Source organism: Brevibacterium sp. ZH18 (assembly GCF_022748595.1).
Lineage (GTDB): Bacteria > Actinomycetota > Actinomycetes > Actinomycetales > Brevibacteriaceae > Brevibacterium.
The window spans coordinates 1-114453 of the sequence record NZ_JALDSX010000004.1 but is presented as its reverse complement, the minus strand read 5'-3'; the positions used below and the strand labels follow the sequence as shown (position 1 = coordinate 114453).

The following is a 114453-nucleotide window of genomic DNA, read 5'->3' as shown; positions in this document are numbered from 1 at the left end:
CGAGTAGACGAGCCCAGGAGTCCCATTGCTACTGATCGCTGTCCCGCGATCTGAACAGCACAGCCGACTCCCGCCAACTGACGAACTCCCGCGAGCAATTGCGGTTCGGGAATCGATACTGCCTGCCCCCGCAGCGGAGAACAGACGCTGTGCCCTAGATGGAGTGGTCTCGCTTAACTCTCTCAGCGCTCAGCGAGACATCTGAAAGAACAGATCCTCCCACTGGTCCAGAATCTTACCGGGTGCGTACCGCTTCGATTCAGCCGCGCATGCCTCTGACATCGACGACAACGTTTCATGATCTTCCGCCAGTGACAACATAGCTTCAGACAATTCTCTGACGTTGTTCTTCGGTACGACGAGACCAGTGCGCTCCGAATCAATGAGCTCTCGAATGCCTGGGGAACAATCGAAAGCCACGGTCGGGACGCCCAACAATCCGGCTTCGACAATGGCGATAGGCAAGCCCTCAACCTGCGACGTGAGGACGTGGACTTTTGAGCCGATGAGCACCTCACCAACTTGGTCCGTCTTGCCCATGAGCTGGGCCCGAGGAATGGACCTGTCGTCGATCATCGACTGCAGCTGGGGCCGAAGGGGACCCTCCCCGTAGAGTTCAACCCGCCAATCAGGGAGTTGTTCTGAAACTTCGTTCCACGCGGCGAGAAGGTAGTGCAAAGACTTTTCCTCGTCGTATCGTCCCAACGCAACGAACGTATTGCTGCGCTCTTTCTCTGTATGTGCCGGTGTCGCGACTGGATTTGGCACCCAGTAAGTATTGTTGAGTCCCTTCTTGCGAAACTCTTCAGCATAAGCGGCCGTCAGAAAAACAGATCGATCGACGGTGTCGTAGGCCTTCAGTACTCTGCGCAGATCATTGCCGGTGTTCTGTGCGCCTGTAAAGGATCCATGGTACTGACCGATCACTCTGGGATGAGACGAATCATCGGCATCATAGCCGGCTTCGAGCATGTGCTCCATGCCGTACACCTGTGTACAGATGATCAAAGTCCTCGGGCCCCAGAATTCGATGAGTTCGCGCAGCTGTGCGACAGCTATCTCTCGCAACTCGAACCGTCGTTCGTGACGAGCCACACGGGCCTTGTCTCTCTTGTCGGCGTCGGAGCGAAGAACCCAGTCTTCAGGAGGAGATTCCGGCATCAGAGTCCGTACGACAATCTCAGCGGGACGCTGGACCACCTGCCGATGGCCGGCTGGCGGTGGCGACACTCCTACGAGCTCGGTCTCGTATCCTCGAGAGTGGAAACCTAGGGCCATTTCATTGATGAATCTGCCGACTCCGCCCAAACGGTCAACGTCGTTTGCCAGGAGAACGATTCGATCGAACGACTGTTGTCTGGTCATTTCCCGCCCCAAATCGTTGCTATTGTCGTCTGCGCGCTGTCACCAGGTTCGACTCCTGCAAAGCGGTCTCTGAAAGCTCGGCGTTCACCAGCAAAGCGGTCACTTCCGCTCACGACTTCGCGAATAGCGTCGACCAGTTCTTCTTGTGTCGCCACCAATGGCCCCGGTCGATGACTACGAAGGTCGAAGTACGTTCCCCGCGCAGACGAGACATAGTCCTCAAAGTCGAACGTGTAGAGAATCACGGGACGATCAAGTGAGAGGAAATCGAAGATAATGCTGGAATAGTCGGAAACGAGCATATCAGCGGCCAACAGAACCCTAGCTGTGTCCCCCACCGCCGACACATCGACAACGTTTGCTCGGTACTGGTCCGGCACTTTGATCCGGTTGAGGTAGTGAGGCCGGAGCATCACCTGAACATCGTCGCCCAAGGAATCCACAAGTTCCTTGAGGTCCAGTTCGAGTGATGTTCGACCTGGCTTCCGGAATGTCGGTGCATACAGTACCGTCGAACGGCTCGGATCAACCCCAAGACGGGCTTTTGCCGCAGCTGTATCAGTGCCTTCTCTCACTAGGATGTCGTTCCTCGGCGATCCCAGCGGAAGCAGCTCCCCTTGGTACCGATATGCGGGTACAAAAGTTTCCTTGAAATAGGTGCTCGGCACACTCAAGTAGTCCCAGTAGTCAATCTTCCGCTGAAGATTCTCTGCTGTTTCGGCAGAAGCGAACGCGAAGGAATCCTCGTCGAAGCCCATGCGTTTGATGGGGATGCCGTGCCAAGTTTGCAGATAGGTCTGTCCGGGCCTCTTCACGAACCCATCGGGCAGGCTCTGGTTGTCGATGATGAAGCGCGCTTTGGCCAACGTACGGTAATAGTCGACGGTGTGTCGAACCACGATGTCGTCACGGCCGGGAGTCCACCTCTGGTCCTGTGCGGCCGACCATATCACCTTGAGATCGGGTCGAGCCTTCTTCAGCTCATCGACCACGTCCCGGGGGGAATCGAACTGAGAAGTTCCCATATGCGATTCGACGACGACCAGGTGTTCGTCAACAGCGTCTTTCGACGCGCCTATGATCCTGGCTCCTTCCGTCGCCCTCACACTCGGCTCAAGCGGATCGTAGCGATCCTGGAGTCGGGCACTGCTTCGTGCAAGGATCGGATCCAAATACTCTCGCACCTTGCGTCTGCGTTTGTTGATGCGGGCCGAGCGCAGAGCTAGCGTGCCAACCCCGGTTGCATAGGGCTGGTATCGCACGTTGCTGGCCCTCTGGAGCAGTCCTTTCGGAGTGGTCATCTGTCTGGCACCAGCAAATTTCTGTTTCGCTCTCAAAGGCTGCAATGAATACGAGATTCCGTCACTCAGTTCCAACCGGACGGAGAGCTTCGGACGAATTGCCATATCTATTGCGTCCGGAAATTGGAACTCAACTGTCCAATTGATCCATCCGCTCTCGGTTCTGGTGAAGTTGAAGGGAGCCGTCCACTCTCGTTGGTGGCCCCACCGCTCTCTGATGACCACACGGGTGCTGACATCTCCGCCTGCAAACTTCGAGAACGGGTCGGGTGTCTCACCTTTGATGGTCAACAAATTATGCGCATCGATGGTCACTTTGTCGACGCGGTTAAACCACTTGAAGTTGTACCAAGGAATGTCAGCGAGCTCTCGCGGATCAAATGTGGCCAGGCGCCGCTCCAATGAGCCTACGGGGAACTGGCCGAAAACTGACGGTTCCCACAGACTCGAGTCTGCGTCAGAGGCCAGTTCTCCATAGATGTCGTAGATCCCTCGTGCGACGTTGATCATACGAATAACCAGATCTACATCCATCGCCAGCGCCGCGGCCATGAGCAGCTTCTCCGAGGTGGAAATCAAATCAATAACATGTTCTGGCACCGACAGGATCAGAGATCTCAACTCGGCAAGCACGTCCGGAGCAATCGACCGATAAGTCTTGTCGGCAATGTCGTTGAGATAAATCCTCGTATCGTGGCGGATGATCTTCAACTGCAGGCGATCGTGGAGATTAGGGACGACGTTCCGTGGAGCCAACTCCATGACCCTCTTGAGAGCGATCTTTCGATGCTGAAGATTCTTGATGTCATCCCGCTGGTTGGTGATCGATTTCCGCACCTTCACCGGATAGACATTCCACTGGTAGACCTTCTCCGGGATGACTGAGATCCCTCGCGCTCCGGCAAACGCCTCGGCGGTGAATACGAGATCCTCATAATGCATATTCTCTAGGAAACGCAGATTCAGGCGATCGATGAAATCTCGACGGTAGAGCTTAGCCACTGAGATGGTGTCGATCGCCATCTCAGGGTTGTCTTCTATCGACGTGTAATGAGCCTCTTCGCGATAGAGACGAGCGTGCCATCCAAAATGACGATTCGTAGCAACTTCAAATCGACCTGTGCGCCCCATTGTCAGTTCTGATTTGGATGTTTCCGCGGTTCGCAGCAGGTTGTAACAGGCATGCCTTTCAAGGACGTCGTCGCTGTCCAAGAACATCACGAAAGCTCCCCTGGCTTCTGCAAGCCCTATATTGCGTGGTGCGCCAGGCCCACCACTGTTGTGCTCTGTTCTGAAGACTCGCACTCTTGGTTCTTCGTTGGCTATCGCTGAAGCCCGATCAAATGTCTCGTCAGTGGAGCAGTCGTCGACGACGACGGCCTCCGTCGCATGCAAAGTTTGGTTGAGCACTGACCGTATGGCATTCGCGATATTCGCCTCGTCGTTGAAACCGCAGATGATGACGGTGACGAGCGGCTGCCCCTCTGGGCCCCAAATCTCATCGTCACAGACCGATTCGCGTGTTGATGTCTCGATATCCTGCATTTCGGTCGTGACCAAGTACCTTTCAGCGTCATGAGATATTTCTGAATTGGCTGCCCAACTCTGTTTGGGCAGGAAAATCGTCAGACCACGGGTGGACGACCGTGTCGAGTCATCCTCAACACTCCTCTGCCCGACAATTTGCGGTGCTGTTCGTCTGCACCCCATGGATCGAGCTTCCAGCCATCGCGCCATCCGCGGAACCACGGCTTCAGCTGCTCTGGCTTGTTCGCCCACTTCATGCATTGCATCAGTGTCCATGAACCGACGTAGGCCCAGTTGAAGGGCCATGGCAGATTGCGTCGAGCAAGCCAGACTCGATTTCGGGCGTTCATGTAGAAGTATTCTTCATGACGGCGTGGATCCATGACCGGGTGGGCTACCGCGATATCACCCATGTACCAAACCGTGTAGCCGGCGTCCCAGATGCGCCACGCCAGCTCAATGCCTTCATGCGCATACCAGAATGGCGCCGGCCACCCACCGCACTCGTCAAAGGCCTTGCGCTGGAGACAGACGGCCCCCTCCCAGACAGAGAATACATTTGAGGAATGATCCGCTTCGCCCTTCTTCAGGCGAGGAATCCAACGTTTCGGTGCGGCTGGCCCGTCAGGCTCTTCTACCCGGGGCTGCACTAGACCGATCTTCGGTTTGGTGCGCATCAGCTGAGCCATGCGCATGAGGGTCGTATCGTCTGGCAGCCACGCGTCATCGTCCAGGAAGAACAGGAACTCGCCCTTGACGTGCGGAACGCCGGCGTTCCGTCCCGCAGGAATACCTAAGTTCTCGGGTAGCCCAAGCTTCTTTACTCTGGCAGGGATCCCTGTCGGTTCCCATCCATTGCCGACACAGACGATGTCGAGATCGACACCCTTTTGGGCCAACAACGACTCGAACCCACGGTTGAGATCGTCCAGCCTCTTCCCCTGCGACAGCACGACCACTCCGAACGAGTACTTACGACTCGTTTCCAAACGTTGCGACAAGATGCGTGACGTATCGCTCATGACAGCCGCTTCGACGCCATGATCGACAGGAAGTGCCCGACGACCGACAGGAAACAGAGCGGAACCAGGATCATGATGAGCCACCGTTCACCAAACAGCGGGGCAGCACCGATAGGCACCGCCATCGCGGTCACGATACTCGAAACAAGGGCAAGCAATGACATCTCCACCGAATGGAAGATCCGATGGAATGGCAGGAATCGAGCCATGCGCTTGAGCGAAGCGACGACGCCAGGGTTGAGAGCAGTAGCTGCTTGCGAGTCAGCGAGTTTGTCCAACCCGTTGAAGGCCCTGGACACGTGGACCATGTCGTTGAGCGCCTTGTTCAGCAGAACGAATGATGACAGAACGGCTCCGCCCAACAGGTATGGATACATTGCAGCAGGATCAGCACGAAGGTTGGATAGTTCTCCGACAGCTCGTGCTCCGAGGACGAAAGCCACAAGTCCTTCGGTCGTGTAGTGACCGACCTTATCGAGAAAAACACCCTTGGCTCCGCTGGTACCGCGCCACCGGGCAACCTCTCCATCGCAGCAGTCGATATACATCTGCACCTGAGAGAAGAACACTGCCAGCACAGCTCCCCAGATTCCAGGGAGCAGAAGGCTCGCGGCGATGCACCATCCCGCGAGGATCATCAGTCCGGTCACACCGTTGGCACTGATCCGGGTCCGGACGAGGAGCATGGTGAAGTAGATAGAAATGTGACGCAGATACAGCTGCGCCGTCCAATGCTCTGCGTTCTTGCGGCTTCGAACTTCGATCGGCTGTGCCTTCGCCCTGAGTTCAGACAGGGTCGGGTGCAATGGCTGTTCGCCTCCCATGCTCCCCACCTTCTTCCTCAGCGTCTCGCGACTTAGTTCTCGACAATTTTACCTTCTGTTAGCCGTGAGACTTATGTCCCCTGGCCAACCTCACAACACTGGATGTCTATGGGGTAGTTCTGATTCAGCGACCAATAATACGTTTGAGCTTGCGCTTCGTTCGCGCTTGAGTGCTCATCCCCCGCGAGACTGCAATGCTGAGGTTCCCCTTCTTCGTCGAATACAACTCGACATCGCGGTCATCGGTGAAATGCAGGCTGAAGGGTCGGTCTGGTCCTTCTATCCTACGATTCTGATGCCCCCGACCAGGAGAAAGCCACAAATCGTAGCGACGAGCCCCCTCCATGAGCGGGAGCGTCTCCTTGGGGATCTGCACCGTCACCTGGCTCTTCGCAAGTTGAATTGGAATCGTCACGATTCTGGACTTATCGTTCCGGTCGATGACGACCAGCTTTGGCAGTTCACCATCAGAGAACCCACCGGACAGCTTTCCTGCGAGCTCAATGTTGCCGCGTTTGCTGCGTGCCGAGACGAATGTGAAATCGACACTTCCGGCGCGTGCATACGCAACAATGGCGTCAAGGTCACCGTCCCTGGCCAGGTCCGTTCTCACCTGAGCGATTTCGTCCATCTTCTCGAACCGAGACGTGGTGATGAACCGATCAATGAACCACTTCTGTTGCCGTTGCCATGCTTGCCGCCGCTCCAACGAATGAGTCGCGACCCGAGAGTTCGTGAAGTTCGCAAGCACCTTTCGGAAATAGATCTCGTTGATGATGCGATCGCCAGTGTCAGGATCAGTGCAGTACTTTTCGACGTTCTCGGCCATCACCGCAACTGATCCGATGTAATTTGCTGGATCGACGGGCTTCGCGCTGAGATGGTCCTGCTGCGGATGATGAATGATGACGTAGAAGTCGTAGCCGTTGAGGATCGAAACACGACTCGCTTTGAGATAGGCCAGCGACAAGAATTGACCGTCTTCCAGTCGGACCTTCTCCTCCGGAAAACGGATGTCCTGGTCAAGGAGGAACTCTCGGCGAAACAGCTTCTGCGGTGTCAGAGTCGTGAAACAGGTAACCAGATCTGCATCGATCTGTGTCGTTTCGTACCGCCATTGCGCGTAGAGTCGATCGCCCCTGGGGACCATTTTGGGCACGACTACATCGCTGGCATGTTCATCGGCGAAGTCAGCGAGGCGCTCTAGCGCCTCAGGGCCGCCGAACTCATCATCAGGATCGGCAAAGAATACGTAGTCGCCTCGAGCAGCTGCCAGCCCCACATTGCGAGGCTTGCCCGGCCACCCTGAATTTTCCTGATGAATAACGTGAACGTTCTGGTGCTCGCGAGCAAAGTCATCAAGTATTGCTGCGCTGTCATCGGTCGATCCATCATTGACTGCAATAAGTTCTATCGAGTCGCCGGGCAGCGTCTGAATCAGGAAGCTGTTGACAAAAGCGTGGAGAAATGGGCCCGCGTTGTAGACGGGAGCGACAACACTGACGCGAATTCCATTAGTCATTTAGCCCTCTCGTGGTGGCTGGGAAGTGAGATCCGTGCAGAGAGTGTCAGGAGTTTCCGAGCTCGGACTTGATCCGAGTCGTCGAGATCTCTGGGGTGCGAGCAAGGTACACGACCTCAACCTTGTCCTTGAGGAAGTCGAATTCGCCTTCCCAGTCATCGCCCATGACGAAGGTGTCGATGTGATACTTATCGACGTCCGTCATCTTCTGCTCCCAGTTGTCTTCGGGGATGACGAGGTCGACGTAGCGGATGGCTTCGAGCATGTGCTTGCGCTCTTCGAAGCTGAAGTAGGACTTCTTGCCCTTGCCCGCATTGAACTCGTCGCTTGAGAGGGCAACTACCAAGTAGTCGCCCTGCTCCTTGCAACGCTGAAGCAAACGGATATGCCCATAATGGAGCAGATCGAACGTGCCATATGTGATGACTCGGCGCATCGAAGGTACCATCCAAACAATCAAGGCCCCACTCCGGGGGCCGAAAACAACTCACAGTTCAGCCCGAGTTTACCATTCTGTAACTCAGAGAATCGGGATTGCGACGCGGGTCACGCGGCCCGACGCGTTCGCATGGCTGCCTCACGTGATCCGATGACGGATTCGGCGGCCCCGACGAAACGTGAAACCTGCGTCCCCTGTTCGGTGTCACCCAGATAGTCGAAGCTCATCTGCTTGAGCTCAGCCTCGCGATCAGCGGTGCCCGCCGTGCGCAGCAGCTCAGCGATCCCGGCCTCAGCACCTGGCTCCAGGAGGGGACACCGGTCCATCAGTCCGCCCGCAAGCACCTCGGCGGCGGGATTGTGCGGAGCGATCATCACCAACGGCTGACGCGTGGCCAACCAGTCGAAGGCGACCGACGACATTTCGGCGAGCGCCAGATCCGCTGCCTCGAACTGCCACGACACGTCTGGGGTTTGGTCAAGGAAGCCGCGCGGATGGTCGCGGACGATGTCCTGGACGGCGTCGAGTTCCCGTTTAAAAGCGCCCTTCAGGATGCCGGTGCGGGGATGCGGGCGAAATATCACACGATAGTTTGCGTCCAGCATCGTCGTCACGAGGGTCCTGCCGTTGTCGGCGAGCGTGCCATAGGCCATTGCCGGGGAGTCGCCTTCCCAGGTCGGCGCGTAGAACACTGTCTTGCCTGCGGGGGCATCACTGTCGAAGTCGCGCCAGACCTGGGGAACCTCTCGGGGCCGATCCAGCTGCGGCCGACCCACATCGATCATCCGGTCCTCGTCCAGTCCGAACAGAGTCTGCTCGATTCGGTTCCGTGCGGCTCGGCCAGCGGTGAACACATAGTCATAGGCCTTGAGCTGATTCGAGATCATGGAGATCTTCTCACTCTCACCATGGCTGAGGTGGACGTGCGCCGGCTTGGGAAATCGCAGCGCCTGGAAGTTTCCCGTTGACTGATTGACATAGAAGACGACCCTGAGGCTCGGCGCAGACATGAACGCATCGAGCCCCTTCGTCAGGCGAGAGAAGCGCACCGGCAGAGTCGTTCGTGAGCGCAGATGTTTGGCAACGTGCGCGCTGCGCACGATGATGCCGAAGGGCTGGTGAGAATATCCGGCGTCGCGCAGCTGCTGTGCGAGCTGTTCGAAGGGCCATACCCATTGCTCGAGCTGGTAAGCCGAGTCCACCTCGGCAGAGAAGTACGCCGCAGCGACGAAGTCGTCAGTCGGCTGGGGCGAATAGTCAGCTGGAAGTCGCGCCTCTTCGATGCGACCGCCGAACACGTTCGATCCGACCCGAAAGGCAGATCGAGCTAGGTGAAAGCTCTTTTGCGCACGCTGAGTGACCTTGTCGGGCAGATTGATCATTGAACTATTATGCATGGCGGCGGATGCCCCAGCCTGGAGTGCCTTCTCAGACTCGGGTGACGAATACCGGCCTGTGGCTGCGAACTTGCCTGATCGATTCGCTCGGCGTAGTCGACTACCTTAGGGAGGAGCCGACTGAAGGAGCGATAACGATGGCACAGATGCGCAGACACAAGTCCGAACCTTTCTCCCGCCGCAAGCGGGCGGGCCACGGGACTGCCGCAGTGCCCGAAACTCCGATGCTGCTGACCCGTCAGATCGTCGACAGCGAGCCTCTCGGACTGTCGGTGGCGCACTCCTTCGCCGAGGCACTGGCCCACCATTCCTCGGACCACTCGGAGCACTCGGACCCCGTTCCCGAGTCTCCGGCCTCTGGATCGTTCACCCAGATCGTCATTCCCTACTCCACACCCGAACTCCTCGCCGAGGTCGCCTCGGCGTGGGGTCTCCACACCGTCCTCGTCGAGGACCTTTTCCACGCGAACCAGCGCCCGAAGGTCGAACGCTACGACGACGTGCTCTTCGTCGTCCTCAAATCCGCCGTCTACATCGACTCAGCTGAGGAAGTCGAGTTCAAGGAATTCCACCTGCTCATGAAGGGCGACGTCCTCGTCATCGTGTGCCAGGACGACCGGTTCATCGACGGCACGCCGATCCCCAGCCGTCGCGAAGACATGGATGCTTACTTCACCAACGAGAAGCGCCTGTGGTCATCGAACCGGGAACTGCTCGCACTGGGTCCCGAGGCCCTCGTCTACCGGCTCCTCGATACCGCCGTCGACACCTACTTCCCTGTCCTCGACGGACTGCAGGACGACAAGGACGGGATCGAACGACAGGTCTTCAGCGGCGACACCGCAGCAGCCGAGCGCATCTATCTGCTCAGCCAAGAGGTCATCGACGTCCTCCACACCACGACTCATCTCAACCGGCTCACGCAGAGGTTGGGCAACGGCGCGACGAAGTATGCGATCCCCGGCGAACTCCAGGCCTACCTCGATGACGTCACCGACCACCTCACCCGCGTCCTTGCCGAGTCCGCCGAGCTGCGCGAAGCCCTGTCCCAGATCCTCAACGTCAACTCCACGCTTGTGGCCCAACGCCAGAACGAGGACATGAAGAAGATCTCCGGCTGGGCGGCCATCCTCTTCGCCCCCACACTGATCGGGGCGATCTACGGCATGAACTTCGATGTCATGCCCGAGCTGCACTGGGCCTTTGGCTACCCCATGGCGCTCGGTCTCATGCTGGGCCTGGGTATCGTCCTCTACACGGTATTCAAGAAGAAGAAATGGATGTGAGACCACTCAGGCGAGAGTGACCTGTCTCCGAGCAGCTGACATCATTCGCCTGCTCTCATTCTGCTGTTCACTTTCGGTCCTCCGGGAGCTTACTCGGCGCCCGTAGCGTCGCGCTCGTGACTTCTACCAATTCAAAAATGTTCCGTCCACGTCCCGCTTCGATCGTCTCGGCTGCAGCACTCTCACTAGCTGTCATCGCCGGTACCGCAGCCGCACCGGCGACTGCTTCCCCCGGACCCATTTCTGCCGGACCGGCTCACCCCTCCCCTGCCGCGCCGGATCGGGTGTCCGACCTGACGTACCCGACGACGATCTCCCACCGAGGTGGCGCCGCGGTCTACCCGGAGGAATCCATGGAAGGATTCACCGCCTCGGTGAAGGACGGGTTCCTCCCCGAAATGGACATTCAGTTCCTCGAAGACGGCACCCCCGTCCTCATCCACGACGACACAGCCGATAGGACGCTCAACGGGGTCAGCGGACCGATCCGCGACCTCAGCCTCGAGGAGTGGAACTCAGCGACAATCAAGAGCCCCACCGGCGGAGCCGAAGCAGAGACGGTGACTCTCGACGAGGCGCTCGACGAACTCGGCGGGGAGGTCGTCATGGTGCCCGAGATCAAACCCGGAGCCACCTCGGCGGAGGTTGATCAGGTCCTCGACGAATTCGACGAACGCGGTCTTTCGGACTCGCTCATAGTCCAGTCCTTCGACTTCGAGGCGGCGAAGACGATCGCCAAGCGCGGGTACACCTCGCTCTACCTCATGGGCGCGACTCTGCCGAAGCAGTCGTTCGACGAGATCTCCGACGCGGGCATCGAATGGGTCGGCCCCAGCAAGAATCTGCCGACTCGGGACCTGCGCAAGCTCGACAAGGCAGGCTTCCACGTGGCCCCCTACACCCTCAAGACGTCGAAGGACGGGCACCGCCTGCCCGGCTGGATCGACGGCTACTTCACGGATGACGCCTGGACGAAATAGCGGGCAACGTCCTCGGCACCCAAGCAGAGCGATTCGCTCCGCTTGGGTGCCGAGATTTAGTCGGGACCATAATCTAGTCGTGAACGCCGTGCCTGCGGACGAAATCTGAGTCCCTATTGATGCCCAGCGGTGGTGAGTCGAATAGAATCGGTTCGTCACAAATTTCTCTCCTGAGGAATTGCAGTGACCGTCCAACGCAGCGATGCCGTACAAGCGACCGTGACGGGCCTCAACAAGGAAGTGGATTCCTCGTCATGCCGCGCGGCGTCCTCGGCAATGAAGTGACGTTCTTGGCGTGTTCGCAGAAGAACATCGCCGTCGCGCACATTCAAGCAGATGACAATCACGGTCATATGCACACGCGAAGGGCCCGCATCGCATGCGTCAATCTCCGACCACAGTTAAGGAGCACAATCTATGAACACTCCCGTTAAAGTCGCCGTCACCGGTGCTGCCGGTCAGATCGGCTACAGTCTCCTCTTCCGCATTGCCAGCGGCGCGCTCTTCGGCCCCGACACTCCAGTTCAACTGCGCTTGTTGGAAATCACACCAGCACTGACCGCCCTCGAGGGCGTGGTCATGGAACTCGAGGACTGTGCCTTCCCCACTCTCAACTCAGTCGAAATCGGCGATTCGGCCGAGCACATCTTCGACGGAGTCAACCTCGCCCTACTCGTCGGCGCTCGACCCCGGTCTGAGGGCATGGAGCGCAGCGACCTCCTCGAAGCCAATGGTGCGATCTTCACCGCCCAAGGCAAGGCGCTCAATAAAGTCGCCGCCGACGATGTGCGTATCGGAGTCACCGGGAATCCGGCCAACACCAATGCGCTGATCGCAATGAGCAATGCGCCCGATGTCCCCGCCGAACGTTTCAGCGCGCTGACCCGCTTAGACCACAATCGCGCCCTCGCACAGTTGGCAAAAAAGGCCGCAGTATCGGTCGCCGATATATCCAGGATGACGATCTGGGGCAATCACTCAGCCACGCAGTATCCCGACATCTACCACGCAGAAATCGGCGGAAGGAATGCCGCCGAGGTCATCGGCGACCAGTCCTGGGTCGAAAACGATCTCATCCCCACGGTTTCCGGGCGCGGTGCCGCAATCATCGAAGCGCGGGGGTCCTCCTCAGCGGCGTCCGCTGCCGCGGCGACAATCGACGCCGCCCATGACTGGCTGCACGGCACCCCCGAAGGCGACTGGGCCTCGATGGCTGTGGTCTCCGATGGCTCCTATGGGGTGCCCGAGGGACTGATCTGCTCCTATCCCGTGACGACGTCAGACGGGAACTGGGAGATCGTGCAGGGACTGGAGATCAACGACTTCAGCCGCAGGATGATCGACGCCACCACGGCTGAGCTCGCCGAGGAGCGTGAGGCCGTGACTGGTCTCGGCCTGATCTGAGATCGCGTCCCCGGGGTGCTGATATTCTCGAAAGTCTGATGCCCCGTTGACCGAAGGTACCCATGAGCGCCGAGAATGTCCTGCCGCCTGCGGCTGACCCGAGTGTTGAGTACATGGGCGCGCTCATTCGCAGGCTGCGGGAATCGGCCGGGATGACCTTGACTGACCTCAGCCGAGTGGCTGGGGTCAGTCAGGGCCTGCTGAGTCAGATCGAACGTGGGCGCGGCAATCCCGCTTATCTCACGCTGCTCAAGATCGCCAAGGCCTTTGATGTGCCAGTCGGACGCTTCTTCGACTCGGGCGAGGAACCTGCCGACAATCGCGTGGTCCGCGCCGATGGCCGCCGGCAGCTGCAGGTCACCGATCGTGGACTCGTCTATGAGCTGCTGACTCCGACGATGAACGGCGCACTGCTGGTGCTCAAGGTGCGGATCCCGTCGGGGTACTCCAACGAGTCAGTGCCCTTCACCCACCATCGCGCCGAGGAATGCCTGTTCGTCCTCGAGGGCACCTGCTATTTCCAGATCGGCGACGACGGGTACACGCTCGCAGCCGGTGACAGCATCACCTACTGGGGAGACCAACCGCACTGGTTCCGTGTCCTCGGTGACGCCGAGGTGGTCCTCATCGCCACGATGACTCCCCCGGTATTCTGAGGCCAGGCTTCAGTCGTTCTTCTTCGTCTGCCTGCTGCTTTCGCGTTCGAGAGCGTCAATGAGTTCGTTCTTGCTCATCTTCGAACGTCCCGGGATCTTCAGCCGAGTCGCCTGCTGGTACAGGTGGTCCTTCGTCGCATTCGCGTCCACCCCACCAGCGGTTGGGCGGTCAGTGTTCTTTCCGCCCTTGGCCTGCGCGTCGGATGGCCCAGATGTTGATTTCGGCTCCCACTTGTCGCCGACCTTCTCGTGGGTGTGCTTCAGCGCGTCGTAGGCCACCCGGTGAGCGCGCTCTTCGTCGTCGTATTCCTCCATTGCGGAGTCATAGGCTTTGGCGAAGGTGCGCTGAGCCTTGGCATCGGAGTGTCGCAAGGTCGCCGGGAGCTCTGACTTCTTCGGTACTCCGGCACTGCTGAGTTTCGGCATGGTGACCACATCTCCTCACATTCGTGGAGTTCACGGTTACCCCGACGGTAACGCAGATCACCATCGAGTGTCAGGAACCGTGCCGCACATCATCGGCATCGATGTAGTCTCGCAGCTCTAACGCAGGTGTTCTGAGCCCGACTGAAGTCCAACAGACTGGCGTCATACTTGTCCGCCGTCAGCCAGGGGCGTACGTTTAACGCACGACGACACCGTTGCGACGGAGCCCTTCGCCGCGTCACAGGATCGCAAGCCCAGGCGCGGCTCGTTGCTGAACGGCATGGCGCAGAGAGGACCAGTCATGAGTGAGGAAGCATTCGACGAACTGATGGTGTCCACCGACTCCGCTCTGATCGTGGTCACCACCGCCGCGGAGAACGAACAGGCCGGTTGCCTGGTGGGCTTCCACTCGCAATCGAGCATGTCACCCGAGCAATACAGTTTCTGGCTGTCGAAGGCCAACCACACCTATCAGGCGAGCCTGCGAGCTGCATATTTCGCCAGCGACCTGCCCCCGGGCCACGACAACGCCGAGCGAGCGATCCACCCGTGATGGACTGAATGACACACGCCCAGCGTCCTCAGGGCGTGGGCTGGCCCCCATTGACGTTGAGAGTCTCACCCAGGACGTAACTCGACTCCGCCGAGGTGAGGAACACATAAGCTGGCGCGAGCTCCGTCGGCTGACCGGCTCGCCCCAACGGAGTGTTCTTCCCGAAGTGAGGCAGAGCCTCTTTCGGCTGCCCGTCGGAGACCTGCAGGGGTGTCCAGATCGGGCCGGGTGCGACCGCATTGACCCGGATGCCGCGGGGAGCCAGCTGTGTGGCCAGTCCTTTGGTGAAGTTGTTGATCGCAGCCTTTGTCGACGCATAGTCCAGCAGGTGGGTCGACGGAGAATACGCTTGAACGGACGTTGAGTTCACAATCGTTGCGCCGGCGGGCAGATAGCCGACCGCCGTCTTCGTCACGCGGAACATGGCACGAATGTTGGTCTCGAAGGTATTGCCCCACTGCTCGTCGGACAAGTCTTCGATCTCTTCGACTGCGATCTGTCGCCCCGCGTTATTCACCAGGGCGTCGAGTCCGCCCAGTCCGTCTGCCGCATCATGGACGACCTGCTGGCAATAGTCAGGATCAGACAGGTCACCGGGCAGTGGCAGCGCTGTGCCGCCGGCTTCGCGGATGACCTCGCAGATGTGGCGAGCATCGTCTTCCTCTGCGGGCAGGTATGACAGGGCGACGTCGGCTCCTTCGCGGGCGAAGGCGATGGCGACCGCCGCGCCGATGCCGGAGTCGGCACCGGTGATCAGTGCTTTGCGGCCTTTGAGCCTGCCGGTGCCGCGATAGCTGTCTTCACCTCGGTCGGTGCCCGGAATCAGTTTCACGTCCAGGCCCGGCTCGGGCTGGTCCTGTTTGGGTGGGGAGATGTCCGGAAACCGTTTCACGGGATCTTGGAAAGTCAGTTGGTCACTCATGAGCGGGAGTCCCCTTTCGGTTGATGCACCGTCCTGGTGCCGTCACATTAACAGTCTCCGGGGAGTCTTGTAACCCCCGTTGTCACCGACGTGGTCTGCGACGCGAGCATGCTCGACCTCCGCCTGACTCAGGCGGTCACCTCCTCCGGGTCGATGTCCTCGCGAAGCCCACGCCACACAGGATGACGCAGACGACCGTCCTTGGTGATCCCTCCGAATTGGACCTCGCCGACGAGGCTGGGCCGCACCCAGTTCGCATCACGTGACTCGGCGGCAGGAACATCCAGTGGAGGTGTCTTCCGGCTCAGCCGATCGAGTTTGGCCCGCAGAGACTGCAACTGGTGGTCGTCGAAGCCGGTGCCCACACGTCCCAGATAGACCAGGCCGTTCTTGTCGTGGGCGGCCAGCAGCAGTGAGGCGAAGGTCGCCGAGCGCTCCCCCTTGCCGGTGCGCCACCCGACGATGATCACGTCTCGGGTGAAGGAATGTTTGAGCTTGGCCCAGGTTCGTGTCCGGCGGCCCGGCAGATAGGTGCTGCCGGTCTGCTTCGCCATGACTCCTTCGAGCTGGAGTTCACGGCTGGCCTCCAACGCCTCGTCGACGGTTCCTTCGAAGGCGGAAGGCACATGGACGTGCTCACCCTCGGTGACCAAGTCGTGGAGCCGTTCGCGACGTTCGAGATACGGGGTCTTCAGCAGAGAGGTGCCGTCAGCGTGCAGCACGTCGAAGACCATCAGATGCACCGGTGTGCGTTCACGTTCGCGCTCAATGTCGCTCTCACGCGTCAGCCCCATTCTGCGCTGGAGTCGCCCGAAGTCCGGGCGACTGCCCGGGCCGAGTGCGACGATCTCTGCGTCAAGGATGCAATCGACGTCCACACAAGTGGCGAGCTCCATCAGTTCGGGGTAGGCCTTTGTCATATCGTGGCCGTTGCGGCTGGTCAGTGCGATCGACCCGGACGATCCCTCTGTGCCGGGTGTGCCGGGGCGAACCGTGGCGAGCGCACGGATTCCGTCCCACTTCATTTCGAACGCCCAGTCCTCGGCCTGGCGCCGAACGGAGCGGAGACTGCCGATACTGGCCAGCATCGGTGCCATATCCGTGGGCTCGGCGCGATCGGAATCGGTGTTCTCAGATGTGGCCGAGCCCCGCCTCGGCGAGCTCTTGGATGTGTTTTTGGATGAGTTCTTAGATGTGTTCTTGGGCGAGTCTTTGGTCAGGTGGATCATCCAGTTCTTCGCGGGTTCCTTGTTCGGCCCGTGCTCGCCGGTGTTGAACAGTGCGAACCGTCGCACTCCTCCAAGTCCACCGTCCTCGGCCCCGTGGAGAACAGCGATGATCTCACGACCCTCCTTCCATTTCTCGAGCTCGTAAGTCCCTGAGTCCCAGATCGTGACCTCGCCGGCACCGTATTGGCCTTTCGCGATCATGCCTTCGAAGCTTCCGTATTCGACAGGGTGGTCCTCGGTCTGGATCGCCAGATGATTGGTCTTCGGATCCGTGGGCGGCCCTTTCGGCAGCGCCCACGAAACCAGGACTCCGTCGTGTTCGAGCCGGAAGTCCCAGTGGAGGGTGCTGGCATGGTGTTCCTGGATCACGAAAGTGAGCTCGTCCCCGCTGGAGCCGTGGCTGTCGGGCACCGGTTCGCTGGTGCGCTTCGGATCACGCTTCGACCGGTAGATGTCGAGACGATCGCGGGGTGCCCCCGCCGATGCGGGTGATGGCTTCGCCGAGGTGGGTGCTGGATCTGCGGAATCGCCTGCGGTCTTCGCCAACGGTTCGAGCAGATCTCCGAGGTCATCGATCCGCTCGAGGACGTCCTCGAAGTGCGGTTGCCCGACAGCGGAGGGGTCGTCGAGTTCGTCCCAGGTTCGCGGTGCCGCCACCGTGGGTGTGAACCGTCCGCGAAGAGAGTAGGGAGCGACCGTCGTCTTCGCCGCGGAGTTCTGGGACCAGTCGATGAGCACCTTGTTCTCTCGCAGGCTCTTCTTCATGGCCGAGACGATGAGGCCCTGATGATCGGCTTCGAGGCTGCGGGCCAATTCGTGGGCGACGTCGGAGATCTGCTGACTGGACGCTGACGCATCGAGCGGTGCATAGAGGTGGATTCCCTTGGAACCGCTGGTCACCGGGTGGGAGTCGAGACCCATCCCGTTCAGCAGCTCTCTCACCAGCTGTGCGACCTCGATGCAATCGGCCAGTCCACGCCCCGGGCCGGGGTCGAGATCGAACACCATGCGATCCGGGTATCGTGTCATCGAATCGATGGTGCCCGGATCGGCTGACCCCTTCGCGACCTGCCATTGGGGGATGTGGATCTCGAGTGAGGCCATCTGCGCAAGATAGGTCAGCGTCGCACGGTCCTGGACCAGCGGGTACCTTTTGGACCCGGTGGAATGACGGATGGAGCGGGAGGTGATCCACGATGGTGCCGATTCGGGGAGATTCTTCTCGAAGAACACGTCACCCGGTTGCTGCGGTGTGCCGACTCCGTTGACCCAGCGTTTGCGGGTGGCGATGCGATCATGGGCGTGCCGAACCAGGTGTTCAGAGATGCGCGCGTAGTAGTCGAGCACCTCTCCTTTGGTCGTGCCGGTCTCGGGATAGAAGACCTTGTCGAGATTGGTCAGCGTCAATCGATGTCCGTCGACGGTGACCTTCTGCTCATCGCGTGACATGGGCACCTCCTAATGGTCTGTACGGTACCCGCTTGCAACGGCGGGGACGAGGGAAACGGCAGAACAACCTCGGCGGGTGGAGATCTGCGCGTCGACCAACTCCGGTGGGCCCACGAATGGGGCTAGCCAAGGTCCCGAGTCTCGGCTTCAATGGAGGGATGAGAGCCATTTGGACTGGATCGATTGCGTTTGGTCTCGTCAACGTGCCGGTGAAGCTGTACTCGGCCACCGAGAGTCACGACGTCAACATGCACCAAGTGCATGAGAAGGACGGCGGCCGCATCCGCAATCAGCATCGTTGTCAGGAATGCGGGAAGGTCGTCGAGTATGACGACATGGTCAAGGCCTATGACGATGGGGACAATCGGGTGATTCTCACGAAGGACGACTTCGAGGCTCTGCCGGCCGAAGAGAATGACGATCTCGAGGTCCTCCAATTCGTGCCCAACGATCAGATCGACCCCATCATGTTGGAGAAGTCGTACTTCCTCGAGCCGACATCGAAGACTCCGAAGGCCTACCTGCTGCTGCGGCAGACGCTAGAGGACACCGACCGCACGGCCATTGTGAAGATCACCCTGCGCACCCGCACACGATTGGCGATCCTCCGCGTGTGTGGAAAGGTGCTCATGATCCAGACATTGCGCTGGGCAGACGAGATCCGAGACGTGGACTTCAAAGGTGTGAACTCACAGGCGAAGATCTCCAAGAAGGAACTGGAGATGTCAGCCAAACTCGTCGAATCGTACTCGGAGGACTTCACCCCGGAGGAGTTCAACGACGACTACCAGGACGAACTGCGCAAGCTCATCGACGCGAAGATCGACAAGGGAGAGACCCTCGACCTGGAGAAGGCCTTCCCTGACGAAGAAGAGGACGAGGAACCCGGCGGCGACGTCATCGACCTGATGGAGGCCCTGCGGAAGTCCGTCGACAGCTCCCGATCGTCGAAATCGTCGAAGAAGAGCTCGAGCAAATCGGGTGCGAAGAAGTCCGGCGCCAAGAAATCGTCGTCGTCGAAATCAGCGAAGAAGAAGACCGGGTAACGCGGGGCAGGCAGTGACGTCCACCCCACTTGCGGTTGGGCGAGCGGTGTTCTTCCCGCCCGTGGCCTGTGCATCGGATGGCCCCGGCGAGGGCTTCGGCATCCGAGCGCCCCAAGGTCGCCGGGAGCTCCGACTTCTTCGGCACTCCGGCACTGCTGAGTTCTACCACGGTGACCACATCTCCTCACATACGTGAAGTGCACGGTTACCTCGACGGCAACGCAGATCACCCTTCCGAGTCAGCGGACGTTTCTGATTCCCCGAATCCTCGTCGAGGTTGTTGATCCTCAGTCCTGCTGGCTGAACCGCCATTCGACACCTGCCCTGGGACAGCCAGGTCGCCCTGCGGTTGGTCAGCTTCTACCAGAGCTGAGAGGAATCGGACGACGACCTCGCGTTCTTCGGAACTCATGGCTGCGGCGGCATCAAAGCGGCGTGCGTGCTGGCGGCCGATCGTCTCCCGTGCCGCTCGGGCCGTCTCCGGCGTCACCTCGATGCATATCGTCCGCCGATCTTTGGCGTGCGGTGAGCGACTCAGATGGCCACCCGCGACAAGACGGTCGATGAGCTTCGTCGTCGACGCGCTGGAGATCCCGACATCACGGGCAATGTCCTTCGGGGTGACGACCCGCCCCTGCTTCTGAGCGTGGATGAGCATCCGGATGGCGCGCATGTCACTGTCGTTGAGGTGCATATAGCGCCTGGATGCCTCAGACAGTGCCCGATCAGCTTCGCGCCAACGGCGCAGAGCCTCCATGATGGAGTTGCATTGACTGATTTCGGCCTGCGACAAGTGAGAACGATCGGAAAATTCCGGCTCGTTCAAGAAATAGTTCAGATCTGAATCCGGGCGGATTCCTCTCTCTACGGTTGACACGAACACAGCATACCGTTGCTATGCTAGATTGAACTCTCGCCTGGCTAACGAAAGTGGTGCCCATCAATGGAAATGGTTGTTCTCGTCGACCACGCGGGTGATCCTGTCGGCGTTCAGAGCAAGGCCGATGTCCACGGTCAGTCGACTCCTCGACACTTGGCGTTCTCGTGTCACGTCGTCGACGAACAGGGGCGCCTCCTGGTCACACGGCGCGCGCTCGAGAAGCGGACATGGCCTGGAGTCTGGACGAATTCCTTCTGCGGTCACCCTGCCCCCGGTGAAACGCTTGAGGACGCAGTCAGCCGACGCGCCGAGTTCGAACTCGGTCTGAGCATCGACCACATCACCTGCGCCATCCCCAATTTCAGCTACGTGGCCCGTGATGCTTCGGGAATCGAAGAGAACGAGCACTGCCCTGTCTTCATCGCCCGAGCCGTATCGTCACTGACACCGAACCCCGCCGAGGTAGCTGAGGCTCAGTGGACGAGCTCTTCAGAACTGAAGTCGGCGATCGATGCGGCTCCCTGGGCTTTCAGCCCTTGGCTGGTCGAACACTTCACTGAGCTCCAGCCGCTCATTGCCGAACACATCGTCGAAGCTGAAGACGATGACTGACTCGGCCACTCCCATCGGTGACATCGCATTCTCGTTCGAGGACCGGCTCGCACAAGTGCTCGCGGAGGCACGGAAGCGGTCTCGCACCGTCTCTGCACAATACGGACAGCTCTGGGACTCTCTCACACACATGGCCACGGGCGGAAAGCTGATCCGGCCACGAATGCTGCTCGACGCGCACGCGGCCCTGGGCGGCAGAGACGAACATGCCGCCGTCGACGCGGCCTGTGCCATGCAGCTGCTGCACATCGCCCTCGTCATCCACGATGACGTGATCGACAATGACACGATCCGTCGCGGTGAAGCGACGATCTCCGGGGAGTTCGCGTCCGAAGCCATGTCGCGCGGCGCGCTGCGACGCGATGCCAATGCGTGGGGCATCGCAACATCGATTCTTGGCGGTGATCTCATCCTCACCCTCTCCCATTCGCTCCTCGCCCGCCTCGACATCGAGGACACCAAACGACGGGCCATCCTCGACATCTTCGATGACACAGTCGTTGAGAGTGCCGCCGGTGAACACTCCGATGTGTGGTTGAGCCTGCATCTCGAAGGGGCGAACTCTCCAGACGTCCTGGCCATGGTCGATCAGAAGACCGCAGTGTATTCGTTTCAAGCACCGCTGCTCATCGCGGCCGTGCTGGCAGGTGCCGACAGTGGCCTCATCGACGATTTGGCAACCATCTCTCGGCAGATCGGTGTGATCTACCAGCTGCGCGACGATGTCCTCGGACTTTTCGGTGACGAACGGGAGACGGGGAAATCCAATGTCAGTGACCTGCGTGAGGGCAAGGAGACCCTCTTGATCACGTTCGCTCGTTCCGATCCGTCCTGGCCAGAAGTTCACACCCTCTTCGGGGATAGGATGCTGAGCAACGCCGATGGAGATCGGCTGCGGAAAGTCATCGAGGAATCAGGAGCACTCGTGTTCGTCGAATCAATGATCACCCAGCGCTGCGAGAACCTGTATCGACTGATCGGCGAGGCGGCCCTCCCGCCAGCGTTGAGCAACCAGCTGATCCAACTGACCTCCGACGCCAGCTCACGCACCGCATGAACTCGGTGAGCATGCGAAAGGCGGTGGGGACACGTGATGAGACCGAACCCCGAGTCGGCCACGACGGAACCATGTGGAGGATACGCTCCTACGAGGCCGCCACAACTGTGCTGCGTGCGCGTCATCAGACTACTCAGGCAGGGTTCACCGCCGAAAAGATCCCGCGCGGGTACTTTCGGCAACACCCCATACTGATCTCCGACGGCGACGATCACGATGTTCAGCGCAGAGAAGTCGCCCGCTACTTCGCCCCCGCCGTAGTGTCTGCGAAGTACGGGGATTTCATCAACAAGCGTGCTCAAGCCCTCGTCGACTCCGCCCTCGCAAACGGTCGACTGCGCCTCGACGAGGCAGCTCTGAACTATTCGGTCGAAGTCACAGCCGAAATCGTGGGCCTCACGGACTCCCCCATCGACGCGATGGCCAAGCGTCTCGTCGGGTTCTTCAGACAGCCACCTGTCGACCTCGCCGCCCCCGCGATGGGCCGAACGCGTCGCCAATGGATCCAGGCGGCCGTCAACGGCCTCGTGCCCATCGGCCGGTTCTACATCAGCGATGTGCGCCCGGCGATTCGCACCCGGCGAACACGACGCCGCGACGACGTGCTCTCGCATCTGCTGTCCGCCGGTTACAGCACCGCTGACATCCTGGTCGAATGCGTGACCTACGGCACAGCCGGCATGGTGACCACTCGCGAATTCATCACCATGGCATGCTGGCATCTGCTGACGAACGACGAGCTTGGCCGTCGCTACACCGAAGCCTCGCAGCCCACCCGCCTGGAGATCCTCGAAGAGATCATCCGCCTCGACCCAGTCGTGGGTCACCTCTACCGTCGGGCTCAAGCCGATATTGAAGTCTCAGACAACGGCTGCCCCTACACCATCCCCGAAGGCGACCTGATCGATGTGTGCGTGAGACAGACCAACACCGACCCGCAGGCGATGGGGGCAGCCCCGGAGACGGTCATCCCTGGGCGCGACCTGAGACGGGGAAGCGCCGCGACAGGGCTGAGCTTCAGCGACGGAGCCCACACGTGCCCGGGTCAACCATTGGCTCTCTACGAAACCGATGCCCTTCTGCACAAGGTCCTGGCTACTCGCCCACGCATCCTTCGGGAGCCCACCATCAGCTGGGACAACGTCATTGAAGGATACCGTCTGCGTGGCTTGGACCTGAGTCTGATGACGAGATCACGCCCTGTCACGACGAGAATGACAAGATGAGCGCCTTCGAATACCTACTGCTGATGGGCGCCTGTCTGCTGATCACGCTTCCTCTCGAACTGCTGTTCTCCGCCCGGGTCTACCGTCGCCCAAAGCTCCTCATCGGATCTCTCATCCCGATCATCCTCGTCTTCTCCCTCTGGGACATCATTGCAATTGACCGAGACCATTGGACGTACAACCAGCAGTTCGTCACCGGCATCCACATCGGCAACCTGCCGCTGGAGGAGCTTGTCTTCTTCATCGTCATTCCGATCTGCGCCCTGCTCAGCTACGAAGCGGTCGGCACTGTACTCAAATTCGTGGCCAAGAAGTCCGGAACCAGGGCTGGCAGAAAGTCCGGGAGCCGGAAGGACGGAGGCGATGTTGCCTGAATATACTGTCATGACGGTGGTCGGCATCGTCATCGTCATCGGTCTTGAGATCTTCGTCTTCCGCAGCGGGATCTTCCGACGAGGCCAGTACTGGGCAGCGCTGGCCATCTGTCTGGCCTTCCAGTGCCTGGTCGATGGGTGGCTGACCAAACTCAGTGATCCCATCGTCAGGTACAACCCGTCGCAGTTCCTGAACGTGCGTTTCCCCTGGGACATCCCGATCGAAGACTTCGGTTTCGGGTTCGCCATGATCACATCTGTGCTCATGCTGTGGCAGTGGCAACTCAACCGATCGCGCAAGGACACCCAATGACACAGAGACGCCGGCCCAGAGATCGCTTCGCCGAGAGAATCCAGGGCCCGCAGGGACGGCCGCGACTGCTTCGACCCAAACGGGTCACCATCATCGGCGCCGGCATCGCCGGACTGGCTGCAGCCGCGATCTTGGCCGAACACGGCGCCGAGGTCACGGTCATCGAGAAGAACGACTACCTCGGCGGCCGAGTGGGCGCCTGGCCGGTCGACGACGAACGGACCATGAGCCGAGGATTCCACGCCTTCTTCCGGCAGTACTACAACCTGCGCGACCTGCTCAGCCGCGCAGATCCCGAAGGTGAATGCCTGCGGCCCGTCGACGACTACCCGCTCATCCATCGCCGAGGCTCGATGGACACGTTCGCCTCAATTCCCCGCACCCCGCCGTTCAATCTCCTCGGTTTCGTCTGGCAGAGCCCCACCTTCCCGATCAGAGGACTCCGCGACGTCGATATCGCTGCCGCAGTCGAACTCATCGACGTCGAGTTCCCCGCAACGTACAGCTACTATGACGGCGAATCTGCCGCCGACTTCCTCGACCGGTTGCGCTTTCCCGACGAAGCCCGCCATCTGGCGCTCGAAGTCTTCGCCCGCTCCTTCTTCGCCGACCCGACAGAGTTCTCTGCGGGTGAGCTCGTGGCCATGTTCCACACCTACTTCACCGGTTCAGCGGAAGGGCTGCTCTTCGACGTCCCCGTCGATGACTACGACACAGCTCTATGGGCACCGTTGGGCGGCTACCTCGAGTCACTGGGGGTCACGATCGAGACGGGGACGACCGTGACCTCGATCGATCCCACCGAGTCCGGATGGACGACCACGACCGGAGAGGCGAACCTGGAAAGTGATGCCGTCGTGCTCGCAGTCGATCCTGCCGCTGCCCGCGATCTGCTCAGCGCAAGCCATGACTCGCTCGTGGACAGCGCACCCGCGGCCCAACGGTGGATGGAGACGATCGGCTCACAGACCAACGCTCCCGCGTTCGCAGTGCTGCGACTGTGGCTCGGCACGCCCGTGGCCGACCACCGACCGGCCTTCCTGGGGACAAGCGGGTACGACCTCCTCGACAACGTGTCCGTACTTGAGCGCTTCGAGGCCGGAGCCAGAGCGTGGTCCGAATCCCACCACGGTTCGGTCCTCGAACTCCACGCTTATGCCCTTGAAGGCGATTCATACGATACCGAGCGCGGTAGGGCGGACATCGTTGCGCGGCTTCTGTCGGATCTGCATCACGTCTACCCCGAAACCGCAGCCCTGACCATCGTTGCCCAGGAGCTGCTCATCGAAGCGGACTGCGGTCTTACTGACACCCGCCCGTGGGAGGACAGGCCCGAGCCGTCCACCCCGATCCCCGGGCTGGTGGTCGCCGGAGACTCTGTGCGCTGCAATACCCCTGTGGCCTTGATGGAACGTGCCGCCACGACTGGTTATCTGGCCGCCAACCACCTGCTCTCTACCTGGAGGGTCGAGGGGACGGACCTGTGGTCGCCACCGACCCGAGGCCTGCTTCGGCGTGGAGTGCTCGGGCGCATCAGGAGTCGTCGATGACCAAGTCCCGTCGAAGTCCATCACTGCGAATCATCGAGAGGAACTCATGAAAGCTCCGTGGAAACGCTATCTCCTTCCGGCCGCCATGTGCGCTGCAGCAGCAGGAATCGGGGCATTCGGGACGAAAGTCGACTCCGACTGGTACAAAAGTGTCACCACACCGGCGTGGCAGCCCCCGGGCTGGGTCTTCGGACCCGCATGGTCGACCCTGTACACGTTGACGGCAGTCGCCTCCGGACGGGTGCTCACGCGCCTGCCCAACAGCCGGGACCGCCGCGCCTACCTGGGCGAGTTGGGCGCGAACATGGCGGTCAATGTCGCATGGAGCTGGCTGTTCTTCTCCGCCCGTCGCCCGGATGCGTCGCTGGTCGACTCCCTGATCCTAGAGGCCTCGACGCTGAGGCTGCTGAGGAAGGCGGCTGCCGTCGACAAGACTGCAGCGCTCATGCTCACCCCCTATGCGGCCTGGGTGGGGTTCGCAACTGTTCTCAATGGAGAGATCCTCAGACTCAATCCCGATGAGATGCCTCAATCTCTGAGTTGCACCCGGACAGCAGGTCGCTGATGAGCACAAGCGGTGAGGACCTCACTCTGGTGTGGTTTCGTGACGATCTGCGCGTGGCCGACCATGAGGCCCTCACCGCGGCGCGTGCCGATGGATGTGTCATCGCCGTCTGGATCCGTGAGACCCGCGACGAGGAGGGTCTGGGGCCCAGGCCCTTGGGCGGGGCATGTCGGTGGTGGGCACACGAATCGTTGACCGTGCTCCACGAGGAGCTCTCCGACCTCGGCATTCCTCTGCTCTTCGCCGCAGGCCGGGCGGAAGCGATCATTGTGCAGCTGGCCAGCAGCCTCGGCGTCACCGCTGTTCGCTGGACGCGCCGCTACGCATCCGCTTCCCGTGCTCTCGACGGCCAGATCAAGACCGTGCTCAACGATCAGGGCTTCACGGTCCATTCCCACACCGGAGCCCTCCTCGTCGAACCGTGGACGGCTGCCCCGCAGAGCAGTGACCACTACAAGGTCTTCACTCCGTTCTGGAAGGCCGTTGCCGGACGCGATGTCGGTGACGTGCTGCCGAAGCCGCAGGCACAATCACGGCTGAGCCAGACACTGCTCAGCAGAGCGCATGAGTGCCCGGCGGTGATGGAACTCGACGCGCTGGGACTTCTCGACGGCACAGAGACAGGAGCGGGTGAAGCCGCCGCAGCCTCAGGCCCCCGCTGGTGGCAGGACACCATCGCCCGCCACTGGTCGCCGGGCCTGCGCGCCGCTGAAGACCAGCTCGATGACCTGTCCGCGAGCATCGACGGCTACACCACCAGCAAGGATGTGCCCTCTGACGCGGCGAGCACCTCGCAGCTCTCGCCCAGGCTGCGGCACGGAGAACTGTCCCCGAGACAGCTGCTCCATGCCGCTCGGACGACAAGTTCGCTTACCCAGGACGACCGCGCGGCATGGATCCGTCAGCTCTACTGGCGAGAGTTCTCCTGGCACCTGACCTACCACTATCCCCAGATCGATTCTGCGCCGATCAGACCCGAGTTCCACAACTTTCCCTACGAAGATGATGACGATGCTCTCACCCACTGGAGAGCGGGGACCACCGGGTATCCGCTCATCGATGCGGGAATGGCACAGCTGTGGCAGACCGGGTGGATGCACAACCGGGTCCGCATGGTCACGGCAAGCTTCCTGACCAAGAATCTCCTCCAGCATTGGTGGTTTGGAGAACAGTGGTTCTGGGACACCCTCGTCGACGCCGATGAAGCCAACAACCCGGTCTCATGGCAGTGGGTCGCCGGAAGCGGTGCCGATGCCGCGCCGTATTTCCGAGTCTTCAACCCGGAGCGACAACGCGAACGCTTCGACCCCGACGACGCCTACATCGACGACTGGCTCCCCTACACACCGGAGGCAGCTCCGCCTCCCCTCGTCGATCTCAGGCAATCACGGCAGGCAGCCCTGGATGCCTACGACCACATGAAGAACAGGTCCACAACCCGCGACAACCCCGGGGAGTCCTGACATGGTGAACCAAAGGAAACAGGTTCCCCGGCTCACACACGACGACGACAGGATGGCAGGTCGAACATGAGAGTACTGCTGGCAGGATGCGGAGATCTCGGAACCCGTTTGGGCCTGAATCTGGTGCGCAAGGGCCATGAGGTCATCGGACTGCGGCGACATACTGAGTCACTTCCCGCCTCGTTCACTCCCTTCGCGGTCGATCTCACCCGGCCCGGCACGGTCAAAATCGCTGACATCGATGCAGTGGTGATCACTCTCACCCCCGATGAGTACACCGATGACGGTTATGAACAGACGTATCTGCGCGGGGTTCAGGGCCTGATCGGTGTCCTGGAATCCACGCCTGAGCGTGTGATCCTCCTGTCCTCGACTCGAGTCCTCGGGAGTGCATCGCCGGGTGCTGTTGCGAATGAATACTCCCAACCCCACCCTGACTCGAGTCCCGCCCGTACTCTCTGGGAGACCGAGAATCTCATCAGGGACACCTTCGCGTCTGCGTCGATCATTCGGGCAGCAGGCATCTACGGGCGGGAGAATGCTCGACTCATCGAGGGGGTCCGTTCGGGTCGGCCTGTGAACTACCGACGGTGGACCAACCGCATCCACCATGCCGATCTGGTCCGGGCGCTCGAGGCTCTTCTCTTCAGCTCTGATGCTCCACGACTGATGCACGCCGTGGACTCGTGCCCCGTGCAGCTGGGCGAAGTCGTCGAATTTCTGGCATCCGAGCTCAACGTCTCGCCTCCGCCAGACCTCTCCGCGGAACCCACAGAAGGTAAGAGACTCGAGAACACCCGATTCCACGAGTTCCTCGGATCCTTGGAATTTCCAACGTACCGAGAGGGATATTCTCATCAGCTGCGCACCGGAGCATAAGCCGGTCATCGACTGACAGTCGGTCTTTACTCCCGTGTGTCTGTGACGGGCAGCGGTCCCGGACTCGAATCCCCCCGAATGTGTTTGAGGACCAGCTCAGCGCTGATCAGACACATCGGCACGCCCACCCCTGGCGCCGTCGTCGCACCTGCGTAGTAGAGTCCATCCACCTTTTTGGAGGCATTCTGCTGGCGGAACATTGCGCTCTGGCGCAACGTGTGAGCTGGTCCGAGCATCCCTCCCAGCCACGAATTGTAGTTGCTGGAGAAATCCGTCGGCCCCAATGTGCGGCGAAATCTGATCCGATCTCTCAGGTCGGGGATGTCGGCCCATTCAGCGATCTGGTCGATGGCCTGGTCGGCTGCACGCTCGATTCGCGGATCCCCCTGCCCGTCGTCTCCCCCCGCCCCGAGTCCTGTATCTGCCGGCACCGGGATGAGAATGAAGAGATTCTCGCAGTCGAATGGTGCCACGTTCGGATCGGTGTGACTGGGTTTGCACACATATGCCGACGCCGGAGAGGAGATCTTCTGCTGCGACCCGAAGATGTCGTCGAAGTTCGTCGACCAGTCTTCGGTGAAGAACAATGAGTGGTGGGGAAGCTGTGGGACTTCGCCTTCGACTCCGAGAAAGACCAGGACGGCGCCTGGCCCGCTTGTCACCTTCTGCCACCAGCTCTCGGGGTAGCTGCGATCACCCTCGCCCAAGAGCTGCGTCTCCGTGTGGTGGAGGTCAGCGGCGGAGACGACGATGTCACAGTCGTGAAAGTGTTCGCGACCGTCTTGATCCTTCCATGCGATGCCGTTGGCAGATCGCCGTCGGCCACTTTCTGACACGGTGGATATGTGTGTGGCGGTGGAGTCGGTGTGCACTCGCACCCCTGATTCCTCGACAAGTCGGGTCAGAGCATCGACGATGGTCCTGAAACCTCCCATCGGGTACAGCACTCCATCGCTGAGGTCGAGGGCACTCATCAAGTGATAGAGGGCCGGAGCCTTCCTCGGGTCGGTGCCAAGGAAGATGGCCGGGTACTGGAGGATCTGCCGCAGCACCGGATGGTGGAATAAGCGAGAGGCGTGGCGTTCCAGAGAGGTGGTCAACAGCCGAGCCAACGCGGGGAGCGCGGTGAGCAGCTCTGCCCTGAGAATCGATTTCGCGGAGGTGAAGGGGTTGTACAGGAAGTAGTCGATCGCTAAGTCTTTGGTGGCCTTGGCCGAGTCCAGATATTTGGCCAAGGTGGCCCCGCTGCCGCGTTCGATTCGCTCGAAGGTGTCGATGACCTCGGCAGTGCCGTGAGGAATCGTGACCGACTGCTCCCGCCGAGCCTGCGAAGCGGGACTGAACACGGTGTAGGCAGGATCGAGTGTGCGCAGGTCGAGTTCGTTGGCCGCCGTCGTACCCAGAAGGTTGAAGAAGTGTTCGTAGACCTCCGGCATCAGGTACCACGATGGCCCTGTGTCGAATCGGTAGCCGTCTTCTTCGATCGAACCGATCCGCCCGCCCAGAGTTGAGTTCTGTTCAAAGAGATCGACGCTGTGGCCCTCACGTGCCAACAGTGCTGCCGTGGCCAGTCCTGCCGCACCTCCGCCGATGACGCCGATGCGCTCAGTCATGCTCTGTTCTCCTTCGCCGTGGCCAGCAGCGCTTTCGCCGTGAGTTGAGCTTTGAGGGCGTTGGGGATGCGCACACGCTCCCGATAGAGACGGTCGACGGGGGTATCTGCGATCTTGTCGTTGAGGGCTGTGAAGAGCGCCGCAGCACTTCTCACCGCGGCTCTGGCATCTTTCGGAAGCAGTGCAATCGTGTCGTCGGCGTTAGTCAGCTGCTGGCGAATCGTTGTCACCCATGCGATTTTCTCGGTCTGGGTGAGTCGGGTTTCAGCGGTGAGGTAGCTGCGGCCAAGTCGCAGACTGTCGTCGGCTAAGTCGCGGAGGAAGTTGATGTTCTGGAATGCGGCTCCAAGCTGACGGGCACCGTATTCGAGCTTCTCGGTCTGGGCCGGGGTTCGGAATTGACCACGCAGGAAGACCTTGAGGCACATGAGACCGACCACCTCGGCGGAGCCGTAGACGTATGCCCGGTGTTCGTCCTGATCGAACCTGCGGACCGGGGCGAAAGACTCACTGGGGATTTCCAAGTCCGCTCTCATCGAGGCGAAGAACGGTTCGATGAGGTCGCCGGTGATTCCCGTCGCTTTCGCGGTCTGGGCGAAGGCGTGGATGATGAGGTTGTCGCTGACGCCATGTCTGAGTCCAGCGCGAGTCGCGGCGACGAAGTTCTCGAGCATCTCATGCTGCTCGCTCGTGTCGAGGCCCGCATCGGAGGCAAGACCGTCAACGATCTCATCGGCGATTCGGACGAGAGCGTAGATATTGCGGATGTGGTGACGGTGAGAAGGTCCGAGCAGCCGGGTAGCCAGTCCGAACGATGTCGAATAGTTCGAGATGACGGCCTTGGCTGCCTGTTGCGCCGTTCGGCTGAAGACGTCGTAGGCAGGCGAGCTGCTCACCGCGCAGCACCTCCGACCGACTCTGATCCTGCCCTGGCGGCGTTGAAGCGAATGTGGGCACTGCGAGTCGAGACATCATTGACACCACTGGCGCTGCAGCGGCTGCGTGTGAAGAACATAACTGCTAGCTTAGCTAACGAAACAGCTTGCGACCTTGATTGGTCAGGGCTTTTCTGCAGCCCGAGCGATGTTCTTCGCCATGGCTGGAAAGATGAACCTGTGGAAGGGCGAGACAAACGCCCAATACAGCTGGCCGCGAATGCCCTTGGGAATGAAGATCGCCCTTTGCCTCAAGTCGCTGCCACCCCCGGCCTTGCTGATGGTGAATTCGAGCCATGCCCTACCAGATACCCGCATTTCTGCTCTCAGCAGCAGGCGATGCCCCGACTCAAGCTCTTCGACTCGCCACCAGTCAACGGGGTCGCCGACTCGAAGACGGTCCGGTAGTCGCCGTCCACGGTTGAGGCCGGCACCGCCGACGATCTTGTCCCATACTCCCCGTACCCGCCATGCCAACGGCCACGAGTACCAACCATTTTTCCCACCAATGCCTTCAATGACCGGCCAGAGCTGTCCGGGAGTCAGATCAGGAAAATGCAGTGTCCGATCATCGGTGAAAACGCGTGCTCCTGCCCAATCGGGATCATTGGGCAAGGGCTTCGCCGCCTGGTCGAGTCCTCCAGCCACGGCGGCCCAATTGGTGTCGACAGCACCCTCGGCTTCACGCTGGAGGGCCAGGCGCACGGACTGTTCGTAGCCGAGCAGACCATCGGGGGGAGGGGGAATGACCTCGTCGATGTCGCTGTCCTTGGTCACAGCGTTCTCCTGCAGCGATTGGACGAGCGGCAGGGTCAACGTGAATGGCAACGGGGTGACGAGACCGACCCAGATGCCCGACAAGGTCGGAGCAGGCAACGGCAGGACGAGGACATGCCGGGGTTTGAGGCCAGCAATTGCACCGAACCTCTTCATGATGTCCGCGTATTTGTGGACATCATGTGATCCGATATCGAAGGCGCGGTTGACGTCTTCATCGAGGTCGACGGCCTTGAGTAGGTAGTAGAGGACATCACGCACGGCCAGGGGTTCGACACGGTTGTTGACCCAATTCGGTGCAGGCATCAGCCTCAGCGTCATTGCGAGGTGACGAACCATTTCAAAGGAAGCCGATCCCGACCCGATGATGATGCCCGCCTGAAACGCAATCGTCGGCACTGGCGAGTCGAGGAGAATACGTCCGACATGAGCCCGAGATCTCATGTGCATGGACAGGTCCGCCTTGTCGGGATGGAGCCCGCCGAGGTAGACGATGCGTCGAACCCCGGCAGCCTCGGCCGCCTCGGCGACCCGACGGGCCGTCGCCGCCTCCTTCTTCTCGAAGTCGTGCCCCGAGCCCATCGAATGCACGAGATGATGGATGACGTCGACCCCGGTGGCGGCCTCGACGAGACCGTCCCCATCGTCAAGATCAACGCGATGGACCTCGACCTGATCCACCCATGGCACCTGCTCGAGCTTCTGCGGTGACCTCACAGCAACACGAACTCGGTGACCGGCCTGGAGCAGACGAGGGACGAGCCGTCCCCCGATGTAACCGGTAGCCCCCAGCACGAGCACGGTTCGAGGATGCGGGGAGGGGACGATGGTTTCGGGATGAGATTGTGCCATGCGCGAATCCTTAGGAGTCATCATGCTCGGAACTGCAGTGATGCAAGACTAGCCCACTGCGGCACTGCAGACGTGAACTAGAATCCCGGTCACCTGAGGTCAACAGAGTCCTCAACGAGAAAGGCAAGTGCGCAAGCGTCACCACGGGTTCGCAAGCTGCCATTTCTCGAACCAGTACCGGTCCCCTTGGTAGTGCGACTCGGAGGGCTTGAAGCCCTTGAGATCCGAATGCTCGACCAGCCAGGCCCGCACCAGCTCGGGCACTTCATCCATCCGCTCCCGCCAATCGTCGAGCGGGAGCAGGAGCACCGCGCCGTCGTCAGATGAGAGCCGGCACGAATACGTCGGCAGCCCCTCAGTGTTCTGCGAATGCGTATAGCTGATCTGGTCGCAGCCTGTCGTGAGGTAGAAGCGAATGAACTCACCGCAGACGTCTGAGCACAGCGACTTGAAGTCCTGATAGCGGGAGAGCCATTCCGGTCGGCTGTATTCGGTCATACGTTCTATTATGCACCTGTGGTGAGGTGATTGTGAATCTGCCCGCGAACTGCTCGCTGCCGGTCATGTCAATCTTCTCGCGGCCTTCGCGATGTTCTGCGCCAGGTGGGGAAAGATCTTCCTGCGAAGCGGCGAAACAGCTGCCCAGTAGATTCTGCTTCGCACCCCTGACGGGTTGAACATGGCTCGCTGCCGAAACGAGCAACCGGTTACTTGGTCCGTCATAGTGAATTCAAGCCAGATATCCCCCGCGTGTTCAATTTCTGCACGCAGCAGCACCCGAGACGTCGGTTCCATCTCCACAATCGTCCAGCAGGCGATGGGATCGACTTCCCTCACACCAGCGAAAAAGCGAGGTCCACGGTTGGGTCCAGCACTCCCGAAGATACCGTCCTGCAGTCTTCTCAGCTTTGAAGCCGGTGGCTGTGGAACCCATCGGCGCTCGCCACCGATGCTGGCAACGATCGTCCACAGCTGCTGGGCACGAAGATCAGGAAAGACAAAGGTGCGGTCATCTTCGATCAGCTGACTCCCCACCCAGTGCGGATCGTTGGGAAGCGAATCAGCGGCTTCGCTCAGTTCATCGGTGTCAGCCTCCCGGTCCGTACCGATTGCCCCTTCCGTCTCCGCTGCCCGGAAGAGCGCCAGCTCGACTGCCTGCTCGTAGGTGAGGAGCCCAGCGGCAGGAGGAGGTATGAGGAAGTCTATGGCGTGTTCGTCGGCAACCGCGTCTTCCTGCAAAGACTGCACAAGCGGCAGAGTGAGCGTGAAGGGCAGAGGAGTGACCAGCCCCACCCACAGCCCCGACAGAAGGGGTGCAGGAATCGGCAGATTGAACACGTGCCTTGGCTTGAGACCCGCGATTCGGCTGAAGGACTTCATGACCTCGGCGTAGGTCAGAACGTCACCTGATCCGATATCGAAGGACCTATTCACGCGACCCGGGACTTCAACAGCTGACACCAGATAGTAGAGGACATCACGGATCGCCAGAGGCTCAACCTGATTCGACACCCAGTTCGGTGCAGGCATCCAACGCAATTCTGTTGCCAAATGTCGAATCATCTCCAATGATGCCGATCCTGCCCCTATGATGATCCCGGCTTGGAACACGATCGCGTCGACGGGAGCCTCGATGAATATCTGCCCAACATGCGCTCGTGAGCGCATATGCGCTGAGAGTTCACCAGAGTCAGGGTGAAGTCCCCCGAGATAGATGATCCGATTGACGTGAGCGAATTCTGCAGCGGAAGCGACACGAGAGGCGGAGCGCGTTTCACGAGACTCGAAGACGATTCCAGAATTCATCGAATGAACCAAGTAGAAGACGACGTCGACACCTGACATCGCTTCGACCAGACCATCACCATCGTCGAGATCGACCGTGAAGATCGTCACGTCGGTCGACCACGGCAACTCGGCGAGCTTCTCGGGCGAGCGCACGGCAACACTGACTGCATGACCGGCCCGGAGGAGCCTTGGGACCAAGCGTGCGCCAACATACCCGGTTGCCCCAAGAACCAGTACTCGTCGTGGGTGCTGCACTTTCGGGATGCCGCCTTCCGGCTGAGATTCTCCAGTCACTCCGGCACGCACCGATCATGGTGAGATGGATTCACGGCATCCTCAGCAATCATATTGAGAGTGTAAGCCTCGACGTCCAAGGATTCCGTTTGACTGCGCATTGAACTAGCATCAGTAGGCGATCAGCTGAAATCAAAAACTGTCCTCGGCGTGACCCGACGAAACTGCCCCGTGAGATACTTGCCATCATGCAACGTGCGACTTTGAAACGCCGAGCGGCGATGTGGCCGGCAGAGATTCTCGACCGCATCGCCGATGACGAGACGTGGCGCTCAGACGGAGCAACCTTAACGGTCCACTCCCACCGAGTTGAGGGGCTCGAACTGACTGCATCAATGCCTCTGTCCGACAAAGAAGTGCCGACTGCAGCACAGCGATTCCTGGGTGCTGATCCTCAACTCCTCCAGCACCTGCGTTCCGCCCCCGTTGCAGACACGGCCGCAGTTGCCAGTCTCAGCATCGACGCAGAGATCCCTGGCGCACCCCTCGAGGTCCACGTGGAAATCACCATGCTCCGTCAGGACGACAATTTCACCGATGTTCTCGCAGTGATCGAGACGGCTTGTTCCCTGCCACTTGTGGGCAAAGCGATCGAATCCGGGGCTCAGCCCCATATCAAAGGCATGATCTCCGTCAGCCTCGACAGACTTGCGGATCTCTAGACCACCCCTCAAAGCACCTGCCGTCAGAATGGGGCGATCCTCCTATAAACCAGGCGGGAAGTCCTGACGGTGGAGTTCAGCACTGGAATTCGACTTACGGAGCCCCTTTCCTGCCATTCGCCTGATGCCACTGAAACCCAGCGACTAGACTGAATGAGTACGTTTCCCGGCGAGCGTCCGCGAGCTGTTCGGCAATGTCTCTCCGGCCGGGTACACCTCGGGCACGGGCTGGGCGGCAGACAACCCGATTCTCTACGCGGTGATCAGCTGCGTGGCAGTGATTGCGATCTTCTCCACCCTTGCCGTATCCCAGTACCGGAGAATCAGCAGGAGATGACCCGGGACACTATCGAATACCTGCTCTGCGATGTCAGCTCGGTGGGCCGTGCGCGTGAGGAACACCGCTGGCTGGACTCCGTTCTCTCGCCTGACGAAGTGGCGCAAGAGAGCCGTCTTCGACAGACGACGAACAAGGTTGCCTATCGGAGCGCGCATATCCTGTTCCGGCTCATGGCTGCCCGACGGCTGGGCATCGAGCCGCGAGACGCAGCAGGTCTGAGGTTCACTCGCACCTGCCGCAGCTGCGGCGGCCCCCACGGAAAACCGCAGATCGCGGGGGCGGAGCTCAGTCTGTCACGTTCGGGTGACATGGTGGCGGTCGCCTCGGCGCCTTCGCCGTCTCATATCGGCGTCGATATCGAATGCATTCCGAGCGAAGTCTTCGCGGGATTCGACGATTATGCGCTGGCACCAGGCGAATCCCTGTCCCCCGGTGCGAACACCACCCGCAGACGCATCGAGCTCTGGGCAGCCAAGGAAGCTGCTCTGAAGGCAACCGGTGACGGTCTGAGTGTGGAACCCAGCGATCTCGAGGTCGTTCGAATCGACTGTGCTCCCAGCTCGGAGTACTGGGCGGCATCGATCAGAGCTGCCGTACATCCCGAACTCAACCGGCTGAGTCTGGCGATCATCCCCTGTCCACCATCTCATGCAGCCGCGTTGAGCTGTGCCGACCGTCTGCCTCTCATCTCAACAGATCTGTCGGAACTTCTCATCGGCTGACGACGATGTGTGCCACCCTGCTTTCCGACTGCACGGAAGACTACAGCGAAATCGTGCGTTCGTGCTCCCATGAATCACTTCTCACAGTGTGCTTGCGACTGTGTCCGAGACTGTGACCGTGTGCGCTATGGAGTGCCGCTGAGCATAGCGGCGACTAGGCCGAGCACCGCGATGACGGCCAAAGCAATGACGAGGACGCGTTTGAGCATACTCCCCATTCTACGTGGGATGTCTGGGTCGTGTCTTCGTCTCGGATCACCGGTCGGTCGACTCCAGTGTGCCGCGGCGATTGCGTTTGATATGTCCCAGCCGAATGGCTTCGCGCACCGACGAGCGGAAACGTCCGGGGCCCCACTGACGGGCACCGATAGCGCGATAGAGCTTAGTCTCGGAGACCGGCTGCAAGTCGCGGACATAGTCGATGATGCCCTGCACCTCATTGGCCGAGACTTCCGATGGGACGTCGCGCGAGGAGACTGAAGGCCACGGGGCATAACCTCCGGCCGATCCCGGCCCCGGGCGCAGCCGGTCGCGTTTCCTCGTCTGCCGATCCCCTACCGCTGTCGTCGGCTCCACGCTGCCGTCGGCACCCATGCCTTGGCTGGCACCCGCCTCGGCGGTCTTCTTCGCTTCGACCGCCCCTTTGGTCTCATCGGCATCTTCGGCGGTGAGGGGGCGGGCGATGTCCTCGAGGTTGGCACCTTCGGCCCTGACGCCGAGGAAGATCTCCGCGATGCCACCCAATGCCATGACTCCGGCACCGATGCAGAAGGCCATGGCGACCAGGGAGCGGTTGCCGGATTCGATCATCTCGCCGAAGAGCAACGGTCCGGCGATGCCGCCGACGGCGGTGCCGATGGCGTAGAAGAATGCGATCGCCAGTGCCCGGGTCTCCATCGGGAAGATCTCACTAACCGTGAGATATGCAGCGCTGGCACCCGATGAGGCAAGGAAGAAGCAGGCGGCGAGGATGATCAGGAAGAGCCAGGCGTTGCCGATGCCAGCATTGAAGACGAACGCAAGGACGACTGCTACGACAGCCGAACCTATGTAGCTGAACGAGATCATCGGCTTGCGACCGATCGTATCGAAGAGCCTGCCGAGGACGACCGGTCCGGCGAAGTTGCTCAGCGACCACAGGATGATGAAGATCGGCACAGTCCCGGCAGCTACGCCGTAGAACCCGTGAAAGATCGTACCCAGGTTGAAGGTGATTCCGTTGTAGAGGAACGCCTGGCCGACGAAGAGCACGAGACAGAGGACCGCACGCTTCGGGTAGACCTTGAAAGCGACCTTCGCGAGTTCGGCGAAGGAGATCGTCTTGCGCTGTCGGATCGTGATGGTCCGATCCGGTTCGGGCAGCTTCTGACGTGTCGTCTCCTCGATGTCGGACTCGATGCCTTCGACGATGCGTTCGGCTTCGTCCTGCTGCCCGTGGATGAACAGCCAGCGCGGGCTTTCGGGCACGTTCTTGCGGACGACGAAGACGAAGATCGACAGCAGCGCACCGACAGCGAAAGCCAGTCGCCAACCGATCATCTGCGGCAGGATGTCAGTGTTGAGGAAGAACAGCGTCGTCGCCGCCCCTCCCGCAGCACCGAGCCAATAGGAGCCGTTGATGATGAGGTCGATACGACCGCGCACTCGTGCGGGGATGAGTTCATCGATCGCCGAATTCACGGCCGCGTATTCGCCGCCAATTCCGGCTCCAGTGAGGAAACGGACCAGGAAGAAGTACCAGGGCGAGAAGGAGAACGCGGTGGCCACAGTGGCGACGAGATAGAGGATGAGGGTAATGAGAAAGAGCTTTCGACGCCCGAACCTGTCGGTGAGCTGGCCGAAGACAATCGCACCGACACAGGCTCCGAGGACATAGATCGCTCCCGCGGTGCCGATCTGACCGGCAGTCATTGAGATTCCGCTGCCGTCCTCGGTCATCCGGGCGGCGACATTGCCGACCATGGTGACTTCGAGACCGTCTAGGATCCACACGCTGCCCAGGCCGACAACGACCATCCAGTGGAATCGCGCCCACGGGAGTCGGTCAATGCGTGCCGGAACGTCTGTGGTGATGGTTCCGAGTTCGATATCTCTGTTCATCAGACACCTCGCTGTATCGCCTCGACGACTTGCTGCTGGAAGTCCATGCACGTCAGTGCGCCAGCTACAAGAGCAAAAAGTATTGACATGGTACCCCTTCAAGGGGAGGCCGTTCGGCCAACAGCACTGTCGGCATGGCTGCGGTCGGCATCCGCGCAGCGTCGCCAGCTGAGAGCTGTGTTCCTATGCAGATCGCGATTGTCCGCGCACCCTCTGAATGAGGATCGCAGCCAGAACGGCACAGAGCAGATACACCACCGCGACGGCGATCCAGCCCGCACGGAATCCACCGGCCGAGCCGATGAGCAGTCCCATGCCCAACGGTCCCAGGGCGAATCCGGTGAACATGCCTGCCGTGACCATTCCGCTGGCCGAGGCCATCGACGCCGAAGGGATCGATCGCATGAGCGCGCTCATGAGCACCACGGAGACGCCGAGCGCCGAGATTCCGTGCAAGGCGACTGCAACCCACAGAGGCCAGGCCCGACCGCTGACATCGGCAATGAAGAACAGCACTCCCCCGGCCAGTGCGATGAGCGCGAGGACGAGCAGCAGTCGCAGCCCAGAAGCACCACGGGCCATGAGCCTCGCCCAGCTCACTCGGGCGATGACGCCGATGATTCCGGCCAGGGCAGCAGTGGCACCGCCGAGCACGAGTGAGAAGTGAAGCTCACGCACGGCGAAGAGCGGCATGTAGACGTTCGTGGCCTGGACGCTGATGCCGTTGAGCAGACCGAACGCCGCCATGGCCCACACCATGCCCGGATGGCGCGGAGCTTTCGATGGGTGTGAGGGGCGCGAGGATTCCGGATCTTGCGCACCAGTGCCAGCAGCCGCCTCGGCGCTATCGGTCGTCGGCGAAGCCGCCACCGCCAACAGCGGGGTCGAGCGCAGTGAGCGCCAGGTCATCACCAGGAGGAAGATCGGGATGACGGTGATGGCCAGGGCCGCGCCCCTCCACCCCATGACTAACGCCAACGCGGGGAAGGCGAGGCTCGAGACCAGCTGGCTGACCTGGACCCCAGACTGTTTGATGCCGACCCAGCCGATCCGGCGGGAGCCGGGAACACGCTCGAGGAGAATCCGATTCGTCACACCGTTCGGGAAGGACTGGGCGACTCCGGCAAGGCCTGCGGCGACCAGCAGCAGCCCGAACCCCGCTGGCAGCGCCGCCAACACGAAGCTCGCGGCTGCGAGCAGGAAGATCGACGACATCAGCAGCAGGTCGGACCGATTGTCGGCGAGGCGGGCCAAGGTCGCACTGCCGATCGCGGCACACCCGAAGCAGACGGTGGCCAGCAGGCCGAAGTGCGCCTCAGTGATGCCCAGGTCGGAGATGATCCGATCACTCGTCGCGCTCAGCCCGTAGAGCAGCAGCGGTCCGGCACCGACGGCACCGGTGAGGACGGTCAGAAGCCCGAGACCCGGTCCCCGTTGCTCGCTCGCGTTCACCTGCCACCCTCCTCGCATCCCACTCCAGCATGTTAGGCCCTGGCGAGATTGAAGTGGGATGAGTCCAACTGGTGGCCACGAACCATTCGAGCAAAAGGTCCGGCTGGAGCAAGTCAGACCGAGAGCTCAGACTCCACCTCGGCGGCGTTCGGCTGCCGATAAGTGCCAAGAGTGCGGACTCCGGGGATCGCCAACCCATATCGGAGTCCGAGGAACTCGAACGTCCACTCGGGCACCTACCTCGCGCTGATCGCCTCAAGCGGAACAGAATGAAATCGACGTCAGGTCATCAGCAGTTCCCCGGCCGGGAAAGACGATTGTCAGATGCCTGTTGTTGACGGTGACTGCGGTCATGCTGATTCCTTCGCTCCAGGAGGGCAGGTGGCCCTTGTCTCAGCATATTCGCGACCAGTTTTCGTCCGCGTCCCCTGAGGATCGACTTCCCGGTCCGCCGTGCGGCGGAGTCAGCCTTCGGCTCTTCACACGATCCTCGGGCTAGGCGATGCGCTCCGGGTACGAGTAGACATTGAAGCGGCCCCTGCGGTTGAAGCCGATGACGCTGACCCCCAGGCTCTTGCCATGGTCGACGGCGAGCGCCGAGGGTGCGCTGACGGCCGACATCATCGGGATGCCTGCCATCGCTGACTTCTGCACGAGTTCGAATGAGGCCCGGGCGGAGACCTGGAGGACTGTGCGGTTCAGCGGCAGCCCCCGATTAGCCATGGCCCAACCGATGACCTTGTCCACAGCGTTGTGGCGGCCGACGTCTTCGCGTCCGATGAGGAGTTCGGGTTCAGCAGCAGGGTCGTCGCCGACGGCGAAGAGCGCGGCGGCGTGGACTCCCCCGGTCTTGTCGAAGACTTCCTGCTGGGTGCGCAGACGATCCGGCAGCTCACCGATCCGGGCGGCCGAGAGCAGCTGCGGGAATCGGAACTCCTCGTCGAGGTCGACCGGGAACGACGCCGGGATCAGAGGATAGGCGGAGGTCTTCGTCACCGCGTCGATCGCCGCGGTTCCACATATCCCACACGAGGACGAGGTGTAGACGGATCGGGCGGGGGCCGCCTCGGCGCTCCAGATTCCGGGTCGCAGGCGCACTTTGGCGACGTTGTAGTTCCGGGACCCGTCGGGGGCGAGCCCGGCGGAGAAGTCGATCTCTTCGATGTCGTCCATCGAGGTGATGACCGCCTCGGACAGCAGATAGCCGGCGATGAGCTCGACGTCATTGCCGGGTGTGCGCATCGTGACGGAGAACTGCTCGCCGTTGAGTTGAATCTCCAGCGGCTCCTCGCCGGCTAAGGAGTCCGGCCCCGCGGAGATCTCACCGGTGGCATCGAATTTGTGGACCCTGGCGCGAACGGCTCTGCGCTGCACCATGCCGATCAGACCCGTGGTCCGTGGTCGGTGGTGTCCTCGATCGAGGTCTGGATGTGTTCGAGGAGGTCGTCGATGACGGTGATGCCGTCCTTGACTCCGCCCTTGGAGCCGGGGAAGTTGATGACGAAGCTGCGGCCACGTACCCCGGCGACTCCGCGACTCATCACCGCCGAGGTGGTCGATTCGAGCCCCTTGCGCCACATCGCGTACACGAGCCCCGGGGATTGCCGTTCGAGGAGTTCGGCGGTGAACTCCGGGGTCCGATCATCCGGGGCCAAGCCGGTGCCGCCGCTGGTGACGATGATGCGCGGGCGTTCGCTCTCCGGGGTGTCGATGAGGAGGGACCGCAGCGCCTGGCCGACGGGTTCGCCGTCGCGGACGACGATGGCATCGGGCGTCTCATAGCCGCGCGTGCGCAGCCAGTCGACGAGGATCGGGCCGGTCGTATCGGCCGCCTCTCCCCTGGCCGCCGAGGTGGAGGCGATGATGACGGCAGCAGACCGACCCGCGCCGAGGAGGTCATCGGCCTGGGATGTCGCCTGGGCTTGTGCTGCCCCATTCGTTTCACTGCTCACGATGCCATCGTACGTCGGACAGGAAGGTAGCTGCATAGCGGTGACTTAGGTCAACGGTCTTTAACTGGCCCTTGAATTGCTCAGCGACTTGATGTCAGTCATCGTGCATATGATCTGCGTATGCCATCAGACTCTAATGAAGCATTCGGTGATGAAGACGATCACCTCCTAGCCGGCACGAACTTCCTCAGACGAATTGGTCACAATATTGACAAGACCTTGACCGCCTCAGCAGGACTGGACGAGGACGGCCACCCACAGGTGCTTGTGATCGGGTTCAACAATATCCAGCTAGTCAACGAGAAGGGGAAAGTTGTCCTGGACGTGGGAAGCCGAAATATCCGTGCGCTACGGTCGGTAAACACGGGCGGTCTTCAACTGTGCACCACAACCAATGTCGCAACGGAGAACTTCCGGACCAGGTGGCCCCACTACATATCCGTGGAAGATGCGCAGTACCTCGAAAACCTCTGGCTCGACCTCTTCCCCCTCAATCATGCTGGACCACAACTGAACTCACTTCCATGGCGAGAAGAGGAGTACGCATACTATGTGGGCCGCGTCGTAACGGAGGCCGCCAAGTGCGACGTCGCACTCGCTGGGTTGGCGACGACGGCGTACCTCATCCTCGGCCGTTCGCCGGAAAAGATACACGGGCAAAGCGGAAAGGCACTAAAGGATAAGCTCACCGAGATCGGCGAGCACTGCAAGAGCCCGATTTTCAGCAAGCTCGGGGAAAGATACTACGCTTGGTACGACAAGCGGAATTTTGCCACTCATGGCATCAGAGGCACTGGAGCCGACGGCCATCCGACCGGTCAGGTCTTCAAACACAAAAAAGGAACGCAGCCCTCGGAGGTGTACACCGAGGTCGACGACCAAGATTTTCAGCAGCTCGCATTGATATGGCGGGCCTTCTACGACCTCAATCACGACGCGTTCGAAATCAGCTTTCACCTTGGCTTCTACAACTCGCATACTGAATCAGGAACGCCAGAAGAGTTCATTGGACGGACTCCCTTGTCCTCCACAGGAACTCCTGACAGCCAGATGCCATGGCAATGATATTCACGTCTGCGACTGCCTCGTTCTTACAACTCTTTCCTATCGGTGGCTAGGTGATGACCTCAGCACATACCCAGTAAAGTAGAGACACCCCGCAGGGAGGAGGCGCGATGGAGGATCTGTCGCTGAGCACGCTGGTCTGGCTGCGCATGGTGCGCTTCGTCGAGAACAGCAATCAGCTGTCCAATGACCATCTGCGGCAGTTCGATCTCACCCTGGCCCAATTCGAAGCGCTGGCCCATATCCGCAATTTTCAGCCGATCACGCAGACCGACCTGGCCCGTGGTCTCACCGTCACGGGAGGTGGCATCTCCAGAATGCTCTCCCGTCTCGAATCCGAGGGGCTCATCTCGAGGCAGCAGGATTGGAAGACCAAGCACATCTCGCTGACCGACAAGGGCACCGAGCTCCTCGAGCGGGCCTATCCTTCCCAGCTTGAGCAGCAGGCTTCACTCTTCGACGAGGTCCTCGATGAGGACGAGAAGACGCAGCTGCATGCGCTGATGAAGAAGCTCTACGAGCACAGCATCACCCGTTGCGAGGACGATTCGCAGTCCTAGGGAATATTTCTCCGGCACTATCAGTTGACATGGCAAATGACATTTCACTGAGGAGAGAAATTGAGCGAAACCACCGGCCAGACTGCACCTCCTGAGCAGACAGCGCCCACTGAGCAGGCCCAAGCCACGAACATGATGGATCACCTCGGATTCACCTCCGGTCAGGGACTGCAGTTCGGGATGTACAGCCTCGGCGATCATCTGCCGAATCCGGCCGACGGGTCCAGGGTGGACGCCGGCGAGCGCATCCGCGAATTCATCGGCTACGCCCAGGCGGCCGAGGATGCCGGCTTCGATTTCTTCAGCGTCGGTGAGAGCCATCAGGAGTACTTCGCCTCGCAGGCCCATGCCGTCATCCTCGGCGCGATCGCCCAGGCCACAAGCACGATTCGCATCGGCAGTACCTCGACGATCCTGAGCACCTCGGATCCGGTGCGCGTGTTCGAGAACTTCTCCACCATCGATCACATCTCAAACGGTCGCGCCGAACTCGTCGCCGGCCGCGCCTCCCGGATCGGCCTGTTCGAACTCCTCGGCTACGACCTGCGTGACTACGAAGAGCTGTTCGAGGAGAAGTTCGAGCTGCTGGGCCGGATCAATCGGGAGCAGCGGGTGACCTGGAGCGGGAAGTTCCGCGCCCCGCTCAACAGCGCCGAGGTGCTCCCCCGTCCCGCACAGGACCCGCTGCCGATCTGGCGGGCCGTGGGCGGCGCCCCGACAAGTGCGATCAAGGCGGGCCTGGCCGGAGTGCCCATGGTCATGGCCCACCTGGGCGGGACCACCTCGTCGTTCAAGCCGACGGTCGATGCCTACCGGGAAGCGGCACGTCACCGGGGCTTCGATCCCGCCACCCTGCCGATCGCGAACGCCGGATTCCTCCATGTCGCCGAAACCTCGCAGGAGGCGCTGCGCGGGCTCTACCCGCACATCAATGAGGGGATGAAGCGCTCGAATGGGCAGGGCATGCCCAAACAGCTCTTCGCCCAGGCCGTTGACCCGCACAGCATCGTCAACCTCGGCAGCCCGCAGCAGATCGTGGAGAAGGTCCTGCACCAGCACGAGGTCTTCGGTCATCAGCGCTACCTCGGTCAGATCGACTTCGGCGGCATGCCCTACGAGAAGGTGATGAAGCAGATCGAGATCCTCGGCTCTGAGGTCATTCCCGCCGTGAAGAAGTACACGGTCTCGTCGACTCCCCAGGCCACCTCGGCGATGAATGCGAACACAGCCGAGGAGGTTGCCCGATGAAGCTCGTCGCTCTATCCGGTTCGAACGTAGGCACGAAGACGCGCACGGTCATGGAACACCTCACCCAGACGGTGATGGTCCAGGACCCAAACGTCGAGGCCACACTCATCGACCTCGCCGAGGTCGACATGGTCTTCAGCGACGGCCGCAACTTCACCGAATACACCGGCGATACCGGTCGCGTGACCCGGGCTCTCATGGACGCTGATGTGATCATCATCGGCACCCCGATCTTCCAAGCCTCGATACCGGCGACTTTGAAGAACATCTTCGACCTGCTGCCGGTCAATGCCTTCCGGGACAAGGTCGTGGCCATGGTCGCGACCGCGGGTTCAGCCAAGCACTATATGGTTCCCCAACAGCAGCTGCAGCCGATCTTGACCTATATGAAGGCGCAGGTCGTCCAGCCCTATGTGTTCATCGAGGAGAAGGACCTGCTGCGGGGCCAGATCGTCAACAACGATGTCATCGCGCGCCTCGACCGGCTCGTCGAGGACACTCTCGTGCTCACGCAGACCTATGCCTCGATCCGGGAGGCCAAGAACGCCGCCTACGGGTTCTGAGCGCTCGCGATTGTCCCAGACGACAAGTGAGGCTGTTGCCAGGGTTCTGCCAAACGCGGCGAATACTCTGTAGTTGCAATTTCAACCAACTTTGGAGATCGCTGTGTACGCCACGACTGGATTCCCGACCATCGCCCGCGACATCATCACCGTCTTCGCCCGGATCACCCTCGGCGTCATCTTCATCGCCCACGGCTGGCAGAAGTTCAATGAGTGGACCGTCTCGGGTACCTCGCAGTCCTTCGCTCAGATGGGTGTGCCGCTGCCAGACATTGCGGCACCGTTCGCGACCTTCGTCGAGCTCATCGGCGGAGCGCTGCTCATCCTCGGCGCTCTGACTCCCATCGTCGGCATCCTGCTGGCCGCCAACCTCATCGGCGCATTGGTCATCGTCCACCTCACCCCTGTGCCGTTCGTCGATCAGGGCGGCTGGGAACTTGTCGCCGCTCTGGCCGCAGGCGCTCTGCTGCTGGCTGCCACGGGTCCGGGCCGCTTCAGCGTCGACCGGTTCCTATTCAAGGGGAAGACGGCTGCGCTTCGAAGCGACGTCGATACTCCGACGGCGTGACATTGAACGCGGCAGCGAAGTTCTGCCGCAGCGTGACCACGCTGCCGAAGCCGCAATTCACGGCGATCTGATCGATCGACAGGCTCGTAGCCTCCAGTGCCCGCCTGGCCTCATCGAGGCGGCGCATCCGCACCCATGAAGCAGGTGTCGCCCCAGTCGATGCCCGAAAGGTGCGGATGAAGGTCCGCAGGCTCATATGTGCGACCTCGGCCAATCTCTCGACCGACAGGTCTTCGTCCAGGTGGTGCGCCGCCCAATCGAGCACCGCCGAGATCGAATCATCATCGGCACGCTCAGGCAATGGTCGCTGGATGTACTGCGCCTGCCCACCGTCGCGATGCGGAGCAATGACCAGACTGCGCGCCACCTGGTTGGCCGCGGCGGCACCCAGTCGAGTCCGGACCATGTGCAGACAGGCATCCAGCGCCGAGGCGGTGCCAGCCGAGGTGATGACATCGCCGTGATCGATGTAGAGAACCGAATCATCGATCTCCAGATCCGGATGCCGAGCCGTGAGCTGGTCGAACCCTTGCCAGTGCGTCACCGCCTTGCGGCCGGCGAGCAGACCAGCATCCGCGATGGGGAACGTGCCCAGGCACAGTCCGGCAATGGAAGCACCCCGGTCATGGCTGGCAACCAGCAGCTCTCGCAGGGGTTGCCCAGCCGGGCGACCATCGTCGTACCAGGACGGGACCACGACCACCTCGGCGCCGGATGCCGCTTCCGGCCCACTCACCCCGGTGATCTGGTATCCCTCCGCCGTCGTGATCGGCTCGGCGTCGTCGGAGAACAGAATCGTCTCCCACGTGGCGAGGCCTTGGCGGGCAACCTCATCGAAGACCATCTGCGGCACGGACAGGTGGAACATGGTGATGCCGGTGAAGGCGTAGATGGCGATGCGCACGGCAGGCTCCTCCCGATGACTGCTTACTGATTGGCTGGAATCAGTTTGGCGTAATTCCATCGTAGATGAGCATTTATGCTGCTGGCAGCCCTCGGTCGGCTCTTGCACACTGGAGATGTGCCGCGGATTCGCGCCACTTCTTCACTCATCACAACTTTGGAGCTTCGCTATGCCTACCGCGCGCCGTGCCCTTGTCCTCGTCGATGTGCAGCAGCAGTACTTCGACGGCCCGCTGGAGATCCAGTACCCGAGCCATGACCAGTCACTGCCGAAGATCACTGCGGCCATCGACGCCGCGGTTGCCGCGGACATCCCCGTCGCCGTCATTCAGCACACCATGGGCACTGAGGCGCCCGTGTTCAATCCGAACGAGCCCGGTTTCGCACTCCACCCCGAGGTCGCACAGCGCCAGACTGATTCCTGGAAGTCAGTGGTCAAGGAGTACGGCTCCGTCTATGCCGACACCGACCTGGAATCATGGCTGCGCGAGAAAGACGTCGACACCGTGACGCTGGTCGGGTACATGACGAACAACTGCATCCTCTCCTCAGCGGCGAGTGCCGAGGTGCTTGGCTTCACCACGGAAGTGCTCTCGGACGCGACCGGTGCTATCAACATCGCCAATGATGCCGGCTTCGCCGATGCCAAGACCGTGCATACAACCCTGATGGCGGTTCTGCATTCGAACTGGGCCGCCGTGGCGACGACTGATGCCTGGAGCCAAGCGCTCAGTGCTCAGGAGCCTCTGCCGAAGGGAGACCTGGGCAGCTCGGCCGTCACCGGTGCGCAGAAGGCAGGGCAGAGCTGAGCTATGACTGCAGGCGGCTCAGCAGGTCCTTGACGCGTTCGCTGATGTCATCGCGGACCAAACGCATGCGCTCGATTCCGTCAATGCCGCGCTCAGAAGGTTCGTCGGTGTCCCAGGTCTCGAGCCTGGTTCCGTCGGGCGCATGCACTTTCGCTTCTCGCCCCAAGGTGACGACGACATCGGCTGCTTCCAGATCGGCTGGGGTGACCGGCTTCGGGCTTCCTTCGCTGATGTCGATGCCCAATTCGGCCAGAGAATCCACCGAAAGCTGATTGAGCGAGGTGCCGGGCTTGGTGCCGCCGGAGGCGACATCGACCGAGTCGCCGGCGATGTTGTTCATGAGGCCGGCGGCCATCTGTGATTTTCCGCCGTTCTTCACACAGACGAAGAGGACGTGAGGTGGTGTTTTCATCGTGTCTCCCGGTGAGTTCATCGTGCATCCTGGTGTGCGCCGCGACCGTGTTCCAGCCCGGTGGGAATGCCCAGTGTGACCGGTTGCGGGGTCGAGCCGCAGCAGCCGGAGCCTTCAGCCGCAGGTTCAGCCTCGCCCACCGGCGCTGGTCCGCAGCATCCGCCATCATCGTCAGCCACAGAGGCAGCCGATGGAACGTCGCACGAGGAACCGATGTCAGCCGAGCAGACTCCGGTCTCCGGAAGCACGAGCTCGACCTTATCGGCGGCCGCCTGGTCACCGGCGATGGCGGCGACGATCGAACGAACCTGCTCGTAGCCGGTAGCCATGAGGAATGTGGGCGCTCGCCCGTAGGACTTCATCCCTGCGATGTAGAAATCCTTCTCTGGGTGGGACAGGAGGCGAGCGCCGTGTGGTGCGACGGTTCCGCAGCTGTGGTGCTCCGGGTCGATCAGTGGCCCAAGACCCGTAGGCGCCTCGACGATCGAGTCGAGATCGAGTCGAATCTCGCGCAGGAAGCTGAGGTCTGGCCGGAAACCTGTGGTCGGAACGACCAGGTCCGCGTCGAGCGAGGCAGCGCCCGCCGAGGTGGTCCCGGTGATCGTGAGTGCGCTTGGGATATCCGTCGCCGAGGTGGTGCTGAAGTCAGAGTTCGTCTGCGCCGCGATGCGCAGTTCCGTAATGGTCGTCGAGGTGTGAACCTCGATGGCTCCGGCCTCAACGAGGTTGCGCAGTCGCGTGCCCAGCGCCCCACGTGCGGGCAACCCGTCTTGGTCGCCACCGCCGTAGACACTGGCAGGATCAGTTCCGCGAATGGCCCAGCTGATGCGAGTGGACGGTTCAGCCTCGCGGAGCTCCCCCAGTGCCAGCAGAGTATTGGCTGCCGAGTGGCCGGCCCCGACGACAAGTGCGTGCCGGCCAGCGAACTGTGCTCGATCTCGGCCGAGGACGTCGGGCAACGGCGAGGTGACGAGCCCAGCTTCTCGGGCCGCTGGTTCCCCGATGGCTGGCAGTCCTGCTTGGCCGAGAGGGTTCGGGCTTTCCCAGGTGCCGGAGGTGTCGATGACGGCGCGTGCGAGGTGGTCTTCGATCTCCCCTTGTACGTTCTGGGTGCGAACGAGGAACGGAGTATCACCACGGCCCGGGGTCCGCGTGCGATCTTTGCCTACGCGGCTGACTGCGATGACTCGTGTCTGAGTGCGAATCGTGTTGCTCAGTTGTGGCGTCGCGGCCAAGGGTGCGAGGTACTCGGCCACGAGTTCAGCCCCGGTCGGCAGGTAGTCGCCATTGGGCTCGACCCATCCTGTCGGATCGAGTAGGGCGCGGGCGGCCTGGTCGATGTTGTACTTCCATGGTGAGAAGAGACCGATGTGGCCCCACTGACTCACCGCCGCGGCAGGCCTCGAACCAGCTTCGAAGATGAGCGGCTCCATATCGCGAGCGACGACGTGCGCTGCGGCGGCAAGCCCGACAGGGCCAGCACCGATGATGACAACCGGAAGTTCAGCCAGCGGCGTGGACTCAGTCATGATGCATCCTCCAGGCTGTTCAGCAGAGCCTTAATTCGAGCGCGAATGTCGTCGCGGATGATGCGCACGGTCTCGATTCCCTGACCTGCCGGGTCGTCGAGTTCCCAGTCTTCGTAGCGTTTGCCGGGGAAGATGGGGCAGGCATCGCCGCAGCCCATGGTGATCACCACATCCGAGGTCTTCACCGTGTCCGGGGTGAGAATCTTCGGCTGCTGGTCGGTGATGTCGATGCCGACCTCAGCCATCGCCTCGGCGGCGGTCGGGTTGATCATGTCCCTCGGCTCGCTGCCAGCGGAGCGGACCTCAACTCGATCGGCCCCGAGCTCGCGGAGGAAACCGGCAGCCATCTGTGACCGGCCGGCGTTGTGCACGCAGACGAAGAGGACGGTGGGTTTCATTTCGGTTGAGGTCATGAGTGCGACTCCTGTCGGTTCGGGGCCATCTGGCCTCCGGCGAATTCGGGGAAGAAGCGGCGTCGTGACCACAGGGCCACGTAGACGAGGGCGACGAGGATGGGGACCTCGATGAGGGGGCCGACGACACCGGCAAGAGCCTGCCCGGAGGCGACTCCGTAGGTGCCGATGGCCACGGCGATGGCGAGTTCGAAGTTGTTTCCGGCAGCGGTGAACGCAAGCGTGGTCGTCTTCTCGTAGCCGAGGTGCAGGGCACGTCCCACGATCATGCCGACGGCGAAGACGACAATGAAGTAGATGAGCAGCGGCAGCGCGATGCGGGCGACATTCAATGGATTCGAGGTGATCTCATCACCCTGGAGAGCGAAGAGCAGGACGATGGTGAACAGCAGTCCGTAGAGCGCGAAGGGCCCGATCTTGGGCAGGAATCGGTCTTCGTACCAGGTTCGGCCCTTAGTCTTCTCACCGATGGTGCGGGTGAGGAAGCCGGCCAAGAGCGGTATGCCGAGGAAGACGAGGACGCTGAGGGTGATCGCCCAGAAGGAGAATTCGCCGCTGGTCGTCGGCAGTCCCAGCAGATTCGGCAGCCACTGCAGGTAGAACCAGCCGAGGAGACCGAAGGCGAGGACCTGGAATACCGAATTGATCGCGACGAGGACAGCTGCGGCTTCGCGGTCACCGCAGGCGAGGTCGTTCCAGATGAGGACCATGGCGATGCAGCGGGCGAGGCCGACGATGATCAGTCCCGTCCGATATTCGGGAAGGTCGGGCAGGAAGAGCCAGGCGAGGGCGAACATGAATGCTGGTGCTGCCAGCCAGTTGATGAGCAGGGAGGTGATCATCAGCTTCTTATCGGCGAGCACCCGGCCGGTCTCGTTGTAGCGGACCTTGGCCAGCACCGGGTACATCATCACCAGCAGCCCCAGAGCAATCGGCAGCGACACGTCGGCGATCTTGATCGAGTCCAACGCCGCACCAAGTCCCGGCACGAGGCGGCCAAGCAGCAGGCCGAGCACCATCGCTGCGATGATCCACACCGGCAGGAAACGGTCGAGGGTCGACAGTTTGGCCTGGGCCGGTTCCCCGGCGCGCTCAGTTCCTGTGGTGCTCATCGAACTCCTTGCACGGGTTGTACGGAAGGTACGGATTGAGTCTGCGACGACTGAGCTCTCTGGACCTCAAACATCGATGGGTATCGATATGAATCCAACCACTACATATCGACAACTGTCAATGTATGGGCATAATGGACGGGTGACCACTGAACAGACATTGCCCGCACCCGCCTCGGCGAGCTGCTGCACCACACTGACTGCCGAGCCGCTGGATGCCACCGAAGCCCAGGAGTTCGCGCGCACCCTCAAGGCACTCGCCGATCCGACGCGCCTGCGGTTGGTTTCCCTGGTTGCTGCCAACAACGGAAGCGAGACGTGCGCGTGCGATCTCATCGATCCGGTCGGACTCGGCCAGCCGACGGTCTCCCACCACCTGAAGATCCTCGTCGACGCCGGAGTTCTCCACCGGGAGAAGCGCGGGGTCTGGTCGTACTACTCTCTGGCAGCTGAGACCCTGGAACGGATAGCCACCTTCCTCTCCCCTGCTTAAGCTCACGGATCGATCCGGGCTGTTTGTCTGAGTCTCGTCGGACCAGTGGATCGATTCCGGGCTCGGCGCGGAGCGCTTCCAACGCTACCTGGATGAGTGTTGCGGAAACCGCGTGCGTGCCCTGGCCCTCTATGAGTGGAATGTCGAAGCGGGACAAGCCTTGATGCACGACATTGCACACTTCGAAGTCGCGCTCCGCAACGCCTATGACCTTGCAATTGCTGCTGATAGCCCCAGACGTTCACGCTCACGTATTGCGAACTTCAAATGCTTCTCACGTCCTGGCTGAGAGGCCCTAACGACCGCGCACAGGATTGGCGTCGGATAACTTCACGACCAATCGTTTGCCCAGGCCAGAGCACTCTCGATACCATGGGACTGAGTAGCAGATGCAATAAACGCCCGGGACGACCCGAATGCGATCAGTCACGATGAGGACGGCCTCAAAGAAGCAGGACTTTTTCAATGTCTGCCACCGTCCGCAGCATCCTCACTCCCACCGCGATCGTCCGCCTCGTCCTCGGCTGGGGCGCATTCGCCGCCCTCCTCGCCGCCGGTCCATTGCTGGCTCCCCCGGTTCCGGCACCACTGCTCATCACCGCGCTCATCGTCGCAGTCATCCTCATCTGCGCATTCGGCGTCGTACACGAAGCCGAGCATCTCGCTCGCCGTCTCGGCGACCCCTATGGGTCACTCGTGCTCACACTGTCGATCGTGCTCATCGAGGTCGTCCTCATCACCGCCGTCCTCCTCGGACCCGGCGAGCATGCCACGATCGCCCGCGACTCCGTCATGGCCGTGTCGATGATCATCCTCAACGCCGTGATCGGACTATGCCTGCTGGTGGCGGGGCTGCGACACGGCAGTCTCGCCCATAACCGCACCGGCACGTCGACCTATCTTTCGCTCATCATCGTCCTCGCCGCGATCGCCTTCGCCCTGCCGGCACTCATCGGCACGAACGGCAGCTACCAGGCGTGGCAGGAGATCCCGATCGTCATCGTCACAATCGGCATCTACGCCTTCTTCCTCTTTCGCCAGATGGGCGCCCAAGCCGATGACTTCCGTGAGGTCGATCCACGGCTGACCCGACCCCCCGCCGAGGCGGCCGCACCGTCCCCATCCAACATCGACGTCACCGTCGCGAACGCCACCAGCACCGAGGCGGCCGACCCTGACCGCGAACGGCAGGGAATCGTCGAGGTGATCCGCACCCACCGCGTCGAGATCGCCCTGCGTCTCGTGCTCCTCGTCGTCACGGTGATTCCGATCGTCCTGCTCTCCCACGATATGGCGACGCTGCTCGATGACGGTCTGAGTCGCCTCGGCGCCCCTGTTGCCTTGTCGGGAATCGTCATCGCCCTCATCGTCTTTCTCCCGGAGACGATCACCTCAGTGCGTGCAGCTTGGCAGGGAGAGATTCAGCGAGTGAGCAACCTGTGCCACGGTGCCCAGGTGTCGACGGTCGGGCTGACGATTCCGACCGTCCTCGTCATCGGCTCGCTCACTGACCAGCAGATCGTACTGGCGGAGTCGCCGGCGAACCTGCTCCTCTTCGCCGTCACCCTGCTGCTGTCGGTGACGACGTTCGCCGCGAAGAAGGTCACGGCAGTTCACGGCGCCGCCCACCTCGTCGTGTTCGTGATCTTCGGGATCACGGTGTTCTCGTAAGCGTCACCGTGATCTCGTCAGTGTCACGGTGTTCTCACCTGTGTCACGGTGTTCTCACCTGTGTCACGGTGTTTCCGCCTGTGTCACGGTGTTCTCGTCAGTGTCACGGTGTTCTCGTCAGGGGACGCGTTTCGCTCTCCCGCGGCGAGGCAAGCGTATGGCCCGCCGCGCATTGGACGACCGCCGCGACCGGTTCACCGCAGTCACGATGCCTGACGTCGATGGGCGGGCCGCCCGGTCCCGCGCAATGTTCGTCACCCCAGCGCAGCAGCGAGATCATCACCGGGTAGAGGTCGAGGCCCTTCTCCGTCAGCCGGTATTCCTTGCGCGCCCGCTTCCCTGGCTCACGATAGGGCCTGGCCTCAAGTACCCCGGAGGCGATCAGCTTGCGCAGACGATCGGAGAGAACCGGGTCGGAGACGCCAACGTGGTCACGGATCTGGTCGAAACGGCGCACTCCGTTGAATGCCTCACGCAGGATGAGTATCGTCCATTTCTCCCCGATGATGTCGAGGGTTCGCTGGATCGAGCAGCCAGCGGTGTCGAATTCGAGCCACTCCATATTCACTCCACTCGCTCCATGTTCATTCCGCTCCCCTGCCCTGCCGCAGTCCGGCAATTGACCTGTGGAACCATTGTAAGCTAGCTTACAAATACTTAGCTAGCGTGAAGGGAAACCACAACTATGCCCACTGCTTCGACTCCAGATGTCTCACTCGACGGGGCCAGCCGCTTCGTCGCCGCCTCGGGCTTCATCGTCGACGAGGTCACGAACACCGAGGTACGCGGTCACGCCGATCTGGACGAGGACCACCACACCCCCTGGGGCGTCATCCACGGCGGCGTCTATACGACCCTCGTCGAGAGCGCGGGCAGTGTCGGCGCCAGCCACGCGGTGTTCGACAAGGGCGAATTCGCTGTCGGCGTCCACAATGCCACCGACTTCCTCCGCCCGACCAGCGCAGCCCGCGTCTCCGTCGAAGCGACCGCACTGCACCAGGGGCGGACCCAGCAGCTGTGGCAGGTCGTCATCTCCGATTCGTCATCGAACAAGGTCCTGGCCCGTGGCCAGCTCCGCCTCCAGAATGTGCCACTGCCGAAGGGATCCAACTGAGATGAACACTGACGCGAAGACACACGAGACGACAGTCACCTGGACCGACCCTGCGGAGGGCCTGTCTCACCTGCCGACGTTGGATGGCGTCGACTTCCTCAAGAAGATGGCGAGCGGCGAGTTCCCCGGGGCGCCCATCGGTGCCCACTTCGGTATGAAACTCGTCGAGGTCGACAACGGCACGGTCACCTTCGAGTGCAATCCGGACGAATCGCACTACAACCCGATCGGCATGGTCCACGGCGGACTGGTCTGCACGTTGCTCGATTCAGCCCTCGGCTGCGCGGCCCACTCCACCCTGCCCGCAGGCTCCGGCTACACCTCGATCGAACTCAAGGTCAGCTACCTGCGCCCGGTCACCTCCGACAGCGGCCCCCTGCGCTGCACCGGTCGGGTCGTCAAGCCTGGTCGCCGCGTGGTCTTCTCCGAAGGCGAAGTCGTCGACAACAAGGGCAAGACCGTGGCAACAGCCTCTAGCAGCCTGCTCGTCTTCCCGCTGGAAACCAGCTGAGGTCTTCTCGCTGGGAACCACGTGAGGACTTTCCGTTGGGAACCACCTGAGGACTTTCCGTTGGGAACCACGTGAGATCCCCCTGCTGGCAACCACCTGAGATCGACCGCCCGCAAATGAACGGCAATTGTCTCGATAAAGAAATTCTGACTGCATCAGTGTTCGATTGATGCCCGAATTGTTACATTCATTGATCCTCAATGCGAGTAGAATGGAGGAAAGCACTCACACCGGCGTGAAGGGAAGGTGAGGTCAATGAAGAACCCGAGTACTCCAATCGGTCCAGGCACACCACCCTGCACCGGCGCTCCGGACACCGGGCAGTCTGGCAATACCATCCGCCCGCCTTCGATCGGACTCGATTCACCTCGCCGCCTCGATATCGACCCGAAATCACCACACGCCGCACTTCTCAGCGTCACTGCACTGAGCACTGCGACACAGTTAGTCGAACTCGATGCAGTCGCAAACATCTTCTTGGCTGAGGCCATTCAACGACTCAGATATGTCGACGACGAAGGCAGCAGTGGGAACTACCGTCATGCGACGTTCACCGACACTGTTGCGAGGTTTCTTGAGGCGCAGGCAGCTGAAGAGGGCATTCCCTACATCCCCCGGGTCGACGCCACAGACTCACACGGTTCCGAAGAGCCGAATTCCTCGGGCTCACCGGTCGAAAGTGATTCTCAAGACGCACCGCGCCTTCCTCTGCCGATATTTCCGCGGTTTCGACTCGAGCAGTCGTTCTATGGCTGGGTCCAAGCTCTCGCCGAATCGGAGGACGTAGCCGAACTCGCCACGGTGCTCGGTTCGACCATCGGCCACACATATACGAAGATCACGAATGCGACAATGCTCGCCCACGGCCTTCCCCGGTTCCAACAGCGGTGCCTTGCCGGCGAGTTCACCATCGAACATGTCATCGCCGCGACAAGGATCTGTCGTGACCTGCACTTCGAGCATTTCCCCGCAATGGACGAGTACTTGGCAACTCGCCGAGCGGACATCACCGTCGAAACATTCAAGAAGTCCTTGGGCATGAAAACGGCGACCCTGACACCTCCCGATGATCGACTGGAAGAAGCCAGCAAACGTCGCCGAGTTGATATCGCAACCTACCCTGACGGGACAGCAAGCTTGACTCTGTCGGGGCCAGCCCCAGAGCTGAAGGCCTATTATCTGCGTCTCGAGGCGTTTGCCCGCGCCATCCGAGCAGGCGATATCTCTGCTTTCACCGTCGAGCTTGATGCCGATGTCGAAATGATCGAAGACCGTCGCATCGATGCACTGATGTTCGACATCAGCACCCGCACTCGTCCACAACTGAGCATCCAGGTCACCGTCAAAGACTCGGCCACAGGCACTACGACGACCACGGAAATTCCGATCGGCGTGCCAGAAGAGAAGTCGACCTCAGCGATCGGAGTCACGGCAGCGATTCATTCTGCCGCCGACCGGGCCCGCGCAGAAAATGAAGCGGACGGCGAGTCCGCCCACAAAGAGCTGACGATGGACGTGTCCTTGGAGATGCCCACCCACGGACAGTGGTTTGAGAACCAGGCGAGGATGATCACCACGGTGCCCGTGCTGTCTTTGATCAGCGACGCAGAACTGCCGGGGGTGTTCTCCGACGGATCTCCGATCCCCGCTGAAACCGCGCGCCGAATCGCCGGACACTGTTCAACGTGGACTCGAATCCTCACCGACCCGGCAACTGGCACTCCGATTGACGCGAAGGCCACAACATATCGGATTCCGACCAGCCTGCGTCTGCCATTGATTGCGAAGTGGCAATCATGCACTGTCCCAGGCTGTACCCGACGGGCGGAGACTTCCGAGGTCGATCACTTGATTCCCTTCGACCACGATCATCCCGCTCGAGGCGGATTGACCACATTCCTGAACCTCCACCCCCTGTGCAAGCCGCACCACATGCGAAAAACCGAAAAGAAGTTTGCGGTGAGGAAAACAACGGAGGGCTCTGTCGAATACGTGTTTTCCCACGGGCTGGTCACTGATGTGGCCCCACCGGATCACCCGATCAATGCTGAACATGCTCGAGCGATGAAACGCCTCGGGCAGGAGGGGGACCCACCGGGCCCGGTCACTCCCGACACCCGCAAACGATCGTCTCAGTCAGTCGCGAAATCTCCACCAAAGGCCCAGAAACCACCGAAAACTCAGGAACCACCAAAGGCCCAGCACACACCGAAGGCCACGAAACCAGAGAAGAAGCGGTGCCCTCGGAATGAGAAGAAGAGCCTGAAGAGCATGAAGGGCTCAAAGGAACAGATCGCAGGAGAAGACCGAAAGGCACACAGACACAACGTCCAGGCAGTGAACTGGGATTCGGGCGATCCACCACCTTTCTGAGGTGACCTGCTATTCGCAGCCGACCCCGTCGCCGTCCCGATCGAGGTGGGAGGCATAGCCCGGGTCACCCCTGCGGACGGGGGCGGCGCCAGCATCACGGGCGGCGGTGCAGTTCTTGAAGTACGTCGATCCTGAGCCCGATCTGCCCGAGCCCGATTTACCCTTCGTCGTGGACGAACTCGACTTCGGGGGCTTCTTCTTCTCGGTCGCAGTCTTCACGTTGTCGCCTTCACCCGGGTCGGGCCAGGCCACGTTCTTCACGAACGCCGGCTGATCATCACACGAGGCCAGCACGCGTTCCATCGCCGATTTTTCTGCCTTGACGACCCACAGATCGTATTTGTGCTTGATCGCGATCTGGCGAGAAACGTACTCGCAGCGGTAGCTCTTCAACGGCGGCAGCCAGGTCGCTGCGTCACCGTCGCCCTTCTGCCGGTTGAGGCTCGAGCTCACGGCCAGCAGGTTGAGCGGATCATTGCCGAACTCCTTGAGGGTGTCCTCATCGAACTTCGAGGCACCGGTCTGCCAGGCATTGGAGCGGGCGACAATGTGGTCGATGTCGATGTTGTTCGGGCTACGGTCGAAGGCGTAGGTCTCGCCCTTGTACTTGTCCTTCAGCGTGCCCTTGATGACGACGCACCCGTTGGTTCCGGCTTTGAGCGTGATGTTGCGCAGGTCGCGGCGCAGCGCGTCGTTGCGGGTGTCGCATCCGTTGTGGTCGGCGTCCGAACGCCATTTGAAGAGGTCGGCGTCGTATCCGGTCTTCGGTGCACGCCCCTTGACCTTCAGCTCGTCGAGCATGGCCAGTGCGGTTCCAGGCGCGGACCCTCCGGCCCGGCCCTGGTCGTTCTCCGAGTCCTTCTTCGCGTCCTCGTCGGCAGGTGCCGTCGCCTCGGCGTCCTTGGCATCGCGGCCTTCGGCGGAGATTGCCGTCGGACTCGGCGCTGTCGATTCTGCAGCCGCCTCGGTCGACGGGCCAGTGTCGGACGACGCGTCGCCGTCGGCCTCAGCGCACGCGGTGAGCAGCGCGAGGACCAGGAAGCTGATGAGGAGGAAGACCATACCGCTGCCGAGGCGTTTCATGGCATGGTGGAAGGAGGAAGACAAAGGCGTGGGTATCCAGTCGTACACAGGGGTTGAACGTGGTCGTGGACCGCGACGGCATTGCTGCCAGTCCCGATCCACTACAGAGATGATACGTCCCCTCGGCGACGGCGGAGGGAGATTCGAGAACAAAGTGACGGATTCGTTATCCCCTCGGCAGGAGGCAGCACATCATGCGCCATGACGAAGAGCGGCCGCAGACGACGCAGCTCAATGTCTCAGCGCCGGTTCCTGGGCAGTGGATCCAGGTGCTGGCGACTATGCGGGCGAATGCCTTCACCCGTTTGAGCATCGAGGACATCCGCGCCGAGGCTGCCCACATCATCATCGCCTCCCCCTCGGACGAAGTGACCCGCGCCAGCTTCGCTCCCCTGCTCGAGGCCCTGTCATGCGACAATTTCGCATCCGACGACTTCGTCGAGATCATGACCCCCGAGGCGGTTGTCCCCGCCGACGTCCCCGCGGGGACGTGGATCTTCCTCCCCCACCGACAAGATGGGTGGGTCGAACTCGAGACCACCTCGGCGCGGATGCGGGCTGCGCTGGTCAAGGAGAACACCGCACGGGCAGCGGAGGACAAGTTCAGCCTCATGGAGTTCGGGGTCAACCTGTGGCTGTGGGCCGAACCGCCCTACGGCGGCGGCGATCCGGTCTGCCACGCGGGTGAGCTCATCAGCTGGGAGAGTGCGTGGGCTCTGGGCGGCGCCTCCGACACACTAAGCAGCGCCTCCGACACACTGAGCGGCGCCTCCGACTCACTGAGCGGGACCGACGTCCCACGCGATTCGGGCAGTTCCGCAATCAGGCCGCCAATCTACTTCGGACTCCCCGACGTGCTGCGCCGGCGACGCATGGGCGAGTGACGCATGGACGAGTGAGGCATGGACGAGTGACGCCCGCCTTCCGGCCCACTTGCCGTCGAGAGGTCACCTTCTAACGTAGCCCGTCGATGATAAAGGGTTCTCTCGGTGCTTTGGTTCAGAGCTCTCACGCCCCGCAACTCCGATCACGACACGCACCTCCGATCACGACACAGCGACGACAGCTCCGGCGGTGACGAGCAGGATGACGTAGCCCCAGGCGTGGAGGATCTCCGGGATCTTGGGCACGCGGCGACGCAGCAGCACGATGAGCGGGATCGCGCCGATGAGCAGCGCTGCCGCCGAGTAGAGGTCGAGTGAGCCGACCATGCCAGGCACCGGCACCGACGTATGCGCGGTGATCGTCACGATCACAGCCGGGAGCATGATCACCAAGGTCAGCGGATTGGCCAGAGTGGTGGCAACGGTCATTGTCGCCCCCGATCGGCGCATCATCGGCACGGTCATCACACTGCCGCCGACGCCGAGGAACGACGCGAGGCCGCCGATGGGGAATCCGAACAGGGCGCCGATCCCCCGGCCCCCGTCACTGTGGCTCTTCTCGGCCCCGACCCCAGCACCGTCTCGCGCCTTTGCATCTCGAACCTTTGCATCTCGAACCTTCGCGCTTGAGCGGACCGTCGAGCCACCTCGGCGGAAGAAGCCGGGACGGGCCAGCAGATCGATCGCGGTCACGGCGATGTAGACGACGAAGCCCCATTTCAAGAGCGCATTAGGTGCGAATTCGGCACAAAATGCGCCGAACGCTCCACCTGCCGCCAGCAGGATGAACAGCCACCACCGCCCTCTGAGGTGGGCCAACGTCTCGCGCTTGGTCGAGATCGTGGAGACGACGGCATTGACGAGCATGACCAGCGCCGAAGTTGCCGCCGCCACCCGTGCGGTGTCGCTGCCGAGGTCGGCATCGACGAGTGTGATGATCGGGACGGTGACAAAGCCACCGCCGAATCCGAACAGCACGGTGGTCAGCCCGACGAGGCACCCGACGAGCACCAGTCCCACAAAGTCCATACGCGATCACTCTCGGTTGAAGAGGTCGTCCAGGCTGAAGTTCGTCGGCAGCCCGGCGGCTCGGGCGCTGCGTGATTCTGCACCCGGGCGGAGGACCTGGACTTCGTTGTGGAGGCGTTCCATCTTCACGTCGAGGTCGTTGGCGATGTCGGCGGCCTCTGAGAGTTCGTCGAGCAGGTTCGACGGGATCTCCTGGCCGAACTTGTAGTAGATCTTGTGTTCGAGGCTGGCCCAGAAGTCCATGGCGATGGTCCGGATCTGGACTTCGACGCGCACAGTCTCCGTCGATGAGGACAGGAACACGGGGACTTCGACGATGAGGTGGAGGCTCTTGTACCCGTTGGGTTTGGGGTTCTTGATGTAGTCCTTGGTTTCGGTGATCGTGATGTCACGTTGGGCCTTGATCATCTCAGCCACGGCGTAGGTGTCGGCGATGAAGCTGCAGACCAGACGGACACCGGCGATGTCGTTGAGCTGCTCGCGGATGGCGTCGAACGTGATGGGGATGTTGCGGCGGTGGATCTTCTCCACGATGCTCTCTGGGGACTTCAACCGCGAGTCGACGTGTTCGATCGGGCTGTATTCGTGGAGGTGCTCGAACTCAGTCTTGAGGATGTTGATCTTCGTCATGACTTCGTCGATGGCGAACTGATAGTTGAGCATGAAACGGGAGAAGCCTTCGCGCAGCGCCTTGATCTCCTCGAGACGATCGGAGTCCGCCGATGTCCGTGACGGCGCTTGGGAGTCGTACTTCTTCATTGGGATACGTCTTTCTCGCGATGCTTGACGGTGCCAGGTGGGACTTGGCGGAGCCTGTGTTGGGCGGAGCCTGTGTTGGCCGGAGTCAGTGCTGGCCGGAGTCGGTGCGGTGGGGACTCGAGGGTGCGCGGAGCTGAGGTCGTCAGAACTCGTTGTAGCCAAGAATAGTCCGTGGCACTGACGTTGGGCAGAGATCGGCGCATCTCTTCCCGTGGCGGCGCGAACCAGTCAGCCGCTCTTCCGCGCAAACGCGAGCGCGAATGCGAGCGCGAATGCGAGCGCAAATTCCTTCCTACTGTCAGCGATCACTTCGCGTTCGACGCTGTTCTTCCAGGTGCGCAGCAGACGCTTCGGCTGGGCGATGACACTGCGGTCGGCCTTCGTCGTCTCGCGCAGGTGGTCGAGGACGCCGTCGTCGACTGCGTGATTGTCTGATCACAGGTGGTTCTCTTCCACCGCCGAGGTGGTTCTGAGGATATCGAGGAACGCCAGTGCCGCTGGGCTCGGGTTGAAGGCGCTCCACGCGAGGTATTCGACTCGGCTGGGTCCGCCGATGACCGGCACCGCGGACAAGCCACAGCCAGCGGGGACGAGGTCCGGTGCCAACAGCGCAACGGCCAGATCCTGGGCGACGAGATCGAGCATCACATCCGTCGACATCACTTCGAACGCGATCGTCCGGGTCAAGCCCGCGGCCAAGAACGCCCCGTCCGACTGTGCCCGTCCGGGACTACTGGCAGGAAAGTCGACGAAGGTCTCCTCGACCAGATCTGTCATGCGCAACCGTCGTCGGCCTGCGAGACGGTGGCCGGGACCGACCACAGCGACGAGCTTCTCGCGGGCGAGAACCTCGCTGGCCACACCGGTGGGCTCGACCTCTTCAGGCAGTCCCAGGACGGCCACGTCCATGACCGAGCTGCGGATCGCTTCGACGAAGTCGAGGCTGCTGCCGGTCGTCAGTCCGATCTCGACCTTCGGATGGGCACGGTGGAAGGCACCGAGTGCCGCCGTGATGTCGACGGTCGTCACGGTGGGGATTGCTCCGATCATCAGCCTCCCGCGCAGGTCTCCGGTGGTGGACACCGCCTCGGCGATGGCGCGATCAGCCGCGTCCAAGGTCGCCCGCGCCGCCGGGAGGAAAGCAGCGCCGGCATCGGTGAGTTCGACGCGTCGGCTCGTGCGGGCGAAGAGCTGAACGCCCAACTCGTGTTCGAGTGCCTTGATCTGGTGGCTGAGTGCAGACTGCACGACATGAGTTTTCGCGGCCGCGCGGGTGAAGTTCCGCTCCTCGGCGACGGCAAGGACGTATCGCAGCTGCTGCAACTCCATTCATCTATCGTGGCAGACGATCGTTGCAATGAAAACTATGTGTTGGACTCATGGTCAATTACCCTCGAAGCTGGAAGCATGACAACGACAACTGCCACTCCCCCAGTTTCGACGGCATCCGGGCCACGCATCGCGATGACCGCGGCAACAGCTCTGGCGCCGGCAGTCTGGGGCACCACGTATTTCGTGACGACCGCGTTCCTGCCCGCCGACCACCCGATGTTCGCAGCACTCATGCGCGCCCTCCCGGCGGGGCTGATCGGGCTGCTCATCGCCCGCCGCCTGCCGCGCGGCGATTGGTGGTGGAAGGCCGCAGTGCTCGGGACTCTGAACATCGGACTCTTCTTCCCACTGCTCTTCGTCGCCGCCGCGCGCCTGCCGGGCGGGGTCGCCGCCACGCTGGGTGCCACACAGCCGATCCTCATCACCGTCCTCGCCGTCGTCGTCCTCGGCGAGCGCCTCTCCCACTGGCGTCTGACCTGGGGCATCGTCGGTGTAGCGGGCGTCGGCTTGGTGGTTCTGGGCCCTGGTGTCGGCTTCGATCTGATCGGCATCCTCGCGGGAATCGGCGGGGCCGCTGCGATGGGCACCGGAGTCATCCTCATCAAACGTTGGGGCCGCCCGCCGAGGTTGAGCGCCGTCGGGTTCGCCGGCTGGCAGCTGACTGCGGGTGGGCTCGTCCTCCTCGTCCCGACGCTGCTGTTCGAGGGGGTCCCCGAGACTATCGACGGGGCCGGGAGTCTCGGATACCTGTGGCTGGGCGTCATCGGCGGACTGCTCGCCTACACACTATGGTTCCGCGGACTCGGGTCCCTGCCCGTGACGGCAACGGCGCTGCTCGGGCTGCTCTCTCCACTGGTCGCGGCAGCCCTCGGCGTGGCCTTCGCCGGTGAGACGCTCACACTCGTCCAAATCGTCGGCTTCGCGCTGGCACTGGCGGCGCTGGCATGCGGGCAGCTGACTCCGCGCTCTCACAGCAGATCAACGCACCCATCGAAAGGATCGCCATCATGAGAATCACCGTCATCGGAGCCACCGGGATGGTCGACTCACGCATCGTCGCCGAGGCGAGAGCCCGCAGACATGCCGTCATTGCTGCCTCACGCAATCCGAAGTCTGCAGATGGTGCCGCTCAACGCATCGACTCAGGCAACTTGGTCCGCTTCGATCCAGGGGTCCGCTTCGATCCAGGGGTCCGCTTCGATCCAGGGGTCTGCTCGACGGGTGCCTGCTCGACAGGTGCCGAATCCCAAATGCGGGTCGACGCCGCCGATCCCGCTGCCGTCGACAGAGCACTCAATGGCGCCGAGGCAGTTGTGCTCTCGGTGCGCGCGCAGGCAGACAAGGGCGAGGAGTTCGCACGGCTGTCATCGACAGTCTTGGACTGCAGCGCCCACGCGGGAGTGCCCCTGCTGATCGTGGGAGGTGCCGGACCTCTTCTCTCACCCGATGAGCCGGGCGTCGCTGTCATCGATGTTCCGAGGTATGTTCCCCTGCAATGGCGATCCATTGCTGCGGCCAGCATCGCTCAGCTCGACGTCTGCCGGAACCATGCGAATCAGGTTTGGACCTATCTCAGTCCTCCAGCAGTTCTTGAACCGGGGACTCGGACTGGGGTCTACCAAAGGGGAACGACCACTCTGCTCACAGCCGACGACGGCAGTTCATGCATCAGCGTGGAGGACCTCGCAGTCGCCGTCATCGATGAGCTCGAGTCACCGGGCCATGAGCGGCGGATCACGGTAGCTCACTGATCGAGGAACCGGCCCACCACCTCGGCGAGCCGAGAGTGTCGAACCTATTTGGTCTCATCGAGCCCCCAAAGGCCGCGGCGCCAGGCCTATAGTGGTGAGACATGAAGCTCGGATGGCGAAGGATTCTGGCCTGGCTCATCGACTGGGCCTGCATCCTCGTCTGGGTCGGCGTCACTGCCGCCATCGGCATTCCCCTCTACCTCCACACAGATGTCATGCCCAGCGGATTGCTGGCGAGGAACATGATCGGCGCACTCGTCATGGTGGTCCCGATCATCGCCGTTGCCGCATCGCGTGAGTCCCGAGGTGGAGCGGCCACGCCGGGCAAGAAGGCAATGGGACTCCAGGTCACCACCCAGCCCGCCCATTCGAACCCACCCCGCTTCCGAGTCACCCTGGCCAGAAATCTGTTCAAAATCGGTCTGCCCTGGCTCCTCGGACATTCGGCGGTCTACGCTCTCACAGACAGCGGCGAGGGTGCCGGGAGTGTCTCGGTCGGGGTGTGGATTCTGACCGCCGCGGCGTACCTCATTCCGACCCTCTATGTCGTTTCTCTTTTCATCGCTGATGGTCGAACTCCGTACGACCGGATCACGGGAACGTATGTCGGACTCCGCGCGAAGGCCCTTTCAATTCCCACCGAATAGTCGAAGAGCACTGACAGCCCCGGACACGCAGCAGTAGGCTGGTGACATGGAGCACAGATATCTTGGAAACAGCGGCTTGAAGATTTCAGAGATCACCTACGGAAACTGGCTCACACACGGTTCCCAAGTCGAAAACGACACTGCCACGAAGTGCGTTCACGCAGCCCTCGACGCCGGCATCTCCACTTTCGACACTGCCGACGTCTACGCGAACACCGTGGCCGAGCAGGTCCTCGGCGACGCACTCAAAGGGCAACGACGCGAATCGCTGGAGATCTTCACGAAGGTCTACTTCCCGACCGGCCCCAAGGGCCACAATGACACTGGGCTGTCCCGCAAGCACATCATGGAGTCGATCAACGGTTCACTGTCGCGCCTCGGCACAGACTATGTCGACCTCTACCAGGCGCATCGCTACGACTACGAGACTCCGCTGGAAGAGACCATGCAGGCGTTCGCGGATATCGTGCGTGCCGGCAAGGCCCTTTACATCGGCGTGAGCGAGTGGAATGCCGACCAGCTGCGCGCCGCGCACCATCTGGCCAAGGGCCTCGGCATCCAGCTCGTGTCGAATCAGCCGCAGTACAACATGCTCTGGCGCGTCATCGAATCCAGGGTCGTTCCGACCTCGAAGGAACTCGGCATCTCTCAGATCGTGTGGTCGCCGATCGCTCAGGGTGTGCTCACCGGCAAGTACAAGGCCGGCCAGCCAGCACCCGCGGGTTCGCGCGCCACCGACGAGAAAGGCGGCAAAGACATGATCACCGGCCGCTACCTCGACGATGACACTTTGACGACTGTCGCCAAGCTCGAGCCGATCGCCGCAGACCTCGGTTTGACCATGGCGCAGCTCGCGATCGCCTGGGTGCTCTCCAACGACAATGTGGCCACGGCCCTTGTCGGGGCTTCACGTCCCGAGCAGGTCGAGTCGAACGTCGCTGCTTCAGGAGTGAAGCTCGACGCCGAGGTGCTCGGCCGTATCGATGAGGCGCTCGGTGACCTGCCGGTGACTGATCCATCGAACACCAAGTCCCCGGAGACACGCTTGGTCTGACGTGTTGAGAGGATCGATTCTGCCCCGTCCGGTGATTCCGGACGGGGCAGTTTTCGACTGGGCACGATCAGTCCGATGTAGTCGGTGAGCTGCAGGAACTGACGAACCCTGCCGGAGCTGACGAACCCTGCCGAATGTGGCTCGCTGCCGGAAGAGTAGACTCGCACGGCACGTTTCGGGCAGAGGCAGACAAGGAGCTTAGGTGACAGATCAGGACAGCAGGCAGGACCCACCAGCCGAGGGAGCTCCGATCAATCGGAGCGTCGTTCTCGCGGTCCTCGTTTCGGGCGCATTCGTGATCATCCTCAACCAGACGCTGCTGAACACGGCACTGCCTGCGTTCATGCACTCGTTCGGCATCACTGCGAGCGCCGCGCAGTGGGTGACGACGAGCTTCATGCTGGTCAACGGCATCATGATCCCGATCACCGCGTTCCTGATCCAGAAGTTCACCACCCGCGGCCTCTTCCTCTCCGCGATGATCCTCTTCATCGTCGGCACCTTGGTCTGTGCGTTGGCCCCGACCTATCCGGTCCTGCTCATCGGCCGTGTCCTCCAGGCCGCCAGCGGCGGCATCATCATGCCGCTGATGCAGACCATCCTGTTCGCGATCTTCCCCGTCGAGAAGCGCGGATCCGCAATGGGCACCTTCGGCCTCGTCATCGCCTTCGCCCCAGCGATCGGGCCGAGCCTCTCCGGCTGGATCGTCGACAACTTCCCCTGGGAAGTCCTCTTCTACATGATGTTGCCGATCGCGATCATCGACATCGTCGTCGCCTTCTTCATCCTCAAGAACGTCACCGAACGGACCTACCCCAAGCTCGACGTCCTCTCGATCATCCTCTCAACATTAGGCTTCGGCGGGCTCCTCTTCGGCTTCGGAACCGCCGGCGACGCAGGGTGGCTGAGCCTCGAGGTGATCATCCCACTGGTCGTCGGAGTCGTCTCCCTGGCCATCTTCGTTCCACGACAACTCAAGCTCAAGGATCCGATGCTCGAGTTCCGCGTGCTGCGTTACCGCATGTTCACCCTCAACACGGCCCTGGGTATGTGCGTGTTCATCGTCATGATCGGCGGCATGATGATCCTGCCGCTCTACATGCAGAACATGAACGACTTCACCGCCATGGAATCCGGCCTAGTCTTACTGCCCGGCGCCGCAGTCATGGGCCTGATGTCACCGGTCACCGGCCGCATCTTCGACGCCATCGGTGCGAAGTGGCTGGCCGTCGCCGGATTCACGCTGCTCACCGTCACGACATTCATGTTCTCCGGCCTGAAGTCCGACACCTCATTCGTGTACCTAGCCGCAGTGAACACGGTCCGCATGTTCGGCGTTTCCATGGTGATGATGCCGGTTACCACCGCTGCACTCAACCAGCTGCCCTCGCGTCTCATTCCCCACGGCACTGCACTGAACAACACGATGCGCCAGGTCGCCGCCTCGGTGGGCACAGCCGTGCTCGTCACCATCATGGTCTCGACGACGAAGGACCCGAAGGTCTTCGGCGTCGAAGGACTGGTTCACGGCGCCAACGTCGCCTTCATCGTCGCCGCCATCATCGGCGTATTCGGCGTCATCGGCTCCTTCTTCATCCGCAACTCCCACGGGCTGAAGGCCCAGGACTGAGCCCGCTATCCGATGGACTCAGCGCGGGCGCCTACTTGTAGAAGCCTTCGCGCAGGTCGATTCCATATTCGATCCAGGCTTTGAGCGCCGCGAGCATTCCGGTCCAGCCCATACAGTTGCCGAAGGCGCCCTCGGCTCCCCCGACGGTCGTTGTCCATGATTTCTCGGTGATCGTCACCAGCGTCCTCGCACCGTCGTCGACGGGTGAGAATTCAAAGGTGGTCGTCGTCTTCGCCGAGCTGGCATAGTCGGATCCTGCCCACGCGACGACGATCTTCTCGTCCGGAACGGACTCGAGGGCCTCGACCGGGAAGCGACCAGGGTAATCCGCGAAGTCCCAGGTCACCTCGGCGCCGGGCTCCAAACGTCCCCGCGCGCCTCCTGTGGTGAAGTATTTGGAGAGCTGCGCCGGATCAGCGACGGCTTCGAAGGTCTCATGCGGCGTCTTCGATATATAGCCCATGACCGTGAAGGACAGCTCTTCGAGTTGTGCGTCTTTGCCAGTCTGCTCATCATTCATGTGATATTTTTACCACATGTCACGGGATAAAGGAATGGCCGCTCAGGCCAGTGATGATGATGGTCGCGATGATGATGGTCTGGATGATGGTCGTGATGATGCCGTATTCAAGGCGTTGGCGAATCCGACCCGGCGCCGGATCCTCGACATGCTGAGGGACAAGCCCCGCACGACTGGCGAGGTCTGCGATGCATTTCCAAACCTCGACCGCACGACCGTCCTGCAGCATATCCGTGTTTTGGAAAAGGCCGAGCTCGCCGTTGGATACCGCATCGGCAGAACCCGTCAGCTGGCTCTGGCACCACTGCCGATCAAACGCATCCACGACCGCTGGATCGGAGAGTACACACGCGCCGCGGTGGGACTGCTGGCCGAACTCGACGATGACTGACCGACGTCGGGCCACCTCGGCGCAGCAGTGCCGAAGCACCTCAGCGAAATCACCTCGGCGCGGAAATGGTCCTCGCGATCCATGAGAGGACACCGGTAATGAGGAGCAGCAGCGCGCAGAAGAGGAATGTGGCGGAATCGCCCAGGTAGGTGAAGCCCAGGCCGCCGAGGACCCCGGCGATGGCCAGGCCGATGTCGAAGTTCATGTTCCAGGCGACGCTGGCCTTTGCCGGGGTGCTCACTGTCGAGAACGCCATGACCAGACTCGCCGACTGCAGCGTGCCGAGGCCCAGGCCGATGATCATCATCGCCACCACGAGCAGTCCCCCATCGACGACGACGGTGATGACCAAGCCGATGGTAGCGAGGACCAGGCCGAGGATGTTGAGCCCGAAGGGAGAGACCTGGTCGGCGATGGCCCCGGCCGCGAACCGGCCCACCACCGCAGAGACCTGCATGACCGCGATGAAGATCGCGGCGCCGGCGACATCCGAGCCCGGCCCGAAGCCGACGATGAGTCCGAACACGACCATGCCGATGAGGAACGGGGAGAGCATGATGATCAGGCTCAGAACCTCGCCGAGGCTGCGCGCCTTTCGACGTGAGACGTGTTGGCCGTTTCGTCCGCTGCGCACGGAGACGTCGCTGTCCGCCTTCTCGCTTTCGCCCTTCGACCTATTCAGAGTTGCGGAGTTCTTGCCGGGAAGGAACTTCAACGTCGTCGGCACAGCAATGAGAATGCAGACGCAGACGATGGTCCGGAAGGTCCACACCGGAACGGTTCCGACCAGCCACAGACCCAACGGTGCGCCGACGGCGGACGCCAACGAGGTGATGCCGCCGAATATGCCCAACGCCTTGCCAATCCTGCCCGGTGAGGTCGTCGCAGGGACTGCCGCATTGGCGAGGACGACGAAGAGTCCGAAGCCCACTCCTCCGCTCAGGCCCGCCAGAACGAGGGCGAGCAGCGCGGGCGCCACTGTGAGTCCGAGGATCTGCCCGAGCAGCTGCAGTCCCAGCGCGAAGAGCAGTGCACCTCTGAGCCCGAAGAGTCGGCCGATCCACGGCGCGACGGGCTGTGCCACGATGACGCCGATCATCATCGTCGTCAGAACGGAGCCACCGGTGACCGTCGAGAGACCACCGAGCGCGGCGAGTGAGACCATCGTCGAATAGCTGAAGAAGAACGCCGAGAACCCGAACATCGCCGTCCACACCAGGCCGAGCAGGGCTGGGGTGAACGTCGTCCGGTCGGAGTGCTCAGAGCTCATAGTGCGACCCTACGACATCCCGGTGGGCACTGGAATTCGCCGAACAGGGCTGTACCCGATGCGAATTCATCTTCTCGACAACTCTCACCTGTAAGGTCAGCGCATGACTTCTGCCGAATCTCACTCATCCGACGCTGCCGGCGACACCAACGGCGCCACGAGCACCAGCAGGCCCGACGCCATCGACACCGCCTTCGTCCTGCGCTTCGAACCTCAGTACACGGTGACCGATGCCGAAGCGGCGATCTTCGACTCCATCGCGCCGAAGGTCATCAAGCGCGAATCCTACAAACGCAAGCACTTCCTCAAGGTCGCCGAGTGGAAATCCGTCGCGTCCCTGTCCGCCCTTGAGCTCATCGACGCCGACGACATCGACTACGTCACCGCGGTCGCACTCGACGAAGACACCCCGAATCATCTGCGACTGCCTTTCCTCAAGATCCTCCCCGGAGTCGGCGGGCCGCTGGCGAGCACTCTGCTCGCCGTGTTCAACCCGCTGAAGTTCCCCATCCTCGATGCCCGCACTGTCGGAGTCCTCCACGAATTCGACCTCGTCGACACGACCAACCCGGCGCAGATCGACTACCAGGACTACCGCAAGCTGGTGAAGTCGTTGGCCAAGGGGGCGAACTGCACTCCGCTGGATCTCTATCGCGCACTCATCGCCTATTCGCGACAGAGCAGCGACACAGGCAAAGACTGAGGAACTCGCTGGGGTCAGCCGACCGTCACCATGTCAGCCGACCGTCACCATGTCAGCAGGCCTCGTTCACGCAGTGCCGGCACGACCTGGTGCCGGGTCAGTGGTGCGAACTGACGCTCGGCGGTATCGGCGGGCATCGGATCGAAGGGGAACCAGTCGGCCTCGGCGATCTCGGCGAGGTGTTCGATGTTCTCGATGTCGAGTTCGGCCGGCAGTCCGTCAAAGCAGAAGACGTCCCCGATCACACGATGGTCGGCCTCATTGGCCGCATCAGCACTGAACGTCCCCAGGGGTGAGAGCTTCTCGGGATCCAGGGTGAGTCCGAGCTCCTCACTGATCTCGCGGATGATCGTCGCCTCGGCAGTCTCTCCGGCTTCGGGTTTGCCGCCGGGGAGCATGAATGAGGTTGTGCCGGCCTTGCGCACCATGAGCAGTTCGGGCTGGTGCGGATGCAGCAGGACCAGGGCACTGACGCGGATATCCTTCATCGACGACCTTTCAAACTCGGTATCAGGAGTCCCAGACTCCGGAGGTACCTCGGCGGTGGGAGCCGAGAACGTGCGTGTCCACCATACCGATGGCCTCCATCAGGGCATACATCGTGGTCGGTCCGACGAACCGGAAGCCCTTCTTCTTCAGAGCCTTCGACAGGGCCACGGATTCGGGACCGGTCGTCGGCACCTCCGCCAGTGATGTCGGACGCGGGGTCTCCTCGGGCTGGAAACTCCAGATGAAATCTGCGAGTCCACCCTCGTCGCGCATGGCCAGAGTCGCCTTCGCATTGCCGATGCAGGCCTCGATCTTGCCTCGGTGACGGATGATTCCGGGATCCTGGAGCAGGGCTTCGATCTCGGCCTCACCGAACTGTGCGACCGCCTCGGCATCGAAGTGGGCGAAGACCTCGCGGAACCGCTCGCGCTTCTTCAGGATCGTCAGCCACGACAGTCCAGCCTGGAAGCCCTCGAGGCTGAGCCGTTCGAACAGGCCCGACTCATCACGGACCGGCATCCCCCATTCGGTGTCGTAGTAGGACAGCAGCAGAGGATCACCGTAGGCCCACGGAGTTCGCGCAACACCGTCGTCTCCGACGACTGCACCGTCAGTGGTCGGATCGTCGACGGTGTCGGTCTCTGCCATGTCTGCTTCTCCCCTGCTTCGCTCTTCCACACCGTTACCGTACCCCGCGGCACTGACGCTCGTGTCCAGGCCGATGTGTACCCTGATCTCATGACGGCGGACAGCGAAGTGAAATCAGTGCTGATGATCGGCTTCGGGGCGATTGGGCGGCATGTCGCCCGCCTGCTCCAGCCGGAGATCTCAGGTGGACGGTTGGCTCTGACAGCTCTCGTCCGCGACCTCGACAAGCACTCCGCGCATCGACATCTGGGGGCCGAACTCATCCAGGTCGGCAGCCCCGACGACCCTCGCTGGCTTGAACTCGACGCCGATGTCGTCGTCGAGTGTGCGGGAGTCCCTGCCGCCAAGAGCTTCGGTCCATCTGTCATCGCCGCCGGCACGCCACTCGTCCTCACCAGCGTCGGTGCCCTCGCCGATCGGCCGACCAGGCGGGCGCTCCTGGCGGGACCAGGTGAGCTGCACGTGACGAATGGGGCGATCGGCGGGCTCGACGTCCTCGAGGCCGCCGCTCAGGCGCACGCTCTCGACGACGTATCCATCAGGACTGCCAAGGCTCCTGCCGGACTCATCCAACCCTGGATGGGCACCGAGGAGGTTCGACGACTCACGGAACTGACCCCAGCAGATGGTCCGTTGACGATCTTCACCGGCTCCCCCGCCGAGGCGATCGTGAAGTTCCCCGCCAACGTCAACATCGCCGTGGCGCTGGCCTGGGCAACGCGCGGGCTCGGAGTCGGCGCAACCGAGGACGACGAGCTGATGGAGACGGCCCTGCACCGGTCCGGTGTGGAGATACGCGCGGATCCTCGTCAGACGGACTCACACCATGAGATCACCGCGAGAGGGCCCGCCGGTGACTTCGCCTTCTCCATCTCGTCGACGCCGAGCCCGGAGAACCCGGCCACCAGCGGCCTCACCGCTCTCTCTGTCGCGCGTTCTCTGAGAATGTGTCTGGACGGTCTCGCACGGAGGTGACCGTGGCTGCTGCCGCACAGACGACTGCTCCGGCACAGCCGTCTGCCCCGGGCACGGTCATCGGCCCCGTGACAGACAACCGCCCCGTGACAGACGACTGCCCCCGGCACGGTCATCGGCCTCGAGGGCAGATGGCTGTACCGGGGGCAGCGTGCAGACGATGTCAGTCGTCGGGGTGGGCGATGTTCTCCTGCAGCTGCAGGAACTCCACGTGGCGACCGTACTTGTCGAGGATGTCGTCGATGAGCTGCTCCTTCGAATAGCCCATCACGTCGTAGCCCTGACCGGTGCCGCCGTCGAGGTAGACCTCCATGCGGTAGTAGTCCTCCGTTCCGCGCGGCACGTGTCCGCCGAACGAGGGAACGCTGACCTTGTGCGGCCAGATCTGGTACCGGAAGGGGTATTCGCCCTTGCCGTCGACCTCGAGCTGGATGAGCTCGCCGTCCTCGACGAACTGTCCTTCCGAGTCGACGCGGCCACAGCGAGCGGTGACCCCCCGTTCGTTCATCTCCGCCGCGACCTCTTCCAAGGTCGGGGTGAGGATCTCACGTTCGAAGTCGCGTGCCTTGTTGCCGCTGGGGAAGGAGAGGACTCGACCCAGCTGGCGCTGCCAGGGCTCATGTCGGCCGCCTGTGTATGAACGTCGGGCCAGGGATCCGGGCAGGCTCTGTGAGGCGCTGTCGACGCGGTTCGCTTCGACCCGCAGCGCTTTGTAGAGTCCGACCATCACGAGGATGACGACGAAGGCGAACGGCAGACCCATGACGACCGTCGCATTCTGCAGAGCCCCGACTCCGCCGACGATGAGCATGGCGACGGTCAGCGCACCGGTGGACAGGGCCCAGAAGATGCGCAGTCCCGGACGGCCGTCGTCCTGCGGGGTGGGCAGGCGCGAGGAGAGGTTGGCCATGACGAGCGCAGCGGAGTCCGCAGTCGTGACGTAGAACAGCAGTGCTGTGATCGTCGCGAGCGCTGCGATGACGACGAACCCTGGGTAGTTGGAGAGCAACTCGTAGAAGCCGCCCTCAGGGTTGAGCATCGTCTTCTCACCGAACTCCTTGTCACCGTTGCGGATGAGGTCGAGGGCGGAGTTTCCGTAGATTGAGATCCACATGAAGATGTAGATGAACGGGATCGTCAGGGTGCCGACGACGAACTGACGGATCGTGCGTCCGCGCGAGATGCGTGCGAGGAACAGACCGACGAACGAGGCGAAGGCGATCCACCAAGCCCAAAAGAACAGAGTCCAGTCGGTCATCCACGTTCCGGTGTCCTCGAACGCGAAGGTCTGACCCGCCATGTTCGGGAACATTCTCACGAAGTCGAAGACGTTGAGGACGAAGGCGTTGAGCAGGAATTTGGTGTTGCCCGCGACGAGGACCCACAGGCTGAGGGCAACCGCAAGGAAGACGTTGAGGATCGAGAGGAACTTGATGCCTTTGTCGACACCGGAGACGGCCGAGAGCGTCGCCACGGCGACTCCGACGACGACGATGCCGATCTGAGAGCCCACCCCGATGGGGATGCCGAAGACCGTGTTGAGACCAACGTTGACCATGACCACACCGATGCCCAGGGAGGTGGCCACACCGAAGACGGTGCCCAGCAGGGCAGCGATGTCAACCGTGTCGCCTAATGCACCCTGGACGCGTTTGCCGAAGATCGGGGCAAGCGCAGAGCGGATCGCCAGCGGCATGTTCATCCGGTAGGCGAAGTAGGCCAGCGCGATGCCCATGAGAGCGTAGAGTCCCCAGCCGCTGATGCCGTAGTGGAACAGTGTCCAGACCGTGGCTTCCCGAGCCGCTTCGACCGTTTCGGGCTCTGTGCTCGGCGGCGTCAGATATTGGGTGACCGGTTCAGCCACGGCGAAGAACATGAGGTCGGTGCTGATACCGGCGGCGAAGAGCATCGAGGCCCAGGCCAGCAGCCCGTATTCGGGCTTCGAATGCTCGGGGCCGAGCTTCGTGTTTCCATACTTGGAGGCGGCCAGGTAGATGACGAAGACGAGGACGATGGCCACGAGGAGGACGTAGAACCAGCCGAACCAGTCCGAGGTCCACCCGACGACCGCACCGAGGACAGCCTCGGCGTTGGACGGCGAGACCAATGCCCAAATGGTGATGGCCAGAGTGCCGAGGGCGGAAGCGATGAAGACCGGCTTATTCACCGGAGGCAGCAGAGCTTTCGCCCCCTTCTTCGACTTCTCTGTGGATTCATCCACTGTGGCGCTCATCTGCTCACTCCTTCAGCGGACGACATCGCGTCCACATTGATTTCTGTGTTTCTGCACACCGGACTCCCGGTGAAGGCCAACCATGCAGGCTACCATATCGTAACCGCCGGTAACCAGATAGAGGGTGAACAGCCACTACACCAGGCCCAGCCGGTGACGATGCCGACACGAGATCCACCTGCTGAGAAATGAATGTGAGTCCTCAGCAGACAAAAGGAGCGCTGACCGCCTAGGCGATCAGCGCTCCAAGAGTGGAGTTCAGACTCAGTGCTTCTTGAACACGAGCTGCTTGTTGACGAATTCGTCCATGGCCAACGGTCCGAGCTCACGGCCGACGCCCGAGCGCTTCACACCGCCGAAGGGCAGGTACTCGCGTGAGCCTTCCGGGGTGTTGAGGAAGACCATTCCGGAGTCGATCTGCGAACCGACGCGCTCTGCCTTCTCGATGTCGTTCGAGAACACTGCGGCGCCGAGGCCGAACGGCGTGTCATTGGCCAGTTCGACCGCTTCTTCCTCGCTGCTGACCTTGTAGACGATGACCGCGGGGCCGAAGAGCTCTTCATAGTAGCCGCGCATGCCCTTCTCAACATCGGCGAGGACGACGGGTTCGACGTAGGCGCCGCCGCCGTCGTACTTCTTGCCGCCGGCCAGCAGGGTCGCACCCTGGCTGACGGTGTCCTGGACCTGCTCGACGAAGCGGTCAGCGGCTGCGACCGAGGACAGCGGGCTCAGAGGTGAGCCCTCGCCGCCTGGTGTCTCCGGCGTGATCTTCTTGGCCGCCTCGGTGATCGAGGACAGGAACTCGTCGTAGACGTCGTCCATGACGATCATGCGCTTGGGCGAGTTGCAGGCCTGGCCTGTGTTGCCCATGCGCGTGTTGAAGAACGTCTTCGCGCTCTTCGCGACGTCGGCGGTGTCGAGGAGGATGTAGGGGTCCGAACCGCCGAGTTCGAGGACGACCTTCTTGAGGTTCTTGCCCGCTTCGGCGGCGACTGCCGAACCTGCACGCTCGGAACCGGTCAGGGACACACCATGGTTGCGCGGGTCGGGCAGGATGAGCTCCGCGACCTGCTCATTGCTCGCGTAGATGTTGATGTAGGCACCTTCTGGAAGGCCGGCCTCAATGAAGATCTCTTCCATGATCTGCGCCGAACGCGGGCACTGCGGGGCGTGCTTGAGCAGGATCGTGTTGCCCAGCGCCAGGTTCGGCGCTGCGAAGCGTGCGACCTGATAGTAGGGGAAGTTCCACGGCATGATGCCCAACAGCGAGCCGACGGGCTTGCGGCGAATCATCGCGGTGCCGTCGTCGGGTCCGCGCAGGGGCTCATCGGCCATGAACGCCTCGGCGTTGTCGGCGAAGTAGTGGTAGATCGCCGAGCTCAGTCCGACCTCGCCCTTGCCCTCGGGGACGGCCTTGCCCATCTCGAGCTGGATGACCTTCGCGAGCTCTTCGGCCCGGTTGGCGTAGATCTCGGCGACACGGGTGAGGACCGCGGCGCGATCGGCCACGGACGTCTGGCTCCACTCGGTGAAAGTCGTGGCTGAACGGTCAAGCGCGGACAGGATCTGTGAGTCGGTGAATGTGTCGAACTCTTCGGCCACCTGGCCGGTTGCCGGGTTGGTCACGCGATACATGGTTGTCATGTCGAGCCTCTTCTCTGCGGGGTTGTCTGCAGGGTGCACTTCCCAACCTATGGCCGAATCACCTCGGCGGCAATTGTTCGTCTCAGACCGTGAGCGGATCCACAGGCGGGAGGTGACTGCTACCGTATGGACATGGCCAGTGTGACTGAACTCGTGAACCGTTACTACACCACCGTCGATGCAGGGGACGCGGACGCCACCACGGCGCTGTTCGCCTCCGACGCCAGCTACGACCGTCCGGGATACCCGACGATGATCGGCACCCAGATCACCGATTTCTACCACGGAGAGCGGGTCATCGAGACCGGTGCGCACTCCGTGCAGGAAGTCATCGTCGACAACGACCGCGCCGCCAGCCGGGGCGTGTTCAACGGCCGCCTCAAGGACGGCACGGAGACGTCGGTGGGCTTCGCCGACTTCTTCCTCTTCGACGCCGAGGGCCTCATCGCCGAGCGCACCACATACTTCTACCAGCCGGCGGTCTGAGGACTCACCCGTGCTTGCGGGCGTCGAGCACGGCACGTTGGATTCTGTCGCGCGCTGCAGCGGACTCGGGCTTCGGGCTCGTCCCATAGGCCTCTTCCACCTGCGTGAAGATCTCGCTCATCGCCTCTTCGCCGAGGTCAACGGGAAGTTCATCGATCTCAGCGAATGACGGACCGATATGACGCATGAAACCGCGGATTCCCGCGTCTCCCCCGCCGAGGTGCATGCCCTCGAACTGCCCCACCGCGGACCACCGCAGGCCCAGGGAATTCTTCATCACCGCATCGAGATCCGGAGCTGAGATCACCCCGTTCTGCACGAGCGAGATCGCCTCCTTCATCAGCGCATTCTGGAGCCTGTTGCCCACGAATCCGCGCACTTCTCTACCGAGCACGACGGGTTCTCTACCGCAGCTGCGGTAGAACTCGACTGCCCTGTCCACGGCTTTCCGGCTGGTCGACGGGGACGGAACCACTTCGACGAGCGGCATGAGGTGGGGTGGGTTGAACGGATGTCCGACCACCACACGTGCCGCGGCATCAGCGTCGAGATGAGCGGCGATCAGTGAGGCCGGAATCGTCGACGACGAGGTCGCCAGAACAGCGTCCGGCGGAGCCGCCGCGACGAGCTGGGCGAAGAGCACGGGCTTCGTCTCGGGATCTTCGGGACCTGATTCCTGCACGAAGATCGCATCGGCCACAGCCGCCTCGGCGGATTCAGCGAGCTCGATCGATCCGATCTCTGGTGCGGCCATGTCATGGGCGGCAGCGTCGGCACTGACGTCGGCCTGCAGACCGGCGACCACCTCGGCGAGGTCGTCACGTGGGTCGAAGACCCGCACCGAATAGCCGGAGCGGGCAAAGAGCCAGGCGAAGGAACGGCCGATGGTTCCGGCCCCGATGACTGCGACGTGTTCACTCATGCGCCCAGGTTATACCGGTCTCCGACCCTCCGTAGTGCTGGGTCGATTATTGCTCGCCCACCCGGGCTGACCGGTGAGTTCGGTGGCACAATATGACCATGACACCGCGCGAAGGATTGAGAACAGTGGACTCGGAGATCATCGCTCTGGCCGAGGACGAATACGCCGCCGCAGCCGAGACCGCAGGCATCGAGGTGCGCGAGATCCACACCGCCGCTGAGGCTGCCGAAGCCGCTCTGTTGCTCGACGAGGTCTGGAGCGTCGACGAGACGGGGACCAACATCTTCGAACCCGGCCTCATCGTGGCCTTCGCCCATGCGGGCAACTATGTCTCAGCGGCCTACAGCGTCGATGAGCCCGACGAGATGATCGGCGTGACCATCGGATTCTTCGGTCAGCCGCTGGGAACGGTCATGCACTCTCACATCGCCGGGGTGCGCCATCAGATCATCGGCCGCGGCGCCGGATCGGCGATGAAGCTGCACCAGAGACTGTGGTGCCTCAACCTCGGCATCACAGAGATGACCTGGACCTTCGATCCACTCGTCGCGCGCAATGCCTATTTCAACTTCGAACGCCTCGGCGTCGGAATGGTCGAATACCTCGAGGACTTCTACGGTCAGATGCGCGACGGCGTCAATGCCGGTCAGGCCAGTGACCGGATGATGGTGTCCTGGCCGCTCGACAAGCCGGCACGAGCGTCGGTCACCGAGGCAGACGACGCCTTCGCGAGCCTGCGCAGCGATGAGCACGGTGAACCCCTCGTCAGCGAGGTGCCGAAGGAGGCGACGCTCGTCTCGCTCGACTTCCCTTCCGACATCGAAGCCCTACGGGGTCAGGATGCGGAGCTGGCAAGCCGTTGGCGACGGGCCCTGCGCGACTCGCTGACAGGACTCGTCGGCGACGGATGGGTCGTCGACACGTGCCTCAAGGGCGGAACCTACATCCTCCATCACCCCTGACGCTCGGGGCCTGACGCTCGGCGCCTGGCGCTCGGTACCTGATCGACGAACAGTGAGGCCCGCACCGTTTGGTGCGGGCCTCACTGCTGCCGAATCACTTCGACAAAGCCACTAGCCAGTCGGCACTATGTTCGACCAAGCCTCGTCAGATGTCACGTCCATCATTCGTTTTTGCACTCGGCGGCCGCTTCACGGTAGTCGGAACGGGTGTTCTTGATGTCTTCAATGGTCTGTTCTGCGATCCGTGTTGCTTCATCTAATTCTGCACGGTCACCTTGCTCGGCGTAGCTGACTGCGTAACCGCTTGTCCGATGTAGACCGTTGTGTTGCTCGTCTAGTTCCTCGGCGAACTTCAGAGCCGTCTTGCACGCCTTAGGGGTCTTAGTGACCGTCTTTGTCTTGGTCACTGTCTTGGGCGTCTCTGGCTCTGCGGTAACTGTCTTGGTGACTGTCGGGGCCGGTGACCCGGCTGTTGTGGTGTCGGTAGTTCCGGCTTCACGTGCAACCGAGACGGCCAGTCCGATGATGAAAGCAACGAAAATGAGGATGACTGCGATCCCGGGACGTTTGGCAATGAGTTCGTACATGGCCTGTTTTCCTTCTGATATGTGCCGGCTGGCTGTGTATGGAACGGATGGCAATTCGATGCGCGCTAGGACTGATTCCAATCCGTTACCGCCTGAAGCTGTCGACACCGATGTCGACCAACTTCCGACTGGCCTTTTATCACGCTGTGTTTCTGATCCATGCGTTAGACATGTTGGGGGTCTGTGCTGATTGGCTACCTACCATAGCCCGTCGAAGAACATGGCTGGGACTGATGCAAGGATCGGTGACAACGTGTGTCTCGGTTCAGCGAGGGACGGGACTGATGCACGGGTGATGGCATCGTTTCCAGCTTGATTCCGTGTGGGGTTCTTGATGCCAAGGCGCGTCATATATCCATGGGTTTTGAGGCGGTTTGGTTACGAGACACTTCTGAAGGACTCGAGCCAGCAGCGGTGACACTGAACCTTGTATCAGTCGCCTTTGCGCACGACCCTTGCTTGACATATCAAAGTCGCATCCGGTGAGACTCTGCCTCGACGCTCGCGTGGGTGTGTAGTCATTGCGATTCGTCGTCTTCTGAGTTCATTGCCTCACGTAACTGTGTCGCTTCGGCAGACAGAGCCTTCACCGCTTCCAAAAGATGGTTATCAGCTGGTTCCTCGTCTGCGTCTAGAGCCAGTAGTACTGCACGCCGGACCGCTTCTTTCGCAAAGGAACCCGTCGTACCCTCCGCAGCTTTCGCAGCCTGGGCGATTCCTTCTTCAGTAAACGCCAAGCCGGCACTATAGACGGTGAAGAGGCGTTTGCGTAGTTTGGCAGTGGGCAAGGCCACCTCGACAGCAAGATCAATTCTTCCCGGACGCATCGCGAGAGCCTCTTCGAGCACGTCCACCCGGTTAGTAGTGAGGACGAAAGCGATATCAGCATCGTCTCCCAAACCGTCGAGGACATCGAGGATCTCAAAGAGCACCGACCGTTCGCCCTCATTGAAGTCACGGTCCTCAGCAACAAGATCGGCATCTTCGAGAACGATAATTGCTCGCCCGAGAGCTCGTGCCGCCGTGGCAGCAGCGCGGATCTTCGACAGAGACTCACCCTGGAGGAGAATCGCCGTAGTCTCTTTTGCCTGTGAGAGGAGATATCGCACCGTTAACGTCTTACCCGTCCCGGGCGGGCCATAGAGCAGCACCCCGCGAGACAAATGCTGGCCCACAGCACGAAGCCTCTGTGCTTTCTCACTGATGCCCAGAACGGTTGCCTCGATCTTCTCGAGCCTGCCCTTTGGCAGAACCACATCGTGGGCATCAACGTGGGGACGAGAGTGGAATTCGATACTGAGTGAGTCTGATCCAAACTCTTCCGACAAAAAACTAACGACTTGCCCTTGCAATACCGAGTTGCGCGAAACGAATCCATTGATGTTGGCCAGGGTCTCGCGTGCAAGCTGATGGTCACCGCAGATGATTTCGACGACGATGTTCTGCGTATCACCGGGCCCGTCTTCGAGCTCAGTCGCGAAGACAACGACGGGGATTGTGCCGATTCGCAACAGGCGAAGTGCGTTCGTAGCTACATGTCTGACTGTTCCTGGTCCTGTGGGAACGGCGCGGCGCTGGATCGCGCCGAGCTCGTAGACACTGTAGTGATTGGCCAGGAGGTCACTGATGCCACTGGCATCTTGGGAGGGGATGACACCGCGAAGGTCCTGCTCCTCGGCGAGTTCATCAAGGGCCCTATCAATCTCGACCCACTGCCAGCGGGCGAACTCCTGGCGCACGGGATCGAGTGTACGTGGATCCGTGCCCAGGTGGGCTCCTAGTTCCGCAGCGATATGGTCGCGAGAGGCTTCCGTGGCGTAGTGGTCCATCGTTTCGAGGAACGTTTGAAACTGTTTCGCGAACAGGCTGATATCAACTGGCTCGGGGGCTGCAGGTCCATGGCTTGAGGCATCGGTCATGGCCACCATCCTAGGCCGGACTCAGCAAACTTGCTGGTGGCCACGGCGAGGCGCCTAACCCTCCTGCGATGAATTGTTGTCCTGCGGGCCACGTTGTTCAGTTGAAGAGGTGAATCGCTCCGGGGATAATAGAGGCAGGGAGATTGGAAGAAGGAGATTCTCTCGTGCCAGTGAAGTACACCGACGAACTCAAGGCTCGTGCCGTCGAACTCGTCATACATGCTCAAGCCGATCCCGATACTGCAAGTGGGGCAATCACCCGCGTCGCGAGCGAACTCGGACTCAGCAAAGAAACCTTGCGAGTCTGGGTGCGCAAGCACAAGGACTCAGGGAGGGCCACACCGACGGAGTCAGTCGACCTTGAAACTGAAAACCGCCGGCTGAGAGCCGAGCTGACTGAAGCCAGACGGGCGAACGAGATCCTGAAGAAGGCGTCGGCTTTCTTCGCGGCGGAGCTCGACCGCCCATCAAAGTGATCGTTGACTTCATCGACGAGAACAGACACGAGTTTGGAATCGAGCCAATCGTGCGCGCCCTGAAGGGGACTGCCGCCCGTATTGCTGTGAGCTCGTATTACGCGTACAAGTTGCGCGAACCTTCAGCCCGGACTCTTCGGGACCAAGAACTATTGGCCGTCATCAAAGACGTCTACGAGGCAAACTACTCGTGTTACGGGGTACGCAAAATGTGGAAGGCGATCAACCGTGAGTACGCCGACCGGTTCGGGAACATCGCCCGGTGCACCATTGAGCGGTTGATGCGCCAGCTGGGCATCGACGGGATCCGGCGGAGGCGGAAGCGTCCGAAGACGGCCTCGGCCAGGGCCGAGGAATGTCCGGAGGATCTCGTCGAACGCGAGTTCGCCGCCCGGAGGCCGAACTGTCTCTGGGTCGCTGACATAACGTACGTGCCGACGCGGTCTGGGTGGGTATACACGACGTTCATCCTCGACGTGTTCCATCGGGAGATCGTGGGCTGGCAGGTGACGAACCATATGCGCGAGTCCTTGGCCAGGGACGCGTTGACGATGGCTCTGGCAGCTAAATTTCGGGCTGGCGAAGACGTCTCGGGGCTTGTCCACCACAGCGATCGGGGCGTTCAATTCCGATCGATTCGCTATGGCGAGACACTTGCTGAATCGGAGATCGTGGCGTCGGTGGGGTCCCGTGGGGACTCGTACGACAATGCTATGGCTGAGGCCCTGAACTCGGTTTATAAGGCTGAATTGATCGATCGTCGCCAGTGGTCGGGGTTGATTGAGGTCATGGCCGAGACGTCGAAATGGATCGGCTGGTACAACCGGCGACGATTGCATTCGGCGATTGGATACCGGCCGCCGTTCGAGGTTCACCGAGAGTGGATCGAAGGCAGTGGCAGCGAACCCGTGGCTGCCTAAGAAACCAAGAAAAACACCCTCTATGAAACCCGGTGCTTGACATTGCCTGTGGGACTACCGGCATACCGATTGACTCCCGCGCGGTCGACCAAAAGTGCCAGACGAGAGGTTCGCTGTCCCCTTCGCTAGGGTTCTCTAGGCCAGGGCCGTCCATGGTACCCGCGGCGATGATGTTGGCGTCAACAATGACTGTGACGAGGTCAGAGACTCCGGGATACTTCTCAGCCTCGGCTTGGACCGCTGCTGTGAATCGTTCAGCGTAGGCACTATAGGCCTCAACATACTGATGAGAGATCTCCGTTGCGAGGTCGTCATCCCCAGCTTCATATACGGCGTCATCATAGGATTTGGGAGCACCAGGGGCTCCTTCTTCACCCATAACGAGTTCTGCGACGTTGAGGGTGACCTGGATTGGTTCGGTCCGGTATTGGGCGAGGTCGAACATAGTGGAGTTTAGTCCGACGGCTCCGTGGAGGAGTTCGCTGAGGGCCACGGATTCCAATGAACCAGGGCGTCCAGCAGTGAGGGTGTGTGGATCTCCGAGGTTTGCCGCTGTGGCTCGGAGCGCTGCTGCAAGGAAGTCGGCGAAGTCGACGGTGCCATACCTGTCGTGTTCAAGTCGCGCGGCTGCGGTCAGTGTTGTAACTGCCTGGCTCCAGAGCCGATCATATTCAGCTCTGTAAGCCGAGTCATTGTCCTGTGTCATAATCCGAACTCCTTTCCTTTCAGGGCCAGGATCTTATCGGGCCGAAATCCCGACCAATGGTTCTCCTCGTTGACAACAACGATGGGAGCCTCTTGATAGCCGAGGTCTTCCATCACCCATCTCCGGGCATCCTCGTTCTCAGGTAGGGACAGATCGTGCTCAACCCTGTCTTTGCCCTCGATCTGTCCTTTGGTAGTCAAAGCCACCTTAGTGGACCGACATTTCGAGCAGCGTGTGAGGATGTAGATGTCGATCGCACCATTCACTTTATTGCAAGCAATAAATATTTCTGGCTTTATTTATTGCGGTATGTATGTTCGATGGCGTACCACACTGCTTCTTGGATTTTCAGACCTTCCCGGAACTTCAATTCGTTGAGAAGTTCCTCGTGAGCACCAGTCATCCGCATGGTCTTGGTCCGTGTCCATTCCAGGTCATGCGGGATCGGGTATTTCTTGTCAGAGGCCGGTGCAATCTCATTTGAGGCGGTAGTTGCCTGTGCGCCGAGAGCTCCGACTGGTGCCTCTTCTGGTGCTGGGCGGACTTTGCGTTGGCGCGGTCTGAGTTCAGCCATGGTGAGCGTTCATCCTTTCGATGATGGTTGTAAGCAGTTGATCGTATGCGTCGACAACAACACTTGCACGGTTGTAGTTGTCTCCCCCGTACCATTCGCCATTGACGCGAGCTTGGCGGACGGCCTCCCTTTTCGGAACGAATGGAGTAAGTGCCAGACCTTGATCGATGACATAATCGAGGGAATGCTTCTCCACTTTCGGCTGGATGGTGTCGGATACTGCGGTCATGATCGCACCGAGTTCCAGAGGGACGATTGTGCTTCCTCTTAGTTGTTGAGACCGGGCGAATGTGGCCAGAGTTTGTGATGCTCCATCGATGCCATCAACTCCGTCCTCACTCGCGTTGGCTGCATACACGACTGCGTCAGAGGCCATGAGTGCGTTCATTGGCAACAGACCGCCCTGCCTATTTGGCGCATCGATAATCACTAGGTCCGCAGTCGTCCCTTGGAGCGCAGCGCGCAGCCGCACTTCCCCGCCGTCAGGCCCTGAGTGTGCCCCGCTCTGGAAGTTCACCTCCCCGTCATCATCGCTCTGTTGACTGGAGCGCATGACACTTTCGAGGCGGGGCCATGAGTGAGAGCATCCAGTCGGCGCAGGAGAGCCCCCACGTCGGATCGGCCCGTGAGGTCTTCGGCGAATTCCTCCGTTTGGGGCTGACCTCGTTCGGCGGCCCCGTGGCCCATCTGGGCTACTTCCGCGACAGGTTCGTCCAACGCCGCCGCTGGTTCGACGACGAGGCGTACGCGGACCTGATCGCGTTGTGCCAGTTCCTTCCGGGCCCGGCCTCGAGCCAGGTGGGAATGGCCATCGGTCTGCACCGAGCGGGCATCAGAGGGCTCATCGCTGCCTGGGTCGGGTTCACTCTGCCCTCGGCCATTGTGCTCACCGTCCTGGCGCTGGGCCTCGCGTCGTTCGGCGACGCGGTGAGCGAAGGCCTGCTGGCGGGGCTGAAGGCTGCTGCAGTGGCCGTCGTCGCTGGTGCTGTGATGGGCATGGCGAAGACTCTCGCACCCGATGCGAAGCGGGCAACGATCGCCGTTGTCGCAATGATCCTCGTCCTCCTCATCCCCTCTCCGGTAATTCAGATCATCGCCATTGCGATCGGCGGCTTCCTCGGCGCGGTCTGGGTCCGCGGCGGACGGACCGGCAAGTCGCAGTCGGATACTGAGACCCTTGAACGGCCAGAGACGACGATCCGCGGTCTCTCCGTCCCGGTCACACGCAGAACGGGCGTCATCTCACTCGTTCTCTGCGGAATTCTGCTCATCGGCCTGCCGATCGCTGTCGCCGGGTCCGGCGATCCCACGCTGCGCCTCATCGACGTCTTCTACCGGTCCGGTGCCCTCGTCTTCGGCGGTGGCCACGTCGTCCTGCCTCTTCTCGAAGCAGAGACCGTGCGCACGGGACTCGTCGGACATGATGCGTTCCTCGCCGGGTACGGCGCGGCGCAGGCAGTGCCCGGGCCGCTCTTCACCTTCGCTGCGTTCCTCGGCGCGTCGACGACGAGCGGGCCGACGGGCATCCTCGGTGCGGCGATCGCGCTGACGGCCATCTTCCTGCCGGCAGCGCTTTTGACCATCGGAGTTCTGCCGTTCTGGGAGTCACTGCGTCAGCGAGTGCTCGTTCGCCGTGTCCTCGTCGGGGTCAGTGCCGCCGTCGTCGGACTCCTGGCTGCAGCTCTCTACGATCCGGTGTTCGTCCAGGGCGTCACGTCGCCCATGTCACTGGCGATCGCGGCGGCTGTGTTCCTCGCCCAAACCGAGTGGAAGATTCCTGCCTGGGCCGCCGTGATAGCAGCAGGTGCCCTCGGCCTGCTCCTCCTGTGAGAGGAACGTGGCCTGGGGCACCTGCCGGGAGAGTCTGCTCGACTCCTACTTCTCGTCCCAGTTCTTGCGCAGCATCTTCTTGTCGAGCTTGCCGACAGAAGTGCGCGGGAGTTCATCGGTGACGATGACCTCGTCGGGCAGCTGCCACTTGGCGAAACGCTCACCCAACGTTGCGATGACGGCCTCGCGGGTCACCTCGGCGCCGTCATTGGCAACGACGTAGGCCACGGGACGCTCCTGCCACTTCTCGTCCGGCACGCCGATGACGGCAGCCTCCTTGACGTCAGGGTTGTCGAGCATCGCGTTCTCCATGTCGATCGAGGAGATCCACTCGCCACCGGACTTGATGACGTCCTTGAGACGGTCGGTGAGCTTGAGGTACCCATTGGGATAGATGACGCCGACATCACCCGAACGCCACCAGCCGTCGAGGAACCGATCGGCATTGTCCGGAAGCTGGTAGTAGGACTCGGTGATCCACGGTCCGCGCATGAGGACCTCGCCCATCGACGTGCCGTCGTGGGGCATCTCCTCACCGGAAGGGTCGACGACTTTGAGCTCGACGCCGATGATCGGCAGGCCCTGGTAGCGCTTGAAGTCCCACTTCTCCTCGTCGGTCATGTCCGTGCCGGGTTTGATCCGCCAGTTCGTCGTGGCCAGCGGAGTGGTCTCGGTGGCACCGTAACCGTGGATGACCTCGGCGCCGGTGACCTCTTTGAAGCCGCGCATCATCGACAGCGGCGGCTCGGACGACCCCGAGACCAGGCGCACTCCGCGCAGGTCCGGCGGTTCGGGCATGTTCTTCATCATGGCAAGCATCGGCGCGAAGATCGCGGGCGCACCGTTGGCCAGCGTCACCTTCTCCTCGATGAAGGCCTGACCGATGGCACCGAACTCCTCGGCTGCGAACTTGCCGGGCAGAACGAGCTTCGCACCTGCCGCCACAGCGTTCTGCGGGAAGCCCCAGGACAGGACGTGGAACATCGGGGTGATCGGCATGACGCAGTCGTCGAAGGTCGCCTGGAGCGCGGCCACTCCGCCCATCGTGTGCAGATAGATCGAGCGGTGGGAGTAGTAGACGCCCTTGGGCCGACCCGTCGTGCCGGTCGTGTAGCCGGCGTAGGCGGCGGTCGTCTCTTCGACGACCGGCCAGTCGTAGGTCTCAGGCTTGTCCGCGATGAGGTCCTCGAAGAACACGACGTTCTCAAGGCTCGTCTCGATCTCCGAGGAGGGCTTGTCGGTCATGACGACCCAGCCCTTGACGTCGAGCTTCGGGGCCAGCGCCTCTGCGACAGACAGCAGCGATTCGTCGACGAAGATCCAGTCGGACTTCGAATGGCTGACGACATAGGCGAGGTCTTCCGGGGCCAGACGCAGGTTGAGCTGGAGCATCGTGGCAGCGATGCCCGGCACCGAGAAGTACAGCTCAAGGTGGCGGCGGGAGTTCCAGTCGATGACGCCGACCATGGAGCCCGCTCCGACGCCGAGTTCACTCAGTCCGTGCGCCAGCTGCGCCATGCGCTTGTACTCTTCGGCGTAGTTCGACCGTCCCCAGGAGCCGTCGGATCGACGGTAGACGACCTCAGATTCGCCGAAGAACCGGGAGGCGTGGCGAATCAGCGTCGTGGTGTTGAGCTGGAAGCTGTCGCCGAGTGTGGATGGGATGCCTGTGAGCATGAGACTCCTTTGGTCATAATCGTTCGTTCACGATCGGATCGTGCGTCACCGAGGCGGCGCACTGGATGGTTCTTCGTCAGGCCGATAGTCGGGTGATTCCATGTCAGACTAGCGGCTGCAGTGACAGCGGTCACAGCAATTGCGCCACCGTTACCAATTAGAAACTTCGGTTCAGATCACTCGCCGGTGAAGTCGGGGCTGCGCTTCGCCATGAATGCGGAAACGCCCTCGGCGAAGTCCTTGGTCTTGCGCAGCTTCCCCTGCCCTTCGGCTTCGCGAGCGAAGGCGTCGTCAAGTGTGGTCAGCGTCGCCTTGTTGATGGCGTCGGTCGAACGAGCGAAGGCCAGCGGCGGGCCCTGGGCCCAGAGTGCCGCGAGCTCCTGAGCGCGGCTGAGCTGCTGCCCGGCTGCGACGACCTCGCTGGCCAGACCCCACTCGAGGGCCTCCTTGCCCCACACCTTCTGCGCGGTCAGCGCCATCTTCATGGCCCGATGACGACCTGCCGAGGCAGCCACGAGAGCCGTGGCTCCGCCGTCAGGCATGAGGCCGATCTTCGTGAAGGCGAGCATGAGGTAGGACTCCTCGCTCATCACCACGTAGTCGCACGCCAGGGCCAACGAGCAGCCGATCCCGGCCGCCGGACCGGACACGGCTGCGATGGTCGGGATCTTCGAGTCGACGATCAAACGGAGGATGGCATTCGCTGCTTCGAGTCCGAGGCCTTCGCTCTGGACCGAGCCCTGCAGGTCAGCTCCCGAGCTGAAGGCCCGATCATTGCCGGTGATGACGACCGCACGAGCGGTCTCGGTCGCCTCGGCGACAGCATCACCGACGGCATGGAACGACTCCCGTGTGAAGGCGTTGAGACTTTCGGGACGGTTCATCGTGATGGTCATGACCCCATCACGCAGGTCGGTGAGAACGCTCTCAGTCAAGGCGACTCCTCTGTCTTGATTCTGGACTATTGGCCTGTCGCCTCGATCTTAACGCACGTTAAGTTGATCTGGGTCACATGTCTGCGCCGGACCCCGATCACTTCAGGGTCGCGGCCAATTCGCTCTCGCTCAGGCCCCGGTCTGCGAAGACCAGACGCATCGCCTGCGGGTCGGGGTTGCCTGCATCGGGGGCCCTGTGTTTGAGCTCCAGCCCCACCTTCTCGGCGACCTTCCGTGAGGCGACATTGTGCTCGAGGAGGTAGGCAACGACCGGCAAGTCGGGCTTGACCTCATGCGCCCTGGCGATCGCCTTCCACGCGACCGCACTGGCGAGGCCTCGACCTTGGGTTTCCGGGCGGAATCGGTACCCGAGGTTCCAATACGCCTCGGCGGGGATGCGCCTGACAGCGCACCCGCAGTTGCCGAGGATCGGACCACCGGCGACTTCGCGGACGATCCACGTGCCGAGTCCGTCGACTTCCCAATCGGCGATCCGGCGCAGGAGGAAATTCTCGGCATCCTCCTTGGTGGTCATGCGTCCGCTGGGGAAATGGGTCCACACGCGGGGATCGCTGTAGATCTCGAAGATCTCGTCCAGATCCTCCGGCTGCGGCGGGTCGAGGACGAGGTCCGTCATAGGGTTTCGGTCGAGCGGATCGCAGCGTCGAGGTCGGTCCACAGGTCGTCGATGTGTTCGATGCCCACGCTCAGACGCAGCAGGCCCTCGGGGACGGACTCCGGCTCCGAGGCGTGGCGGCGTCGGCGTTCGATGAGGGATTCCACGCCGCCCAATGAGGTGGCCGGAGTCCACAGACGGACCGCCTCGGCGATGGCGGTGGCCTTCTGGGCCGAGTCGACGCAGAAGACGACGACGGCGCCGAATCCGTTCATCTGCGCAGCAGCCCGAGCATGCCCCGGGTCGTCCGGCAGGCCGGGGAACCGCGTCTCGACGACATCCGGATGAGCGGCGAGACGCTCGGCGATCCGGGCAGCGTTCGACTGGGCACGGTCCATGCGCACCGACAGGGTCCGCAGTCCGCGCAGCGCCAGCCAGACCTCGAAGGGTCCGGCGATGGCACCGCGCAGAGCGCGTTCGCTGTGCAGCCGCTGGTGCAGATCTTCGTCATTGGTCACGACGGCGCCGAGGACGACGTCTGAGTGCCCGGCCAGGTACTTTGTCACCGAGTGGACGACGATGTCCGCGCCCAGGTCGAGCGGGGTCTGCAGGAGCGGCGTCGCGAACGTGTTGTCGATGGCCGTGAGCACTCCACGTTTCTTCGCGGCGGTGATGAGGGCGGGCAGGTCCGCGACCTCCATCATCGGGTTCGTCGGGGATTCGATCCACAACATCGCCGAGGCGGCTCCGGCGTCGGCAACCGCGTCGAGGGCCGTGATGACGGAGTCGGTCTCGGCGATGTCGACGGAGACAAGGTCGAATCCAGCGCGCTCGGCGATCTCGGCAGCCGATTCCAGGGAGCCCTGGTAACTGTGGCGCGGCATGATGAGGGTGCCGCCGCGAGGTACGGGGCTGAGCGTCGCGGCAATCGCGGCCAGACCCGATCCGAAGACCAATCCCGGCAGAGCAGCATGCTCGAGTCCAGCCAAGGCCTCTTCGAACGGCACCCAGGCGGGAGTCCCGAACCGTCCGTAGGCGTACGGGGCGTCATGCAGTCCACCGGTGCCGATGAACGTCGAGGACAGCTCGACGGGCGGATTCACCGATGCGCCGGGGACGCGCTCGGGGCGTCCCGCGTCGACGACGACGGTCTCGGGAGCGAATTCTGCTGCAGAGGAGGCTGAGCCGGGAGCTGAAGAGGATTCTCGCGAAGTCATCTCTCCAATATATGCGGTGATCGGGCGGCGGCGCAGGCAGATCTCAGCCCCGGACGCTGACGAGGTGGTCGAGCAGCAACCGCGCGCTCGATGACAGTCGGCGCTTGGGCGACCACACGGCATGGAATTCTCGGTCGAGGGACACGGTCTCGTCCACGGGCAGCGCAACCAGTCGCCAAGCCCGGAACTCATCGCGCAGAGCCAGTTCGGAGAGCACCACCGGGGCCACTCCGGTCGTCGCCGCGATCTTCAGCGCCGAGTTCGACCAGTACTCCCCTGCCACACTCGCTCCGCCGAAGTCGGCGAGCGCAGCGTCGACGACCTCCCTGGTACCCGACCCGACCTCACGGACCAGGAGCGCAACGTCGGCCAAGTCCTCGGCGGTGATCGGTTCGGTCCATGCGCCGGAGAAGTTCGGGGCGGCCGCGATCATGAGACGGTCACGTCCGACCACCTCGGCGGGGAAGCCCCGCGGCAGGGAGATCGACTCGATGAGTCCGAGGTCGCAACGCTGCCCGCGCACCGCGGCGATAACGGCGGCCGAGTTCTCCACCGCGAGGCCGACGTCGATGTCGGGATGGACCGACCTGAACGTGGTCAGGTATCGGGGCAGCAGATATTCCGCGACTGTCAGCGAGGCGGACACACGCACGGTTCCGGCGCGAGCGTCCTGGATGGCACGGGTGCCGGCGTTGAGATTGCCGTAGGCGTCGATGACCTTCGCCGCCCACTCGGCCACGGTCTGCCCTTCGACCGTGAGCTGGCTGCCCTGCGGTGAGCGACGCAGCAGCGGCACCTTGAGTTCGCGTTCGAGGGTGCGCAGCAGGCGGGAGGCATTCGGCTGGGCCAGTCCGAGTGCCTCGGCGGCCTGCCCGATCGAGCGGGCGTTCGCATTCAGTGCCACGAGCAGCCCCAGAGCCGGCAGGTCCGGCCAGTCCGACATGTTCCTCATATCCTGCATACCCCCATCGTGTCATATCAATTCGATATGGACCGGTCGAAGATTGCCGTCTACCGGGCCATCTCTGCGCCTGGGAGACTGAGATCTATGAATCGCGTTCTCCGCCTCCTCCCGGGCCTGGGTGTGGCCGCCTTGGCCACCGCCATCGCGTGGCCCATATCCATGTCCGCGTCGGTCCTCTCGCCTCTCCTCATCGCCATCGTCCTCGGCATCCTCGTCGGCAACGTCTTCCCCCAACTGCCTGACACGTTCCGCCCCGGTCTCGACTTCGCCGCGAAGCCCCTCCTGCGCCTGGGCATCGTGGCCCTCGGCGCGCAGGTCATCCTCGGTGACATCCTCGACCTCAGCTGGCTGGTGCTCGTCCTCGCTGCCGTCGTCGTCACGACCGGCATCGTCTCGAGCGTCATGCTCGCACGTGCGTTCCGGGTCGATTCGGATCTGGCGCTGCTCATCGGCTGCGGCTTCGGCATCTGCGGTGCCGCCGCGGTCGCCGGCATCGAGTCGACGCTGAAGTCGAAGAAGGAAGACGTCGCGGCGGCGATCGGGCTCGTGATCCTCTTCGGCACCCTGATGATCGCCGTGATCCCGAGCCTGAGCGCGGCCTTCGGACTGTCCCAGCACACAGCAGGGATGTGGGGCGGAGCCGCGACCCACGAGGTGGCCCAGGTCGTCGCGATCGGCGGCATCATCGGTCCCGCAGCACTCCAGGTCGCCGTGCTCGTCAAGCTCTCGCGTGTCATCATGCTCGCCCCCACCGTGGCTGTGCTCAGCCTGATCATGCGCCGGAAGGAGACCCGCACGCAGTCGTCCGTGCCGGCGTCGACAACCATCACCTCCGCCGAGGCAGCCCCTGGGTCCACGTCAGACCATTCGTCTGCGAAGACCACACCGCCTGCGGGCGGGAAGCGGGCGCCCATCGTCCCGCTGTTCGTCCTCGGGTTCCTCGCCATGGCGGGCCTGCGCACCTTCGGGCTGCTGCCCGAGCTCGCGATCTCAGGTCTGGGCTGGATCCAGACCGTGTGCCTGGCGATGGCGATGTTCGCGCTCGGCCGCGGAGTCCAGTGGCGGGCGCTGAAGAACCTCGGTGCCGGTCCGCTCGGACTCGCGGCCACGACCACGATCATCGTCGCGGTCATCGCTCTCGGCGGTGCTCTGCTGCTGAGCTGAGTCAGCGATGCGGGCCCCGACCTCGCTACGATGATCCCGAGGCCGATCCACGAAGCGAGCGAAGGACAGACAATGAGTGCGAAGGCGATAGTCATCGGCAGCGGAGTGATGGGCGCATCGATCGCCTATTCCCTGGCCAAACGCGGATACTCGGTGACCGTCGTCGACAAGAAATCGGGCCCGGCCCAAGGCTCGACCGGAGCCACCAGCGCGATCATCCGCTTCACCTATTCGCTGCGCGACTCCATCGCCCTGGCGTGGGAGGCGAAGCACGTGTGGGAGAACCTGCGTGAGCATGTGGGGGCAGACGACTCGGAGCCGGTCGCTGACTTCATCCGCACCGGCATGGCCGTGATCGAGATTCCCGGGCTGATCCCCGCCAATGTCCGTTCCGACTTCACAGAACTCGCGATTCCCTTCGCCGAATGGGACGCCGCGGATCTCGCCCGTGAGCTGCCCGGCGTCGACACCGCGAACCACTACCCGCCGGTGCGTCCCGACGATCCGGCATTTCTCGATGAGTGCGAAGAGCCCGCGACAGCCCTGTACACACCGGACGGCGGATACATCTCGGACCCGGTCCTGGCCACGGAGAACTTCGTCCGTGCCGCCAAGCGCCACGGCGCCACGTTCTCCTACAACTCGCAGGTCATCGGTCTGCACAGCAGCGCCCGTGCCTCGCACGACGGTTCCCACCCCGATGAGCTTCCTACCGACCAGAACGGCCCCACCGATGCGGCGGGCGCCGCCTGGACCGTTGAACTCGCCGACGGCAGAATCCTCGAGGCCGCGGTCGTGGTCAATGCCGCCGGACCGTGGTCGGCGAAGCTCAACGAACTTGCCGGGGTCGGCTCTGACCACGGTGTCTCTCTGACTCCCCTGCGCCAGGAGGTCCACACCCTACCGGCGGAATCAACCGTCGTCCGTGCCGATGGAACGCCCATCCCGGCTGTCCTCGATGCCGGGATCGGCACCTATATGCGCGCCGAGGTGGGCCATCAGCTTCTCGTCGGGGGTTCGGAGCCCGAGTGCGACGAGCTGGAATGGCTCGAGGATCCCGACGATGCGTCGATGAGCGTTCGCCCCGTCCAGTTCGAGACGCAGGCGCTGCGGGCCGCCAAGCGCTTCACCGACATCGCGATCCCCAACCGAGCCCGCGGAGTCGTCGGCGTCTACGACGTCTCCTCGGATTGGACGCCCATCTACGACCGGTCCGATGCGGACGGCTTCTATCAGGCGGTCGGCACGAGCGGCAACCAATTCAAGAACGCACCGATGGTCGGTGAGCTCATGGCAGCCCTCATCGACGCGGTCGAGCACGGTCACGACCATGATGCCGATCCGGTCCGCGTTCGGCTCGAGCACACGGGAGGCGAGCTGAATCTGGGCACATTCTCCCGACTGCGCACCCCGGCAGGCACGAGCGGCAACGTGATGGGCTGACTCCGACCATCACCATCGAGTACCGATAATCGGGAAATCTTCACTGACTCCCCTGCGGCAACCGCTACTGCCGCGTCAGAACTGGTAATCTCCACTCAGCGATTCAACTAGTTTCATTCAGGAAGACTTCAGTTTCGATGGGGAAATAATGCTCGCACAAATCCTTGCCCTGGCGATCTTCATCGCCCTCTTCGCCATCGGCGCGGTGCGTGGTGTCCAGATCGGCATACTCATGCTCGTCGGTGCTGCGGGAACCGGACTGATGCTCACGGATATGACCGTCGACGACATCATCGCCGAGTTCCCGCTCTCGATCATGATCCTGTTGGCCGGGGTCACGTACTTCTTCGCCATCGCGCAGGAGAACGGCACGGTCGACAAGATCATCGACTGGGCATTGGAGAAGGTCGGTTCCTCGGCCGTCCTTCTGCCCGCCGTCTTCTTCGTCATCACAGCGTGCATCGCCGCGATGGGTGCCCCGCTGGCCGGTCTGGTCATGATGCCCGTGGGTATGCAGGTCGCCCGGAAGTACGGAGTCGACTACGCGCTGATGGGTCTGGCGATCTGCTTCGCGATCGGCGCCGGCGGATTCGCTCCGACCAGCCTCTACGGCATTGTCACCTACAGCACCGCCCATGATGCAGGAATCGACCTCTCGCCGTTCCTGCTCTTCGGAATCGCTGTGGGCGTCTACCTCATCATGCTCGTCTTCGCCTACTTCATGTACGGCCGCAAGCTCTTCTCCCGCAAGTCCGTCGTCGCCCATGCGGCGACAGCCCACGCCGCGGGGAACGGTTCGGTGAACTCCGGTTCGACCCTCAACGAGGCAGACGGTTTCGACACCTCGGGATCGAACGACGGGTACCGGATCTCTCGGGGATCCGCCTCGGCGGCGAGTGTGGCCTTCGGTGAGGACGACGAAGACGAAGCGCTCTTCGACTCCTCGAACTCATCGGCCAGCGACAGCTCAGGCCCCTTCTCCTTCGTGCAGATCCTCACAGTCGCCTTCATGGTCGGCCTCATCGGTACGGTCGTCGTTCTCGCGGCCATCGGCAAGGACCCGGACATCGGTCTGCTGTGCTTCCTCTTCGGAGCGATCCTCGCCCTCGTCGATCCCAAGACGGCGAAGGCGGCGCTGCCGAAGATCGACTGGTCGACGGTGCTGCTCGTGGGCGGAATCATCACCTTCGTCGGCGTCCTCCAGACCATGGGTGCAGTCGACCTCCTGGGCGAGGGAGCCAAGGCGATCGGTTCGCCGCTCGTCTCGGCCCTCGTGCTGTGCATGGTCGGCGGTCTGGTCTCGGCCTTCGCATCGACGACGGGCATCCTAGCGGCTCTCGTGCCGCTGGCGCTGCCTCTCATCGCTGCCGGCGGTGTTCCCGGATGGGCGCTCATCGCGGCGCTGGGCGTGTGCTCGGCCGTCGTCGACGTCTCGCCGTTCTCGACCCTGGGTGCCACGGTCGTGGCCACAGCCCCGGGCGAGGACAAACCGCGCCTGACGCGCATCCTCGTGAAGTTCGGCATGTCGATGGTCGTCATCGGGCCGGTCGTCCTCGTCGGCGGGCTCGTCGTCCCGGCGATGTTCTTCTAGACAACCTCCCAGAACCGCCCAGTCGAGTCTCGATACGGAAATGGTGCCCAGCGAAGTTCGCTGGGCACCATTTCCGTATGCCTGTGCTGAGGTCGAGGTGTCTGTGCTGAGGTCGAGGGCTCTGCGCTGAGGTCGAGGTGTCTGCGCTGCCAGCCAGCGAGCCTCAGTGCAGAGGCTTGACCAGGACGACGAATTCGAGGTCGTCGACCAGCGGCACACCGAACCTGCTGTCCTCATACGGGAAAGGTTCGACCTCACCGGTGCGCTCATAGCCGCGGCGTTCGTAGTAGGCGATGAGTTCGCTGCGCTTGTTGACGACGCTCATCCGCAGGGAGTGCGCGTGCCAGCGTTCGCTCACCCACGCCTCGGCGAGGTTCATCAGTGCCGAACCCACACCCTGCCCCTGGCCCAGCGGTGAGACAGCGAGGACGCCGAGGTAGGCGACTCCACCCACTGGTTTGCGCAGGTAGACGCTGGCGACGGCTTGACCCTCGGCCGAGCGCACGAGGATGATCCGAGAGTCCTCTTCCGCGAGCATCTCCCGGGCCATCGGAGCGTCGAGGCGCTGTCCGCTGACCAGATGCGCCTCGGTGGTCCATCCCTGCTTCGAGTTCTCTCCCCGGTACGCGGAGGCAACGAGGGCGACGTAGTCGTCGATGTCGGCGTCGGTGAGTTCGGTGACGTCGAACCCCGACTCGCGCAGGATCATCACATGGGCGTCGACCATGGTGGCCGGGGCTTGAGAGGACACGGGTTAGCTCCTAGATGAGATTCGACCGTCGTCGGATACGGCGGGGTTGGCAATACGGCTGGTTCGACTGGTAGTACTGGTTCGGCAGGTAGTGCTGGTTCGCAGGTAGGTCAGTTACGGCAGATAAGGCTGGCGAAACGTGGGACCCGGGTTAGTCACCCGAGTCACCCACAACTATAGTTTCCCGTATCAGGACCGGCCCGATCGGGGTTCGGCATCGGCACTGCAGAGGGCATCTGCGCGAGAGGAGTGATCATGGAACTCGAGATCTCCGGCGACACCTTCACCTTCGACCAGGACACTGCGATGACACGTTTCACGGTGTCGCATGAGGGCAAGGTCATCGGCGTCGCCGACTACATCGATCGCGCGACCAGCCCGGACGATCCGTCCCAGCACCCCGTGCGCACCTTCACCCACACCGAGGTCTCCCCCGCCTTCGGTGGCCGTGGGATCGCGGCTGAGCTGGTCCGCTTCGCCCTGGAGACCTCCGCCGAGGCGGGTCTGAAGTTCCGTACGACCTGCTCCTACGTGATGGGTTACCTGCAGAAGCATCCCGAGTTCGAGGATTCGCGCGCCTGAGCCTCAGGCTCAGACAGCGGCGATGCCAGCCGGACTGCTACTCGGCCGGTCTGATTCGGTCGGGCCCGTCACGGTTGAGCCTGTTTCGGTTGAGCCCGTCACGATTGGGCCTGTCTCGGTCGGGCCCGTCATGTGCTCGTCGCTGAGCACCGCAGCTCCCGTCGATCCCTGACCCGTCGCTTTCAGCCTTGTCGTCGGGACGAACAGCAGCACATAGCCGACCCAGACAGTGGCTGCCACGATGATGCCGACGATGATCGCCCACAGCAGGAACGGGTCGCTCGCTGCCAGCCGCGGTATGTCGCGGCTGGGAATGATCGCAGCAAATGTGCCTGCGGTCAGTGCACCCAACCATGATCCGACCATCATTCCGACGTGGAGGCGAATATTTCCCTTGCGGATGGCGATGACGCCGGTCGTCGTGGTCAGAAAGGTGAAGATCGCGAGTGCGTGGAACACGGTGAAGCTTCCGCTGAGCGAATAGATGAACATTCCGCTTACGCAGACGAAGTACATGAGCAGCACCCAGGACCGGCCGATGAACCTGTGCTTGCGGTCCTTGGTGCGACGGATGAGCTGGACGGGTGCCAGAAGCACGACTCCCGAGGCAGCAATTGCATGGATTGCTACGAACATCGTTGTCATGGACTTAAGATAGTCCCACTAACCAAGCTCGGCAACGTAGATAGCTGCTACGGATTCTCTATCTAATCCGGTGAGGGCGAAGAGGAGCAGACGAATGAAGCTCAGCGAACTGGCCCAATGCTCTGGAGTCTCGACGGCCAGCATCAAGTACTACATCCATGTCGGAATCCTCAGTCCCGGTCGGAAGAAGAATGCGACCACAGCGGTCTATTCGCGTGAGCACGTCCATCGTCTCGAACTCATCACGTGTCTGCGCCGCGACCTGGGCGCACCAATCGACTCCATCTCCGTCCTGACTCGGGCCATCGAGGATGCAGCCGTCGAGAATCTCGAACTCATGGGCATCTGCCAACGCCTGACGCTCGAGGCGAACAAGGCGCTGTATTCGCCCGACTCCGACGTGCCCGCGGCCAATCTGACCGACTCCGACGTGCCCGCGGCCAATCCGACCGGCCCCGATCTGCCCGGCCCCAACCACTCAGACCCGGATGTCTCTGCGGCCCTGGCCGTCCTGTACACGATGTCGGAGCCGCTGCCGTTCGAGACCGAGATCCGCAGCGTTCTCGAGGAGCTGGAGCTGCCCGACGTCTCCCCCACCTCGGTGGTCTCGATGGCGCACGTGCTCGGCCAGCTGCAGGCTGCGGGATATGTCATCGATCGGGAATCGATCCGCCTGCACATCCAAGCCTTGGCCGCGGTCGCAGCCCTGAACACCGCACCGATCACCGATGATCTCAGCCGTGACGAGATCTGCGTCGCCGTGATTCGCGGAATCACCCTGCACAATCGGCTTCTGCTCGCGACCAGCGCAGTGGTCCATGCATCGTTCGCGGCGAGGCCTCGGACATAACAGGGTCCCCAAGTGTGTCGACCCGCTTCACTTGCGCATGTCGACCCACTGTTTGACGCCGACACGATTCGCAGTCGGCTCCGCGAAAAGACTGGGCACGTCGTCGAACCCGATCGCCGGGCCCATGATCGCCTCGGTGGGAACAACGTTGAGCAGGGAGACCGCGTGCGCCATGTCCTGCGGATGCTCGTAGATGAACGAGCCTTGGATGCGCAGCTGCTTCTGCACAATGTCGAAGCTCGACGCGCCGAGGTGGTGGTTGTCCTCCCCCACGATCGTGACTTTGGCGAACGGGGCGAGGTGATCAACGACCGACCCCAGTGCCTCCGGGACGCCCGCTGCGTCGATGACAACCTCGGGCGCCGGGCTCTTCCCCGGCTCGAAGACCTGCGCACCAAGTTCGACCGCCAACGCCCGTCGCTCATCGTCGGGCTCACTGACGAGGGGACGATACCCCTGCGCGGTGAGGATGATGATCGAGAGCAGCCCTTGGGCTCCCGCACCGACGACGAGTACCGTCTCATCCCCGCTCAACTCACTGCGCCGAATCGCGGCCGCGGCCACTGTCAGCGGTTCCGTGCACACTGCACGCTCGACGGGAACCTCGGGCCCCACACGGTGGCAGAAGGCGCTGGGATGGTCGACCACTTCGGTGAGGAATCCCGGCTGGGTGAGAACCCCGGCGCTGCGCCTCCTGCTGCAGGCTGAGGTCCTGCCGATGATGCAGTAGTCGCACTTGCCGCAGGTGATGTTCGGCTCGAGGGTGATCCGGTCTCCGGGGATGATTTCCTGGATGTCGGAGCCGACCTCGATGACCTCGCCGAAGCCTTCGTGGCCGAGCCTCCACGGCAGTTCGGGAGGTGTCCGTCGACCGGAGGCCAAGCTGTGGTCAGTTCCGCAGATGCCCACCGCGAGCATCCTCACGCGAAGATCCCGACTGCCGAGGCGACCGCTCGGGACCGGCCGCTCGACGACCTCGACGCGACCGGCCGCGGTGATCTCCGCCGAGCGCATGCTGTGCGTCGACGGATTCGATGCCTCGTCCTGGGCGGACGAACGGGTCGCACTGTCCAAACGGGGCTGAGCGGTCACCTCGGCGGTGGGAGTGTTTTGCATCAGGCCTGCACTGCCTTCTCGGCTGCCATTTCACCGGCCTGCGTGGCGTGTTCTGCTCTGCGTCCCACGCGCCACTGCTGGATGAGGTAGAGCGCAACCGCGATGGACACGAGGCAGCCGCCGGCCAGGTACGCGGCCACGAGGTACCAGGAGCCGTTGCCGACGCCGACGAGGAAGGTGGCGATGAACGGGGTGAAGCCGCCGGCGATGGCGCTGGCCAGCTGGTAGCCGACGCCGGCTCCGCTGTAGCGGAATTCCGGGCTGAACATCTCAGCGAACAGGGGCTGCTGGACGCTGACTACGGCATCATGGGCGATGTTGATGAGCAGGACTGCGAAGATGACGATCGCGACGATGTTCCCGCTCTCGAGGGCGAAGAAGAACGGGATCGCGCAGACGAGGCCGACGATGCCGCCGGTGAGATAGACGCGCAGACGGCCGTACTTGTCGGAGAGATAGGCGAACGCGGGGATCGTGATGATGCCCAGACCGCCGACCAGCAGGGTGATGTTGAGCATCACCGACCGGTCGAGGCCGAGTTCGTCCGTCGAGTACGACAGCGCGAAGGTGGTCACGATGTACATGGTCAGGAGTTCGATGAAGCGCAGGCCGACGATCTGGAAGATCTGGGCCGGGTAGCGCTTGAAGGCTTCGAAGATCGGCAGCTTCGCAACCTTGTCTTCCTTGGCGTTCTTGACTCGCTCGAGGTATTCCTCGGACTCCTGGACGCCGGAGCGGATCCAGAGGCCGATGAGGACGAGGACGGCACTGAAGAAGAACGGAATGCGCCAGCCCCAGGCGAGGAAGGCCTCCTCAGAGAAGTTGCTGCTGAGGAAGGCGACGAGTCCAGTGGCAATCAGCAGACCGAAGGAGTATCCGATCTGGACACCGCTGGAGAAGAAGGCGCGCAGCTTCGAAGGGGCGCTTTCGACGGCCATGAGTGCCGCACCGCCCCATTCGCCGCCGACGGCGATGCCCTGGATGCAGCGCAGCAGCACGAGCAGCGCTGGGGCCAGCCAGCCGATGGAGTCGTAGGTGGGGAGGAATCCGATGAGGGCCGTGGCGATACCCATGATCGTCATCGTCCAGATGAGCATGGACTTGCGCCCGAGCTTGTCACCGAAGTGGCCGAAGATGATGCCGCCCAACGGTCGGAAGATGAAGCCGACGCCGAAGGTCGCGAACGCCGCTAAGGTTCCCGCGTGGGCGCTGTAGCCGGGGAAGAAGAGTTCGCCGAAGACGAGGGCGGCGACGATGCCGTAGAGGAGGAAGTCGTACCACTCGACTACTGCGCCGATGAAGGAACCGGCGGCTGCGCGTCTGGCGCGTTTGAGTTCCTCGGTGTTCGCAGCAGTCGGATTCTGTGCTGTGGACATGGCATTCTCCTTCGAATGGTGGAGCTATCGGTCGGCGGCAGAGCTGGTGGTTCGGGTTGACGCAGATCACAATATCACGGTGTACGCTTTTCGTACACATGTGCACTATGCGCACACTAGCGAAGTTGTTTGAGCAACGATTCTGTCGTCGCCCCAGTCGTCCATGGAAGATGCGCGTCGCTGTGACCGATACCCTGGAGAGGTGAAGTCAGAGATGAGTCCCACCGAAGAGCCGTCGCAGAGTCCCCACTACGTCAAGTCCGCGGAGAAGACCCTGGCCGTACTCCTCGCCTTCACCGCAGACAACCCGCACCTCACCGTCACCGAGGTGGCCGCCGCCACCCATCTGACGCGGGCCGCCGCACGGCGCTTCCTCCTCACCCTCACCGACCTCGGCTACCTGTCGACGGAGGGCTCGCGCTTCGCGCTCACCCCTCGCGTCCTCGACTTCGGGGCGGGGTTCTTGGCAGGTCTCGACCTGCCGAAGATCGCTCAGCCGCATCTCAATGATCTGGCGCTCGACCTCGACGAGTCGGCCACGTTGAGCATCCTCGATGCCGACGACATCGTCTACATCGCTCGCGCGGCCGCACCGCGACTCCACGCGGTGACGGTCAATCTGGGCAACCGGCTGCCGGCGTGGGCGACGTCGATGGGGCGCATGCTCATCGCCGAACTGCCGGAGACGTTCCAGCAGCAGTTCCTTGACCGGGTCGAGATCTCCCCGTTCACCGATCACACGGTGTCCTCGGCCGCCGAGCTGGGCAAAGAGCTCAAGAAGATCCGAGTCCAGGGCTGGTGTCTGGTCTCGCAGGAACTCGACGATGGCCTGCGCGGCCTGGCAGTGCCGGTGCGCCGAGGCGACAACACTCTTGCCGCACTCAACGTCTCTCTGCACACCTCGCATCTTCGCGGACTCTCGATCGAGAACGACCTGGTCCCCCGCCTGCAGAAGGTCGCCGCGTCGATCGCCGAGGACTACGGCGGCCGAGCCGAGTAGAACTGAGATGAGCGCAAACGCATGATCCTGCCCGATGTCCGTGATCCCGCGATGATCACCATCCGCCGTGGTGGCACCCTGACCGATGACGACCACCAACGGCTGGCGCTGTGGGCTGCTGACTGTGCCGAGCATGTGCTCCACTTCTTCGAAGCCGAATGCCCCGGCGACTCCCGCCCCCGCGAGGCAGTGGTCGCGGCACGAGCATGGGCTGCGACGCGTGCATGGGCAGTGGGACGGATGCCGATGATGGAGGCCCGCGCGCTGGGCGGACAGGCGATGGGCGCTGCCAGACCACTCAAAGACGCCGCACGATTCGCCGCCTACGCAGCCGGACAGGCGGCCTGCGTCGGACACGTCGCCGAACACGATCTGGGCGCCGCCGCATACGCGATCAAAGCCGTGCGTGCTGCCGATCCGCAGAATCCGCAGGCCGGACGACACGAACGCGACTGGCAACGGAGACAACTGCCCAGTGAAATCCACCGACTCGTCCTTGACGACCAGGACCGGCGAAATTCCATCTGCTGGTTCGCCTTCTCCGACTGAGCCGGCCAAGCCCGCGCTTAGGTCAATGGCAGACGCGAAAGGCCCCTGTCGTGCAACGACAGGGGCCTTTCGTGAAAGCGGTTGAACTCTGAGTCAGGCGCGGCGGCGTGCCAGAACGTCGTCGACGGCGCCCAGCTCGGGAGCCCTCGTCGTCCGGATGGCCTTACGGCCGTGTTCGAGCGGGCTGTCCTCGCGTGCCGAATCGCTGAGCTCAGCACGGTAGCCGAGTTCGGCGGCGAACTGTGCGGCGATGTCCTCACGACTGCGGGCCTCGGTCTCGTAGGAGGCCGCGTCCGCGGTGGTCGCTTCCGGAATCGGGTGGTCGACCTGAGGAGCATCGACATAGCTGGGAACCGGCAGAGGAGTCGGCGACCAAGCGTCGCGAGCCCTGAGCCGCTGCACGAACGGATCGTTGACGCTGGCTGCCGGCTCTTCGGTTGTCGAACCAGCAGTCTTCGCCTCGTCGGCTTCAGGCGAAGCATCGTACTTCGACGATGCGACAGCCGAGCCAGCGCGATCGACATCAGTACGGCCGGCTTCAGTACGGCCGACATCAGCACGGCTGGCATCAACGTGAGTCGAGTCAGCATCGGCGCCAGCTGCTTCGTGCTCAGCCGAGGTCTTCGCGGAAGCAGTCTTCTCGACAGCGCGCGTGGCGACAGCCTCGGCAATCGCTTCGCCATCGGATTCGGCAGTAGAGCCAGCCGCGTCCGAGGTGCTCTCCTGATTCTCCGCGACGACAGGGATCGGTCCGGTGAGAAGAACCTGGCGAGTGGTGTGGCCCTCGGCCGCTTCGCTGCGGATGCGGACGATCGGGATCTCACCGGTGTCGGCCTCTTCGCGACTGCGCTTGGCCACGACATTGCGCTGCATCACGGCGCGGGCTTGGGCTGCCTTCGTGGAGCCCGCCGCTGTCGCAGCAGCATCCGTCGTCTTCGTCGCGGTCGAGGTTGTGGACGCCTCACGCGCAGCCCGCGGACCGGCAGTGCGAGGAGCAGCCGCATTAGCGGGGTGGCGCTCGAGGTTGCGCAGGCGGGCCTTGAGCTCGCGCTTGCGCAGGTTCAAGGTGCGCACGATGAAGAGTGAGACAACCGCGAGTCCGGCGAAGACGCCGATGAGGGCAGGGTGGACGACCGAGAAGATCGCGAGCACGCCGGACACGAGGATACCCAGCGCCGAGGCGAGGAAGAGCAGAGCGAATCCTCGGACCATCGTTCCGAGCGATCGGATGGACTCGCGCAGTGTCGTTGCTTTCTCAGTCATCGAATGTTCCTCATCGGTGCCGAAGTTCGGGTTGGGAATCTGTGTACCTCGCCTGGTCATATCTGTCGTTGCCGGCCCACTGGGCCGATTCGCTTCCGGCCTGCCTGGCCGATTCGTGTCGGGTCCGCTCGGTCGATTCGCAGCTGGCCCGCTCGGCCGATTGGCGGCCGGGGCGATTCTGTCGACGCTCGACCCCGTGGTGCCTGACCGGGTCGCTGCGTGTCCGGATGATCCCTGAACCGACTGGCCACGACCACCCGAATCCTGACCGGACTGTCCGTGGCCCGACTGTCCGTGACCAGACTGTCCGTGGCCGGACTGGTTGAATACCCTGTGGACCGCTGGATGGAGCATCCGCACATTGTCGGGAACCCCCGAGGCGAATGCCGAATGAGTTTGATCGCTGAAGTCTTCAAGAAAGGCCGAGCGGGTCTCACCAACCGCGACGGGAAGGACGTTGACCTCGGACTGTGCGGTCACCTCGGTGCCGGCGGTCTGCCCTTCGCCATGCCCGTCGATGACGGCGAGCGCCGGCACTGGCGCTGACAGACTGAGGGTCGGGGCCTGGCTCAGCGGGGCGACATCGAGGCGGGGCACGGTCGGTTCGATCGAACTTTTGGCCTGGAAGACGCGAGCTCGTTCGGTGTGGTCGTGGCACGGTGTCTGTTTGTCCGCTGCGACGATCTGCGCCTTATCCGGCACGGTGTCGATCTCGACGCGGGACAGCTCTGTCGCCGACTTGCGGATGATTGCGGGCACAGCAACGACGAAGACCACGATGATGGCGATAACGACGATAATGCTGGTGTCCACAATGCCACCCTAGAGCGCACTCATCGACTCCGATGGGAGGGACTGTGGTGTGTCGGTCAAAGAGGTGCGAAGTTCACGAAATTTTCAGGCGATCGGGCTGATCCTGGTCAGCTGACCGCGCAGGTCGGTCAGCCGCGCGCAGGTCGGTCAGGCTCGCTGACCGTGGCGGTAGGCGGCGAGGACGCCCTGCGGAACTTCTTCGGCGGTGATGGCGAACGTGCGGTGGTCGCACCATCTGCCGTTGATGTGCATGTACTTCTCGCGTAGGCCTTCGTCTCGGAAGCCGAGCTTCTCGACCACGCGCAGGCTTGCGGCGTTCTCGGGGCGGATGTTGATCTCGATCCGATGGAGCCCCAACGCGAAGAGGCAGTGGTCTGTGGCCATGGCGACGGCGATCGGGGTGATGCCGCGGCCTGCCACGCGCGAGTCGATCCAGTAGCCGATCTGCCCGCTGAGGATCGAACCCCAGCTGATGCTCGATACGGTCAACTGCCCCCGGAAGTCACCGCCGACCTCCACGACCAACGGCACGGATTGGAGCCGTTTGGCCTGCTTGTCGTACATGCGCACCATAGTCCGGAAGCCGGGGATCTCCTGCCCGGGAATCGGCAGAGTCGCATCCCACGGGCGCAGCCAGTCACGGTTGTGCCGACGGACTTCACGCCACTGGGACTCGTCACGCCGATGCAGCGGACGCAGCACGATGTCGGACTGTCTGTCAGTCAGGATGACCGGCCACAAACGGCTGCCTCCGCTCTCGGGTGACTCTGGGACGGTGCTGCTTCGGATGAAGCGGCTCAGTCGAGCGTGGGCACATACTCCTTGAGCCAGGTCTTGAGGTCGTCGCCGAGGTCCTCGCGGGCACAGGCCATCTGCACGACGGCTTTGAGGTAGTCGAGCTTGTCGCCGGTGTCGTAGCGCGCGCCCTTGAAGATCACGCCGTAGACACCGCGTTCTCCGTCGGTTTCGGCCAGCGTCTGGAGCGCGTCGGTCAGCTGGATCTCGTTGCCGCGGCCTGGCTTCGTGGTCTCGAGGACGTCGAAGATCTCCGGGGCGAGGACGTAGCGGCCGATGATCGCCAGGTTCGACGGGGCTTCGTCCTGTGCCGGCTTCTCGACGAGGCCGGTGATCTTGACGACCTCGTCGTCCGAGGTGGCTTCGACGGCGGCGCAGCCGTAGAGGTGGATTGACTCGGGTGGAACTTCCATGAGCGCGACGACGCTGCCGCCCGTCTTCTCCGCGACCTCGATCATCTTGGGCAGGATCGGGCTGCGCTCATCGATGAGGTCATCGCCGAGGAGGACTGCGAACGGCTCGTTGCCCACGTGCTGACGTCCCTTGAGGACCGCATGGCCCAGGCCTTTCGGATCCCCTTGGCGGACGTAGTGGATGTCGGCGAGCTCGGAAGCGTGACGGACGGCGGCGAGCTTCGCTTCGTCGCCCTTCTTCGCCAGTGCCGCTTCGAGACCGTCGACGCGGTCGAAGTGGTCCTCCAGCGGACGCTTGTTGCGGCCGGTAATCATCAGGACATCCTGCAGTCCAGCTTCGACGGCTTCTTCGACGACGTACTGGATGGCGGGTTTGTCGACGACGGGGAGCATCTCTTTGGGGGTCGCCTTGGTCGCAGGGAGAAAACGCGTTCCCAGACCGGCCACGGGGATCACGGCTTTGCGAACTGTGCGCGGAATGTCATCACTCATGTCGTTCATCTTAACCAATGTGAGCGCCGCGGCTTAGGCTTGTGGACGTGAGCCCAGAATTTTCAAAGGCGCTTCTGCGCGAACGCATCCGATCCGCGCGCTCGTTGCGCTCCCACACGGCGACTGGATCGACCTCGCCGAGGTCGGTCTCCGATGCTGCCTGGGCAGTCGTCACGTCGGTGTTGGCTCCCCAGGCGCCTCTCGTCGAGCCTAATCTGACCGGTGCGCCGGACCTGACCGGTGAGCCCGATCTGACCGGTGAGCCAGACCTGACCAATGGCCCGGATCCGACCGGCACCCCAGACCTGACCGGCCGCACGATGCTCGCCTACTCAGCACTTCCGGGCGAACCGAATCTCGATCCGGTCATCGACCGATTCCTCGACCATGGGGGCAGGGTCTTCCTTCCCGTCGTCACGAATATCGGTCGGCCAGTCCACTTCGGCGAGGTCGTCGGCTCCATGGCCACCTTGGTGCCGCGCGGGAAGTGGGGCATCCGGGAGCCCGAGGCTCAGTGGACTGCCGCAGAGCTCCTCCTCGCCGAGGTGGGGCTCGACCTGATCTTCGTCCCTGCCCTCGGGTACGGAACCGGCGGAGCACGTTTGGGCAACGGCGGTGGATTCTATGACCGGACCTTCGGGCCGCGGGGCGAGGTTCCCTTGGGGGCAATCGATGCCGAGCCGTTGAAGGGCAGAAGGTCCGACCCGCGGGTCTTCGGAGTCTGCTTCGAAGATGAGATCGGCCTTCCCGGGCTCACCGTCGAGGAATGGGATCTGCAGATCGCTCAGGCGGTGACTGAGCAGGGTGTTCACACCTTCGTTCGCCCCTGCTCCGACTAACCGTCACCCCACCGCTGACTGACCGTCGCACTCAACGCCGGCTTACCGTCGACGACGGAACGTCGCACCCATCCCAAGAGAAATAAACGCCCACTTATACGTGTTGACCTGTGGATAGAACTTCGCGACTGCAACGCTCCTGCGCCCGCACCTGCACAGAGATCGGCTCAATATCTGACCCGACTGTCCCACGGTGTGACCTGCGCATTATTCACGGGCAGTTGCGGTGCACTATAATCTCTACGTCGAAGAAAGGTCTCGAATGCCCGTTTACTCTTACGCCTGCAAGAGCTGTGGTCACGCTTTTGATATTCACCAAGACTTCAGCGACGAATCGCTCACGATCTGCCCGGAATGCCAGGGCCGCCTGAAGAAGGTCTTCGGGACTGTGGGTATCAGCTTCAAGGGATCGGGCTTCTACGCCACAGACTCTCGTGCAAGTAACTCGAGCACCGTGCCATCGACATCGAGCCCCGCGGCCAAGGACTCTTCATCGAGCTCCACGAAGGAATCGTCGAGCTCCTCGTCGACTTCGTCCTCTTCCTCGTCCTCGTCGGCCAACGCACCCGCAGCGAGCGCACCCGCAGCGAACTGACCGGGCACACCGGGCCGGCCGCGAACTGACCGGGCTGACCGCGAACTGCCCGGGCTGCCCGGGCTGACCGGCGGCACGTTGGCCGCTGAGTGTGCGATGAAGAACTGTCACTCATCGACTCGCACGTACTCTGCCTGTGGACACTCCCTCGACTCATACGTATTTCGCCTGTGCACGCTGAGGCGTTACCCACAGGCATGAATCCAGCTCTACCGCTGTGGCCCTGACTCGTTGAAGACTGAGGGCATGGGAATACTGAGGCGCATCCGCGACATGGTCCGTTCGTGGCCGAAGACAACACGCATCAAACCGCAGAGGATCGCGGCTGCTCTCTGCTTCGCCTGCGCCTGCGCGCTGGTCGCATGGCTTTTGACACCGAACCCAGTCGGCATACCGGTGGTCATCGCCGCAAAGAACCTGCCACCCGGGTCCGAACTTCGGTCCCAGGATCTCACCATGGCCGACTTCCCATCCCGGCTCGTCCCGGACAAGGCGATTCTCTCGATCGACGATGCCGACGGCAGACGCACTTCAGCTGGCCTGTCGAAGGGGTCTCCGCTGACCCAATCGACCGTGCTTGATCAGCAGTCTCTTCCGGACGGCAGCTCGGATCTGCTCATGCCCGTGCGCTTGGCCGATGACAGTTCCGCAGCGCTCCTCCAACCCGGCCAGAGGATTCGGCTCTTCAGCTCGCTACCCGATGGCGGCTCGGAGATCGTCGTGAACGAAGTGACGATTGCGCGTATCGTCAGCGGCGACGAAGGCATCACCTCGGAAGCAGGGCAGATTGTCTCTGTCATCCTTTCCGCGGACGATGCCGGCCGGATTGCGGAATTCGCCGGTATGCCGATCAGCTTCGCCATTCTGCCTCGGTGAGCGTCCGCTTTCTTCGTACGATCTGAGCGACCATTCAGCGCAGATGAGCAGACCACATCGCTGAGACAGGGAGGTGGCGTCCGAGACCGGACTGAGCAGGTCGCCGTTCCGAGTGAGCTCACTCGCATGTCGGCTCTGCGGAGCGGAGTTACCTGTGTGTACTATGTAACGGTAATCGTAGGATTGTATAACGCATTATTGTTTACATTTACGCCGAAAGGGTGCCTCTAATGCTTAAAGGTTTCAGAGACTTCATTCTGCAAGGGAATGTCGTCGAGCTCGCGACCGCCGTTATCATCGGCGGTGCTTTCACCGCTATTGTGACGGCGTTCTCGGACAAGATCATCAACCCGCTGATCGCCGCCGTCGGTGGTGCTGAAGGGCCTGCTCTGTCCTTCCAGATCAAGCCGAATGTCCCAGAGACGACGATCGACTTGGGCGCCGTGATCACTGCGGCGATCAACTTCCTCATCGTTGCTGCCATCGTCTACTTCATCATCATCGTCCCGATGAACAAGCTCAACGACCTGCGCAAGCGCGGAGTTCCTGAGGAAGAGATTCCTCCGACCACCGAGGATCTGCTCGGCGACATCCGCGAATTGCTTCGCAACCAGACCGCCAGCGCTGCCGGACCTGCTGAGGGTCCTGCAAGCTCAGGTGGTCCGTTCGATCCGAATGAGCCACCGCGCCACTGATCGGCACAGCTGCTCTGAGAACGTGATCTCACCTCTCTGAACGGCTGTAGAGCAGAGAATAGGGTCCGTCTCCCACATGGGAGACGGACCCTATTCTCATTGCTCTGCCACTAGCGTTGGCCACTGCCACCAGCCCTAGTCTCGGCCACCGGCCCTAGTTTCGCCACCAGCCCTAGTCTCGGCCACCAGCCCTAGACCTTAGCCCCCGTCACCGTCACCGGCCCTAGCTTCGCCACCAGCGGCATCGTAGGCCGCGAGGGCTGGACACGGTCACCAGTGCGGCGGCTTCTGCGATCTGTAGTAGTCGGCACTGAAGCCACCCTCAGTGGTCTCGGCCTCGTTGCGCAGGGTTGCACGATACTTTCGCATCGCCTTCTCCAGGCGTTCCTTCTTCAGTTCAGCCTGTTCGTCGTCGAGCGCGTTCTGCTCGAGGCTCTCGGGCGGCTGCTCGTCGTCGGGTTCTGGAGGCCGGGGCGTGTCAGCCATCTCGTCGGGATGTGCCATCGCCGAACCTCGACGACTGATCTCTAGCCTGAGGGCTCTGACGGTCGGACCCGGGAGCCTGACCGTCGGAGCCAGGAGCCTGACCGTCGGAGCCAGGAGCCTGACCGTCGGAATCAGGGGCCTGCACATCGACGCCAGGGACCTGCTCATCAGGATCCGGCACCTGTTCGTTGCTCGCCGTCTCGATCAGACCCGCCTCACGGAGTTCATCGGCACGGATCTTTCCCGTGTCGAATGACGGGATGATCTCATCCTCGCCGGGACTGTGCTGATCGGACTTGGGAACGAGCACCTCGGCGCCGGTGACCCTCTTCGCCTGCGCATGCCGCTGACGATAACGGTCGACAGCCGCCTGCAGCTGGGAATCCCCGCGACCGGAGCTGCCCTTCTGAGCCAGAGCGGTACGGAGCAGATCCTTGATCTCTCCGTCGCCGCGAACTACGGCATCGGACTGGATCCAGTCGATCATCGCGTCGAGACCCGAATCGGAGTATTTGTGCATCGGCAGCCCGGGCACCAGCTTCGGTCGGCTGCCGGTGCGTCCGACGACGACAGATGCGGCGCGGGCGGCGTTGAGGACGGCTTGCGGGCTCATCCTCTCCACTGTGGACTTCCACGCTTCGAAGATCTTCTCTGTCTCGGACTGCGGGTCGACGAATGCATCGGTCGACCACACGCGCATGTACCGCCAGCCTCGGCGTCCCAGCTGTTCGGGGACGACACGATCGCGCTGGCGCAGGCTGCGCACCGAAGCGTACTCGGGCCCGTCGCCGGCGACGGCGATGATCATGCCGTGCTCGTCTTCGGTCGAGTTCGCCACAGCCAAATCGATGCCGTTGTAGTGTTCGTGTGCGACGACACCGAGCTGCAGCAGCCGATCGGCGATGTCGTTGAAGAGGGGATCGTAGATCTCGCCGTGAGGACCGGGCTGGTTGACGCCGCCGGCGGCGATCTCTTCGAGCAGACGCGGCAGCAGGACCGCTCCCCCGGTGAGCCTGTTCTTGTCGAAGTCCTCGGCCTCGATGCTCGAGACCACGGTCATTCGCTTGCGCGCACGCGTCATGGTCGCTGCGAGGATCCGTTCGCCGTCCGGTCCCGACAGCGCGCCGAAGTCATTGATGACTCGGCCGTGGACCGTCCGACCATAGCCGAGCGTGAAGATCACGGCGTCGCGGGACATACCCTGAACGCGTTCAGCATCTGTGACTACGAAAGGTTCCTTGCTCGAGTCGTTGAAGAACGCCGCCACATACGGCAGGTCCTTCATCGCCCGCGAGATCGCAGTGGCGACTCTCTGCGCATGGTGCGGGGTCAATGCGATGACTGCCAGTGATTCGCGCGACCGGTTCCGTGCGTGCTTGAGAACGATGTCGACCACGCGTTTGACCTCAGCGTCGGGACTTTCGACTCGACCTGTGCCGATGTCCGTGGGACCCCTGCCGTCGGCGACGTAGGAGAACTCGAGGCCGGTGCCCTCTCCGGTATGCGCGGTGGGCAGCGTCGTGATCGTCGAATCGTAGAAGTGCCGATTCGCCAGGTCGATGAGACCGACCGGAGACAGCCTGTAGGAGTTCGACAGGTGCATCCGGGGCAGGAATTCGCCGAGGCGCTCCTGCACTGAGCTCGGATGATTCCCGTCGTCCATTCCCCAACGATCAACCGCGATCGAGAAGGGACGAGGTCCCAGCAGCCGTGAGTCGCCCAGCGAGATGACCTGCCGAGCACGAGTGATGCCGGGGACGACGTCGGCGACGGAGAGTCGACCGGCATCGGCAATGACCACAGCATCGAAGAGCGGCAGCGCCGAGAAGAGTTCGGGCACGGTGTAGGGACTGGCCATCCACACGGGGGCCAGCGTCGTCAGCAGCTCGGGTGCTCGCGTCGACATCGTCTGCACGGAGGTGTGCGGGGAAAGCAGCTCCTGCTTGATGACACCGGCGGCGATCGGATCGTTGTCGATGCCGCGCTTCCACGCCTGCGAGTGGTTGTATCGCAGACGCCCGGCACCGGCGGCGACGAACGCGCGATCGTTCTCGCGGAACCCTTCGGCCACTTGGTGCAGTGCAGCACCGTCGTGGCGGCCGACCTGGGGGTCCTCGCTGGCCATGGTCTGTAGCACCGAGGCCCAATAGGCCAGGTCGAATTCCGGTCCGACGAGCCCGGTGTCGACCTTTCGACGACGCAGGTCGGTGAGGAGATCGGAGAGACCCTCGCCGGTCAGTTCGCGCTGGATCCGCGAGCGTTCAGGCAGGTCGGCAAGGTTCTCGGAATCGCGACCCATGGCTTCGGTCCGAGCCTGAAGCTCTTCGATGAGCATTGAGCCCAGTTCGCCGCCGTCCGGAGTCGTTTCCAAGATGGGCGCGATCTTCGCGATATCGGCTTCGACCTGCTGCAGAATCTCGTCAGCTTCGAGGACCCCACGGGGAATCTGGGGGCGACCATCGTGGCCGGCGAGGTCCTGGAGGATGATGCGCTGGGAGCGCACATCGATGAGGGCAGAGTGAAGATCGGGCACCTCGGCGCCGGGGCGCAGGAATTCGTTTGCGGACTTCTTCAGACGTTTGCGCTGGAGCATGCCCATCTCGACACCGGCCTCAGCACGGTACTCGGAGGTGCCGGTGGCAGCGATGAGGTCGTCGAGACGATGGTCGTAGATGTCAGGGGCGAAGCTGTCGAGAGTAGTCCGCACCCGCAGCAGGACCTTGACCGCACGCGACCAGTCGTCGAGGTTGCGCCGAGGATTGAGCTTGGCCTTAGCCAGGACCGGTTCGACGGCTGTGACGAGGTCGGGGATGGTCCGGCCGAGGCGCTCGGCGACGGTCCGTGCGGCTTCGGCCTCTTCAACGGACTTGAGGTCAGCGCCGAACCAGACGGTGTCTTCGACATCGAGGGTGAATGCGCCGAGTGCGGCCAGCTCGGTGAGTTTGGCTCGCAGAACACTGCGTCGATCGTCGCTGGCAACCAACAGGTCCCGGTCAAAGCGGACGGAGGTCTGCGGAGAGTCATCACCCGAGGTCAGTTCGGCCAGATGCTGCATCGTTTCGTATACGGAGACGTCCCATGGATCACGACGGCGGTGCAGCGAGGAGACGTGTTCGGTCAAAGTGTCGCGCTGCTCGTTGAGTTCGCTGAGCAGACCGGAGAGGTCCGGTCGTTCTGCTTTCTCCGCCGAGGCGATGAGGTCGACGAGCTGTTTCCGGATATGGCCGGATCCCTCGCGAGTGTCCACTGCGAAGTTGCCGAGTCCGACTTCGCCGAGGCGGGTCGAGAAATCGTCGAGTGCGTCCGAGGTCTGGGCCAGGAAGAGGACGCTCTTGCCAGTGTGGGCCAGGGTCGTGGCCACTGCAACGGCGACCTGTGTCGCACCGGTCCCGGGTGGAGTGTCGACGACGACGGACCGGCCGGAGACGGCTGCATCGACGACGGCCTGCTGATCGCCGTCAACATCGATGACGAGGAACTCTTCCTGAGGTTTGCGATCAGGAAGCGGCGTAACCGGTTCCTTCAGCGCGGCAGGGACGACGTCTTCGCCGTCGACCTCGGTCGCGGCACCGTCTGTCTCTTCGCCAGTCGCTTCGTCAGCGTCGGTCTCGACAGCGGACTCAGCTCCGGCTCCGGATGAAGCCCCAGCCGACGGAACCGTCTTGGGCATGGCCTTCGCGTCGGGTTTGGAGTTGGTGTCAGCCTTGCTGTCAGTGGCAACGTCAGCGGCATTGGCGTCGGCACTGGAGTCGCCCTTGCTGTCAGCGCCAGTCGCAGTATCAGCGGCAGCGTCCGTGTCAGTCTTGCCGGTTTCAGCTGCTTCAGCAGTGGAAGGCGTGGTCAGCGACTGCTTGGCACCGACAGTCTCGTCAACGGTTGCCTTGTCGCCACCTGCGTGCGAGTCGGCGTCCGCTGCTGTTGCTGCCACGGGGACACCCGCTGCAGTGGTCGCGTCGGTGGCCGATTCGGGGCCAGCAGCAGGGTTCTCCGGCAACGGGCCGTCGATGATCGCGACTGTCGGCTCGCCCAGATCGTCGTCGGCATGTGCTCCGTCGGCGGCATGCGTTTCGCCGTCAGCTCCCGACACGGCGCCCGCGGATCGTTCCTCGTCGCCGGTCCGTTTTTCGTCGCCGGTCCGTTTTTCGTCGCCGGTCGGCTTCTCGTCGGCAGCGACAGACTTCGCTTTCGACTTCGTCTTGGCCTGAGCCTTTTCTGTTTCAGCCTTCGACTTCGGGACGTAGTTCGGTCCGCCGAGGGCGCCGCGAACCTCTTCGTCGCCGGCGAGTGCGCGCAGAACCGGATGCTGCGTGGGCAGGTAGTCGGTGGAGAACGGAGTTGCGATGTTCGCGAACGTCGAGACGACGAATCGATGGTTGATGCGCAGTCCAGGGACTGACTGAGCCAGATCGCGGAGGCGGTCGAGGGCTGGGCCCGGATCGAAACCGTGCGGGCCCCCTGTGGCGTCCACCCAGTCGTCGACCGGGACATGGAGGTCGTACACCTCGGCGAGGTGATGGACGAGGGCCGGGTTGATCGTGATCTCAGTGCCCAACACGATTTCGAAGTCCTCGACGCGGGAACCGCGGGGAACGAGCGTGATGTGGCGCATGACCACAGGGGCGTTGAACTTGTACTTCGAGTCCTTCTCAGTCCACGAGGCGAATCCGATTGCCAGGTGGGCCGTGCGGATGCCGCGTTCGTTGTCGAGCTGTTCGGCCTTCGAGCGAATGGATTTGGCGCGGCGCCGGGCGTCGGCGAGGATCTCGTGATCGCGGATCAGACTCGACAGGCGGGTGGCCCGACCTGCCAACAGCTGCGCGAGACCCGACGGATGCGCCCCGGAGAGGTCGATACTGCCATCGCGCGAATCCCGGAAATGGAGCATGGTGTCGCGACCACCCAGGTGGGCAGCCTGCTCTTTCCACTCGGCATAGACATCCCCGAGCTCTGGGAACTGATCGTCAACAACGGAATCTGGCACAGTTCGACCCTAACGAGAAACTTCGCACAATAGGTGCTGGCACACCGTGAAACATGCAGGTTTCTTCTACGCTACACTGGTTGATCGTGGTTGATGAAGGCCACAGTGCCCCCGTAGCTCAGGGGATAGAGCACCGCTCTCCTAAAGCGGGTGCCGGCAGTTCGAATCTGCCCGGGGGCGCATAGCCCACACAGAAGTCCGCTGGGA

The 114453-nt window shown here is 62.2% G+C and carries 112 protein-coding genes, 1 tRNA gene, 1 pseudogene and 1 other annotated feature (1 of these 115 only partly in view); of the genes and pseudogenes, 56 read left to right on the top strand and 58 right to left on the bottom strand.

The genetic code is table 11. The features are described 5' to 3' along the window. Positions 1-7 carry the end of a CDP-glycerol glycerophosphotransferase family protein gene (locus MPN20_RS02895; protein ID WP_241211510.1) on the top strand. It extends 1271 nt beyond the left edge of the window, so 7 of the gene's 1278 nt are visible here — the last part of the coding sequence; the start codon falls outside the window, past its left edge; it ends in the stop codon at positions 5-7. 182 nt (positions 8-189) lie between these two features. Here the strand turns inward: MPN20_RS02895 and MPN20_RS02890 are convergent, their stop codons facing one another. The 7 genes from MPN20_RS02890 to MPN20_RS02860 all read right to left on the bottom strand — a co-directional run bounded on the left by MPN20_RS02890 (position 190) and on the right by MPN20_RS02860 (position 9382). Next, a complete protein-coding gene (locus MPN20_RS02890) occupies positions 190-1161 on the bottom strand; it encodes a glycosyltransferase (RefSeq protein WP_242779294.1) in 972 nt (323 codons plus the stop codon). Positions 1162-1361: 200 nt separating this feature from the next. Continuing rightward, entirely contained in the window at positions 1362-4226 is a 2865-nt protein-coding gene (locus MPN20_RS02885; protein ID WP_242779291.1) for a CDP-glycerol glycerophosphotransferase family protein, read from the bottom strand. A gap of 65 nt (positions 4227-4291) precedes the next feature. Further along, entirely contained in the window at positions 4292-5215 is a 924-nt protein-coding gene (locus MPN20_RS02880; protein ID WP_242779288.1) for a glycosyltransferase, read from the bottom strand. Beyond that, entirely contained in the window at positions 5212-6039 is an 828-nt protein-coding gene (locus tag MPN20_RS02875) for a CDP-alcohol phosphatidyltransferase family protein (RefSeq protein WP_242779285.1), read from the bottom strand. Before MPN20_RS02875 ends, MPN20_RS02880 begins: the two co-directional genes overlap by 4 nt. 124 nt (positions 6040-6163) lie before the next feature. Next, entirely contained in the window at positions 6164-7561 is a 1398-nt protein-coding gene (locus MPN20_RS02870) for a glycosyltransferase (RefSeq protein ID WP_242779282.1), read from the bottom strand. 46 nt (positions 7562-7607) lie between these two features. Continuing rightward, positions 7608-7997, bottom strand: a complete 390-nt coding sequence (gene tagD, locus MPN20_RS02865) for a glycerol-3-phosphate cytidylyltransferase (protein WP_101598744.1) — start codon at positions 7995-7997, stop codon at positions 7608-7610. A gap of 110 nt (positions 7998-8107) precedes the next feature. Continuing rightward, complete coding sequence (locus MPN20_RS02860) at positions 8108-9382, bottom strand: CDP-glycerol glycerophosphotransferase family protein (RefSeq protein ID WP_242779280.1); 1275 nt, start codon at positions 9380-9382, stop codon at positions 8108-8110. Positions 9383-9534: 152 nt separating this feature from the next. Here MPN20_RS02860 and MPN20_RS02855 point away from each other — a divergent pair, with 152 nt between their 5' ends. The 4 genes from MPN20_RS02855 to MPN20_RS02840 all read left to right on the top strand — a co-directional run bounded on the left by MPN20_RS02855 (position 9535) and on the right by MPN20_RS02840 (position 13723). Next, positions 9535-10683 (top strand): magnesium and cobalt transport protein CorA, encoded by a 1149-nt coding sequence (locus MPN20_RS02855; RefSeq protein WP_242779277.1) that lies wholly within the window; start codon positions 9535-9537, stop codon positions 10681-10683. Positions 10684-10820: 137 nt separating this feature from the next. Then, entirely contained in the window at positions 10821-11663 is an 843-nt protein-coding gene (locus MPN20_RS02850; protein ID WP_242779274.1) for a glycerophosphodiester phosphodiesterase, read from the top strand. A gap of 417 nt (positions 11664-12080) precedes the next feature. Beyond that, positions 12081-13067: a malate dehydrogenase gene (locus MPN20_RS02845; protein ID WP_069600771.1), complete on the top strand. Its 987-nt coding sequence runs from the start codon at positions 12081-12083 to the stop codon at positions 13065-13067. A 62-nt stretch (positions 13068-13129) separates the two neighbouring features. Then, positions 13130-13723 (top strand): XRE family transcriptional regulator, encoded by a 594-nt coding sequence (locus MPN20_RS02840; RefSeq protein ID WP_101620206.1) that lies wholly within the window; start codon positions 13130-13132, stop codon positions 13721-13723. 9 nt (positions 13724-13732) lie between these two features. On the opposite strand, the gene MPN20_RS02835 is transcribed toward MPN20_RS02840, so the two are convergent. Next, a complete protein-coding gene (locus MPN20_RS02835; RefSeq protein ID WP_069601425.1) occupies positions 13733-14149 on the bottom strand; it encodes a ChaB family protein in 417 nt (138 codons plus the stop codon). A gap of 301 nt (positions 14150-14450) precedes the next feature. On the opposite strand from MPN20_RS02835, the gene MPN20_RS02830 reads away from it, so the two are divergent. Then, positions 14451-14702, top strand: a complete 252-nt coding sequence (locus MPN20_RS02830) for a hypothetical protein (RefSeq protein ID WP_240513715.1) — start codon at positions 14451-14453, stop codon at positions 14700-14702. Between the two features lie 28 nt (positions 14703-14730). On the opposite strand, the gene MPN20_RS02825 is transcribed toward MPN20_RS02830, so the two are convergent. Further along, on the bottom strand, positions 14731-15624 hold the full coding sequence (locus MPN20_RS02825) for an SDR family oxidoreductase (RefSeq protein WP_242779271.1): 894 nt from the start codon (positions 15622-15624) through the stop codon (positions 14731-14733). A gap of 128 nt (positions 15625-15752) precedes the next feature. After that, a complete protein-coding gene (locus MPN20_RS02820; RefSeq protein ID WP_242779268.1) occupies positions 15753-18302 on the bottom strand; it encodes an ATP-dependent DNA ligase in 2550 nt (849 codons plus the stop codon). Positions 18303-18460: 158 nt separating this feature from the next. Between MPN20_RS02820 and MPN20_RS02815 the strand changes: the two genes are divergently transcribed. Next, positions 18461-19348 carry a Ku protein gene (locus MPN20_RS02815; RefSeq protein WP_242779265.1) on the top strand — a complete coding sequence of 296 codons (888 nt, stop codon included), beginning with the start codon at positions 18461-18463 and terminating at the stop codon, positions 19346-19348. Between the two features lie 226 nt (positions 19349-19574). On the opposite strand, the gene MPN20_RS02810 is transcribed toward MPN20_RS02815, so the two are convergent. After that, entirely contained in the window at positions 19575-20141 is a 567-nt protein-coding gene (locus MPN20_RS02810; RefSeq protein ID WP_242779262.1) for a MarR family transcriptional regulator, read from the bottom strand. 150 nt (positions 20142-20291) lie between these two features. Between MPN20_RS02810 and idi the strand changes: the two genes are divergently transcribed. From idi to MPN20_RS02765, 9 genes are all read left to right on the top strand, one after another. After that, positions 20292-20840, top strand: coding sequence for an isopentenyl-diphosphate Delta-isomerase (idi, locus tag MPN20_RS02805; protein ID WP_069600778.1), 549 nt, complete (start codon positions 20292-20294; stop codon positions 20838-20840). Beyond that, on the top strand, positions 20833-21897 hold the full coding sequence (locus MPN20_RS02800) for a polyprenyl synthetase family protein (RefSeq protein WP_242779258.1): 1065 nt from the start codon (positions 20833-20835) through the stop codon (positions 21895-21897). The genes idi and MPN20_RS02800 overlap by 8 nt, the downstream gene beginning before the upstream one ends. Before the next feature lie 71 nt (positions 21898-21968). Continuing rightward, a complete protein-coding gene (locus MPN20_RS02795; RefSeq protein WP_242779255.1) occupies positions 21969-23123 on the top strand; it encodes a cytochrome P450 in 1155 nt (384 codons plus the stop codon). Continuing rightward, positions 23120-23497: a lycopene beta-cyclase subunit alpha gene (gene crtYc / locus MPN20_RS02790; protein WP_242779252.1), complete on the top strand. Its 378-nt coding sequence runs from the start codon at positions 23120-23122 to the stop codon at positions 23495-23497. The genes MPN20_RS02795 and crtYc overlap by 4 nt, the downstream gene beginning before the upstream one ends. Next, positions 23487-23810 (top strand): lycopene beta-cyclase subunit beta CrtYd, encoded by a 324-nt coding sequence (gene crtYd, locus MPN20_RS02785; protein ID WP_069600781.1) that lies wholly within the window; start codon positions 23487-23489, stop codon positions 23808-23810. Before crtYc ends, crtYd begins: the two co-directional genes overlap by 11 nt. Next, entirely contained in the window at positions 23807-25360 is a 1554-nt protein-coding gene (locus tag MPN20_RS02780) for an FAD-dependent oxidoreductase (protein ID WP_242779249.1), read from the top strand. Before crtYd ends, MPN20_RS02780 begins: the two co-directional genes overlap by 4 nt. Positions 25361-25406: 46 nt before the next feature. Beyond that, positions 25407-25925, top strand: coding sequence for a TspO/MBR family protein (locus MPN20_RS02775; protein WP_242779246.1), 519 nt, complete (start codon positions 25407-25409; stop codon positions 25923-25925). Continuing rightward, entirely contained in the window at positions 25925-27388 is a 1464-nt protein-coding gene (locus tag MPN20_RS02770; protein ID WP_242779243.1) for a deoxyribodipyrimidine photo-lyase, read from the top strand. The genes MPN20_RS02775 and MPN20_RS02770 overlap by 1 nt, the downstream gene beginning before the upstream one ends. A 66-nt stretch (positions 27389-27454) precedes the next feature. Then, positions 27455-28267 (top strand): SDR family oxidoreductase, encoded by an 813-nt coding sequence (locus tag MPN20_RS02765; RefSeq protein WP_242779240.1) that lies wholly within the window; start codon positions 27455-27457, stop codon positions 28265-28267. A 26-nt stretch (positions 28268-28293) separates the two neighbouring features. Here MPN20_RS02765 and MPN20_RS02760 read toward each other — a convergent pair whose 3' ends face one another. From MPN20_RS02760 to MPN20_RS02740, 5 genes are all read right to left on the bottom strand, one after another. Further along, positions 28294-29880, bottom strand: a complete 1587-nt coding sequence (locus MPN20_RS02760) for a phytoene desaturase (protein WP_242779237.1) — start codon at positions 29878-29880, stop codon at positions 28294-28296. Further along, complete coding sequence (locus MPN20_RS02755) at positions 29877-30776, bottom strand: phytoene/squalene synthase family protein (protein WP_242779234.1); 900 nt, start codon at positions 30774-30776, stop codon at positions 29877-29879. The genes MPN20_RS02760 and MPN20_RS02755 overlap by 4 nt, the downstream gene beginning before the upstream one ends. A gap of 162 nt (positions 30777-30938) precedes the next feature. Continuing rightward, positions 30939-32444 carry an SDR family oxidoreductase gene (locus tag MPN20_RS02750; RefSeq protein ID WP_242779231.1) on the bottom strand — a complete coding sequence of 502 codons (1506 nt, stop codon included), beginning with the start codon at positions 32442-32444 and terminating at the stop codon, positions 30939-30941. 138 nt (positions 32445-32582) lie between these two features. Continuing rightward, the gene (locus MPN20_RS02745) at positions 32583-32942 is read right to left on the bottom strand and encodes a hypothetical protein (RefSeq protein ID WP_069600789.1); all 360 of its coding nucleotides are present in this window, start codon (positions 32940-32942) and stop codon (positions 32583-32585) included. A 63-nt stretch (positions 32943-33005) separates the two neighbouring features. Next, positions 33006-34487, bottom strand: a complete 1482-nt coding sequence (locus tag MPN20_RS02740) for a DUF2867 domain-containing protein (protein ID WP_242779228.1) — start codon at positions 34485-34487, stop codon at positions 33006-33008. Between the two features lie 227 nt (positions 34488-34714). Between MPN20_RS02740 and MPN20_RS02735 the strand changes: the two genes are divergently transcribed. Both MPN20_RS02735 and MPN20_RS02730 read left to right on the top strand, forming a co-directional pair. After that, positions 34715-35188 (top strand): DUF2505 family protein, encoded by a 474-nt coding sequence (locus MPN20_RS02735; RefSeq protein ID WP_242779224.1) that lies wholly within the window; start codon positions 34715-34717, stop codon positions 35186-35188. Positions 35189-35521: 333 nt separating this feature from the next. After that, positions 35522-36250, top strand: a complete 729-nt coding sequence (locus MPN20_RS02730) for a 4'-phosphopantetheinyl transferase superfamily protein (RefSeq protein ID WP_242779220.1) — start codon at positions 35522-35524, stop codon at positions 36248-36250. Positions 36251-36505: 255 nt separating this feature from the next. Here the strand turns inward: MPN20_RS02730 and MPN20_RS02725 are convergent, their stop codons facing one another. The 5 genes from MPN20_RS02725 to MPN20_RS02710 all read right to left on the bottom strand — a co-directional run bounded on the left by MPN20_RS02725 (position 36506) and on the right by MPN20_RS02710 (position 41754). After that, positions 36506-38350: an MFS transporter gene (locus tag MPN20_RS02725; protein WP_096146397.1), complete on the bottom strand. Its 1845-nt coding sequence runs from the start codon at positions 38348-38350 to the stop codon at positions 36506-36508. Positions 38351-38533: 183 nt separating this feature from the next. Further along, complete coding sequence (locus MPN20_RS02720) at positions 38534-39802, bottom strand: MFS transporter (RefSeq protein ID WP_127362337.1); 1269 nt, start codon at positions 39800-39802, stop codon at positions 38534-38536. 113 nt (positions 39803-39915) lie between these two features. Then, positions 39916-40038 (bottom strand): hypothetical protein, encoded by a 123-nt coding sequence (locus MPN20_RS17245; protein ID WP_278189601.1) that lies wholly within the window; start codon positions 40036-40038, stop codon positions 39916-39918. Positions 40039-40297: 259 nt separating this feature from the next. Continuing rightward, positions 40298-41179, bottom strand: a complete 882-nt coding sequence (gene fdhD / locus MPN20_RS02715; protein ID WP_242779218.1) for a formate dehydrogenase accessory sulfurtransferase FdhD — start codon at positions 41177-41179, stop codon at positions 40298-40300. 5 nt (positions 41180-41184) lie between these two features. After that, positions 41185-41754: a MogA/MoaB family molybdenum cofactor biosynthesis protein gene (locus MPN20_RS02710; RefSeq protein WP_125188192.1), complete on the bottom strand. Its 570-nt coding sequence runs from the start codon at positions 41752-41754 to the stop codon at positions 41185-41187. A 120-nt stretch (positions 41755-41874) separates the two neighbouring features. Between MPN20_RS02710 and MPN20_RS02705 the strand changes: the two genes are divergently transcribed. From MPN20_RS02705 to MPN20_RS02685, 5 genes are all read left to right on the top strand, one after another. Further along, complete coding sequence (locus MPN20_RS02705; protein WP_069600795.1) at positions 41875-42819, top strand: hypothetical protein; 945 nt, start codon at positions 41875-41877, stop codon at positions 42817-42819. A 110-nt stretch (positions 42820-42929) separates the two neighbouring features. After that, entirely contained in the window at positions 42930-43379 is a 450-nt protein-coding gene (locus MPN20_RS02700) for a MarR family transcriptional regulator (RefSeq protein ID WP_096157505.1), read from the top strand. Between the two features lie 60 nt (positions 43380-43439). Next, complete coding sequence (locus MPN20_RS02695; RefSeq protein ID WP_009884883.1) at positions 43440-44627, top strand: LLM class flavin-dependent oxidoreductase; 1188 nt, start codon at positions 43440-43442, stop codon at positions 44625-44627. After that, entirely contained in the window at positions 44624-45190 is a 567-nt protein-coding gene (locus MPN20_RS02690; protein WP_242779215.1) for an NADPH-dependent FMN reductase, read from the top strand. The genes MPN20_RS02695 and MPN20_RS02690 overlap by 4 nt, the downstream gene beginning before the upstream one ends. Before the next feature lie 103 nt (positions 45191-45293). Next, entirely contained in the window at positions 45294-45758 is a 465-nt protein-coding gene (locus MPN20_RS02685; RefSeq protein ID WP_009884881.1) for a DoxX family protein, read from the top strand. On the opposite strand, the gene MPN20_RS02680 is transcribed toward MPN20_RS02685, so the two are convergent. Continuing rightward, complete coding sequence (locus MPN20_RS02680; protein ID WP_069600797.1) at positions 45706-46662, bottom strand: helix-turn-helix domain-containing protein; 957 nt, start codon at positions 46660-46662, stop codon at positions 45706-45708. The genes MPN20_RS02685 and MPN20_RS02680 overlap by 53 nt on opposite strands. Before the next feature lie 169 nt (positions 46663-46831). Here MPN20_RS02680 and MPN20_RS02675 point away from each other — a divergent pair, with 169 nt between their 5' ends. Next, positions 46832-47470: an isochorismatase family protein gene (locus tag MPN20_RS02675; protein ID WP_009884879.1), complete on the top strand. Its 639-nt coding sequence runs from the start codon at positions 46832-46834 to the stop codon at positions 47468-47470. A gap of 1 nt (position 47471) precedes the next feature. Here the strand turns inward: MPN20_RS02675 and MPN20_RS02670 are convergent, their stop codons facing one another. The 4 genes from MPN20_RS02670 to arsB are packed head-to-tail and all read right to left on the bottom strand — an operon-like array spanning position 47472 to position 50936. Beyond that, positions 47472-47882: a low molecular weight phosphatase family protein gene (locus MPN20_RS02670; protein ID WP_083248953.1), complete on the bottom strand. Its 411-nt coding sequence runs from the start codon at positions 47880-47882 to the stop codon at positions 47472-47474. A gap of 17 nt (positions 47883-47899) precedes the next feature. Further along, on the bottom strand, positions 47900-49411 hold the full coding sequence (locus tag MPN20_RS02665) for an NAD(P)-binding protein (RefSeq protein ID WP_125188200.1): 1512 nt from the start codon (positions 49409-49411) through the stop codon (positions 47900-47902). Then, positions 49408-49824 (bottom strand): arsenate reductase ArsC, encoded by a 417-nt coding sequence (locus MPN20_RS02660; RefSeq protein ID WP_096146391.1) that lies wholly within the window; start codon positions 49822-49824, stop codon positions 49408-49410. Before MPN20_RS02660 ends, MPN20_RS02665 begins: the two co-directional genes overlap by 4 nt. Continuing rightward, positions 49821-50936 (bottom strand): ACR3 family arsenite efflux transporter, encoded by a 1116-nt coding sequence (arsB, locus tag MPN20_RS02655; RefSeq protein WP_242779213.1) that lies wholly within the window; start codon positions 50934-50936, stop codon positions 49821-49823. The genes MPN20_RS02660 and arsB overlap by 4 nt, the downstream gene beginning before the upstream one ends. A gap of 142 nt (positions 50937-51078) precedes the next feature. Here arsB and MPN20_RS02650 point away from each other — a divergent pair, with 142 nt between their 5' ends. Then, positions 51079-51429, top strand: a complete 351-nt coding sequence (locus MPN20_RS02650; protein ID WP_242779211.1) for a metalloregulator ArsR/SmtB family transcription factor — start codon at positions 51079-51081, stop codon at positions 51427-51429. Between the two features lie 465 nt (positions 51430-51894). Continuing rightward, on the top strand, positions 51895-53100 hold the full coding sequence (locus MPN20_RS02645; protein ID WP_242779208.1) for a calcium:proton antiporter: 1206 nt from the start codon (positions 51895-51897) through the stop codon (positions 53098-53100). A gap of 103 nt (positions 53101-53203) precedes the next feature. On the opposite strand, the gene MPN20_RS02640 is transcribed toward MPN20_RS02645, so the two are convergent. Beyond that, the gene (locus MPN20_RS02640) at positions 53204-53662 is read right to left on the bottom strand and encodes a helix-turn-helix domain-containing protein (RefSeq protein WP_242779205.1); all 459 of its coding nucleotides are present in this window, start codon (positions 53660-53662) and stop codon (positions 53204-53206) included. 123 nt (positions 53663-53785) lie between these two features. On the opposite strand from MPN20_RS02640, the gene MPN20_RS02635 reads away from it, so the two are divergent. From MPN20_RS02635 to MPN20_RS02625, 3 genes are all read left to right on the top strand, one after another. Further along, positions 53786-54214, top strand: a complete 429-nt coding sequence (locus MPN20_RS02635; protein ID WP_242779202.1) for a PaaI family thioesterase — start codon at positions 53786-53788, stop codon at positions 54212-54214. Between the two features lies 1 nt (position 54215). Further along, a complete protein-coding gene (locus tag MPN20_RS02630) occupies positions 54216-54725 on the top strand; it encodes a PaaI family thioesterase (protein WP_242779199.1) in 510 nt (169 codons plus the stop codon). A gap of 255 nt (positions 54726-54980) precedes the next feature. After that, a complete protein-coding gene (locus MPN20_RS02625) occupies positions 54981-57098 on the top strand; it encodes a hypothetical protein (protein WP_242779196.1) in 2118 nt (705 codons plus the stop codon). Between the two features lie 9 nt (positions 57099-57107). Here the strand turns inward: MPN20_RS02625 and MPN20_RS02620 are convergent, their stop codons facing one another. Beyond that, positions 57108-58181, bottom strand: a complete 1074-nt coding sequence (locus MPN20_RS02620) for a DUF1524 domain-containing protein (protein ID WP_242779194.1) — start codon at positions 58179-58181, stop codon at positions 57108-57110. 194 nt (positions 58182-58375) lie between these two features. On the opposite strand from MPN20_RS02620, the gene MPN20_RS02615 reads away from it, so the two are divergent. After that, positions 58376-59065, top strand: a complete 690-nt coding sequence (locus tag MPN20_RS02615; RefSeq protein WP_242779191.1) for a hypothetical protein — start codon at positions 58376-58378, stop codon at positions 59063-59065. Between the two features lie 162 nt (positions 59066-59227). On the opposite strand, the gene MPN20_RS02610 is transcribed toward MPN20_RS02615, so the two are convergent. Further along, complete coding sequence (locus tag MPN20_RS02610) at positions 59228-60094, bottom strand: sulfite exporter TauE/SafE family protein (RefSeq protein WP_242779188.1); 867 nt, start codon at positions 60092-60094, stop codon at positions 59228-59230. 6 nt (positions 60095-60100) lie between these two features. Beyond that, on the bottom strand, positions 60101-60853 hold the full coding sequence (locus tag MPN20_RS02605) for a GTP pyrophosphokinase family protein (protein ID WP_242779185.1): 753 nt from the start codon (positions 60851-60853) through the stop codon (positions 60101-60103). Positions 60854-61024: 171 nt separating this feature from the next. Here MPN20_RS02605 and MPN20_RS02600 point away from each other — a divergent pair, with 171 nt between their 5' ends. Beyond that, the gene (locus MPN20_RS02600; RefSeq protein WP_242779183.1) at positions 61025-61288 is read left to right on the top strand and encodes a hypothetical protein; all 264 of its coding nucleotides are present in this window, start codon (positions 61025-61027) and stop codon (positions 61286-61288) included. On the opposite strand, the gene MPN20_RS02595 is transcribed toward MPN20_RS02600, so the two are convergent. Further along, positions 61289-62182 (bottom strand): LysR family transcriptional regulator, encoded by an 894-nt coding sequence (locus MPN20_RS02595; protein ID WP_242779180.1) that lies wholly within the window; start codon positions 62180-62182, stop codon positions 61289-61291. Positions 62183-62260: 78 nt separating this feature from the next. On the opposite strand from MPN20_RS02595, the gene MPN20_RS02590 reads away from it, so the two are divergent. The 5 genes from MPN20_RS02590 (at position 62261) to MPN20_RS02570 (ending at position 67267) form a co-directional block, all read left to right on the top strand. Then, a complete protein-coding gene (locus MPN20_RS02590) occupies positions 62261-63196 on the top strand; it encodes an EamA family transporter (RefSeq protein WP_242779178.1) in 936 nt (311 codons plus the stop codon). Beyond that, positions 63193-63936, top strand: coding sequence for an NAD(P)H-binding protein (locus MPN20_RS02585; protein ID WP_242779175.1), 744 nt, complete (start codon positions 63193-63195; stop codon positions 63934-63936). The genes MPN20_RS02590 and MPN20_RS02585 overlap by 4 nt, the downstream gene beginning before the upstream one ends. A 101-nt stretch (positions 63937-64037) precedes the next feature. Continuing rightward, positions 64038-64583 carry an RDD family protein gene (locus MPN20_RS02580; RefSeq protein WP_242779172.1) on the top strand — a complete coding sequence of 182 codons (546 nt, stop codon included), beginning with the start codon at positions 64038-64040 and terminating at the stop codon, positions 64581-64583. Positions 64584-64629: 46 nt separating this feature from the next. Then, positions 64630-65637, top strand: coding sequence for an aldo/keto reductase family protein (locus MPN20_RS02575; RefSeq protein ID WP_242779169.1), 1008 nt, complete (start codon positions 64630-64632; stop codon positions 65635-65637). 202 nt (positions 65638-65839) lie between these two features. Beyond that, positions 65840-67267 carry an MDR family MFS transporter gene (locus MPN20_RS02570; protein ID WP_242779166.1) on the top strand — a complete coding sequence of 476 codons (1428 nt, stop codon included), beginning with the start codon at positions 65840-65842 and terminating at the stop codon, positions 67265-67267. Positions 67268-67298: 31 nt separating this feature from the next. Here MPN20_RS02570 and MPN20_RS02565 read toward each other — a convergent pair whose 3' ends face one another. Then, positions 67299-67787 carry an SRPBCC domain-containing protein gene (locus MPN20_RS02565; protein WP_242779163.1) on the bottom strand — a complete coding sequence of 163 codons (489 nt, stop codon included), beginning with the start codon at positions 67785-67787 and terminating at the stop codon, positions 67299-67301. Positions 67788-67803: 16 nt separating this feature from the next. Between MPN20_RS02565 and MPN20_RS02560 the strand changes: the two genes are divergently transcribed. Then, positions 67804-68178, top strand: a complete 375-nt coding sequence (locus tag MPN20_RS02560) for a helix-turn-helix domain-containing protein (protein ID WP_242779160.1) — start codon at positions 67804-67806, stop codon at positions 68176-68178. 49 nt (positions 68179-68227) lie between these two features. Here the strand turns inward: MPN20_RS02560 and MPN20_RS02555 are convergent, their stop codons facing one another. After that, the gene (locus MPN20_RS02555; RefSeq protein WP_242779157.1) at positions 68228-69448 is read right to left on the bottom strand and encodes an MFS transporter; all 1221 of its coding nucleotides are present in this window, start codon (positions 69446-69448) and stop codon (positions 68228-68230) included. A gap of 103 nt (positions 69449-69551) precedes the next feature. On the opposite strand from MPN20_RS02555, the gene MPN20_RS02550 reads away from it, so the two are divergent. Next, a complete protein-coding gene (locus MPN20_RS02550) occupies positions 69552-70151 on the top strand; it encodes a hypothetical protein (RefSeq protein ID WP_242779155.1) in 600 nt (199 codons plus the stop codon). A gap of 44 nt (positions 70152-70195) precedes the next feature. Here MPN20_RS02550 and MPN20_RS02545 read toward each other — a convergent pair whose 3' ends face one another. Continuing rightward, the gene (locus MPN20_RS02545) at positions 70196-70639 is read right to left on the bottom strand and encodes an NUDIX domain-containing protein (RefSeq protein WP_242779152.1); all 444 of its coding nucleotides are present in this window, start codon (positions 70637-70639) and stop codon (positions 70196-70198) included. A 22-nt stretch (positions 70640-70661) separates the two neighbouring features. Next, positions 70662-71288, bottom strand: coding sequence for a DNA-3-methyladenine glycosylase I (locus MPN20_RS02540; RefSeq protein WP_242779149.1), 627 nt, complete (start codon positions 71286-71288; stop codon positions 70662-70664). Between the two features lie 90 nt (positions 71289-71378). Between MPN20_RS02540 and MPN20_RS02535 the strand changes: the two genes are divergently transcribed. Continuing rightward, a complete protein-coding gene (locus tag MPN20_RS02535; protein WP_242779146.1) occupies positions 71379-72263 on the top strand; it encodes an aspartate dehydrogenase domain-containing protein in 885 nt (294 codons plus the stop codon). Positions 72264-72426: 163 nt separating this feature from the next. On the opposite strand, the gene betT is transcribed toward MPN20_RS02535, so the two are convergent. After that, entirely contained in the window at positions 72427-74496 is a 2070-nt protein-coding gene (betT, locus tag MPN20_RS02530) for a choline BCCT transporter BetT (RefSeq protein ID WP_242779143.1), read from the bottom strand. Positions 74497-74760: 264 nt separating this feature from the next. Further along, positions 74761-76140 carry an NAD-dependent succinate-semialdehyde dehydrogenase gene (locus tag MPN20_RS02525; protein WP_242779140.1) on the bottom strand — a complete coding sequence of 460 codons (1380 nt, stop codon included), beginning with the start codon at positions 76138-76140 and terminating at the stop codon, positions 74761-74763. A 132-nt stretch (positions 76141-76272) separates the two neighbouring features. Here MPN20_RS02525 and MPN20_RS02520 point away from each other — a divergent pair, with 132 nt between their 5' ends. Next, a complete protein-coding gene (locus MPN20_RS02520; protein ID WP_242779137.1) occupies positions 76273-76626 on the top strand; it encodes a nuclear transport factor 2 family protein in 354 nt (117 codons plus the stop codon). Positions 76627-76630: 4 nt separating this feature from the next. On the opposite strand, the gene MPN20_RS02515 is transcribed toward MPN20_RS02520, so the two are convergent. Beyond that, entirely contained in the window at positions 76631-77548 is a 918-nt protein-coding gene (locus tag MPN20_RS02515; protein WP_242779133.1) for a 3-hydroxyacyl-CoA dehydrogenase NAD-binding domain-containing protein, read from the bottom strand. A gap of 98 nt (positions 77549-77646) precedes the next feature. Between MPN20_RS02515 and MPN20_RS02510 the strand changes: the two genes are divergently transcribed. Further along, complete coding sequence (locus MPN20_RS02510; RefSeq protein ID WP_242779132.1) at positions 77647-78510, top strand: hypothetical protein; 864 nt, start codon at positions 77647-77649, stop codon at positions 78508-78510. Between the two features lie 161 nt (positions 78511-78671). Here MPN20_RS02510 and MPN20_RS02505 read toward each other — a convergent pair whose 3' ends face one another. Together MPN20_RS02505 and MPN20_RS02500 are read right to left on the bottom strand one after the other, a co-directional pair. Beyond that, positions 78672-79097 carry a hypothetical protein gene (locus tag MPN20_RS02505; protein ID WP_242779129.1) on the bottom strand — a complete coding sequence of 142 codons (426 nt, stop codon included), beginning with the start codon at positions 79095-79097 and terminating at the stop codon, positions 78672-78674. 518 nt (positions 79098-79615) lie between these two features. Next, positions 79616-81016 (bottom strand): AAA family ATPase, encoded by a 1401-nt coding sequence (locus MPN20_RS02500; protein WP_242779126.1) that lies wholly within the window; start codon positions 81014-81016, stop codon positions 79616-79618. 164 nt (positions 81017-81180) lie between these two features. On the opposite strand from MPN20_RS02500, the gene MPN20_RS02495 reads away from it, so the two are divergent. Next, complete coding sequence (locus tag MPN20_RS02495; protein ID WP_242779123.1) at positions 81181-81492, top strand: transposase; 312 nt, start codon at positions 81181-81183, stop codon at positions 81490-81492. Then, positions 81453-81567, top strand: a sequence feature (AL1L pseudoknot). Its footprint overlaps the gene before it by 40 nt. Further along, a complete protein-coding gene (locus MPN20_RS02490; RefSeq protein ID WP_242779120.1) occupies positions 81489-82412 on the top strand; it encodes an IS3 family transposase in 924 nt (307 codons plus the stop codon). Its footprint overlaps the feature before it by 79 nt. Before MPN20_RS02495 ends, MPN20_RS02490 begins: the two co-directional genes overlap by 4 nt. 702 nt (positions 82413-83114) lie before the next feature. Here MPN20_RS02490 and MPN20_RS02485 read toward each other — a convergent pair. The 3 genes from MPN20_RS02485 to MPN20_RS02475 all read right to left on the bottom strand — a co-directional run bounded on the left by MPN20_RS02485 (position 83115) and on the right by MPN20_RS02475 (position 84068). Further along, positions 83115-83318: a hypothetical protein gene (locus tag MPN20_RS02485; protein WP_242779117.1), complete on the bottom strand. Its 204-nt coding sequence runs from the start codon at positions 83316-83318 to the stop codon at positions 83115-83117. A 95-nt stretch (positions 83319-83413) separates the two neighbouring features. Then, positions 83414-83692 (bottom strand): hypothetical protein, encoded by a 279-nt coding sequence (locus MPN20_RS02480; protein WP_242779114.1) that lies wholly within the window; start codon positions 83690-83692, stop codon positions 83414-83416. Further along, positions 83685-84068 (bottom strand): hypothetical protein, encoded by a 384-nt coding sequence (locus MPN20_RS02475; RefSeq protein WP_242779111.1) that lies wholly within the window; start codon positions 84066-84068, stop codon positions 83685-83687. The genes MPN20_RS02480 and MPN20_RS02475 overlap by 8 nt, the downstream gene beginning before the upstream one ends. A 197-nt stretch (positions 84069-84265) precedes the next feature. Here MPN20_RS02475 and chrA point away from each other — a divergent pair, with 197 nt between their 5' ends. Then, on the top strand, positions 84266-85522 hold the full coding sequence (chrA, locus tag MPN20_RS02470; RefSeq protein WP_242779109.1) for a chromate efflux transporter: 1257 nt from the start codon (positions 84266-84268) through the stop codon (positions 85520-85522). A gap of 45 nt (positions 85523-85567) precedes the next feature. Here chrA and MPN20_RS02465 read toward each other — a convergent pair whose 3' ends face one another. From MPN20_RS02465 to MPN20_RS02445, 5 genes are all read right to left on the bottom strand, one after another. After that, positions 85568-87199, bottom strand: coding sequence for a long-chain-fatty-acid--CoA ligase (locus MPN20_RS02465; RefSeq protein ID WP_242779107.1), 1632 nt, complete (start codon positions 87197-87199; stop codon positions 85568-85570). Positions 87200-87375: 176 nt separating this feature from the next. Next, on the bottom strand, positions 87376-88134 hold the full coding sequence (locus tag MPN20_RS02460; RefSeq protein ID WP_242779105.1) for an enoyl-CoA hydratase: 759 nt from the start codon (positions 88132-88134) through the stop codon (positions 87376-87378). 97 nt (positions 88135-88231) lie between these two features. Continuing rightward, a complete protein-coding gene (locus MPN20_RS02455; RefSeq protein ID WP_242779103.1) occupies positions 88232-88771 on the bottom strand; it encodes a GNAT family N-acetyltransferase in 540 nt (179 codons plus the stop codon). Continuing rightward, a complete protein-coding gene (locus MPN20_RS02450) occupies positions 88768-89967 on the bottom strand; it encodes a PLP-dependent aspartate aminotransferase family protein (RefSeq protein ID WP_242779101.1) in 1200 nt (399 codons plus the stop codon). Before MPN20_RS02450 ends, MPN20_RS02455 begins: the two co-directional genes overlap by 4 nt. A gap of 43 nt (positions 89968-90010) precedes the next feature. Beyond that, positions 90011-90928, bottom strand: a complete 918-nt coding sequence (locus tag MPN20_RS02445) for a LysR family transcriptional regulator (protein ID WP_242779099.1) — start codon at positions 90926-90928, stop codon at positions 90011-90013. Positions 90929-91015: 87 nt separating this feature from the next. Between MPN20_RS02445 and MPN20_RS02440 the strand changes: the two genes are divergently transcribed. The 3 genes from MPN20_RS02440 to MPN20_RS02430 all read left to right on the top strand — a co-directional run bounded on the left by MPN20_RS02440 (position 91016) and on the right by MPN20_RS02430 (position 95129). Beyond that, on the top strand, positions 91016-92095 hold the full coding sequence (locus MPN20_RS02440) for a putative sulfate exporter family transporter (protein ID WP_242779097.1): 1080 nt from the start codon (positions 91016-91018) through the stop codon (positions 92093-92095). A 72-nt stretch (positions 92096-92167) separates the two neighbouring features. Beyond that, positions 92168-93538 carry an FAD-dependent oxidoreductase gene (locus MPN20_RS02435; protein WP_242779095.1) on the top strand — a complete coding sequence of 457 codons (1371 nt, stop codon included), beginning with the start codon at positions 92168-92170 and terminating at the stop codon, positions 93536-93538. A 148-nt stretch (positions 93539-93686) separates the two neighbouring features. Then, positions 93687-95129, top strand: a complete 1443-nt coding sequence (locus MPN20_RS02430) for an SLC13 family permease (protein WP_242779093.1) — start codon at positions 93687-93689, stop codon at positions 95127-95129. Positions 95130-95292: 163 nt separating this feature from the next. Here MPN20_RS02430 and MPN20_RS02425 read toward each other — a convergent pair whose 3' ends face one another. Then, positions 95293-95880, bottom strand: coding sequence for a GNAT family N-acetyltransferase (locus MPN20_RS02425; protein WP_242779091.1), 588 nt, complete (start codon positions 95878-95880; stop codon positions 95293-95295). Positions 95881-96135: 255 nt separating this feature from the next. On the opposite strand from MPN20_RS02425, the gene MPN20_RS02420 reads away from it, so the two are divergent. Beyond that, positions 96136-96462, top strand: a complete 327-nt coding sequence (locus MPN20_RS02420) for a GNAT family N-acetyltransferase (protein WP_242779089.1) — start codon at positions 96136-96138, stop codon at positions 96460-96462. Between the two features lie 9 nt (positions 96463-96471). On the opposite strand, the gene MPN20_RS02415 is transcribed toward MPN20_RS02420, so the two are convergent. Next, positions 96472-97107: a DUF2306 domain-containing protein gene (locus MPN20_RS02415; protein WP_242779087.1), complete on the bottom strand. Its 636-nt coding sequence runs from the start codon at positions 97105-97107 to the stop codon at positions 96472-96474. A gap of 94 nt (positions 97108-97201) precedes the next feature. On the opposite strand from MPN20_RS02415, the gene MPN20_RS02410 reads away from it, so the two are divergent. Then, complete coding sequence (locus MPN20_RS02410) at positions 97202-97957, top strand: MerR family transcriptional regulator (RefSeq protein WP_242779086.1); 756 nt, start codon at positions 97202-97204, stop codon at positions 97955-97957. Between the two features lie 27 nt (positions 97958-97984). Here MPN20_RS02410 and MPN20_RS02405 read toward each other — a convergent pair whose 3' ends face one another. Both MPN20_RS02405 and shiA read right to left on the bottom strand, forming a co-directional pair. Continuing rightward, positions 97985-99073, bottom strand: coding sequence for an alcohol dehydrogenase catalytic domain-containing protein (locus MPN20_RS02405; RefSeq protein ID WP_242779085.1), 1089 nt, complete (start codon positions 99071-99073; stop codon positions 97985-97987). Further along, on the bottom strand, positions 99073-100449 hold the full coding sequence (gene shiA, locus MPN20_RS02400; RefSeq protein ID WP_242779084.1) for a shikimate transporter: 1377 nt from the start codon (positions 100447-100449) through the stop codon (positions 99073-99075). The genes MPN20_RS02405 and shiA overlap by 1 nt, the downstream gene beginning before the upstream one ends. 214 nt (positions 100450-100663) lie before the next feature. Here shiA and MPN20_RS02395 point away from each other — a divergent pair, with 214 nt between their 5' ends. Then, positions 100664-101449, top strand: a complete 786-nt coding sequence (locus MPN20_RS02395; protein WP_242779083.1) for an IclR family transcriptional regulator C-terminal domain-containing protein — start codon at positions 100664-100666, stop codon at positions 101447-101449. A gap of 21 nt (positions 101450-101470) precedes the next feature. Continuing rightward, entirely contained in the window at positions 101471-101998 is a 528-nt protein-coding gene (locus tag MPN20_RS02390) for a putative immunity protein (RefSeq protein ID WP_242779082.1), read from the top strand. Positions 101999-102091: 93 nt separating this feature from the next. On the opposite strand, the gene MPN20_RS02385 is transcribed toward MPN20_RS02390, so the two are convergent. The 3 genes from MPN20_RS02385 to galU all read right to left on the bottom strand — a co-directional run bounded on the left by MPN20_RS02385 (position 102092) and on the right by galU (position 105774). Next, a complete protein-coding gene (locus MPN20_RS02385; protein WP_242779081.1) occupies positions 102092-104074 on the bottom strand; it encodes a hypothetical protein in 1983 nt (660 codons plus the stop codon). Positions 104075-104221: 147 nt separating this feature from the next. Then, complete coding sequence (locus MPN20_RS02380) at positions 104222-104815, bottom strand: GNAT family protein (protein WP_242779080.1); 594 nt, start codon at positions 104813-104815, stop codon at positions 104222-104224. Between the two features lie 56 nt (positions 104816-104871). Beyond that, on the bottom strand, positions 104872-105774 hold the full coding sequence (gene galU, locus MPN20_RS02375) for a UTP--glucose-1-phosphate uridylyltransferase GalU (protein WP_242779079.1): 903 nt from the start codon (positions 105772-105774) through the stop codon (positions 104872-104874). Positions 105775-105821: 47 nt separating this feature from the next. Between galU and MPN20_RS02370 the strand changes: the two genes are divergently transcribed. Together MPN20_RS02370 and MPN20_RS17460 are read left to right on the top strand one after the other, a co-directional pair. After that, positions 105822-106613, top strand: coding sequence for a 5-formyltetrahydrofolate cyclo-ligase (locus MPN20_RS02370; protein ID WP_242779078.1), 792 nt, complete (start codon positions 105822-105824; stop codon positions 106611-106613). 262 nt (positions 106614-106875) lie between these two features. Further along, positions 106876-107016: pseudogene (locus tag MPN20_RS17460) on the top strand (FmdB family zinc ribbon protein); the annotation flags it as partial. 14 nt (positions 107017-107030) lie between these two features. On the opposite strand, the gene MPN20_RS17455 reads toward MPN20_RS17460, so the two are convergent. Next, positions 107031-107216: a hypothetical protein gene (locus tag MPN20_RS17455; RefSeq protein WP_347566790.1), complete on the bottom strand. Its 186-nt coding sequence runs from the start codon at positions 107214-107216 to the stop codon at positions 107031-107033. Between the two features lie 238 nt (positions 107217-107454). Here MPN20_RS17455 and MPN20_RS02360 point away from each other — a divergent pair, with 238 nt between their 5' ends. Then, positions 107455-108084, top strand: coding sequence for an SAF domain-containing protein (locus MPN20_RS02360; RefSeq protein WP_242779076.1), 630 nt, complete (start codon positions 107455-107457; stop codon positions 108082-108084). Positions 108085-108314: 230 nt separating this feature from the next. Beyond that, on the top strand, positions 108315-108779 hold the full coding sequence (gene mscL / locus MPN20_RS02355) for a large conductance mechanosensitive channel protein MscL (RefSeq protein ID WP_242779075.1): 465 nt from the start codon (positions 108315-108317) through the stop codon (positions 108777-108779). 270 nt (positions 108780-109049) lie between these two features. Here the strand turns inward: mscL and MPN20_RS02350 are convergent, their stop codons facing one another. Further along, entirely contained in the window at positions 109050-109265 is a 216-nt protein-coding gene (locus tag MPN20_RS02350) for a hypothetical protein (protein ID WP_242779074.1), read from the bottom strand. Continuing rightward, positions 109258-114246, bottom strand: coding sequence for a DUF4011 domain-containing protein (locus MPN20_RS02345; protein WP_242779073.1), 4989 nt, complete (start codon positions 114244-114246; stop codon positions 109258-109260). Before MPN20_RS02345 ends, MPN20_RS02350 begins: the two co-directional genes overlap by 8 nt. A gap of 107 nt (positions 114247-114353) precedes the next feature. On the opposite strand from MPN20_RS02345, the gene MPN20_RS02340 reads away from it, so the two are divergent. Further along, positions 114354-114426: transfer RNA gene (locus MPN20_RS02340), tRNA-Arg, on the top strand. Positions 114427-114453: the final 27 nt, after the last annotated feature.

Bases quoted from the DNA above. Each gene is read 5' to 3' on its own strand.
- MPN20_RS02765 (WP_242779240.1), top strand. From the start codon at position 27,455: ATGAGAGTACTGCTGGCAGGATGCGGAGATCTCGGAACCCGTTTGGGC.
- MPN20_RS02625 (WP_242779196.1), top strand. From the start codon at position 54,981: ATGAAGAACCCGAGTACTCCAATCGGTCCAGGCACACCACCCTGCACC.
- MPN20_RS02840 (WP_101620206.1), top strand. From the start codon at position 13,130: ATGAGCGCCGAGAATGTCCTGCCGCCTGCGGCTGACCCGAGTGTTGAG.
- MPN20_RS02665 (WP_125188200.1), bottom strand. From the start codon at position 49,411: ATGACTGAGTCCACGCCGCTGGCTGAACTTCCGGTTGTCATCATCGGT.
- MPN20_RS02850 (WP_242779274.1), top strand. From the start codon at position 10,821: ATGTTCCGTCCACGTCCCGCTTCGATCGTCTCGGCTGCAGCACTCTCA.
- MPN20_RS02725 (WP_096146397.1), bottom strand. From the start codon at position 38,350: ATGAACAGAGATATCGAACTCGGAACCATCACCACAGACGTTCCGGCA.
- MPN20_RS02845 (WP_069600771.1), top strand. From the start codon at position 12,081: ATGAACACTCCCGTTAAAGTCGCCGTCACCGGTGCTGCCGGTCAGATC.
- MPN20_RS02825 (WP_242779271.1), bottom strand. From the start codon at position 15,624: ATGAGTGACCAACTGACTTTCCAAGATCCCGTGAAACGGTTTCCGGAC.
- crtYd (WP_069600781.1), top strand. From the start codon at position 23,487: ATGTTGCCTGAATATACTGTCATGACGGTGGTCGGCATCGTCATCGTC.
- MPN20_RS02435 (WP_242779095.1), top strand. From the start codon at position 92,168: ATGAGTGCGAAGGCGATAGTCATCGGCAGCGGAGTGATGGGCGCATCG.
- MPN20_RS02660 (WP_096146391.1), bottom strand. From the start codon at position 49,824: ATGACCTCAACCGAAATGAAACCCACCGTCCTCTTCGTCTGCGTGCAC.
- MPN20_RS02675 (WP_009884879.1), top strand. From the start codon at position 46,832: ATGCCTACCGCGCGCCGTGCCCTTGTCCTCGTCGATGTGCAGCAGCAG.
- galU (WP_242779079.1), bottom strand. From the start codon at position 105,774: ATGAGTGATGACATTCCGCGCACAGTTCGCAAAGCCGTGATCCCCGTG.
- MPN20_RS02515 (WP_242779133.1), bottom strand. From the start codon at position 77,548: ATGAGTGAACACGTCGCAGTCATCGGGGCCGGAACCATCGGCCGTTCC.
- MPN20_RS02800 (WP_242779258.1), top strand. From the start codon at position 20,833: ATGACTGACTCGGCCACTCCCATCGGTGACATCGCATTCTCGTTCGAG.
- MPN20_RS02615 (WP_242779191.1), top strand. From the start codon at position 58,376: ATGCGCCATGACGAAGAGCGGCCGCAGACGACGCAGCTCAATGTCTCA.
- MPN20_RS02880 (WP_242779288.1), bottom strand. From the start codon at position 5,215: ATGAGCGATACGTCACGCATCTTGTCGCAACGTTTGGAAACGAGTCGT.
- MPN20_RS02760 (WP_242779237.1), bottom strand. From the start codon at position 29,880: ATGACTGAGCGCATCGGCGTCATCGGCGGAGGTGCGGCAGGACTGGCC.
- MPN20_RS02575 (WP_242779169.1), top strand. From the start codon at position 64,630: ATGGAGCACAGATATCTTGGAAACAGCGGCTTGAAGATTTCAGAGATC.
- MPN20_RS02410 (WP_242779086.1), top strand. From the start codon at position 97,202: ATGAAGCTCAGCGAACTGGCCCAATGCTCTGGAGTCTCGACGGCCAGC.
- MPN20_RS02630 (WP_242779199.1), top strand. From the start codon at position 54,216: ATGAACACTGACGCGAAGACACACGAGACGACAGTCACCTGGACCGAC.
- MPN20_RS02540 (WP_242779149.1), bottom strand. From the start codon at position 71,288: ATGGCAGAGACCGACACCGTCGACGATCCGACCACTGACGGTGCAGTC.
- MPN20_RS02405 (WP_242779085.1), bottom strand. From the start codon at position 99,073: ATGCAAAACACTCCCACCGCCGAGGTGACCGCTCAGCCCCGTTTGGAC.
- MPN20_RS02645 (WP_242779208.1), top strand. From the start codon at position 51,895: ATGTCTGCCACCGTCCGCAGCATCCTCACTCCCACCGCGATCGTCCGC.
- MPN20_RS02775 (WP_242779246.1), top strand. From the start codon at position 25,407: ATGAAAGCTCCGTGGAAACGCTATCTCCTTCCGGCCGCCATGTGCGCT.
- MPN20_RS02535 (WP_242779146.1), top strand. From the start codon at position 71,379: ATGACGGCGGACAGCGAAGTGAAATCAGTGCTGATGATCGGCTTCGGG.
- chrA (WP_242779109.1), top strand. From the start codon at position 84,266: ATGAGTGAGAGCATCCAGTCGGCGCAGGAGAGCCCCCACGTCGGATCG.
- MPN20_RS02545 (WP_242779152.1), bottom strand. From the start codon at position 70,639: ATGAAGGATATCCGCGTCAGTGCCCTGGTCCTGCTGCATCCGCACCAG.
- MPN20_RS02505 (WP_242779129.1), bottom strand. From the start codon at position 79,097: ATGTACGAACTCATTGCCAAACGTCCCGGGATCGCAGTCATCCTCATT.
- MPN20_RS02670 (WP_083248953.1), bottom strand. From the start codon at position 47,882: ATGAAAACACCACCTCACGTCCTCTTCGTCTGTGTGAAGAACGGCGGA.
- MPN20_RS02395 (WP_242779083.1), top strand. From the start codon at position 100,664: ATGAGTCCCACCGAAGAGCCGTCGCAGAGTCCCCACTACGTCAAGTCC.
- MPN20_RS02855 (WP_242779277.1), top strand. From the start codon at position 9,535: ATGGCACAGATGCGCAGACACAAGTCCGAACCTTTCTCCCGCCGCAAG.
- MPN20_RS02565 (WP_242779163.1), bottom strand. From the start codon at position 67,787: ATGAATGATGAGCAGACTGGCAAAGACGCACAACTCGAAGAGCTGTCC.
- MPN20_RS02555 (WP_242779157.1), bottom strand. From the start codon at position 69,448: ATGAGCTCTGAGCACTCCGACCGGACGACGTTCACCCCAGCCCTGCTC.
- MPN20_RS02750 (WP_242779231.1), bottom strand. From the start codon at position 32,444: ATGGCACAATCTCATCCCGAAACCATCGTCCCCTCCCCGCATCCTCGA.
- MPN20_RS02590 (WP_242779178.1), top strand. From the start codon at position 62,261: ATGACAACGACAACTGCCACTCCCCCAGTTTCGACGGCATCCGGGCCA.
- MPN20_RS02730 (WP_242779220.1), top strand. From the start codon at position 35,522: ATGACCCGGGACACTATCGAATACCTGCTCTGCGATGTCAGCTCGGTG.
- MPN20_RS02580 (WP_242779172.1), top strand. From the start codon at position 64,038: ATGAAGCTCGGATGGCGAAGGATTCTGGCCTGGCTCATCGACTGGGCC.
- MPN20_RS02420 (WP_242779089.1), top strand. From the start codon at position 96,136: ATGGAACTCGAGATCTCCGGCGACACCTTCACCTTCGACCAGGACACT.
- MPN20_RS02610 (WP_242779188.1), bottom strand. From the start codon at position 60,094: ATGGACTTTGTGGGACTGGTGCTCGTCGGGTGCCTCGTCGGGCTGACC.
- MPN20_RS02360 (WP_242779076.1), top strand. From the start codon at position 107,455: ATGGGAATACTGAGGCGCATCCGCGACATGGTCCGTTCGTGGCCGAAG.
- MPN20_RS02560 (WP_242779160.1), top strand. From the start codon at position 67,804: ATGTCACGGGATAAAGGAATGGCCGCTCAGGCCAGTGATGATGATGGT.
- MPN20_RS02480 (WP_242779114.1), bottom strand. From the start codon at position 83,692: ATGGCTGAACTCAGACCGCGCCAACGCAAAGTCCGCCCAGCACCAGAA.
- MPN20_RS02465 (WP_242779107.1), bottom strand. From the start codon at position 87,199: ATGCTCACAGGCATCCCATCCACACTCGGCGACAGCTTCCAGCTCAAC.
- MPN20_RS02830 (WP_240513715.1), top strand. From the start codon at position 14,451: ATGAGTGAGGAAGCATTCGACGAACTGATGGTGTCCACCGACTCCGCT.
- arsB (WP_242779213.1), bottom strand. From the start codon at position 50,936: ATGAGCACCACAGGAACTGAGCGCGCCGGGGAACCGGCCCAGGCCAAA.
- idi (WP_069600778.1), top strand. From the start codon at position 20,292: ATGGAAATGGTTGTTCTCGTCGACCACGCGGGTGATCCTGTCGGCGTT.
- mscL (WP_242779075.1), top strand. From the start codon at position 108,315: ATGCTTAAAGGTTTCAGAGACTTCATTCTGCAAGGGAATGTCGTCGAG.
- MPN20_RS02690 (WP_242779215.1), top strand. From the start codon at position 44,624: ATGAAGCTCGTCGCTCTATCCGGTTCGAACGTAGGCACGAAGACGCGC.
- MPN20_RS02510 (WP_242779132.1), top strand. From the start codon at position 77,647: ATGACACCGCGCGAAGGATTGAGAACAGTGGACTCGGAGATCATCGCT.
- MPN20_RS02430 (WP_242779093.1), top strand. From the start codon at position 93,687: ATGCTCGCACAAATCCTTGCCCTGGCGATCTTCATCGCCCTCTTCGCC.
- MPN20_RS02705 (WP_069600795.1), top strand. From the start codon at position 41,875: ATGCCATCAGACTCTAATGAAGCATTCGGTGATGAAGACGATCACCTC.
- MPN20_RS02870 (WP_242779282.1), bottom strand. From the start codon at position 7,561: ATGACTAATGGAATTCGCGTCAGTGTTGTCGCTCCCGTCTACAACGCG.
- MPN20_RS02500 (WP_242779126.1), bottom strand. From the start codon at position 81,016: ATGACCGATGCCTCAAGCCATGGACCTGCAGCCCCCGAGCCAGTTGAT.
- MPN20_RS02455 (WP_242779103.1), bottom strand. From the start codon at position 88,771: ATGACGGACCTCGTCCTCGACCCGCCGCAGCCGGAGGATCTGGACGAG.
- MPN20_RS02745 (WP_069600789.1), bottom strand. From the start codon at position 32,942: ATGACCGAATACAGCCGACCGGAATGGCTCTCCCGCTATCAGGACTTC.
- MPN20_RS02450 (WP_242779101.1), bottom strand. From the start codon at position 89,967: ATGACTTCGCGAGAATCCTCTTCAGCTCCCGGCTCAGCCTCCTCTGCA.
- MPN20_RS02350 (WP_242779074.1), bottom strand. From the start codon at position 109,265: ATGGCTGACACGCCCCGGCCTCCAGAACCCGACGACGAGCAGCCGCCC.
- MPN20_RS02415 (WP_242779087.1), bottom strand. From the start codon at position 97,107: ATGACAACGATGTTCGTAGCAATCCATGCAATTGCTGCCTCGGGAGTC.
- MPN20_RS02640 (WP_242779205.1), bottom strand. From the start codon at position 53,662: ATGGAGTGGCTCGAATTCGACACCGCTGGCTGCTCGATCCAGCGAACC.
- MPN20_RS02890 (WP_242779294.1), bottom strand. From the start codon at position 1,161: ATGCCGGAATCTCCTCCTGAAGACTGGGTTCTTCGCTCCGACGCCGAC.
- betT (WP_242779143.1), bottom strand. From the start codon at position 74,496: ATGAGCGCCACAGTGGATGAATCCACAGAGAAGTCGAAGAAGGGGGCG.
- fdhD (WP_242779218.1), bottom strand. From the start codon at position 41,179: ATGGTGCAGCGCAGAGCCGTTCGCGCCAGGGTCCACAAATTCGATGCC.
- MPN20_RS02620 (WP_242779194.1), bottom strand. From the start codon at position 58,181: ATGAAACGCCTCGGCAGCGGTATGGTCTTCCTCCTCATCAGCTTCCTG.
- MPN20_RS02605 (WP_242779185.1), bottom strand. From the start codon at position 60,853: ATGAAGAAGTACGACTCCCAAGCGCCGTCACGGACATCGGCGGACTCC.
- MPN20_RS02445 (WP_242779099.1), bottom strand. From the start codon at position 90,928: ATGCAGGATATGAGGAACATGTCGGACTGGCCGGACCTGCCGGCTCTG.
- MPN20_RS02860 (WP_242779280.1), bottom strand. From the start codon at position 9,382: ATGATCAATCTGCCCGACAAGGTCACTCAGCGTGCGCAAAAGAGCTTT.
- MPN20_RS02700 (WP_096157505.1), top strand. From the start codon at position 42,930: ATGGAGGATCTGTCGCTGAGCACGCTGGTCTGGCTGCGCATGGTGCGC.
- MPN20_RS02440 (WP_242779097.1), top strand. From the start codon at position 91,016: ATGAATCGCGTTCTCCGCCTCCTCCCGGGCCTGGGTGTGGCCGCCTTG.
- MPN20_RS02835 (WP_069601425.1), bottom strand. From the start codon at position 14,149: ATGCCGAAACTCAGCAGTGCCGGAGTACCGAAGAAGTCAGAGCTCCCG.
- MPN20_RS02820 (WP_242779268.1), bottom strand. From the start codon at position 18,302: ATGTCACGCGATGAGCAGAAGGTCACCGTCGACGGACATCGATTGACG.
- MPN20_RS02525 (WP_242779140.1), bottom strand. From the start codon at position 76,140: ATGACAACCATGTATCGCGTGACCAACCCGGCAACCGGCCAGGTGGCC.
- tagD (WP_101598744.1), bottom strand. From the start codon at position 7,997: ATGCGCCGAGTCATCACATATGGCACGTTCGATCTGCTCCATTATGGG.
- MPN20_RS02780 (WP_242779249.1), top strand. From the start codon at position 23,807: ATGACACAGAGACGCCGGCCCAGAGATCGCTTCGCCGAGAGAATCCAG.
- shiA (WP_242779084.1), bottom strand. From the start codon at position 100,449: ATGTCCACAGCACAGAATCCGACTGCTGCGAACACCGAGGAACTCAAA.
- crtYc (WP_242779252.1), top strand. From the start codon at position 23,120: ATGAGCGCCTTCGAATACCTACTGCTGATGGGCGCCTGTCTGCTGATC.
- MPN20_RS02585 (WP_242779175.1), top strand. From the start codon at position 63,193: ATGAGAATCACCGTCATCGGAGCCACCGGGATGGTCGACTCACGCATC.
- MPN20_RS02815 (WP_242779265.1), top strand. From the start codon at position 18,461: ATGAGAGCCATTTGGACTGGATCGATTGCGTTTGGTCTCGTCAACGTG.
- MPN20_RS02635 (WP_242779202.1), top strand. From the start codon at position 53,786: ATGCCCACTGCTTCGACTCCAGATGTCTCACTCGACGGGGCCAGCCGC.
- MPN20_RS02390 (WP_242779082.1), top strand. From the start codon at position 101,471: ATGATCCTGCCCGATGTCCGTGATCCCGCGATGATCACCATCCGCCGT.
- MPN20_RS02595 (WP_242779180.1), bottom strand. From the start codon at position 62,182: ATGGAGTTGCAGCAGCTGCGATACGTCCTTGCCGTCGCCGAGGAGCGG.
- MPN20_RS02520 (WP_242779137.1), top strand. From the start codon at position 76,273: ATGGCCAGTGTGACTGAACTCGTGAACCGTTACTACACCACCGTCGAT.
- MPN20_RS02770 (WP_242779243.1), top strand. From the start codon at position 25,925: ATGAGCACAAGCGGTGAGGACCTCACTCTGGTGTGGTTTCGTGACGAT.
- MPN20_RS02475 (WP_242779111.1), bottom strand. From the start codon at position 84,068: ATGGCCTCTGACGCAGTCGTGTATGCAGCCAACGCGAGTGAGGACGGA.
- MPN20_RS02875 (WP_242779285.1), bottom strand. From the start codon at position 6,039: ATGGGAGGCGAACAGCCATTGCACCCGACCCTGTCTGAACTCAGGGCG.
- MPN20_RS02795 (WP_242779255.1), top strand. From the start codon at position 21,969: ATGTGGAGGATACGCTCCTACGAGGCCGCCACAACTGTGCTGCGTGCG.
- MPN20_RS02735 (WP_242779224.1), top strand. From the start codon at position 34,715: ATGCAACGTGCGACTTTGAAACGCCGAGCGGCGATGTGGCCGGCAGAG.
- MPN20_RS02550 (WP_242779155.1), top strand. From the start codon at position 69,552: ATGACTTCTGCCGAATCTCACTCATCCGACGCTGCCGGCGACACCAAC.